We start from the raw sequence: 113,833 nt of genomic DNA on the forward strand, positions 1-113,833 counted from the left end.
GTCGCCAACGGCGCGGTCATCACCGGAGCGACGCCGACCATCACCGGCACGGCGACCGTCGGGCAGAAGCTGACCGCCGTCCCCGGCACCTGGACGCCCTCGCCCGTGACCCTCGCGTACCAGTGGCAGCGCAACGGCACCGCGATCAGCGGCGCCACCGCGAGCACGTACACGCTCGTCGCTGCCGACGCGGGAGCGTCGATCACCGTCGCCGTGACCGGCACCAAGTCCGGCTACACCGCGGTCACCAAGACCAGCACCGCGGTCACCGTGAAGGCGGCGCTGCAGACGCTCATGCCGACGCCGACGATCACCGGGACGACGAAGGTCGGCTCGACCCTCACCGCCAGCCCCGGCACCTGGGACGCGGGCACCACGCTGACCTACCAGTGGAAGAAGAACAACGGCGTCTACATCTCCGGCGCCACGTCGAAGACCTACGTGCTCAAGGCCTCGGACGCCGGCGCCACGATCACCGTGAGCGTCACCTCCACGAAGACCGGCTACTCCCCCGCCACCAAGACCAGCGCCACCACCGCGCTCGTCACCGGCGGCGTCCTCACCGGCGCGACCCCGACGATCACCGGGACCGCGAAGGTCGGCCAGACCCTCACCGCGGTGCCCGGGACCTGGTCGCCCGCGCCCGTCACGCTGAGCTACCAGTGGAAGCGCGGCGGCACGGCGATCTCGGGCGCGACGTCGGCGACCTACAAGGCGGTGTCGGCGGACGCGGGCAAGGCGGTCACGGTGACGGTCACCGGCACGAAGGCGGGCTACACGACGCTGAGCAGGACGAGCGCGGCCAAGACCGTCGTCAAGTGAGCACCGTCGCGAAGTAACCCCCCGGACACCTGAGGGGGGCGCGGGCGTGCGAGGCTTGATGGTCGCCGCCCGCCCCTCCTCCCTCAGGACACCGTGAACACCCCTCCGCGCACCAGCTCCAGCACCCGCACGACCTCCCCCGCCGCCTTCCCCTGGATCGGCCTGCTCACGCTCGCCGGCGCCGTCTTCGTGTCGGTGACCAGCGAGTTCCTGCCGACCGGCCTCATCCCGGACATGTCACGGGACCTCGGCGTGAGCATCCCGCTGACCGGTCAGCTGGTGACGATCTTCGCGGCGACCGTCGTGATCGCGACGACGCCGCTGACGCTGGTGACGCAGCGGTTCTCGCGGAAGAGCCTGCTCCTCGTCGCGCTGTGCACGATCGCGGTCGCGAACGTGCTGGCCGCGCTCGCGCCGACGTTCGCGCTGCTGGTCGGCGCGCGCATCCTCGGCGGACTCGCGCACGGGCTGTTCTGGGCGATCGTCGCCGCCTACTCGGCGCACCTCGTCGCTCCGGAGCACCTCGGCCGGGCGACCGCGATCACGGCCGGCGGCGGCTCGGCGGCCTTCGTCCTCGGCGTGCCGGTGGGCACCGCGCTCGGCCACGCGTTCGGCTGGCGTCCGACCTTCGCGATCCTCGGCGCGATCGTGCTGCTGCTGGCGCTGCTCGTCGTGAAGTTCCTGCCGGCGGTCGATCACAGCATCCCGCTGCGCACCGGCGAGATCCGGCTGCCCGCCCGCAAGGACCGCAGCCTGCCGCGCATCATCGGCGTCTGCGTGGTCATCCTGCTGGTGCTGATCGGCCAGAACACGCTCTCGACCTACGTCACGCCGTGGCTCGAGAACGCGTCGTTCTCCCCCGACAGCGTCCCGCTCCTCCTCTTCGCGTTCGGCGGCGCGGGCGCGGTGGGCCTCGTGCTCGCCGGCTTCGCGACCGACCGCTTCCCGCGCTCCGGCTTCGTGGTCGCGGCGATCGCCGTGGTGCTCGCGCTGGTCGCGCTCGGCCTGGCCGCCGGCTCGCAGGCCACGGTCGCGATCGTCGTCGCGGCGATCGTCTGGAACATCGCGTTCGGCGGCATCCCGGCGATGCTGCAGACGCGGATGCTGCGCACCTCCTCGTTCCAGCTGCGCAGCCTCGCCGCGGCGCTGCAGACGACCGCGTTCAACATCGGCATCGGCGGCGGCGCGATCGTCGGCGGGCTGACCATCGACCTGAGCGGACTCGACCTGCTGCCGTGGGTGGCGATCGTGATGATCGCGGTCGGGCTCGTGGTGAGCCTGATCGTGGAGGCGCGCTCGTCGGCGGCGGTGCGGCGCGAGCAGGCCGCGGGAGTCCGCTAGGGCGAGGCGTCTCCTCCCCGCGGACGACGACCTGCCCGACGAGTGCGGGATAGCGTGAAGCGCATGAGTCAGAGCACGATCCCCGTTCCCGGGCAGCCGTACTACGGTGCTCCTCCGCTCGCCGCGATCCGGCGCTTCTTCTCGCAGTACGCGCGCTTCCGCGGCAGGGCGAGCCGCGCGGAGTACTGGTGGATCATCCTCGCCGGGACCCTGCTGAACCTCGCGCTGCAGCTGATCGACGGCTCGGAGCCGGGGCTGCAGCTGTCGTTCACGCCGTTCCGCTCGGGCGAGCTGGACTTCGCGGCGCCGTGGGTCGCCGTGCTGGCCGGGGCGATCGCGCTCGGCACGCTGGTGCCCTCGCTCGCGCTGATCTGGCGGCGGCTGCACGACGTGAACCGCAGCGGGATGTGGATCTTCGCGCTGTTCATCCCCGTCGCGGGCGCGGTGTTCCTGCTGATCCTGTTCGTGCTGCCGCCGCGGCCGGAGGGGATGCGCTTCGACTGATGCTCGCGGTGTCGCTCGCGCCCTCTACGGTGAGGGCGTGACTGCGCGCAGCAACGACTTCGACGCCCTGCGGCTGGTCGCCGCGCTGATGGTCGTCGTCGGGCACGGTGCCGTGCTGCTCGGCGAGCCGGCGCCGCGGCTGCTCGGGCTGCCCGTGCACTCGCTCGGCGTCTCGGTGTTCTTCTGCGTCAGCGGGTTCCTGATCGCGGGGAGCATGGAGCGCGCGCCGAGCGCGGGGCGCTTCCTCTGGCACCGGGTGCTGCGGATCTTCCCGGCGCTGATCGTCGTGGTCGCGGTGAGCATGCTCGTGCTCGGGCCGCTGGTGTCGTCGCTGCCGGCCGGGGCGTACTTCTCCTCGCCGCAGACCTGGGCCTACGCGCTCAACGTGCCGCTGCTGGCGCAGTACGAGCTGCCGGGCGTCTTCGACTCGGCGGTGCACGCGCGGCCGGCGGTGAACGGCTCGCTCTGGACGCTCGGGGTGGAGTTCTGCTGCTACCTCGGGGTGCTGGCGCTGCGGTGGGTGCCGGGGCGGGGGCGGGCTCGCGGGGTGCTCGCGGTGCTGGCGCTCGTGGGGCTCGCGGTGGTGACGGAGCTGGGCGGAGCGCTCGGGTCCTCCGCGGAGCTGTGCGCGTTCTTCGCGGCGGCCGCGGCGGTGCGGCTGCTGGCGCCGGCCGCGTGGCTGCGCTGGCCGGCCGGCGTCCTGGCGCTCGCGGTGCTGCTCCTCGCGCCCGGGACTCCGCTGCAGCAGGTCGCGCTCTGGATCGCGCTGCCGGTGCTCGTGATCGTGGTGGGCACCGGATCGCTGCCGGTGCTGCGGCGGGCGGCGCGGTTCGGCGACTTCTCCTACGGGCTGTACCTGTGGAGCTATCCGGTGCAGCAGCTCGTGCTGGAGGTGCTGGGGCGGCTGCCGATGACGGCGGACCTGGCGCTCGTCGTGGCGGTGACGCTCCTGCTCGCGGTGGCCTCGTGGTGGCTGGTCGAGCGGCCGGCGCTGCGGTGGAAGGACCTGCGGCGGAAGGACCTGCGGCGGAAGGACGCGTCGCTACGCTGGGGCACCGTGACCGGAACGGATCCCCGATGAGCGCGCTGCTCGGGCTGCACCACGTCGCGATCATCGTCAGCGACTACGAGCGCGCCAAGCGGTTCTACCTCGACGTGCTCGGCTTCCGCCTCGACTCGGAGGTGCTGCGCGAGGAGCGCGGATCCTGGATGGCGAACCTCAGCCTGAACGGGGAGTACCTGCTCGAGCTGTTCACCTTCCCGTCGTCGCCCGAGCGGGTGTCCGATCCGGAGGCGCTGGGGCTGCGGCACCTCGCCCTCGCCGCGGCGGACCCGGCGGCGGTGCGGTCCGACTTCGTCCGACGCGGGGTCGTGTGCGAGCCCCTGCGCACGGACCCGCACACCGAGCGGGCGATGTTCTTCCTCCGCGACCCGGACGGACTGCCGGTCGAGATCCACGGCGTCTGAGCCGCCAGCCGGAGAACCGGAGAACCGGAGCAGCGACGCTCAGCGCGGCGCGGCGCTGCTCCCCCGCGCGACGAGAGTGGGCGCGATCAGGGGCAGCGGCTCGACCGCCTCGCCGCGCATCAGCGCGAACACCCGGTCGACGGCGAGCTGGCCGACCTCGGCGAAGTCGAGGTGCACCGTCGAGAGGCTGGGCCGGTAGTAGCCCGCCTCGGGGACGTCGTCGAAGCCGACCACGCTGCGGTCCGCGGGAACGCGGATCCCGTGGTCGTCGAACGCCTTGATCACGCCGAGCGCGAAGGGATCGTTGGCGGCGAAGACCGCGGTGACGTCGGGATCGGCGGCGAGCTCGACGCCGGCCCGGTAGCCCTCGGCGACGCTCCAGTCCGTCGTCCGGAGCACGGGGCGCGCCACGCGACGGGCGAGCGCGAGCTCGGTCGACCAGCCGCGCTCCCGGGCCTCGGAGGCCATCCAGCCCTCCGGTCCGCCGACGTGGGCGACGGTCTCGTGCCCGAGCTCGAGCAGGTGCCGGACGGCGAGCTGCGCGCCGTGCACCTCGTCGATCGAGACGCTGGACGCGCCGGGGGCGGAGCCCTGCTCGAACGTGACGATGGGGACGCGGGAGTCGAGCCCCCGGAGCGTCTCGACCGCGCTCCCCAGCGGGACCAGGACGATGATGCCGTCGACCTCGTCGGCGGTCAGCTCGTCGAGGGCGTGGCGGATGCTCGAGCGGCCGACGTCGCCGAGCGTGATCAGCCGCGTGGAGTAGCCGTTCCGCCTCGCCTGCTCCGAGATGCCGTAGAGCGCGACGGACGGGCCGTGCACCGAGAGCGAGTAGCTGACGACGCCGATGTTCATCGTCCGGTTGCTCGCGAGGGCGGCCGCGGCGGTGTTGCGACGGTAGCGCAGCTGCGCGATCGCCTTCTCGGTCCGCTCGCGGATCTCGGGCGACACGTTCGGCGCGCCGTTGATCACCCGCGAGACGGTCTGCTGGGAGACCCCGGCGAGCGCGGCGACGTCGACCATCCGCGGGCCGTGCGCCCGCGAGGAGACCCGGCTCACGCCGCGGCCCGGCCGGCGGGAGGGGGCGGCGATCCGGTCGAGGGCATACCCGATTATGACCTGCGCCGGACCGCCGTCCGGTCTCGCGCCCCGCCCGTCCTAGGGCCGGCGGTAGCGCAGCACCGCGGGGTGGCGCTCGTAGGGCCACTCGGCCTCGGGCACCATGTACTGCGTGGTGGTGTAGCTGCCGTCCATCGTCGACTTCAGGGTCGGCGGGCCGTCGAAGCCGATGACGCCCCAGCCCACCCGGTTCTCGTTCCCGCCGTAGACCGGGTCGCCGTAGAAGCCCTGCCGGGTGTTCAGCACGAGCAGCGGGAAGAACTCGAGGAAGTCCTCGTTGACCGGCTGGTTGCCGGCCGGCGCTCCTCCGCTGCCCTGGCCGTCGGACTCCGCGAAGAGGAAGCGCGCCGGCTTCTCCTCCCGCGAGAGCGCGACGAGCACCGCGTCCTGCTGCTCGTCGTCCAGCTCGACGAACGGCCGCCCGTGCGCCTCGGCGGCCAGGCGGTCGAGCTCGACGACGCCCTCGCGGTAGAAGGTGCGGCGGCTGTCGATCCGCTCCTGCCAGGCCTGCTCCTCGAGCCCCTCCATCCGGAGCCAGCCGATGCCGTCCGCCGCGGGGAAGACGAACCGCGTGCCCGAGAGCATGCGGTCGATGAACCGCACGACCTTCGCCTCTCGCGCGCCCGGATGGTGGTCGGTCGGGATGATCCGGGCCGTCGCGGCCTCGATGGTGTCCCACTCGTGCTGGTCGAAGAACAGCGGCCCGTCGACGTCTCGCGTCGAGACGGGAACGGTCACCCACTCTGCCTGTCCCATGATGATGTCCTCTCTTGCCGGTTCGTGATGATGTGGTGCGCGGTGCCGCGCGCGGGCTCAGTCGTCCGACGACCAGCCGCGGGAGTCGACCGCGATGATGCGGTCGCTGCAGCGCCAGGCGTTCGCCATGATCGTCAGCGCCGGGTTGATGCCGGTCGCCGTCGGGAAGAAGCTCGCGTCGAAGACGTAGAGGTTCGGCACCTCGTGCGAGCGGCACCAGCGGTCGACGACGGAGGTGGCGGGGTCGTTCCCCATCCGCACCGTGCCGAGCTCGTGCGAGGTGTTGCCGGTGATGCGCTCCATGTTCACGGGCACGACCTTCGCGGCACCGGCCGCCTCGAGGATCTCGCCGTTCTTCGCGACCTGCCACTTCTCCTGCGCGAAGTCGTTCGGGTGCGGGGTGTGGGTGATCCGGGCGACCGGGAGGCCCCAGGCGTCCTTCACCGTCGGGTCGAGGTCGACCCGGTTGCTCTCGCGCGGGAGGTCGTGCAGGAGGATCCCGATCTTCATCGAGTGGTTGAACAGCTCCCGGTCCGCGTCCTTGGCGGCCTGGCCCCAGCTCGGGCGGCCGGGGAAGCTCCAGTTGACCGGGTGGCCGATCATCGAGGGGAAGATCAGCGAGCCGAGGATGTGGCCGCGGCTGGCGTCGGTCTCGTAGAAGTCGAACGAGCACAGGCTCATGTAGTGGCCGGCCCAGCCGTAGAGCGGGTCGCTCACCTCGCGGTCGAAGAGCCCGACGGAGAACGAGTACTGGTGGAAGGTGGCGTTCCTCCCCACCTGACCGCTGCCGTTCGCGAGCCCGTCGGGGAACAGCGCGGACTTCGACATCAGCAGCAGACGCGGCGTCTCGATGCCGCCGCCGGCGACGATCACCGCCTTCGCCTTCTGCACGAACTCGTTGCCGTCCTCGTCCTGGTAGCGCACGCCGGTGGCCCGGCCGTCCGGGCCGACCAGGATCTCGCTGACGTAGCAGTCGGGACGCAGATCGTAGAGGCCGGTCGCGACGGCGTCCGGGATGAAGTTGATCAGCGTGGACGACTTGCCGGTGCCCGGGTCCGGGTACTGCTGCCAGAACCCGTTCTCGCTGAACGGCTGCCGGCCGCGGTAGGGCTCGGTGACCATGCCCTGCGGCATCGGGAAGGTCGAGTGGCCGAGCCGGTCCATCGCCGTGGCGAAGGTGCGGCCGATCTGGCTGAGCGGCGAGGGCTTGGTGGGGTAGCCCTTCGAGCGGCGGCCCTCCCAGCGGTTCGCGCCGGCGAGGCCGGAGGTGCCGAACTCCCACTCCACCCGGGTGTAGTACGGCTCGAGCTCGTCGTAGCTGATCGGCCAGTCGACCAGGCTCGCGCCCTCGACGTCGCCGTGCAGCGAGCGGAGCTTGAAGTCGGACTCGGTCATGCGCGGGACCATGCCGCCCCAGTGCGTGGTGCCGCCGCCGACGACCTGCGGGGTGGCGGAGAAGTTGGTGACGACCGCCTCCTCGCTCTCGTTCTGGCGGTACGTGCGGGGCTTGAGCTTCGGGTCCTGCCAGATGAAGTTGCGGTTGAGGTACTTCAACTCGTCTCCGGAGGCGTGCTCGGGCTTCAGCCAGGGGCCGCGCTCGAGGCCGACGACGCGCAGCCCGGCCTCGGTGAGGACCTTCGCGGCGGTCGCGCCGCCCGCTCCGGCGCCGACGATGACGACGTCCACGGGCTCGGGGTTCTTGATGCTGGTCATGCGGGTGTTCCTTTCGTGTCGAGGACCGCGCGGGCCGGGGACCGCGGGATCACTTCTCGAGGCCGTCGCGGCCGACCGCGGCGAGCGGGAGCAGGGCGTCCCAGAGCTCCTGCGGGATCGGGGTCTCGGCGAGGTCGAGGGTCTGCTGGATCCGGTCGGGCTCGGACATGCCGACGATGGTCGAGGCGACGCGCGGGTCGCGGGTGGAGAACTGCAGCGCGGCGGCCGCGAGCGGCACGCCGAAGTCGGCGCAGAGCCGCTCCATCTCGAGCACGCGCGCGAGGGTGCGGTCGCCGACGGGCGCGTAGCAGTAGCGCGGGACGGCGCGCGGGCCCTTCACGAGCATGCCGCCGCCGAAGGGCGCGGCGTTGACGAACGCGACGCCGCGCTCGTGCGCGTCCTCGATCAGCGGCACCGCGGTCTGCTCGACGAGGGTGTAGCGGTTGTGGCTGATCACGGCGTCGAAGGCGCCGGTGGCGAGGTACTGCAGCTCGAGATCGATCGGTCCGCCGGCGACGCCGAGGTAGCGGATGACGCCCTCGTCGCGCAGCCGGAGCAGCGCCTCGAGCGGGCCGCCGGGAGCGGTCCCCTCCTCGAAGGTGATCTTCTCGGGGTCGTGCAGGTAGACGAGCGGCAGGACGTCGAGGCCGAGGCGCTCCCGGCTCTCCTCCACGGAGCGGCGCACGCGGTCGCCCGAGAAGTCGCTCGAGCCCGGCAGCGGGTCGACCTTCGTCGCGACGACGACGCCGTCGGGGACTCCGCCGTTCTCGCGGATCGCGGAGCCGATGCGGCGCTCGCTGTCGCCGCCGCCGTACTCGTTCGAGGTGTCGATGAAGGTGAAGGGCCCCTCGAAGACGCGGCGGATCGTCGCGACGGCGACATCGGTGCTCACCTCGTAGCCGTACTGGGCGGGGAAGCTGCCGAGCGCGCTGGTGCCGACGCAGACGCTCGAGACGGCGAGGTCGGTGCGGCCGAACGCGCGCACGGCGGCTCCGGTGCTGTCGATGGTCATGGTGGTTCCTTCTCTCGAGAGGCCTGGTCAGGCGGGTGGTCGGTGGGTGGAGCGGGGCGCCGCGGTGCTGGCGCGCGGCACGAGGTCGGCGCCCACGGCGGGGATGGTGACGTGCTGGACGTCGTCGGCGCCCATCAGGGCGAGGATGCGGTCGACGGCGAGGCGGCCGACCGCCTCGAAGTCGAAGCGGACGGTGCTGAGGCCGGGGCGGAAGTAGCGCGCCTCGGGGATGTCGTCGAAGCCGACGACGCTGACGTCGGCGGGGACCCGGAGGCCCGCGTCGGCGAACGCGGCGAGCAGGCCGAGCGCCATCTGGTCGTTCGCGGCGTAGACCGCCGTGAGGTCGGGGTCGGCCGCCAGCTCGGCGCCGGCGCGGTAGCCGGAGCAGGTGGACCAGTCGCCGGCGAGAGCGGGGCGCAGCACCCGGCCGGCCGTGCCGAGCGCCGTGGTCCAGCCGCGGATCCGCGCCTCGGTGGCCAGCCAGCCGGCGGGTCCGGCGAGGTGGTGCACCGTGCGGTGGCCGAGCCCCAGCAGGTGCTCGGTCGCCAGCCGCGCCCCCGCCTCCTCGTCCGTCACGACGGTCGAGCCGGAGGGGACGCCGCCCGGCTCGAAGGCGACCAGCGGCACCGCCGCGTCGAAGCCCTGGACGGCGTGCACCGCCGAGGTCAGCGGCGCGAGGACCACGATCCCGTCGACGAGATCGGCGACGAGGTGATCGAGTGCGGAGCGCATGCTCGAGCGGTCGACCGCTCCGAGCGTGACCAGGTTGGTGGCGTAGCCGGAGCGGCGGGCCTCGTCCGCGATGCCGGTGAGGGCGACGGACGGACCGTACTGCGCCAGGCCGAAGCTGACGATGCCGATGTTCATCGACCGCCGGTTGGCGAGGGCCCGCGCGGCCGGATTCGGGCGGTAGCGCAGCTGGGCGATCGCCCGCTCCACCCGCTCGCGGACATCGGCGGCCACGTTGTCCGAGCCGTTGACGACGCGGGACACCGTCTGCTGCGAGACCCCGGCCAGACGCGCGACGTCGACCATCCGCGCCCCGCGGGCGCCCCCCGGCCCCGCCGCGCCCCTGGCCACGCGGGTCAGGCCGTCCGGGCGGCGCGGCGGCGGGGGGCGTGCTTCCCGACGAACGCGCCGATCCTGGCGACTCCGCCGGCGCTGGAGAGGAAGACCGCGAGGATGATCACCCCGCCCTTGATCACCAGCTGGGGCTCGGACGAGATCCCGACCAGATTCATGATGTTGATGATCGTCGCGAGGACGAACACCCCGATCACGGCACTGATCGGATCGCCCTTGCCGCCCATCAGGGAGGCGCCGCCCACGACCACCGCCGCGATGGCGTCCAGCTCGTAGCCGACTCCGATCAGCGAGGAGCCCTGCCGGAGCTGCGCGGCGGCGATGAGTCCGGCGAGCCCGGCCAGGAGTCCCGACAGCGTGTAGGTGATGATCAGGTTGCGGGCGACGGGCAGGCCCGACAGTCTCGCCGCCTCCGGGTTGCCGCCGATCGCGTAGAGCGAGCGGCCGAACGTGGTGAAGCGGGCGACGAGTCCGGCGAGGATCGCGACGACCACGAAGATCAGCACGGGGCTGCGGACCCCGAGCACCTCGGCGCGGGAGAACTCGTCGATGAAGCGCTCGTCCAGGATCTGGATCAGGCTCGTCGACTGGATGATGTAGCTGAAGCCCTTGATCGCGCTCATCGTCGCGAGGGTCGCGATGAACGGCGGGATGCGCAGCCAGACGATCAGCAGGCCGTTGATCAGACCCGCTCCGGCGCAGCACAGCAGGGTCACCGCGGCCGAGGCCTCGGCCGACAGCCCGGACTGCAGGGTCAGCGCGACGACGACGGTCGAGAGAGCCAGCGTGGAGCCGACGGACAGGTCGATGCCGCCCGTGAGGACCACGAAGAACTGCCCGACCGCGAGGACGGCGACGATCGAGGCCGCCGCGATGACGTTCTCGGCGTTGCGCAGGGTGAGGAAGTCGGCGGAGACGTAGTAGCCCGCGATGATGATCGCGATCAGCACGAGCACGAGGTAGCTCTTGGGCAGGACGCGGCGGGCGAGGGCGCCCGCCGCGGACGTCGGCCGCTGCGTCACCGCCGCGAAGGAGGAGGTGTCCGGTCGCCGCGAGGCGGGCGGCCGGTCGAGGGTGTTCTTCGGCATGGTGTTCTCGTCCTTGAGGTCGTGGGGGCCGGCGGCGCCGGCGGGAGGGAGAGTCGCGGATCGCCCGTCAGGCGAGGCGCTCGAGGAGCGTGGTGCCGCTCGGATCGATGTCGTCGTGGTCGAACTCCGCGACGACGCGGCCGCCGGCCATGACGAGGACGCGGTCGCACATCATCGCCTCGGAGATCTCCGAGCTCGCGAGGATCACGGTGCCGCCGGAGTCGGCGAAGGCGCGCAGGAGCTCGTACATGTCCTCCTTGGCACCCACGTCGACACCGCGGGTCGGCTCGTCGCAGACCAGCAGAGTGGAGGAGCGGACCAGCCAGCGGGCGAGGATGCCCTTCTGCTGCGTGCCGCCGCTCAGGGTCCTCATCGGCTGGTCGACGCCGGAGACCTTCATCCCGAGCCGCTCGATCATCTCGAGCGCGACCCGGCGCTCGCGCCGGATGTCGAGCACCGAGAAGCGGCTGAACATCGGCATGCTCGCGAGGGTGATGTTCGCGGCGACGCCGAGCTCGGGCACGAAGCCCTGGGCCTTCCGGTCCTGCGGCAGCAGGCCGATCCCGCGGCGGATCGCGTCCCGCGGCGAGGAGAAGGCCACCTTCTCGCCGGCCACGCGCATCCGACCCGAGGTCGAGCGCCGGGCGCCGGCGAGCAGCCCCGCCAGCTCGGACTGCCCACTGCCGATCAGACCGGCGATCCCGAGGACCTCGCCGCGGCGCAGCTCGAACGAGACGTCCTCGACGCGGCCCTCCTCGCTCAGCCCGGAGACGGAGAGGAGGACCTCCTCGCCACCGCCGGAGCCCAGCCGCGGACTGCGCTCGCCGCGCAGCGCGGCGTCGGCGATCGAGCCCTCGAGGCTCTTGCCGATCATCGCGGTGACGACGTCGGCCGGCGTGCTGCCCGCCGTGGTCATGCTCGCCGCGGCGACCCCGTCGCGCAGAACGGTGACGGAGTCGCAGAGCGAGTAGACCTCGTCCATCCGGTGCGAGATGAAGATCAGCGCGACGCCCTCCTCCGCCAGCCGGCGCAGCACGGTGAAGAGCTTGAGCACGTCCGGGCGCGGCAGGGTCGAGGTCGGCTCGTCGAGCAGCAGGACCCGCGCGTTCTTGCGCAGGGCCTTGGCGAGCTCCACCGCCTGCTGCTCGGCGACCGAGAAGCGGGAGACCGGCAGCCGGACGTCTAGGTCGAAGCCGACCCGGGCGAGGGCGGTGCGCGCCTCGGCGTTCATCCGCGCCCAGTCGACGCGACCGGCCTTCAGCGGCAGCTGGCCGAGGAAGATGTTCTCGGCCACGGTCAGCGACGGCACGAGGCTGAGCTCCTGGTAGATGGTGTGGATGCCGGCGGCCTGCGCCTCGGCCGGGTCGCGAAAGCGCTGCACGACCCCGCCGAGGGTGATCGTGCCCGCGTCCGGGGCCTCCGCACCGGAGAGCATCTTGACGAGGGTCGACTTGCCCGCGCCGTTCTGGCCGGCCAGGGCGTGGATGCTGCCGCGGCGGACCGCGAAGCTGACGCCCTTCAGCGCCTGGACGCCGGGGTAGGACTTGGTGACGCCCTCCAGGACCAGCTCGACCGGTCGCTCGTCGACGGCTTCGGCGGTGCTCACTCGTCGTCCTTGGCGCGGACGTAGGTGTCCTCGGGGATGAGGTAGTCCGCGGCGTTCTCCGGCGTGACGACGGTCGTGTCGATGTAGAGCGTCTTGTCGGGGCAGGCCTCGGTGTCGCCGTTGTAGGCGGCCACCGCCATCCGGACGGCCTCGGCGCCCTGGTCCCACGGCTGGTTCGACGCGGTCGCGATCAGCGGCCCGGTGGGGTCGTCGACCATCTGCTGGACCGACACCATCCCGCCGTCGTAGCTCGCGAGCAGGACGTCCGGACCCCAGAGCCCGGCCTGCTGCAGCCCCTGGACGACGCCGCCGTTCATCACGTCGCTCATGCTGTAGACGACGTTGAGGTCGGGGTTGGCCGTCGCCGCGTCGCGGATCGGGTCGAGTGCCTTGTCGGGCTTCCACTCGCCGTACTTCGTGTCGAGGTAGGTCACCTCCGTGTCGGGGTGCTCCGCCATGACGGCGTCGAAGCCCTCCTTGAAGCCGTTGAAGCGGAGGTCGCTGAGCACGTCGCCGGGGAAGCCGCCGATGCCGAGGATCTTCACCGCGCCGCCGTCGAAGCGCGCGAGCGCCTGGTTCGCGGCCTCGGTCCCGGCGAGCGAGCCGGTGTACTCCTGGTCCTCCGCGACGTAGCAGAACATGTCGGGCACGAGGGACGCGTCGAGGCTCGAGTTGACGGTGACCAGCGGGATGCCGGCGTCCGCCAGCGAGGCGACGGACGGCCCGACGCCGATCGGGTCGTTCGGGTTCATGACGACGACGTCGACGTTCTTGGTCTCGAGGGTCTGGACGTCGGAGTTCTGCCGGACGGTGTCGCCGTTCGCGTCGAGGAGCTGGATGGTCGCGCCGAGCTTCTCGGCCTCGGCCTGGCCGCCCTCGACGAGGGTCTTCCACCAGTCGCTGCCGCTGATGCCGCGCTGGCTCCAGCCGATGACGAGGCCCTGGCCGGTCGCCTTGTCCGCCGACGACTCGTCGGTGCCGGCCCGGCAGCCGCTGAGGGCGAAGGCCGCCGTGACGAGGAGGGTGGTGCCGACGAGCAGGCGGCGCCGGATGCGGGTGTTCTCGGACATGATCATGCGTTCCACTTCTTCGTGAGGGTGATCGGGGTCGTGCGGGGGGGGTCGTGGGAGGAGGGAGGGCGTGCGGGGGAGGTCGTGGGAGGAGGGGGCCGGGCCGCGGGGAGGGCGGCCCGGCCCGGCAGGGGCAGGGGCAGAGGGCCTGCGGCCGGCGCCTAGAGCGCCGAGTCCTGCAGCTGGAGCGTCTCCTCGTCGGCCTGCAGCTCGCTCGCCGCGGGGGTGTCGATCGCGGTGAAGACACCGCGCTCGATCAGCAGATCGATGTTGCGCTGACGCGTCGCGCGCTCGCGGGCGAGCCAGCCGGCCTCCGGCGGCGCCTCGAGGTACTGGTTCTTCGGGTAGATCGGCTTCGCGTAGATCGCCGCGTACTGCTCGGTGCGCAGATCCTTGAAGCCGTTGAAGACGCCGTTGGACTGGCGGGCGCGGCGCAGGGCGTCGATGTCGATGACCGTGCTGACGAAGCTGTCGCCGGGGGTGAGCCCCTCCTGCTTCACGATGACCGTGCCCTTGTGGTCGACGATCATCGACTGGCCGCCGAAGAGGTCGTTGAGCACGCCGTCCGGGCCGAGCTCGGGGCCGAGGTTCGGGGCGACCACGATCGCGTTGTTGAACATCGCGTGAGCGCGGTTCTGGACCTCCCACATCCCGTTCATCGTCTGCGGCTCGATCAGGGTGGCGCGGATGATGACCTCGGCGCCGTTCATCGCCAGACCGCGGGCGATCTCGGGGTAGGCCCCCTCGTGGCAGATGACGTAGCCGATGTTGCCGATGTCCGGCGTCTTCGCGACGGGGTAGATCGCCTCGAGCGCGTCGCCGCCGCCCTTCTTCTCCACCCACTCGTCCCAGAGGTCGTGCGGGTTGGTGGTGCCGAGGGTGCCGCCCTCGAAGCCGTCGCTGGTCGCCTTCGCGCGACGGTAGACGACCTCGCCGGCCGGGTCGATCATGAACGCGACATTGAAGTAGCGGCCGGGGAAGTCGTCGTCGGCGACGAGGTAGAGCTCGCCGGCGATGTAGGTGCCGAGCTCGCGGGCGGCCTTCGCCAGCTCGTCGGTCTCGGGGCCCGGGATGGTCCGGGCGAACTTCTTCTCGGCCTCGCGGTCGCCCGCCTTGAAGGCCATGTGCATGCCCTGGATCGCCATCTCGGGGATCACGACGAGCTTCACAGGGTAGCCCTCGGTCGAGGCGATGCCGACGGCAGTGCGCATGAATCCGATGATCCGCTTGGTGTTGCGGACCGCGTCCTCCGGCTCGACGATCGGGATCTGCAGGGGCGAGAGGGCAACGACGGTGTACGGCTCAGTCACGTCAACTCCTTTGTTGTGGGGTGGGATGAAGCGATGTTAGCGCACTATCGGAGCGAAGCAATAGGCGAGCTGATGTTCGTTGGCGAGATTGTTAGCGCACTACCACGCTCATCGAGGCACCGGCGGCGTGTGGCTGCGGGGCGCAGGTCACCTGGGGCATGTCGAACCGCGCACGCACTTCGTCGAGATGGGGACGCTCGTGCTGATCGAGTCGCCCGCGCAGCGGGCGTATCGAGATCCGCCGGCGTCGGGACGTGAGTCTGCAGGTCCGCCCTGCGGGTGACGGTGGGTCTCGATACGCCCCTTCGGGGCTACTCGACCAGCATGAAGTGCAGCCCTGCGGGGGCTAGGCGCACCAGTCGCGGGAGACGCCGTTGACGCTGCGGGACGTGTCGCCGGTGCCGAGGTCGACGAGGACGGTGGAGGTGGCGCTGAAGCCGGGGACGTCGGGGTAGTCGTCGGGGACGCCCTCGGCGGAGACGGCCTCGACGGCGGCGAACTGGCCGTTGGGCGAGAGGCAGACGCCGCGGATCCGGCCGGTCGGCGAGGTGCGGAAGACCTCGGTCGTGCCGCTCGCGTCGACGCGGACGACGGAGTACTGAGCGGTGCCGGTCTCGGGCGAGTAGTCGGCCTCGAGCTCGAGGTAGCTGTCGGAGTCCAGGAGCAGCAGCTGCACCGGCGAGGTGGTCGGGCCGACGTCGGCGGGCGGCAGGGCGAGCGTCTCGACGGATCCGTCGGCGAGGTCGATCACGGAGCCGGAGTCGGGGTCGGCGACGACCAGCCGGTTCGCTCCGGGGACGAAGCCGCGCAGCTCGGCGTGCTGGCCGAGCGGGCTGATGGTCCCGGGGGTGAGCAGGTCGACGAGCAGCACGGTGTCGTCGAGCGAGTGGGTGACGACGGAGGTGGTGCCGGGCACGAACATCCAGTCGGTCGCGCGCAGCGGGCCGCCGTCGATGCCGGTGATCGGCACGGCCTCCGCCTTCTGGTCGGTGAGGTCGTAGGCGTAGAGCGCGCGGTCGAGCGGGCCGGTGGGCGCGGAGCCGGTGAAGGTCCAGCCGAGCACGCCCTTCTCGGGTGAGGCGTGCAGCTCGCGGACGACGCCGGGGCCGGGCAGCGGGATGACGCCCTCCGAGCCGGTGTCGAGGGTGAGCGTGCGGATCAGGGTGTTGTCGTCGGGCTCGAGGGTCACGACGACGAGCACCGGGCCGACGACGGCGTAGTCCTGGATCCGGTCGGCGGTGTAGAGGACGCGGGTGTCGCCGCCGGAGAGCGGGCGCACGCGGATCGCGTCGGGCTGGGCGGGGTCCTCGGCGGTGCGGTCGAGGGTGTAGAGGTCGGGGTCCTTGGTGGTGAAGGCGGCGGAGAGGTCGGACTCGGCGCCGGTCGCGGTGCCCTGCGCGTCGTCGATCGCGATCTCGTACTCGGTGGCGTAGCGGAGGGTGTCGTCGAAGGTGACGGTGAGCACGCCGCCCTCGAGCTCGGCGGTGTGCGGGGTCTCCGGAGTGACGCGCACCCGGTCGAGGGCGTCGGGCTCGATCGCCTGGTCGAGGTGCACGCGGGCGCGGCCGCCGTCGCGCTCGACGACGCCGGAGGTGCTGACCTCGAGCGAGGCGACGCGCGGGCCCTTGGCGATCGTGGCGGCGGTGAGGCCGCCGACGGCGAGGACGAGGACGGCGGTGACGCTCCAGAAGACGCGGGAGAACGCGCGCTCAGTAGACATACGGCATCGCGGGCTCGTCGATCGGCGTCACGACGTCGGGCTCGAGGACGACCGCCTCGGCGCTGGTGACGCTCGGATTCACGCCGAAGCCGCCGGTCACCTCCAGCCACTCGCCCTCGGTCCAGGTGTCGGCCCAGCCGGGCTGGTGGATCGGCACGCCGACGGGCTGGGCGTCGACGGCGCAGCAGGTGACGATGAAGCGGGCGACGTAGAAGACGTTCTCCGGGTCGCTCGCGTCGGGGGTGACGAAGCCGCTGACCGTCGCGGTGCGCCCGGCCAGGAACTGCTCGCTCGCCCCCTGGCGCAGGAGCGTCGCCCAGTCGCGGACGGTGAAGGACGCGGTGTCGCCGGTGGGCGCCTGCGCGGTGACCGACGCGTCGACCGCACTGGTGTTGACCTCGCGCTGGGTCGCGGTCGAGGCGGTCAGCGCGGCGGGCGGCACGACGAGCAGCGCGACGGCGGCGCAGGCGATCACCGCGAGGCTCCCGAGCGCGGCGAGCCCGGCCCGCCAGCGCCGGCGCGGGGCGTGCTCGTGGAGGTGGTCCTCCGCGTGCCCGTCGTCCTCCTCCGCGCCCGGCACGATCGCGAACGCGCAGATCAGCAGCACCGCCGCGACGGCGGCGAGGATCACCGAGAACTCGAAGTAGCGCGGGTGGATGTAGAGGCCGAGGCGGCCGGTCGCCGCGAGCCAGAGCGTCGAGACGACGCCGATCAGGCTGAGGACGACGCCCTTCCAGCGGGCGAGCAGGCGCTCAGAGCGCATGGTTCACCGCCAGGCCGAGGACCGCGGCGCAGAGGCCGACCAGCGCGGTGATCCGCACGAGCGTGCGCGCGGAGAAGGTGGTGCGCAGCAGCGCGAGCATCTTGATGTCGATCATCGGGCCGAAGACGAGGAAGGCGATGATGCCGCCGGGCAGGAACGTCGAGCCGAAGGAGAGGACGAAGAACGCGTCGACGTTGGAGCAGATCGAGATCACGAAGGCGAGGACCATCAGCGCGAGCACCGACCAGAGCGGGTCGCCGCCGAGGGTGGTCAGCACGTCGCGCGAGACGCCGACCTGGATCAGGCCGGCGATCGCCGCGCCGACGAAGAGGGCGGGCAGCATCGCGCCGGTCTCCTCGGCGAAGAGCAGCACGCTGCGGCGGGCCTTGGCGCGGACGGTGCGGGAGGGCCGCTCGCCCGCCTCGCAGGCCGCGCGGAACCGCGGGGTCAGCAGCGCCATCGGGTCGGTGTGCCGGCTGAAGATCCAGCCGACCAGGTTCGCGATCACGAAGCCGCCGACGATGCGCCAGACCAGGATCCCGTCGGCCCAGCCGAAGGCCTGGTAGGTCGTGACGATGGTGATCGGATTGACGATCGGCGCCGCGAGCAGGAACGTCATCGACTCGGAGACGGACAGGCCCTTCACGATCAGTCCGCGCGCGAGCGGCACGTTGCCGCACTCGCAGACCGGCAGCAGCACGCCGAGCAGCGAGATCACCAGGCGGCGCGGCAGGGCGCGCTTGGGCAGGATCTTCAGCAGCACCGCCTCGGGCACCCAGAGCTGCACGGCGATCGAGAGCACGATGCCGAGGAAGACGAACGGCAGCGACTCGATGACGACGCTGATCGCCAGGGTGAGGAAGTCGCGGACGGCGTCGGAGAGGACGTCGCCGGCGGCGTCGGGCGAGAGGACGCGGAGGAGCGCGGCGGCCGCGACCAGCGCGAGGCCGAGGCCTACCCGGCGGAGGAGGACAGCGCGGCGGGCGAGGACGGAGCGGTCGCTTCCGGGCGGAGTCGTTCCGCGCTCGGAGGTGGCGGTCGCCCTGTCGATCGTCATCCGGACCATCGTAGGCGGGCGGCACTCACCGCGCGCCGGGCGCCGGACGCCCCGGCAGCCAGCACCGCACGGCGTCGCGGTAGCGCCGGAACTCGGCGCCGAACCGCGCCTCGAGGTCCGCCTCCTCGAGCGGGCGCACCGCGAGATTCCAGACCAGCGCGCCCAGCAGCGCGTAGACCACGACCAGCCAGGAGGACAGCAGCAGCCCGACCGCGACGCCCTGGCCGATCCCCGCGACCGCCATCGGGTTGCGCACCCAGCGGTAGGGGCCGGCGATCACGAGGCGGTTCGTCATCGCGACGGGCAGCGGGGTGCCGTCGCCGAGCAGCGACATCGTCGCCCCCGACCACAGCCCGAGCGCGCTCGCGAGCACGAGCAGCGCGAGGCCGACCGCGCGCAGCGGCTCCGGGAGCGCGACGGCGAGCCCCCAGCGCGACTCCAGCGCCGCGACGACCAGCGGGATCACGACGAGCGCGCCGCCCCAGAACACCGCGATCTGCCCGAGCGTCGCCGCGAGGTGCGCGAGCGGCGTCCGGCCGCGGGCGGCGAGCCGGAACGCGAACGGCCCGGAGGCGAGCCAGCGCGTCGGGATGCGCCCGAGCGTCAGCAGGCAGAGCGCCGCGACCGAGCCGCCGGACGCGGCGATCATCAGGAGGACGCCCCGGCCGGCCTCGCCGGTGACCGTCGCGACGACGGCGAGCGCGACGGTGACGAGCAGGGTCCAGACGGTCGCGGTCCACGCCGCCCAGCGGAGTCCGAGCGCCGCGAGGGCGGAGGCGCCGACGAAGAGCGGCAGATCGAGCACGGCGACCGGCACCGGATCCAGCGGCCCGAGCGTCGCCAGCCGCACCGCCGGGACGAGCGCGACCGCCAGCCACCAGGCCGCCCCGCCGAGCGCCTGCACGGCGAAGTAGCCGCGCCCCCACCGCACGGCCGCCCCTCGATGCATGGCAGCAGAGTACGGCAGCGCGGCGGCGGGGCACGCGGGTGGAGGATGAGCGCATGACCCTCCTCCGCGTCCGGATGCGCCCGCGCGCCGTCGACGAGCCGCACCGGGTGTCGTCGCCGCTCGAGCTGCTCGTGGACCTGACCTTCGTCGTCGCGATCGCGCAGATCGCCGCGCAGCTCGCACACGCGACGGAGGAGGGGCACCTCGGCGAGACGGTGCTCCCCTTCGCGATGGTGTTCTTCGCGATCTGGTGGGCCTGGATGAACTTCACCTGGTTCGCCTCCGGCTACGACACCGACGACGTGCCCTACCGGCTGCTCACGCTCGCGCAGATGGGCGGGGTGCTCGTGCTCGCGGCGGGGGTGCCGACGGCGTTCGAGGAGGGCGACTTCACGGCGATCACCGTCGGCTACGCGATCATGCGGTTCGCGCTGGTCAGCCAGTGGCTGCGGGTCGCGGTGTCGACGCCGAGCCAGCGGGTCTCGGCGCTGCGCAGCGCGGGCGGGTTCTCGCTCGTGCAGGTCGGCTGGCTGCTGCGGCTCCTGCTGCCCGAGCAGTACGGAGTGGTGAGCTTCGTCGTGCTGGCGGCGCTCGAGCTGGCGGTGCCGCTGTGGGCGCTGCGGGCGGGCGAGTCGAGCTGGCATCCGCACCACATCGCCGAGCGCTACGGGCTGTTCACGATCATCCTGCTCGGCGAGGGCGTGCTCGCAGCCGTGACCGGGGTGCAGCAGGCGGTGACGGAGTCGGGGGTGAGCCTCTCGCTCGTGGTCGTCGCGGCCTGCGCGCTGGTCATCGTCTTCGCGCTGTGGTGGCTGTCGTTCCTGCATCCGTCGGGCGAGCTGCTCGAGCGGCGGCGCGACCTCTCCTTCCGCTGGGGGTACGCGCACTTCGTGATCTTCGCGGCGCTCGGCGGTCTGGGCGCCGGCCTCGAGTCGGCGGTCGCGGCGACGGCCGGGCACCTGGAGGCGAGCGACACCGTGATCGGCGCCGCGGTCGCCGTGCCGGTCGCCGCCTTCCTGGTGATGCTGTGGGCCGTGCACCTGCCCCTCGCCGAGGGCCGCCCGCTCCGCGCCGCCCTCGTCCTGCCCGCCGCCCTCGCGGTGCTGGCGACCCCCCTCCTGGCCGCGCCCCTCGGCGTCGCCGCGGTTCTGACGGCGATCGCCCTCCTCTGCGCCGCCCTGGTGGCCACCGCCCTGACGCCCGCGCGGGTCTGACCCCCGCAGCGAGATGCCACTTGTGCACGCGACACGCCGTGAAAAGCGTGCACAAGTGGCATCTCGATGGCCGGAGAACGAAGTCGACCCCGGATGTTCATCCACCCCCTCTAGGGTGACGTCACTCAGGACCGGTCCGCCGGCGATGGACCGGATCCGGTTGCCGCGATCCCGCGAGGGGTGCCGGCCGGCAGTCGCCTCGCCCGTTCGCGGTCGCTCCCCCGAGGCCGCACGACCGCGGCTGGAGTCAGCATGGCGCACCCCCTCACCCCCACGCAGCACCTCCCCTTCGCGCACGGCGGCGGCGCCGTCGTCGGGATGCTCTCGACCTTCCCGCCGACCCGCTGCGGCCTCGCCACCTTCGCCCAGTCGCTCGGCGACGCGCTGGCCGCGGAGCACGGCGCGACGATCCGCACCGTCCGGGTGATGGACGAGCTCGCCGTGCCCGGCTCGGCCGTCGGCCGGAGTGTCGTCGCCGAGCTCGTCGCGGGCGACCCGGCGAGCATCGCGCACGCCGCGGCGGAGCTCAGCCGCAGCGACGTCGCCGTGATCCAGCACGAGTACGGCATCTACGGCGGCCCGGACGGCGACGAGGTCCTCGCGCTGATGGAGCAGCTCACGGTCCCGGCGATCGTCGTGCTGCACACCGTCCTCGAGACGCCCAGCGACTCGCAGCGCTCGGTGCTGGAGCGGGTCGCCGCCCTCGCCGACGCGGTCGTGGTGATGACGGCCGTCGCCGCCGAGATCCTCGAGCGCCGCTACTCCGTCGACACCCGCAAGGTCGGCGTCATCGCCCACGGCGTGCCGGTCTGGACGGGCGGCGCCGAGCGCAGCGCGCCGCGCGCCGACTCCGGCGCCCCGCAGATCATCACCTGGGGCCTGATCGGCCCCGGCAAGGGCATCGAGTGGGGGATCCGCGCCACGGCGCTCCTCCGCGACGCCGGCGTCGACGCCCGCTACACGGTGTTCGGGCAGACGCACCCGAAGGTCGTGGCCTCGCACGGGGAGGCGTACCGCGAGTCGCTCGCCGCGCTCGTCGCCGAGCTCGGTCTCGGCGACCGGGTCGTCCTCGACGGCCGCTACCTCGACCCGGCCCAGCTCGCCGCCGCGGTCGCGGAGGCCGACGCGGTGCTGCTCCCCTACGACTCCCGCAACCAGGTCACCTCCGGCGTGCTGGTGGAGGCGCTCGCCGCGGGGCGCCCCGTCGTCGCGACCGCGTTCCCGCACGCGCTCGAGCTGCTGACCGCGCCGCGCGGCCGCACCGTCGCGCACGAGGACCCGGCCGCGATGGCCGACGCGCTGCGGGAGGTGCTCGCCGGGGTCGCGGGGGCCGCGTCCGACGCCACGGGGCCGTCCGCCACGGAGCTGCCCGCCACTGGCCTGTCCTCGGAGGCGCTGTCCTGGCCCGCCGCGGCCGGCCGCTACCTGGACCTGGTCGAGCGCCTCCGGGTGGAGCGCGCGGCGTGACCTCCCGAGCGGACGGCACGGCGCCGGTCCTCTCGACCGCACTCCCCTACTCCCACCTCGACGCGCTCACCGACGCGGGCGGGCTCTTCGAGCACGCGCTGCTCGACGTGCCGCGGCGCGAGCACGGCTACTGCGTCGACGACGTGGCGCGCGCGCTGATCGTGGTGGCGCAGGAGCCGGAGCAGTCCGAGGTGACGCGGCGGCTGACCGAGCAGTACCTGCGCTTCCTCGAGCGCGCGACTGCCGCGGACGGCACGGTGCGCAACCGCGTCTCGGCCGAGGGCGACTCCCCGGAGGAGTCGTCGCTCGGCGACTGGTGGGGCCGCGCCGTCTGGGCCGCGGGCGTCGTCGCGGCGCGGGCGGAGCTGCCGCTCAGCCGGCACCGCGGGATGCGGCTGTTCCTGCGCCTCGCGGCACGGCGCTCGCCGCACCTGCGCGCGATGACCTCCGCCGTGCTCGGCGCCGTCGAGGTGCTCGAGGCGCATCCCGATAACGCGGCCGCCGCGCAGCTCGTCGCGGACGGCTCGGCGCTGCTGCACCACGCGGCCGAGGCCGACTGGCCCTGGCCCGAGCCGCGGCTGCGCTACGCGAACGGCTGCCTCCCGGAGGCGCTGCTCGCGGCCGGCGCGGCGCTCGGCGATCCCGTGCTGCTCACCCGCGGCTTCCACCAGCTGGCGTTCCTGCTCGCGCTCGAGTCCGGCGAGAACGGCCTCTCGGTCTGCGGAGTCGCCGGCCGCGGCCCCGGCGAGACCGGCGCGCTCTTCGACCAGCAGCCGATCGAGGTCGCGGCGCTCGCGGCCGCCTGCGCCCGCGCGCTGACGATCGAGGAGGACCCGCTCTGGCGCGACGGCCTGGCCGCGTGCTGGGCCTGGTTCCGCGGGGTCAACGACTCCGGGACCGTGATGATCGACCCGGTCACCGGCGCCGGCTACGACGGCCTGACGCCGACCGGCCGCAACGAGAACCGGGGCGCGGAGTCGACCATCGCCGCCCTGCACACCTCGCTCGTCGTCCGCCGCGCGGAGCCCGCGCAGGCGGCCGCGGCGTGACGCCCGTCCCGGGCACTCTGCGCGTCGGGATGCTCGCGCCCGTCGCCTGGCGCACGCCGCCGCGGCACTACGGGCCGTGGGAGCGGGTGGCGAGCCTGCTCACCGAGGGCCTGGTGCGCCGCGGGGTGGACGTGACGCTGTTCGCGACCGGCGACTCCGCCACCGCGGGCCGGCTCTCGAGCGTCGTGCCGGAGGGCTACGCCGAGTCCGGTGCCGACGGGCGGGTCCAGGAGTCGCTGCACATCGCGCACGCGCTCGCCCGCTCGCGGGAGTTCGACCTCGTGCACAACCACCTCGACTGGCTGCCGCTCGCGCTCGCCGCGCAGTGGCCGGTGCCGCTGGTGACGACGGTGCACGGCTTCTCCGGCCCGGGCATCCTGCCCGCGTACCGCGAGGCGCTGCGGCACCCGCTGACCGCGAACCTGGTCTCGATCTCGGAGAGCGACCGCTCGCCCGAGCTGGACTACGTCGCCACGGTGCACCACGGGATCGACCTGTCGGAGCTGCCGTACTCAGCGCAGCCCGGCTCCGACGACCTGGTGGTCCTCGGCCGCATCCACCCCGACAAGGGCACGGCAGAGGCGGTGCGCATCGCCGCCGGCGCGGGCCTGCGCCTCGTGATCGCGGGCATCGTGCAGGACGAGCGCTACTGGCGCGAGGAGGTCGAGCCGCACGTCGACGGCGACCGCGTGGTCTACGCCGGCTCGGTCGGGCCGGCCGAGCGCGCGGCGCTGCTCGGCTCGGCGGTCGCGCTGCTGCACTCGATCGGCTTCGACGAGCCGTTCGGCCTGTCGGTGGTCGAGGCGATGGCCTGCGGCACCCCCGTGATCGCGTACCGGCGCGGATCGATGCCCGAGATCGTCGACGAGGGCGTGAGCGGCTTCGTCGTCGACTCGGCGGCGGAGGCGGTCGCCGCGGTGCCGCGCGCCCGCCGGCTCGACCGCGCGCGGGTCCGCGAGACGGCCGTCCGCCGCTTCGCCGTCGAGCGGATGGTCGACGACTACCTCCGCGTGTACGCACGGGTGCTGGGACGCTGACCCCCGCGCCCCCCGCGAGATGCCACTTGTGACGCGATTCCTCGGCGTGTCGGGCTCACAAGTGGCATCTCGCGCGGAGGGTGTCGAGGTGCCTCCGATCGCGATCCGCCCCTACGCCGAGTCCGACGCCGCCGGTACCCTGGCCGTCTTCCTCGCCGCCGTCACCGAGACGGCCGCCGCCGACTACTCCCCCGAGCAGATCGGCGCCTGGGCCGGCGAGCGCGATGTCCCGACGTGGCACGCCGCGATGCTGGCGCGGAACGCCTTCGTCGCCACCGTCGACGGCGAGCTCGCCGGCTTCTCGGACGTCAGCGCCGACGGCTGGATCGACATGATGTTCGTCGCCCCGCGCTTCCTCCGCCGCGGCGTCGCGACCCGCCTGCTCGCCGAGGCGGAGTCGCAGGCACGGGACGCGCCGGAGCTGTCGGCGGACGTGAGCATCACCGCGCGCCCCTTCTTCGAGCACCACGGCTTCGTCGCGGTCACCGAGCAGCACCCGGTGCGCGCGGGCGTGGAGCTGGTGAACTGGCGGATGGTGAAGCGGCGCGGGTGAGGCGCGGCGCGGATCAGGCGCCACCGGCCTCCGGTCGGACATCGACGCGTCTATCGTCCGTCCATGCGAGTGGGCGTCTACATCGATGGGTTCAACCTCTACTACGGAGCGCGCCGGATCTGCGGCCGCGGCACACCGGGGTGGCGCTGGCTCGACCTGCGCGCACTCGCCGCGGGCCTCCTCACCGGTCCCGGCGCAGGATGGGGTGCGGTATCGAGCACGCGCATCGTCTTCTGCACCGCACGCGTCAGCGGGGCCTCTCATCCGCAGGGGCAACGCGATCAGGACACCTACCTCCGTGCACTGCAGCGGCATGGATCCATCGACGTCCTCGCTCTCGGGAGCTACGTCTCGCGGGTAGCGACCGCTCCACTCGCGACGCCGGACCGACGCGGGCGACCGGTCCTCAGCACCCCCTCCTGGCCGCTGATGATCAGGGACCGGGACGGAGCCGACGCCCCAGGAGCCACCTTCATGGCCTCGATCGCCCGACGGGAGGAGAAGGGATCCGACGTGAACGTCGCCTCGCACCTCCTGATCGATGTGCTGGAACGCTCGGTCGACGCCGCCGTCGTCATCAGCAACGACAGCGATCTCGAGTTCCCCATCCGCGAAGCGCGTCGTCGAGTGCCGGTCGGGGTGGTCAACCCCACTCCCGCCTACCGCGCCGGCGCGCTCGCGGGAGAACCCGGCGAGGGTGCGGGCGGTCACTGGTGGTACGAGCTGACCGACCACGACATTCGGAGTTCGCAGCTTCCCGAGCGGATCGACAGGCTCTCCCGACCAGACGGTTGGTGACAATCCGGCGCCACGTCGCCGCCCGCAGGCGGCGTTCGGCTATGCTTTTCGAATACCACCCGGCCCCTCTGGGGCCGGGTTTTCTCTTTGTCTCGAGCGGAGGACGCCGGGTCAGGCCGTCTCGGGCGCCCGCAGCGTCGGCGGCACCAGGCCCTCGGCCGCCAGCAGGCGGGCCGCGCCGAGGGTTGCGAGGTCGTCGCCGTGCGCGCCGATCAGCTGCGCGGCCAGCGGCAGGCCGGACGTCGCGCCGAGACCGATCGGGAGCACCGTCGACGGGCCCATGGCGAGGTTCGCCAGGCAGCTCCAGCGGCCGATCGCTCGGCGGTCGGCCTCGGCGACCGGGAACGCGGGCGCCGCGAACGGCACCACCGGCGCGAGCACGACGTCCGCCCCGGCGATGGCCCGCTCCCACTCCGCGCGCAGCCGCAGCTGCTCGTCCCAGTCGGCCCAGACCTGCGCCACCGGGGCGCCCGGGCCGCCGGGGTAGCTGATCTCGTGCAGGACCAGCCGGTCGAACAGCGCCTCGGCCTCCGCGGTGCCGAGCACGGACGGCCCGAGATCGACCACCGTCGCGCCGGCGGCGCGCAGTCGCTCGGCGAGACCGGCGAGCGCCGCCGTCGTCTCGTCGTCGACCGGTGCGCTCTCCTCCGCGAGCCACAGCCCCACGGTCAGCTCGCTCAGCCGGGAGAACCGCGGCTCGGGCAGCGCGAGCCGCCACGGTCCGGAAGAGACCGACCCGGCGAGCACCGCGAAGAGCGCCGCGGTGTCGTCGGCGCTCCGGGCGATCGGCCCGGCGGCGGACGCGGAGGGCTCGAGCCGGGTGCCGACCGGCCAGGGCAGGTGCCCGCGCTTGGAGATCACTCCGCTGCTCGGCCGGTGCCCGCAGACGCCGTTCCAGGCGGCCGGCACGCGGATCGACCCGGTCAGGTCGCTGCCGAGGTCGCCCCAGGACAGGCCGGACGCGACCGCGGCGGCGGACCCTCCGGAGGAGCCGCCCGCCGTCAGCTGCGCGCCCCACGGATTGACCGCCCGGCCGTGCAGCGCGCTCGCGGTGTCGAACGAGTCGAGGAACGGCGGCACCGCCGTCTTGCCGAGGATCACGGCGTCGGCGGCCCGCAGCGCGGCGACCGCCGGGGCGTCCGCGACGGAGCGGTGCACGCTCTCGGCGGTGCCGACGCTGCCGTCGAGCCCGGCGACGTCGAACGAGTCCTTCACCGTGAGCGGGACGCCCGCGAGCGGCCCGAGCGGCTCCCCCCGCCGGCGGCGCTCGTCGACCGCGGCGGCGGCGCGGAGGACCGCCTCCTCGTCCCACGCCACGACCGTGCCCGACTGCGCGGCGACCGCGGCGAGCCGATCGGCGGCGACCTCGACGGCCGACACGGCCCCGACGGCGAGCGCGGCGCGCAGCTCGGCGATGCTCCCGACGCTCACGCCCCGGTGCTCACGACCGCTGCCCGCTTCAGCAGGTGCCCCGCCGCCGCGTCCGCCGCGAGCCGCGCGACGCACGCCTCGAAGTCGCCGAGGACGACGGTGCTCGACGAGGACAGCATCAGGTTGAACGGCGCGCCGAAGTTCTCGACCGTGAAGCCGTCCGCGTCGGTGAAGCCGCCCGCGCCGTCGGGGGTGACCGGTCCGAAGAAGTCGCGGGTGCGCTCGACCGCGGTCGCCCCGTCGGAGGCGTAGACGTAGCTGGCCTTGCCGCGCGCGACCGCGTAGCCGACCTCGAAGCAGGTGCCCGCGTCGGGGTCCGGCCCGCGGAAGTGGTTGAGGTTGGCGAGGATCGCGTCGGCGCGCTCGATCATCGCGATGTTGTTCGCGTAGATCAGATCCGCGAGCGCCTCGCCCTCGAGCGCGGGCCCCTGGTCGGCGTCGGCCTGATCGGCGTCGGCGCCCTTGTCCAGCGGCGAGATCGGCTCGAGCCCGTAGCGGCGGCAGGTGGCGCGCATCCGCTCGGCGAGGGCCGGCCCGTCGGGTGCGAAGACCTCGAAGCCGGCGAGGTAGACGCCGACAGTGGGCGTGGCGGGGGTGGGCGTGGCGGGGGTGGGCGTGGCGGGGGTGGTCATGGCGGTGCCTCTTCCGTGATCGCGACAGCAGGATCGGGAATGTCGCGATGACGAGGAGCCCCGCCTGTCGTTTTTCCCGTGCCCGTCGACACTATGCGGCGGCGGATCACCGACTCGTTTCGCCAGGTTTCGGGCGCGTAAACCTTCCGTCGTCGGTTCGTCGGGGCGCGCAGGGGCCGCATAGGGTCCTTCGGAGACGGTCCCCCTGATCCGTCACCCGCGGCCGTCCCGCCGCCGTCCCGCCGCTGCCCCGCCCCGCCCGAGGAGTCCCGCCGTGCCCGAGTCCACGCCCCTGCACCGCCTCAGCGGTGCCTGGCGTCTGGGCACCTGGCGGCTCTCGAACTCGCGCGCGCCCGCCGCGGGCTGAGCCGGCACCACCCCTCCTCCGCGCACCGACGGCTCCGTCGGGCGCGCTCCCGACCGCGCCCTGCCGCGGTCCGTCGCGGACGCCTCCAGCGCGCCCGCACCTCCTCTCGAGCGCTCCGCGCTCCCCTCCCCGTGAAGGTCGTCATGCCCGCACCCCTGCTCCGCCGCGCTCCCCGCGCCGCCCTCGCCCTCCTCGCCGGCGCCTGCACCGTCGGCCTCCTCGCCGGCTGCGCCGGCTCCGACAGCTCCGCGTCCGAGGGCGGCGGCACTCAGGCCGCCACCCTCCAGCTGGGCTGGATCGCCAACGTCGAGAACATGGGCCCGTTCATCGGCGAGCGCGACGGCGACTACGCCGACGCCGGCGTCGACATCACGATCACGCCCGGCGGCCCGAGCACGACCGTCGAGCCGCTCGTCGCCAGCGGCAAGGCGCTCGTCGGCCTCTCCTCCGCCGACGTCGTCGCCCGCGCCCGCAACGAGGGCGCCCCGCTCGTGATCGTCGGCGCGACCCTCCAGGTCAACCCGATGAGCATCATGTCGCTCGCCTCGTCGCCGGTGAACACGCTCGACGACCTCGTCGGCTCGCGCCTGTGCATCCAGACCTCGGGCGTCTCGATCATGGACGGCATCCTCGCCGCCAACGACATCGAGCCGTCGGACGTCGAGTACGTGACGGCCGACTTCGACCCGTCGCCGCTCGTCGCGGGCGACTGCGACGCGTTCGTCTCCTTCCTCAACAACCAGCCGGTCACCCTCGAGCTGCAGGGCATCGACACCGTCGCCTTCCCGCTGAGCGACTACGGCTACGAGGCGTGGGGCAACGTGCTCTTCACCACGGAGGAGGCGCTCGCCGACGAGACGCAGCGCGCCGCCGTGAAGGCCGTCGTCGAGGGCACCATCGCCGGCTGGACCACCGCGCTCGCCGATCCCGACGACGCGGCCGCCTACGTCGTCGACGGACCCGGCAAGAGCCAGAACCTCGACCTCGAGCAGCAGAAGCTCGCTGCGGAGGCGTTCGTCCCGCTCGTGCAGACCGCCGAGACCGAGCAGAACGGCCTCCTCACGATGAGCCCCGAGGGCATCGCCGCGAACATCGCGACCCTCGAGGGCCAGGGCGTCGAGGGCGACCTCGACTCGCTCTTCGACACCTCGATCCTCGACGAGATCCACGCCGGCTGACGCCGCGCCCACCCTTCTCCACCGACACGCTCCTCCTGAAAGCGAGACCTTCCATGCCCGTGCACTTCTCCGAAGACCCCTGGACCCGCGTCACCTCCGTCCGCGGCTACCCCGCCGACGAGCTCATCTCGACCCTGCAGAAGTCGATCCGCCGCGGCGACACCCAGCTCGCGCTGCTCGTCGGCCGCGAGATGTTCGAGTCCAGCGCCGACCTCGAGGAGATGATGTGGGCCCGCCTCAACGTCGTCTCCTGCGAGGACGTCGGCGACGGCAGCTACTCCGAGCCCGTCGTCGTCAACAGCCTCTACCTGATGCACCAGCGCCTCGACCGCTCGTTCGGCGACCGCTGGCTGTTCGCGACCCACGCGATCCGCTTCCTCTCCGAGCGCACCAAGGACCGCACCTCGGACGAGCTCGCGAACCTGACCATGCACCTCATCAACGCGTCCGAGAAGCCGTTCGAGATCCCGGAGTACGCGCTCGACGTGCACACCCGGCGCGGCCAGCTCGCCGGCCGCTCGGTCGACGACTTCTGGGGCGACGGCGGCGGCTCGGAACTGGTCAACGAGGTCGCGGGCCGCGACAGCGCGCTGAAGGACGAGATCCTCCGCCTCCGCGCCGCCGGGGAGTGGAAGGCGTGACCCTCGGCCTCTCCGCCGCGGGCGTCGTCAAGGAGTTCGACGTCGGCCGCGGCACGGTGCGCGCGCTCGACGGCGTCGACCTGGAGACCCGGGAGGGCGAGTTCACCGCCCTCCTGGGGCCCTCGGGCTGCGGCAAGTCGACGCTCCTGCGGATCTTCGCCGGTCTCGAGGGCGTGAGCGGGGGCGTCGCGCAGCTGCACGGCGCCGACCCGGAGCGCGCCCGGATCGACCACCGCGTCGGAGTGGCGTTCCAGGACTCGGCGCTGCTGCCCTGGCGCAGCGCCGCGTCCAACATCGCGCTCGCCTACGAGGTGTCGGGGCGGCGCACCGACCGCGCCGCGATCGCCGCGCTGATCGAGCTGGTCGGCCTGACCGGCTTCGAGAAGGCCAAGCCCGCGCAGCTCTCGGGCGGCATGCGCCAGCGGGTGTCCCTCGCCCGCGCGCTGGCCATGGAGCCGGACGCGCTGCTGCTCGACGAGCCGTTCGGCGCCCTCGACGAGGTCACCCGGCACCGGCTGAACCTCGAGCTGCAGCGGATCTGGACCGAGCGCGCGACCACGACGCTGCTCGTCACCCACAGCATCAGCGAGGCCGTGTTCCTGGCCGACCGTGTCGTGCTGATGGCGGCGCGGCCGGGCCGGATCGTCGAGATCGTCGACATCGATCTGCCGCGCCCGCGCACCGCGGAGCTGCAGCAGACACCGGAGTTCCACGCCTACTGCGACCGGCTCTCCCGCGGCCTGTTCGGCGAGACGATCGCGGCGGGAGTGCCGCGGTGACGGCGCTCGCCCCGCCGGAGCAGCCGAGCACCCGCACCAGCGCCGTGCTGATCCGCCGTCGGCCGCGCGGCGCCGTCGGCCGCGTGGTCCCGATCCTCGGGCTGATCGCGCTGTGGTGGCTCGTCGCGCTCGTCGCCGCGCCCCTGCGCGTCGTCCCGACGCCGTGGGCCGTGGTGGGCGCGTTCGTCGACGACCTGTCGGTGCTGCCGATGAACGTCGGCGCGACCCTCGCGAACACGGGCATCGGCTACGTCGTCGGCAACGCGGTCGCCGTGCTCGCCGCGATCCTGTTCGTCCAGGTCCCCTGGACCGAGCGGGTGCTGCTCCGGATCGCCGTGATGAGCTTCTGCGTGCCGCTGGTGGCGATCACGCCGATCCTGGTCGTGGTCTTCCCGGGCGACATGCCCAAGCAGATCCTGGCCGGGCTGTCGGTGCTGTTCACCACGCTCGTGTCCTGCCTGCTGGGCCTGCGCTCGGTGAACGGCGCGACGGTCGACCTCGTCCGCTCGATGGGCGGCTCGGACCGCGTGGTGCTGCGGAAGGCGCGGCTGACGGCGATGCTCCCCGGCCTCTTCGCCGGCCTGCAGATCGCCGCGCCCGCCGCGATCCTCGGCACCATCCTCGGCGAGTACCTCGGCGCCTCCCGCGGCCTCGGCGTGATGCTGGTGCAGGCGCAGTCGTCGTTCCAGGTGCCGCGGACCTGGGCGGTCGCGCTGACGATGTCGGCGCTGGCCGGGCTCGTCTACTTCGCGGCGGGACTGATCGGCCGCGCCGCCACTCCGTGGGTCTCGCGCGACGTCTCGACCGCGGTCGGCCAGAGCATCGCGACCGCCTCGGGGCTGCGCGGCGGGCGGAGTGCCGTGACGGCGCTGCTCGGCCTGCTCGGCTCGATCGCGGTGGTCGTCGCGGTCTGGTGGGGCGCGATCCTGGCGTTCGGCCTGTCGCCGTACTTCGCGAAGACGCCGCTGGACGTGCTGACCCATCTCTTCGCGGATCCCGACGCCGCTGAGAATCGGGGGCTCATCCTCGACGGCCTGGCGATCACGCTCCGCGACGCCGGGGTCGGCTACGTCATCGGCACCGCCCTGGCCTGCCTCGTCGCGGTGGGGATCGTGCTGTCGCGCTGGGTCGAGCGCACGGTGCTGCCGGCCGCCGTGGTGATGCGGTCGATCCCGCTGGTCGCGATGACCCCGCTGCTCGCCCTCGTCTTCGGGCGCGGGCTGCTCGGCGTGACGGTGATCGTCTCGCTGGTGACCTTCTTCCCGACGCTGGTGAGCGTCGCGGCCGCCCTGCGCGCCGCGCCGGTCCTCGCCTGCGACCTCGTCGTCTCGATGGGCGGCTCGACCGCGATGGTGACCCGCAAGGTCCGCCTGCTCTACGCCCTGCCCGCGATCTTCGCCTCGGCCCGCATCGCCGTCCCGGGCGCCTTCGCCGGTGCGACGCTGGCGGAGTGGCTCGCGACCGGCGAGGGTCTCGGCAGCATGCTCGTCCGCGACTACGCGGCCTCGCGCTTCAGCGCGCTGTGGTCGGAGACGGTGGTCGTGGTCGCGGTGGCCGTCGCGCTGTACGCGCTGGTGAGCGTGGTGGAGCGGCCCGTGGTGCGGCGCTTCGCGGTCGGGCAGGGGTGACGGGCCGGGGGCGGATCGGGTGAGGGCCTGACGCCCCCCAACAGGGGGACCCTCTGCCGGTGCCCATTGCCGAGGCGGTGGCCGTCTCGCTAGCTTTCGAGCACCGATCCGTTCCCCTGTCGACCCCGACACCCCGCCCGCGACGCCGCGGCCGCGAGGGAGGAGGGATCGCGACGAGGGACCGGAGCGGCCCGATCCGCCCTCTCGAGAAAGGCGACACGATGTCGTCATCGCTCCACCTCTCCTGCACGCCGACCGCCGCGGTGGTGGCACTGTGAGGGCCCCGCGCCGCTCACGGGTCGCCCTGATCGCCGCCGCGGTGATCGCCGGCACCGTCGGCCTCACGCCCGCCCTCAGCGCCGCCGCCGCCCCGACCGCCTCGACGGACGTCACCTGCACCGACGGCGCTCCCGTCAGCGCCGTCGTCGCCGGCGACACCGGCGGCCCGGTCGCCGGCACGGGGGCCACGAACCTCGGACTGGCCGTCAACGGCACGACCGCCACCCAGACGACCGTCCCGGCCACCGGCGGACCCTTCGCCTTCGCCCCGGTGCCCGTCAAGACGGGCGACCGCCTCGTGGTCTGGGCCGGCAGCTCGGCCAACGTGCAGTACAGCTACGACGTCACCGCCGCGTCCTGCGACGACGGGTCGACGCCCACGCCGACCCCGACCGCCACCGGCACCCCGACGGCCACGCCGACCGCGACGCCCACGGCCACTCCGACGGCGACTCCGACCGCCACGCCGACCGCGACCCCCACCGCCACGCCCACGGCGACTCCGACCGCCACGCCGACCGCGACTCCCACGCCCGGTGGCCCCGTGGTCGTCACCCGCATCGCCGGCGTCGACCGTCAGGACACCGCCGCGAAGGTCTCGGCCGCGACGTTCAAGGCGAACGTGCCGGTCGTCTTCATCGCCACCGGCGGCAACTTCCCCGACGCCCTCGCCGCGGCACCCGCCGCCGCGAAGCAGAACGGCCCGCTGCTGCTGGTCGACCAGGACTCGATGTCGCAGCCGGTCCGCGACGAGCTGCGCCGCCTCAAGCCGAGCAAGATCGTCGTCGTCGGCTCGAACCTGAGCGTCAGCGACCGCCTCGTGACCGAGCTCGCCGCCTACGCGAAGACCGGCGAGGTCCAGCGCATCGGCGGCGTCGACCGCTACGACACCGCGGCGAAGCTCGTCGAAGCCGCGTTCCCGAAGGGCTCCTCGCAGGCGTGGCTCGCCACCGGTGAGAAGTTCCCCGACGCCCTCGCCGCGGCCGCCGCGGCCGGCTCGGTCCGGGCGCCCGTCCTCCTGGTGAACGGCGGACTCAGCGCCGTCGACGACACCACCCGCTCCCTGGTGCAGGGCCTCGGCGTCAAGAAGCTGACCATCGCGGGCGACCCGCTCTCGGTCAGCACCGGCATCGAGAACTCGTTCCGCATCACGCCGATCCGCATCGGCGGCGTCGACCGCTACGACACCTCGGTGCAGCTGAACCGCGCCGCCTTCACGGCCGCGTCGACGGTCTACCTCGCCACCGGCGAGAAGTTCCCCGACGCCCTCTCCGGAGCGGCCGCCGCCGGCTTCACCCGCAACCCGCTCTACACGGTGAAGCCCGACTGCGTCCCCCAGCCCGTCCTCGACGACATCAAGAGCCTCGGCGCCACCAGCGTCGTGCTGCTCGGCGGAACCGGCACCCTCTCGGACGGAGTGGCGAGCCTGACGGCCTGCCGCTAGCCGCCCACCCGGCCGCTCACTCGCCCGAGAAGGCTCGTTCCCCACCCGGAGAACGAGCCTTCTTGGGCGAGTCAGTCGCCTTTTGATGCTCGCGAGCCGTCGCCTCGGTGGAAGCGCAGGCGAGGTCGCAGGGCGGCTCCTAGCAACGAGGCAGCTCACTGCACCTCGCAAGACTCGATGCACCACAACCTGCTCTTTCAATCAGTTGCCCAACTGGTGAATGCGATGACGACCAGTGAACCAGAGGTCGGTCGATAACGATCTACGGAAGGTACCCAGATATCCGACCGGCTTGACGAAGACATCGACTTTCCATGAAGCGACACCCTTGACCGGGAGGCGATTACCCACGCGGATCAAATCGTGATACCAGGAGTCCATCGCTGACGAGACCAGAACCGCCCGTCGTTGAGAGGGGTCCGATTGCATGATGACTGCGCTCGGATCACCGTTTCCCCTTTCGACTAGCGAACGTGTCAGATGGAGTCCATCTCCGTCCGGGCCGAAGTTCTCGAAGTTGTCGCCCTCGCGTTTCCGTAGCGCAAGCCACTCCGACCATCTGGCCGAGAGGTTCTCGCCATTAGATGTCGCCGCGGATCCACTCTCAGCGTCCAAGAGCCCGAGAACAGGCTGGCGGTTTACGAGCCAAGCGACGTAGACATCCAAAGCCCCATCCTCGTCCCAAACATCCTTAATGAGGGCGAGCGTCGAATCTTCCGTCGGCTTCCCGTTGTCGTACCACCATTGAAATCCACGATGCGGGTGCGCCCAACCGAGGCGATACATCACGAGGTAATGTAGAGCTCCCCAATATCCGAGTGACTGGCTGTGCTCATCACCGAAGCACGGTAAGGCGGGGACGCGCAACACGCTTCCTGGCGCGGCGAGCGATCTGACCATGTCCGGCACGGCCCAATACCAGTCGATTTGTCCGCCGAATTCTCTCGCACTAGCTCGTCTGATCAGATTCGCATCGAAGTGAGTACGCTCGACGGCCCGACCTGCTTGCTTTTCCATGTGCCCAGCTCCCGAGTCGATCACCTTGTCAGAGGGAGAAGTAGTAGTCCCGCAGCAGGGCTGCCATCTGCTTGCGGCGCTCGATGAGGAACGCCGGGTAGTCGGCCGCGACGGCGCCGAGGAGGCTCTCGGGCACGCCCGATGAGCGGAAGTTGGCGAGCATCTCCTCCTCGGTCGTGATGTCGCCGATGTCCGGGGTCCCGGCCTCGATCTGTGCGCGCACCCGCGCTCCGTACTCGGCGGGCGCGAGCTTGCCGATCCGGATGTTGACCGGCGTCTCGGCGAGGACGTAGTTGGCGATCTGGTTGTGGTCGGAGCGGTCGTTGACGCCGCTCGCCTGCAGGTACGCCTTCGGGAATAGGTGGTGGATGTCGCCCATGCCCGAGTCGCCGAGCATGTCGGAGGCGCCGACGTGGTTCGAGAGGAAGCCGCGCGCCCCGCGCTTCACCATCGCCGCGAGGTAGACGACGAAGTAGGGGCTCCGGCTGCTGGAGGTGACCAGGTCCAGAGGAAGGCCTTCCGTCCAGTACGCCTCCGAAAGAGCGCTGCGCTCGATCGACTCGAGGTACGCCTGAGCACCCATCTCGCGGAGGCGCCGCAGGTCGAGCTCCCAGGTCGTCTCGAAGCTGCCGGAGTGGCGGCCGAGCAGCATAGACATCACGAACCAGCGCCGCACGATCCGCTGGATCTCCGGCGTCGACAGGTCGCCCTCGTCCGAGAGCCTCAGGAACAGCGCGTAAGCGAAGTTCACGGCGTTACGCGAGGTGATCAGCGACGGCGAGATGAATCCGGCCGAACTGAGCGTCATCAGGAACTGGGTGAACCGGTACCGGTTGGTGATGCGGTAAAGCGCGCGCTCGAGCCGCTCGAACGACTCCTGGGCGATCGCGTCGTCGAACTTCTTCGTCTCGAAGTCGCGCCCCGAGAGGTAGCTCACCATCGCGACCATCCGGCCGCGATCGAACTCGATGAGGCCCGCGACGCGCAGCACGTCCTGATAGGTCGGGTCGTAGAGGTCGCTGGCGTCGTCCTTTAGCCAGCTGATCTTCGAGAAGTAGTCGGTCTCGGCGAAGGACGGGTCGTTCTCCCGGATGATCTCGTGGAAGTGCGGCGCGACCGCGAGGTGCGAGAAGTAGTCGATAAACTTGCGCAGCTGCGCTCCGTACTCGCCGTAGGAGGCGATCTTGCTCATCGCGAAGTCGGCGGGGGTGAGCCGCGCTCCGCTCGAGTTGATCCGCACGAAGATCTCGGTGACGGTCTCGATGTCGAGGTTCTCCGCGAGATCGATGATGCCGACCTGGCGGGTCCGCACATTCATCAGCTTCGAGAAGTTCGTCTCCACGATCGACCGGTCGGCGTCGGGGTTCTTCTCGAGGTACTCGCGCACGAGTCCGAAGAGGTTCTCGGGCTTCATCACCGCGGCGATGTCGGGCAGCCACTCCGGGTTGTTCCGGAGGACGGGGGTGTAGGTCTCGAAGCTCTCCGTCAGCGGGTTGAACGCGATCTGCATCCGCGTCTTCTTGTAGTCCTTCGTCACGATCGACCCGCCGGCGAGCGCCGTCGTCAGAGCCGTCACCCGCTGCTGGCCGTCGATCAGGATCTGCTTCGAGCCGGACAGCGAGCCGTCCTTCAATCGCACAGCAGTGTTCTGCCACGTGATCAGATAGCCGACCGGGTAGCCCTGGTAGAGCGAGTCGATGAGGTCGCGCACCTTCGTGCTCGACCAGACGAACGGCCGCTGGATCTCGGGGATCGCGATCTTGCCGGTCTCTACCCAGTTGAGCACGTTGCCCACCGAGTGCTGGGCGACGGTGTACTTGTCCATGGAGGGGACCTCTCGAGTGCGTTTGCGGAAGACGCTGCCGGCGACCGTGCGATTGCACGGATCGTTTGTTTCTAGAACGGACGCACCCCACGCAGATGCGCGTCAATGGCGACCTCGGTCAGCCCGCGATCGCGTGCTTCCCGCCCGAGCTGTGCTCCAGCAGCGGATCCGTCCGCCGCTCCCCGTCCGGAAGGTCCATCGCCGCAGCAAGCAGATTCCCGAGCCGACGAGCGCGCTCCAATCCGTCCTGCTTCGACGCCCACCCATCGAAGGTGAGCCTGATGTTCTCGGCCTTCGTGATGACGTCGAGCACCGGGCTCTGGCCGGCCCGCTCCGTGAGACGCACGTACCGGATGTCGTCGAGCGGGAAGTCGCGCTCGACGACCCCCTGCTTGCGCAGCGCGCCCTGCTCTGACACGAACACGCGATCGCGAGTGATTCCGAGGTAGGCGTTCGCTCCGACGAGGCGCTCGAGGTTGACGTCCGCGAGGGCCAGCAGCTCGCTGCCCTCCGGCAGCACCAGGCTCAGGATGCGCAGGACCTCCGCAGGAGCGTCGCCGTTGAACGCGACGACGGCGGGCTCGAGCGCAGCGGGCTTCGACCACGGACGATTCCGGATCTCGGCGACGCGCTCCGCCAGGGCGCCCGACATCGCGACGGCCTCGCGGATGCTCCGGCGCTTCGCGGTGAACGGGATGCTCGGCTCACCCGGCAGTTCGACGAGCAGGCGGCATTGGCGCTCGAGGTCGCCGAGGAGCTGCGCGATGTCGTCCATCGCCTTCGTGTGCTCCCGCTCCGTCTCCTCGACCAGGCCGGCGAGGAGCCGCTCGTTCTCGACCGAGTTCGCGGTGTCGTGGCTGATCCGACCGGCGCGCAGGACCTGCGAGCGGTACCAGGAGCCCTCTGCCATCAGCAGCCCGTGAGCGTCGGCGAGGATCGGCTCGATGTTCCGCTGGAGGTAGGTGCGGCGGGTCTTCGCATCGGTGTCGAGGGCGGCGACGTGGCGCTGCACGAAGCTCGAGAAGAGGTGACGCTGCTTCCGCAGGTCGGCTTCCCGCGTCGCGACGGCGGCGAAGATGTGGTCGTTGACGATGCCCGCCATCTGCGCCTCCCGAGCCGCGCGCATCGTCGTCTCGTGCAGCCCGAGGAGCGTGGCCCACTGATCGCCGTGCAACGCCATCAGGACGTCGCGGGTCAGCGCGATGTTCTCGTCGACCCGACGGGAGATCGACGCCAGCTGCAGCTGAAGGGCCAGCAGAGCAGCGGCGGGTCCGAGAGAGGAGAGCACGGTGGCACTCTGCGCTCCGACGGCCGGCGCCCAGCGCACCGAGGAGACGATCTTCCCGTTGCTGACGATCGATCCGAGGTTCCAGCCACCCGAGACCATGGGCTGCGCTGACTTCAACGCCGCCAGCGTCTCGGGCGCCAGACGCACCAGACCCTGCGCTGACATCGCTCCTTGAACGCCCTGCGCAATGGTGTTCGCCGCTCCGACCCCGATGCCGAGCTTGTCGACGAGCTCCTGCCTCTTCGGCTCGCTCATCATCTCGAAAGGGAAGAAGTCGAGATCAGTGGGGGCTTTGTCGGCGAAGAGCACTGCCACACCGGGCTCCACTTCGACCAACGTCATCGAGGGCTCGTCCGCGGAGTTCTCTTCGGTACCAGGGGTCACTTCGTGCGATGAAGACATGCGAGCTCTCATAGATCGTTCAGTGGTCGCCGCGGGCGACTCGGGGTGTCGGGAATCCCGACGCTACAGGTATCCGCCGACAGTCTCCGTTGCCGAGGAGATCTCCTTCTCGTGCAGGGCGGCTCATCCCGTACGGTGACAATCAATCAGGGGGAATCAATATGGTCATCGGATACCGAGCCGTCTTTCGGCTCGACGACTCTGCGGATGCCATCGAGGTGGCTGAACGAGCACTGCGCGACTGGCTGCGGTCGAAGCTCAGAACCGGTCGCAATCGCGGAAGCCTCACGACGGCCGAATGGGACGGCGAGGGCGAATTCGATCTGGGCGGCAGCGGCCGCCTGCGCGCCAGCCACCGGGACGATCGGGCGAACAGTCGCTGGCTCCGCAGCTACCGGTTCTCGGAGTCGAACTCGGGGAGGACCTTCGACGTCTCGGTGCTCGCCATCTCCACCCCGGAGGCCGAGGGCTTCACCCAGTCGCTGGTCGTCGAAGCGGGCGTGAGCGACGGGGGCTCCGCCGATCCTGTCGAGGTCGTCGCTCCGCCGAACATCGTGAGGACCCTCCTCCGCGACTCGAGGGTCGTCGAGGGCCGCACCCTCCTGAGCGCCGACCCGGTTCTGGTCGACGATCGAAAGGGAATCGACGCCGTCCTCGCCGGGATCACCGACCCCACACGGACGTGCTCCGTCATCGTGGCGACGTCTGTGGACGCGGCGTCCGACGTCGCCTTCATGCGGATCGTGACCAGCCTGACCCGCAGGAGCGTCGGCGTCGCGACCACGTACGTGATCGGCGCCGACATCGTCGAGCAGTTCGAGCAGCGCCTGACCGACAGCCATCAGGTGCCCCGTGGACGGGTCCGCACGTTCCTCCCGGGAGTCGATCTCTTGTCCCGCCAGGACGCGCTGAGGCATCGCGTGCTCGGGCCTGCGACGTTCGCGCGGGCGATCTCCAACGGGCGTGTCTCCGAGCACCTGCAGATCGCCCACGCGGCGGCGATGAAGAGGCAGTTCCTCGCCCTCGGACTGCCTGCCGACGTCCGGCAAGCGCTCGACGAGCTGGGGCAGGCGGAGAGCCGCGTCCACCGCCGCGCTCTCGTGGACGCCCGGATCTCCCTCCCCGCCGCCACCGAGCAGGACTCTCCCGAGCCGGTCTCCGAGGCGCCGACGCCCGTCTCAGCCCGCTCCTCCGTCGAGGCCGGGTCCTCGCTCGAGACCCTCCTCACCTTCTCGGAGGATCGCGACGAGCCGGCCGCGAAGATCCCGTCCACATCCTTCCTTTCCCGCGTCCGTCGTCTGTTGTCCCGATGGGTCCGCGTCGACAGCGCCGATGAGGAGACCCTCGATCGTCTCGACCGATTCATCGAGACGAGGGCCTCCGAGGTCGCCGTCGCCGAGGAGGAGCTGGATCGGCAGGGGCGGGAGCAGTCGGCGCTCACCGCGGCGAACACCGAGCTGAACCAGCGGATCGACGCGGTCTTCCTCGATCTGGCGGTGGAGAGCGAAACGCTCCGGCGCGCGGAGCGGGAGGCGCGGTACTACCGGGAGCAGCTGGCCGCCTTGAAGGCGTTCGACCGGCTCGTCGTCCCCAGGGATTCCGCCTGGGAACCGCCCGGCTCGATGTCCGAGTTGATCGAGTGTCTGCGCGACTCCGACGACTCCGCCCGCGGCTTCATCGCGAACCGCGTCGAATTCCACGGACGGATGTCGGACGCCGAGGACGTCGACAAGAGGGACGGTCTGGGGCAGTACTCCGCGAAGGTGTGGGACTTCATCCATGTGCTCCACGACTATGCGGAGGCCAAGGCCGCCGGGTGGGAACGAGGAACGGTGCACACCTATCTCACGTCGGACGATGCTCCCTCCGGATTCAAATGCACCCCGTCGCGCCACGCGGCGACGGAGAGCGAATCCGTCCTCGGCAACAGCGCCTGGGCCGGAGAGCGGATGCTGCCTGTTCCCACATCGGTCCAGTCGTCGGGGCTTGTGATGATGTCCGCGCACTTCAAAGTGTCGACCAATGATTCGTTCGCTCCGCGGATGCACTACTTCGACGACACGGACCGCACGGGGAAGATCTACATCGGCTACATCGGCCGCCACCTGACGACGACGCGCTCCTGACGAAGAATCGAATCGCCGGTGTCGGCGCTCCTCAATAGGATCGAGCAACGCCGTGGTGGGATGCCGCGGGTCGGAGGGGAACCCGTCGCATGAACGACTTCGAGTACCGCCAGCTGGTCGACCGCGCTCTGAACGCGGTCGTCGACGGGCTGCTCCCCACCGTGAACAGCGTCCTCGCCGCCCACATCGGGCCCGATGAGGACTGGACCGTCGTCCTCCGGGCGCACGATCTAGCCGCACCAAGCGCTCAGAACCGGAACCAGAAGTACGGCGAGCGCGACTTCGGTCTCCTGGTGCGGCTGCTCACCAGCGACCTGGATCCGCTGGGACGCCCGTTCGCCCGGGCGATCTCGCCGCTGGCCGAAGGCTGCCTGAAGAACCTGCGCCGGGTGCGCAACGACTGGGCCCACGGCGAACCGTTCGACCGCCCGAAGACGAACCGGGCCATCGAGGCCGCGCAGACCCTCCTGCAGGAGATCGCCATGGATCACCTCGCCGAGGAACTGGGCGAGGTGCGGCGCCGCATGCTCGCGGAGGCCGACCGCAGTGCAACGCCGGAGCCGGGTGCTGATGTGCCCGCCACTGATGGCCACGCTGCCGTCGAGGAGACTGCTGACGCGCCGATGGCAGAGGAGCCTGAAGCGGCGGCGACCGAACCGACCGGGCCGCCCCTCGAGCACACCTCCGCGACCTCCGACCCGCCCCTTCGCCGCCCTCGCGGAGCGGCGCGCTACGAGGGCCTCGCGCCCGACGTCGACGACGCACCCACCACCCCGGCCCCCGCCCTCACGATCGAGATCGACGCCCACCACGAGCTGTCCTACGCGATGGCCAACGCCCGCATCCAGCCCGTGACGCGGATCCTCGTCCGCAACACCGGGGAGGAGCTGCGCGGCGCCTCGCTCGACCTCGAGGTCGTCGACGCCAACGGCTCGCTCGGCGGGCCGCGCACGATCCGACTCGACCTCGCCGCCGGGCAGGACAAGGCGCTCGAGAGCGTCGCGCTGACCCTCGACCCGGCACGAATGCTCGCGGTCGAGCAGCGGCGCCCGGGCCGCATCCGTGCCGTCCTGCGCACGGCGGACGGAGACGCGCTCGCCGAGAGCTCGGTCGACGTCACGGTCCTGGCGGCGAACGAGTGGAAGGCACGCCCGTTGCAGCTCGGACTCGAGCTGCTGTCCTCCTTCGCGCAGCCGAACGCCGCGGTGGTCGCGACGGTGCTCCGCGAGGCGGCCGATCTGCTCGGCGCCGCCTCCGGCAGGTCGGACCTGGACGGCTATCAGAGCCAGAGCGCCGAGCGCGTCGACCAGATCGTCGAGGCCGTCTGGGACGCGGTCCGTGCCCGCGGGATCGCCTACACGGAACCGCCGGCGAGCTGGGGCGAGGACGGCCAGAAGGTCCGCACCCCCGCCGAGGTCCTCGAGGGCCGCCTCGGCACCTGCCTCGACACCACCCTCACCCTCGCCGCGATCCTCGAGCAGGCGGGCATCAACAGCACCCTCTGGCTCACGCCGGGGCACATCTTCCTCGGCTACTGGCGCGTGGAGTCGACGCTCGGCACCGCCGCGTCGACCGACGTCGGCAGCGCGGTGAACCTCGCCGACATGGAGCAGATCCGGGTCGTCGAGACGACACTGCTGACCGGGGAGTCCCGAACCCTCACCGAGGCCCACCGGCTCGCGCAGGACCGCCACCTCGCCACCGGACCCGGCGCGCTGGTCGGCGTCGCCGACGTCCGAGAGGCGCGCAACAGCGGCATCTACCCGCTCCCGAGCCGGTCCGTCGGCTCGGACGGCGCCGTCACCGTGAACGAGTACACCCCGGCGAACTCGGAGTACCGGTTCGACTTCGACGGCCCGAACCGCGGCCGCCGCCGCGACGTCACCACCGGGCCCGCCCGCATCGCGACGTGGAAGAACGCGCTCCTCGACCTCAGCCTCCGCAACCGCCTGATCAACTACACCGACCGCGCCGGCTTCTCGCTCGCCGTGCCGGGCAGCGACCTGGCGCGCTTCGAGGACATCGTCAACCAGGGCACGGCGGTGCAGCTCATCGCGTCCGACAGCATCTCGGACATCGCCCGCCAGCGGGGAGTCCAGAGCGGGAAGGACCTCCCTCCCGAGATCCGCTCCGAGATGCTCTTCGGGAAGAAGCAGGTCTTCGTCAGCGCCACCTCCGCCACGTACACCGACAAGCTCCGCAAGTTCGCCAGCTCCGCGAAGACGATCGTCGAGGAGACGGGCGCGAACAACCTCTATCTGGCCTTCGGCTCGCTGGTCTGGACGCTGGACAACCGCGAGCTGCGCTCGCCGATGGTCCTCGTGCCGGTGACGATCAAGGAGACCTCGCGCGGGTCCGTCTTCACCATCGCCCTCGACGAGTCCGGCTCGTCGACGCCCAACTTCTGCCTCGTCGAGAAGCTGAAGGTCAGCCTCGGCCTCGACCTCCCCGGGCTGGCGAACCCCGTCGAGGACGAGTCGGGCATCGACCTGCGCGCCGCCTTCGACTCGGTTCGGGCGACGCTGACTGCGCGCAACCTGCCCTTCCGCGTCGAGGAGACCGTCGACCTCGCTGTCCTCCAGTTCGCCAAGTATCGGCTCTGGAAGGACCTCGACGAGGACTGGGAGACCCTCGCCCGGAACCCGCTCGTCTCCCACCTGATCAACTCGCCGCTGGAGCCCTTCGAGGACCCGGCCGACGAGGAGCTGACGGTCGACCTCGAGGAGCTGTCCGCCTCGGTGCCCGTTCCCGCCGACGCCTCGCAGCTGGAGGCGGTGGCCGCTGCGGTCGCCGGCAAGACGTTCGTACTCGAGGGCCCTCCCGGCACCGGCAAGTCGCAGACGATCACCAACCTGCTCGCCCGGGCTCTCGCCGACGGCAAGCGCGTCCTGTTCGTCGCGGAGAAGCGCGCGGCACTCGACGTCGTGAAGCGCCGGCTCCAGGACGTCGGCCTCGGCCCGTTCTGCCTCGACCTGCACGACAAGGGCGCCCGCCCCGCGGAGGCCCGAGCGCAGATCCGCGCGGCACTCGATTTCGCGGTGCGCCCCGACGTCAACGGGCACGCGTCGAACCAGCTCACCGTCGAGGCCTCGGTGCGAGGGCTCCGCCGGTACGCCGACCGCCTGCACGACGAGAACTCGGCCGGCTACTCGCTCTACGAGGCGCGCCAGCGCGAGATCCTCGCCGAGGAGCACGTGCAGCCCCTGGCGGTCCCGCACACCCTGATCGAGAACGGGGACAGCGAGCAGTTCGACGAGATCCGTCGCGCCCTGCGCCTGCTTCCCGACGCGTCGGACGCCGCCCGCCCACGCCCGGACCACCCCTGGGCGCTCGTCTCCCCGCTCGCACTCGGCGACGACACCGCGGACGCCCTCGCGGCAGCCGCCGACGAGCTCGACGCCGCACTGGCCGAGCTCGATCGTCTCGACGTCCCGACCGCGACGTTCTCGTTCCCGATGGACGCGACCGCACTCGCGCCGCTCCTCGCCGCCGCCGAGGCGGACGCCCGCCCGCTGAGCACTCTCGACCGTCTCGCACACCCGGACTGGGACGGCCATCTGGCTCAGGCTCAGGCCGAGCTGCTGCGCATCGCACCCACGCGCTTCGAGATCCTCGGCTGGATCGACGAGGCGCTGATCGACCACGACCTCGACGACTTCAGGGCGATGGCCGTCGAGGCGAACGAGGCGGGGATCCTCTCTCGGAAGAAGCGACGGCGCGAGGTGCGCGACATGCTCGCGCCGTACCTCCGCGTGGACCCGGAGTCCGTGAACCTCGAGCGCCTGGTCGACCTCGCCGATCAGCTGCTCGCGGCTCGCGAGCACGCGAAGTACGTCCGGAGCGTTGTCCAGCACGTCTCCGCACCGCTCACGCCCGACGGCTGGAGTCCCTTCGACGGCGACCTCCTGCGCCGCATAGCGGCCGAGCTGGGTGTCCTGCGCCGCCTGCGCGGAATCGTTGCCGGTCAGGGAGCGAACGAGGTCGTCGACGGCGAGCTGATCCGACGCGTCTACGCGGGACCCGATCGAGCAGCTGTCGGGGACGCGGTCCGCCGCTTCGTCGACGCCTCGTCCGCCGTCGCGCGTCTCGCGGGGGCGCCCTCCGCCGAGTTCGAGCGCTGGAGCGACGGGACCACCCCGCTCGAGCGCTGGCGGGCGACCCGTCTCGAGCGCGGCGAGGGGCGGTCCGCCGTCCGCTCACTCGGGACCTGGCTGACGCTGCTGCAGCAGCTCGAGCCCCTGCGCCGCGGCGGCATGGTCGAGGCGCGGCAGCGCTACCTCGACGGCCTGGACGACGCGGACGAGGCGCTCCTCGCCTTCGAGAAGGGCCTCGCCTCGACGTCCGTGCAGGAGCGCCTGAGCCGCACCGGTCTCGAATCGTTCGAGACGGCCGCGCACGAGAAGCTCCTCGGCCGGTACGTCTCCGGGAGCACGGCCGTGCGCGGCGAGCTGCCGCGGATCATCCCCGCGCAGGTCCTGAAGCGCCGCGACCTGAGCTCGGTCCCCTCGGCGATGATGGGCGGGCTGAAGCGGCAGCTCGAGTACAAGCTCCGCGGCATGAAGGTCCGCCGCCTGATGGAGGAGTACGGCCCGCTCATCACCAAGATCGCGCCGTGCACCCTGATGAGCCCGGAGTCGGTGGCGCGCTTCCTGCCCGTCGACGCCGACCTGTACGACATCGTCGTCTTCGACGAGGCCTCGCAGGTCCGGGTGGCGGACGCCGTCGGAGCGCTCGGCCGCGCTCGCAGCGCGGTGATCGTGGGCGACAGCAAGCAGATGCCGCCGACGAGCTTCGCCGAGACCGGCGCCACGGAGGACGAGACAGCTCCGACGGACACGGTCGTCGACGAGGAGTCGATCCTCTCCGAGGCCTCGCAGGCGCGGGTGCCGTCGCGGTGGCTGTCCTGGCACTACCGCAGCCAGGACGAGCGGCTCATCGCCTTCAGCAACAGCCGGTACTACGACAGCCGGCTCTCCTCGTTCCCGACGCCCCACGACGGCGACACCGGCTCGGATCACGACGGCTACGGCATCTCCTTCGTCCGGGTCGACGGCACCTTCATCCGCACGGGTCGAGGCAGGACGCTGCGGACGAACGCGGCGGAGGCCGAGGCGATCGTCGCCGACGTGCACCGCCGCTTCGCCGCCTCCCCCGACGCCGTTCCCTCGCTCGGCATCATCACCTTCAACGCGCAGCAGCGCGACCTCATCGACGGGATGCTCCGCGGCTCCGCGGATGCCCGAGTCGCGCAGTCGCTCGACGTGCCCGACGGGTTGTTCGTGAAGAACCTCGAGAACGTGCAGGGCGACGAGCGCGACACGATCCTCTTCTCGATCGCGTTCAGCGCGAACGACAAGGGCGTGGTGCCCCTGCAGTTCGGTCCGCTGACCCGAGCCGGCGGCGAGCGGCGCTGGAACGTCGCGGTCACCCGCGCGCGGCGCCAGGTCGTGCTGTTCTGCAGCTTCGACCCCGCGGAGCTCCGCGCCGACGAGACGCAGTCGGTGGGCGTGAAGCATCTCAAGGCGTACCTCCAGATCGCGCAGTCCGGCTTCGGCGAGGGTGGTCCGGTTCTTGATCGCGCCTCGCTGCCCGACGCCCACCGCGACGAGCTCGCGGCGGCCCTGGTCGAGGCCGGGCTGACCGCTCGGGCCGACATCGGGCTCTCCGAGTTCCGCGTCGACATCGCCCTGGCGACGGCGGAGGAGCCGCACCGGCCGCTCGTGGCGGTCCTGCTCGACGGGCCGTCCTGGCGCGGCCGCCGCACCGTCAGCGACCGCGACGGACTGCCCGGATCGGTCCTCAAGAACGCGATGGGCTGGCCCGCCGTGGAGCGGGTCTGGCTGCCGGAGTGGCTCGCCGACCGCGACGCCGTCATCGCGCGGCTCACCGAAGCGGTCGAGCGTGCGGATGCTGAGATCCGAGCCGCTCGCGAGGAGGCCGCCGCGCTCGCCCCGACCGCCGACGCCGAGATCCCGGACGTCCTGGACGCCCACTCGATCGCAGTGATCGATCTCGACGACAGCGATTCGCCGATGCCCGAGGAAGCCCCCGTCCCGGTCCTTCCTGCCCTTCCGGAGCTCCTCGAGGACGTTCCCGTCCTCCGGGCCTACTCCGGCCCCGAGGCTGCGACGGCACCGTCGAGTGTCCTGCCGCCCGCGGCGGCCGGCGGCACTCTCGCCGAGATCTCCTACGACCCCTGGGAAGAGCGTCAGGTCGGCTCGAAGGACGTCCTCGACAGCCTCCCCTCCCCGGCATCCGCCCGGCAGATCGCCGACCTCGTGAGGGAGATCGTCGCGGCGGAGGGGCCGATCCACGAGGTCCGCGCAGCGAAGCTCATCGCGGGTGCCTTCGAACTGAACAAGGTCAGCGTGTCCCGCACGGCGAGCATCATCGCCTGCTTCCCGCTCAGCCTCCGGCGCCCGGACGACCCCCAATTCCTCTGGGCCGAGGGCGTCGAGCCGGCCGGCTACCGCGCCGTCCGCTCGCGCCTCTACACGAGCGTCGAGAGGGTCTACGAGCACATCGATCCCTTCGAAGCGGCGAACGCGGTCGAGCTCTGCGTGCGCGCCTCACCGGGGATCGACCACCTCCTGCTCGTGCGCGCCACGATGATGCAGCTCGGTATCGTGCGGATGACCGACAACATCCGCAGCCTCGTCGACTCCTCGATCGCCGACGCACTGCGCCTCCGCAGGGTCGTCCACACCCCCTCGGGCAGCTACACGACGCCCTGACCCCCCTGTCCGCTTCCGGACACGTCCGCAAGCGGCTCTTCCGTCGGCGGCCGGGCGGCGTCAGACTCGACCGATCCCCTCTGCGTCCGCGGCAGCGCCACTCCCGCATCCACTTCAGGAGCCCGCCCGTGAGCACGAGCGCACCCCAGGCCTCCGCCGCGACCGAGGCCGAGACCGAGACCGGGACCGACGGAGCCGAGACCGCAGCCGCCTCCCGCCGCCCGCTCCGCGCGTGGCTGAGCCAGGGCTCCTACGGCCCCACCGATCTCACGCGGCGCGGCGTCCTGCTGGTCGTCGTGTCGGTCCTCGCCGTGCTCGTGCCGGTGGTGACCCTCACCCTGCTCGACATCGACTCGCACGTCTCGCTCAAGGTCTGGATACTGGCCGTCACCGTGATCGCGCTGCTCGGGGCGCTGCTGCGCGTCGTCGCCGACATGCGGCCCGGCCCCCGCAGCGACCTCGACCGGGCCGGCAAGGCGGTCGGGGCGGTCGCAGCGCTGTTCACCGCGCTCGCGGTCATCATCGACTGGAGCCTGCTGCACCTGTAGCGGCGCACGCGGAGGGATCCGCGCTCAGGAATCGGGCAGGAACCGCACCGGCAGGTCCGCGATGGACAGCCCGGACTCGCGCAGCGCCTCCTCGACGGCGGCGTGCTCGCTCTCGGGGGCGGTGACCTGGACCTTGTCGACGCCGTCCGTCTGCGTGCCGTCGCTGCTGTCGGAGAAGCCCGTCACGCCGTGCCGCTTCAGAGGCTCGGCGAGCAGGGCGGCGTAGCGCTCCTGCTCCCCGGACCGGACCAGCGCGCTGATCGTCCAGCTGACCAGGGTCGCCCCGCCGACCGCGAGACCGGTCGCGGCGACCGCCGCCAGGGGGAGCCCCCATCGCGTCGTCATGCGACCAGGGTGCCTCGCCGGCGCCCGTCTCGCCAGCGCCGAGGGCCGCGCTCGGGCGAACGCGGGGTGAACGGACGTCGCCGGGCACAATGGGACGGTGCCGCCCACCCCCGCCGACCCGCGTCCGGATCCGCAGCCGGACCCCGCCGCCGATCCGCGCGACGACGTGGCCGGCGACGGCCGCGACGAGACCGAGAACGAGCGGCTCGACCGCAACTGGAGCGAGATCCTGCAGGAGCTGCGGGTCATCCAGACCGGGACGCAGATCCTCACCGGGTTCCTGCTGGCGATCGCCTTCCAGCAGCGCTTCGAGGACCTCGACCTCTTCCAGACCGACGTCTACCTGGTGCTGATCAGCGGCTCGGTGCTCGCGACCCTGCTCGGGCTCGCGCCGGTCAGCCTGCACCGCGAGCTGTTCCGCCGCCGGGCGAAGCGGACGCTGGTGCGCGCGGCCGACGTCCTGCTGCGGCTGACGCTGATGGCGGTGGCGCTGGTGCTCGTGGGGACCGTGCTGCTGATCTTCGACGTCGTCACGACGCGGCCGCTGGCGATCACGATGGCGTCGGTCACGGCGGTCCTCATCGCCGGGATCTGGCTGGCGCTGCCGTGGCGGATCCGGCGGCGCGGGTAGCCACACGGCGGTTGCAGGGGGGTGGATCTCGATACGCCCGCTGCGCGGGCTACTCGATCAGCATGAAGGCGCGGATCTACTTGGAAGAGACACGGGCCGGCCGGCATGCCGGTCGAGCAGCGCGCAGCGCGTGTCGAGACCCGCATCGGCGCAGGATGACGGACGCGCGGCGCGCGCCCCGCCCGGGCCGACCGCGCCGTCGCGCCAGTCGTCCGCCCATCGCCGCCAGTGCCGGGGCTTGCGCCCGCCCCGTCGCTCCGCAACGCCACCGCCCCGCCCGCCGCGCGCGGTGGCGGCTCGTCCCCCACCGCTCCCCCGTGCTGACCGCGACGTCACGCTGATCCCGCGGTCCGCCGCCACCACCAGCACCCGCCCGCAGCACGCCCGTCGCGCCACCGTCCCCGCGCGCCGCCATCGGCGACCACTCGCCGCTGAGCGCACCCTGCACACCACCTGAGAGCACGTCACCGGATTGGACCCGCGCGTGCCCAATCCGGGGGTCAAGGCGCCTCGACCCGAAACGTATCTTGATGCCTGCTCCACCCGGACCGCCCGCCGGAGCAGCCCGAAGGGATCGGATCATGACGGAAGTGCGCGCGCTCGCCCGCCACCGTCACCCCACTCCGCAGACCCCGACCTCGGCAGCACCGCGCCCGCTCGCCCTGACGCTGATCCTCGTCCTGCTCGCCGCCGTCCTCGTCGTCCTGCCCGCCCCGCGCGCGGAGGCCGCCACCGTCCTGCTCCAGGAGGGCTTCGGCGGCACGAGCGTCGTCGACCCCGCCTGGCAGGCCCTCGACAGCGCCTGCATCACCCGCGCCACGACGGCGCCGCCCGCCGGCACCTCGACCCTCGGCGTCTGCGCCAACCGCACGCAGGCTCCCGCCGCCGCGACCACCCCCGGCTTCCTGCAGCTCACCGACACCCGCACCAACGCCAAAGGCGGCGCGGTCTTCAACCGCCCGATCCCCGCGACCGGCGGCCTCGACGTCCAGTTCGACCAGTACCAGTACCAGGCGGCGCTCGGCCTGCAGGGCGCCGACGGCATCGGCTTCTTCCTCACCGACGGCTCGCGCAGCCTCACCGCTGCGGGCGCTCCCGGCGGCTCGCTCGGCTACGGCCAGTCCACGACCTTCGACGGCGTGAACGGCGGCTACCTCGGCATCGGCCTCGACGTCTTCGGCAACTTCTCCAGCACCGGTGGCGGTCTCGGCGCGGGCTGCGCCACCCCGCCTACTCCTCCGGGCACGACCGCCAACCGCATCGTCGCCCGCGGCCCCGGGCAGGGCAAGACCGGCTACTGCTACATCGCGGGCACCGCCCCGCCCGGAACGCTCGCCTCCCTCCGCCCGACCGTCAACCTCAGCGACACGGGCGCTCCCGGCACCGGCGCCGGACGCACCATCCGCGTCACCGTCTCGTCGGCCGCGTTCCCGGTGGTCACCGTCTACTACGGCGCCACGGCCGGCATGGCCGCCGCCTCGCTCACCCAGGCGCTGCAGTTCACGATGACCACCGCCGCCCCCTCCACCTACAAGCTCGGCTTCACCGCGTCGACCGGCGGATCGAGCGACACCCACCTGATCCGCAACGTCTCGGTCTCCTCCATCAACGACCTCGACGACATCTCGCTCGTGAAGCAGATCGACCGCACCACGACCCAGCCCGCCGCCTACAACGAGGGCTCGGTCATCCCCTACCAGTTCGTCGTCACGAACGGCTCGGTCACCGGCACGCTCAGCGGTGTCGCCGTCTCGGACCCGAAGGTGCCGACCGTCACCTGCCCGACGACCACCCTCGCCCCACTCGCGTCGGTGATCTGCACCGGCTCGCACACCGTGACGGCGGCCGAGGCGGTCGCCGGGAACCTCGTCAACACCGCGACGGCCTCGGCCACCAAGACGACTCCGGGCCAGACGACCGTCACCGTCACGAGCCGCACCGCGACCGTCACCGCCCCGATCAGCACGCCCGCCCCCGTCATCACCCTGGTCAAGTCCGGCGCCCTCACCGACACCAACGGCAACCAGCAGGCCGACGTCGGCGAGCAGATCGTCTACACCTTCCGCGCCACCAACACCGGCAACGTCACGCTGCAGAACGTCGCCGTCACCGACACGAAGGTCGCCTCGATCACCCCGGCGACCGCGACGATCGCCCCCAGCGCGCAGGCCGTCTTCACCTCCGCCGCCTACACGGTGACCCAGGCCGACATCAACAGCGGCACCGCGATCCCGAACACGGCCACGGTCACCGGCCGCACCCTCGCGGCGAGCCCCACGACCGTCACGGCGAGCTCGAGCACCACCACGCCCATCCGCTACGCGCCGGCCCTGACGCTGACCAAGAACGGCACGCTCAACGGCGCCGCCGCGGTCGGCTCGACGATCTCCTACGCCTTCACCCTCGTGAACACCGGCAACGTGCCGCTGACGTCCGTGGCGATCGCCGACCCCAAGGTCACCGTGGTCTACGGAGCCTGGCCCGGCACCGCCGGCCAGCTCGGCATCGGCCAGCAGGTCACCGCGACCGCCAGCTACCCGCTCACCCAGGCCGACGTCGACGCCGGCTCGGTCGTCAACACCGCCACCGCGACGGGCACCCCGCCCACCGGCGCCGCCGTCACCAGCACCGCCACCCGGACGATCACGCTCACCCGCGCCGCCGACCTCGCCTTCACCAAGACCGCCAACCCCGCCTTCATCAGCACCGCGGGCACCGTCGTCACGTACACCTTCCGCGCCACCAACACCGGCAACACGACCCTCACCAGCGTCGGGATCACCGACCCGAAGTCCGGCCTCTCGGCGCTGACCTTCAGCTGGCCCGGCACCGCCGGCCGGCTCACGCCCGGCCAAGTCGTCAGCGCGACCGCCACCTACACGACCACCGCGGCGGACGTGACGGCCGGCACGATCTCGAACACCGCGACCGCCACCGCGACACCGCCGACCGGCTCCGCGATCACCCGCACCGCCTCCGTCACGATCTCGGTGATCCCCGACCCGCTGCCCGACGCGGCGACGGTCGTCCAGGGCGGCTCGGTCGTCGTCGACGTGCTCGCCAACGACGGCGCCGCGGCGACCGGCGCGACCTTCTCCCGGGCTCAGCTCTCGGCGACCCCCAAGGTCGTCGGAGGCGCCGCCACCCCCGCCCCCGCGACCCCGGTCTCCGGCTCGGTCACCTGCGTCGACAGCGGCGCCACCCGCGGGCAGTGCACCTACCGCCCGATCGCCGCCTTCGTCGGCACCGACGTCTTCGACTACGCGCTCTCGGGCACCTACGGCACCTGGAACGTCCGCGTCACGATCACCGTGACCGCGCTCAACCACGCGCCGATCGCCCGCCCGGACCGCGCCGTCGCGACCGCCGGAGGCCCCGCCGTCACCGTCTCGCCGCTCGCCAACGACACCGACGAGGACGCGGGCACGACGCTGACCCTGAGCGCCGTCGGCACCGCGAGCAGCGGCACCTTCTCCTGCACGGGCGCGACCTGCACGTACACGCCGGCGGCGGCCTTCACAGGCACCGTGCCGATCGCCTACACCGCGAGCGACGGCGCACTCACCGCGAGCAGCACGATCACGGTCTTCGTCGATCCGGCACCGCTGGTCCCCCGCGGCTTCACCGACACCGACACGACCAGCGGAGCGATCGGCCTCGGCGCCTGGACCCGCTCCTCCGTCGTCGCCACCCCCGTCGCGAGCTGCACCGCGAACCGCCCGAGCACGCTCGTGAGCTGGTCCGCCGCGCCGGGCGCCACCGGCTGGACCCTCGAGCGCCGCCTGGCCGGAGCGACGCCCGGCGCCTGGACCGTCGTCGCGACGCCCGCGGCGAGCGCCACCTCCTTCACCGACGACCGACTCGGCGAGGGCCGCAGCTACCAGTGGCGGGTCCGACCCGACCTGCAGCGCTGGCTCGGCACCGCGTCGGCCCCCTCGACCGCCGTCGCGCAGCCGGCCGTCACCACCGCGAGGGGCTGCTGATGCCGCGGCCGCCTCGCCCCACGAACCCTCCCACCCGTCCTGCACACGCCCGCGTGAGGGAGACCAGGCCCGCACCGGGCACCCATCTGAAAGGAACCGTCATGACCGCCACAGCCTCCACCGAGAACGACTCCCGCAAGCGCGCCCCCTGGAAGAGGATCGCCCTCACCGGCGGTGTCCTCCTCGCCGCGGGCGCCCTCGCCGGCGTCGGCGCCTTCGCCGTCTTCACCGACTCCGGCACCGCGGTCGGCAACGTCGACGCCGGCCAGACCGACATCAACGTCACCGGCGGCTTCACCGTCACCGACATCGCGCCCGGCGACACGATCCAGCGCCCGCTGACCCTCGTGCTCCCGAACGCGACCAACGACGGCGACCTCGTCTCCACCGTGCGCTTCTACCAGGACGTCACCTCGGAGACCGCCGGCACCGACGACCCGCTGCTCGCCGGCCCCGGCGAGTCGCTCGTCACCGGCACGGACGGCCTGAACTACCGCCTGCTGACCTGCACCGTCGCGTGGACGACCGCCGCGACCGCCCCCGCGGTGAACGGCCCGTACACCTGCGCCGGGACCACGACGACGACCGGCAGCGGCAAGCTGTCGACCATCGGCGGAGTCGCCAACGCCGCGAACTTCACGCCGGCGAACTTCGGCCTCACCCCCACGGCGACCGGCACCTTCCCGTCGGACGCCGGCGACGTCTCGCTGAACACGCTGATCGAGCTCGTGCTGCCCACCGCGGCCGACAACGACTACGAGAACGCCGCCGCGCAGATCACCTTCACCGCCGCCGCCATCCAGCGCGCCGGCATCCAGAAGTAGCCGACCGCTCCCGCCCCGGCGCCGTGCCCGCCCGCACGCGCGGCCGGGGCGGGAGCACCTCCTCCTCCTCCTCCTCTTCTTCCCCTCGGAGCCCCATGCCAGCCCTGCGCGCGATCGGCGCCGTCCTCGCGGCGGTCCTCCTCGCGCCCGCGGTGTCCGCGGCGTCGGTCGCTCCGCCCGCCGCCCTGCTCGACGTGCGCGAGCTGACGGCTCCCGCCGCCCTCACCGGCCTCGCCCCCGGCGACACCACCGAGTGGGCCGCCGAGGTCACCAACGTCGGCTCGTCGGCGCACCAGGTGTCGGTCGCCTTCGCGGTCGACGGCGGCGACGCGCTCGCCACCGATCCGCGCGCCGGTCTCCAGCTGGACGTCGACCTCTGCCCCTCCGCCTTCACGATCGACGACGTCCTCGTCGCCGACGGCCGCTCCGTCGAGCGCTACCGCTGCCCCGAGGGCGTCGAGCCGATGGGCACCGGACCGGCCGCGTCGCTCGGCCGGCTCGACGGGTCCCGGGCGCTCGACCGCGGCGAGACCGTCGGCGTGCGGGTCCGGGTGAGCTTCCCGGCCGGCTCCGGCAACGCGCTCGAGATCACGTCGGCCGCCCTGCGCGTGCTCGTGCGCGAGACCGGGGCGATCGACGACTCCGGCGCTCCCGGAGGCGGCCCTTCCGGGAACGGCGCGGTCGGCGAGGGCGCCTCGGGGAACGGCGCCCTCGGGAACGGCGGACCGGGGAACGGCCTCGCCGTCACCGGCCGCGACGTCGGCGCCGCGCTGCTCGGCGGCCTGCTCGCCCTCGGCGCCGGACTGCTGCTCGCCGCCACCGGCCGCCGGCGGAAGGAGGCTCGATCGTGAGCAGCACGGACAGGAGCGACGCAGTCGTGAGCGGACCCGTCGCGAGCAGACCGGTCGTCACGGGCCTCCGCCGCCTCCTCGGCCTGGTCGTCGCGCTCGTCGCGATCGCCGGCGTCGCCGTCTTCGTCGCGTCCGCCCTCGGCGTCGTGCGCCTCGTGCCCGTGCTCTCGAACTCGATGGCGCCGGACATGCCCGTCGGCTCGCTCGCCGTCACCCTCCCCGTCGACCAGGCCGCGGTGCGCGCCGGCGACGTGATCGTCTTCACCGACCCCGACGTGCCCGAGCGCCGAGTGATCCACCGCGTCACGCTCGTCTACTCCGAGGCCGAGGCCGCCGAGCTGCGCGGCTGGTCGCCGGGACTCCTCGCGCTGACCACCAAGGGCGACAACAACCCGCAGGCGGACCCGTGGATCGTCACCATCGCGGATCAGCGGATCTGGCGCGAGGAGTCGGTCGTGCCGCTGCTGGGCTGGCCGAGCATCGCGCTCGCGCAGCCCCAGGCGCGCTTCGCGTTCTTCGCGGTCGGCGGCGCGCTCGTGGTCGGCGCCGTGCTCGTCGTGATCTGGCGCCGGCCGACGGAGGTGCGGTCGTGAGCGGCACGGTGGCGATCGGCACGCCCGCGACCCGCGCGCACGGCCGTCGGCGCGCGGTCCCGGTCCGCCGCCGCTCCCGCGCACCGCTCGCCCTCGCCGCGGCGATCGCGCTGGTGCTCGGCGCCGGCGCCTCCGCGTCCGCCCTGTTCCTCGACCGCGCGACCGCCGGCGCCCAGGTCGGCGCGGGCACCGTCGTCGCCGAGTTCGACGCCACGGGAGTCACCACCGTGCAGGTCCCCGTCGCCGATCTGCTGCCCGGCGGCACGGCCCGGCGCCTCGTCGACCTCACCAACGCCGGCACCGTCTCGATGGGCGCCCTGCAGCTCGAGTCCGCCGCGACGACCGTCGGCGCGAACGCCTCCGACGGACTGCAGCTCGCCCTCGAGCGCTGCTCGGTGGCCTGGTCGTCCGACGCCGCGACCTGCCCCGGCACGACGACCACCGTCGCGGCCGACCGCCCCGCCACGGCCCGCATCGACCTGCCCGCCTCCCCCGCCTTCGCCATCGGAACGACGGATCACCTCCGCCTCACCCTCCGGCTCCCGGAGTCGTCCCCGTCCGCCGCGCAGAGCACCTCCGGCACCCTGACCCTCGCCGTCCTCGGCGTCCAGGCCCCGGGCAAGCACCGCTGACGCCGCCGCCGCCGCCGCCGCCGCCGCCGACCATGCTGGTCGAGCAGCCCCGAAGGGGCGTATCGAGACCCACCCTCCCCAGCACGGCGGGCCCGGCGACCCCACTCCAGGCGTCGCCGGATCTCGATACGCCCGCTCCGCGGGCTACTCGATCAGCATGGAGGGACGCGAGCTCCGCACAACATCAGCTGAGAAGGGGTGCCCTCCGCTGACAGAGGAGGCCCACCCGTCTCAGCTGATGTTCTGCGGCACCCACCACCGCCTGCACGCCCCCTGCCGGTCGAGCAGCCCCGACAGGGGCGTATCGAGACCCACCGTGTCCCGGACGGCAGGCCTCCAGACCCCACCTCTCGGCGCCGCCGGATCTCGGTGCGCCCGCTCCGCGGGCTGCTCGATCAGCAAGGCGGCTGCAGGGTCGCGAGCGCCTCGTCGAAGCTCTCCGCGGAGGCGAGCACGCCCTCCGGGCCGATCGCGATCCAGCGGCCGCGGTCGCGCAGAAGCAGGCCGAGCTCCTCGGACGGCCGGCGGCGGGTGCGGCGCAGCTCGAGGACGAACGCGCCGGGACCGGTCTCGCGGATCTCCGGCGTCCGGCGATCGGGCAGTCTCAGCGGTACACGCTCCACTCCTTCTTCATCACGCGGGTCTCCTGGCCGTCGACCGCGACGATCCAGGCGCCGTCGGTCTTCGCCAGCACGCGGCCGCGCAGATACTGCGGCTCCCAGCCGTCGGCACGGTGCACCCACTTCACGAAGCGGGCGAACCGGCCCGGCATCACATCGTCTCTGGACATCTGGTCCTCCCCGTCGTCGGGGCCGCGCCCGCAGCCGTCGCGGGACGACGGAGTCTCCGGATGCGGCCGGATGACAGGACTGTAGGACGCGCTCAGCGGCCAGGAGGAGACCCTTGACGGAATCGCCGACGTGGGCAACAGCTGTCGGGGAGCGCCGCACTCAGCGCCCGAGCAGCCCCAGGACTCGCCGCTTCACCGGGTGCAGCCGGTACGCCGCGTACCGCACCGTCGGGCGGGAAAGCGCGCGCAGCCGCCGCGGCAGCGTGCTCCGCGCGGCCACCGCCTCCGCGTAGATCGCCGCCTGGGTGCGCGCCGCCGCCGCGAGGCTGAAGCGCTCGACGACCACCTCGCGCCCGAGCGCGCCGAGCCGCTCCCGCAGCTCCGCGTCGGCCGCGAGCGGGGCGAGGATCCCGGCGAGGCGCCTCGGCCCGTCGACGCCGTCGCCGAGCGAGTACCAGCCGCCGTCGAGGAAGAACGGCAGCGACTCCGGCGTCAGCAGCCGCCAGAACGCCTTCTCGCCCTGCACGACCAGCGGCTTCGCGAACGCCATCCCCCGCAGCGCGCTGCTGCCCATGCCGAGCACGATGTCGGCGACCGCGTAGGCGTCGCGCGGGTCGAGCATCTGCCCGGTCAGCGTCACCAGCTCGCGCGAGCGCCCCGCGTTCACCCTGTCCGCCGCGGCCTGCAGCTCGCCGCGGACCGGGCCGTCGCCGACGACGATCAGCCGGAGCCGCGGCCCCTCCTGGCCCCGCTCGGCGTCGAGCCGCCCGACCGCCTCGATCGCCGCGAGGATCCCCTCGCGCTTGAGGTCGACGACCAGCCGCGCCACCGTGACGACCGCGATCTCGCCGTCCTGCACGTCGAAGCGCGCCCGCAGCTCCGCCGTCCGCGCCGCGTCCTCGACCGGCGCGTTCAGCTCGGTGTCCACCGGCGGCTCGATCAGGTGCAGCGTCGGCCGGCGCCGCGACTCCTCCTCGAGCAGCTCGACCACCCCGACGACCATCGGGAAGGCGGCCGGCACGAAGTCCGGCACCTCCGGGGAGAGCACCGTGGTCACTACGGGCACGCCGTCGATCAGGTGCGGCCCGAAGGCGGCGTCCATCGTCGGCGCCCACTCGTAGGCGTGGATCAGGTCGATCCGCCGCTCGCGGACGAGGCGCCGCAGCCGCACCATGCTCCGGAAGGACAGGCGGGGCCCCTTCTCCGGCGCCTCCTCCCAGTCCAGCCCGAGCTCGGCGACCAGCGGGCGCAGATCGCCGTCCGGCCCGTAGACCACCGCCTCGTGGCCGAGCGCGGCCATCCGCCCGGCGAGCTCGATCCCGTTGATCTGGCTGCCGCCGACCTCCATCGTGTGCAGGCAGGTGAGGATGCGCATCAGAGGGCCGAAGCGGGAGGCGCGGCCGGGGTGGACGGGGCCGCCTGCGCCTGCGCCGCGACCTGGCGGCGGGCCTCGTCGATCGTCGCCAGCACCGAGACGACCTCGTGGTGCGGGTGCACCGGCGACTCCACGAGCCCCGCGGCGACGTAGGAGGCGAACGCCGTCGCCTGGAAGGACAGCGCGCCGTACGGCCACGGCCCCTCGTCGGTCCAGACCTCCGAGTCCTGCCCCGAGCTCATGCTGCCGAGCGTCAGCGTCACGCCGCTCGGCCCGAAGATCGGGCTGTGCACCGCGAGCCGCCCCTCCGAGCCGAGGACCATCGCCTCGACCGGCAGCGACGTCTGGAGCGAGGTCGACAGCAGCGCGCGGGCGCCGGAGGCGGTGGTCAGCAGCAGGTCGGCGCTCGCGTCGACGCCCGTGCCCGGGTCGACGGTCCCGGAGGCGACGACCGAGGCGGGCGCGCCGAGCACCGAGGACGCGAACGAGATCGGGTACACCCCGGCATCGAGCAGCGCGCCGCCGCCGAGCTCCTTCGCCCAGAGCCGCCCGGTCGGATCGACGGGGACGGAGAAGCCGAAGTCGGCGGTGACCAGGCGGAGCTCGCCGAGCACCCCGCTCTCGACGACCTGGCGGATGACGTCGGCCTGGGGCAGGTAGCGCGCCCACATCGCCTCCATCACCAGCAGGCCGGCGGCGCGGCCCGCGTCGGTGATCTCGCGCGCCTCGTCCGCGGACATCGCGATCGGCTTCTCGATCAGCACGTGCTTGCCGGCCGCGATCGCGGCGAGCGCCTGCGCGCGGTGCAGCGGGTGCGGGGTCGCGATGTAGACGGCGTCGATCCCGGAGTCGGCGACCAGCTCCTCGACTGTCGCGTGCACCGTCGCGATGCCGTGCTTGTCCGCGAAGGCCCGCGTCTTCTCGGCGTCCCGGGCGGTGACGGCGACGGCGCGCTGCACCGAGCGGGAGTGGATCGCGGCGACGAAGGCGTCGGCGATGCCCGTGCCGATCACTCCCCAGCGCAGGGCGGGGACGGAGGCGGGGTCGATCGTTCGCGGAGCGGGGAGGGTCACGGGCACCGCTGCATCCTACGGGCGCGGCCCCGCGGGATCGAGGGACGGGGCGGCCCCTGAGGGCTCCGGCCACGGGATCCGCTCGAACAAGGCCCGCAGCCTCGCTCCGCGGCCGGGATGCACCGCGCTCACCCAGGCGATCCGGCCGAGGAGGTGCGCCCGGAGGTCGGGCACGCCCGCCCGGTTCTGCCCGGCCGGCCCGTGCACGGCGCAGTTGTGCAGGATCGCGTGCAGCCGGTCGACGTCGGCGCGCCGGACGGCCGGGTGCGCGTTGACCACGATGCCGGTCACGCTCTGCCGGGTGGACGCGGGGCGCAGCCGCGTCTTCCGCGGGTTCACGGCGTAGCCCGCGTCCTCCACGATCCGCGCCGCCCCGCGCGCGAAGGCCTCCGCCCGCCGGGCGAAGCGCGCGCCGCCGCTGAAGGCGAGGTCGTCGGCGTAGCGGGTGTAGCGGGCGCCGGCCGCCTCCGCATAGCCGGTCAGCCGGGCGTCGAGGCGGCGCAGCGCCAGGTTCGCCAGCGCGGGCGAGGTCGGCGCACCCTGCGGCAGGTGCGCGAGGGCGAGGGAGCGGCGCAGCGCGGCCCGCTCCTCCGGGGCGCCGCCGGCGGGCATCCGGTGGATCGCAGCGACCGGGACGGCGTGCGTGCACAGCCCGGTCAGTGCGAAGGCGACCGCCTCGGGCAGCCCCTCGCCGCGCAGCAGCCGGAACACCCGCACCGCGGTGACCTGCGCGAAGAAGCGCTGCAGATCGAGGGTGATCAGCATCGCCGAGCCCGCGTGCACGGCCGCCCCGGTGATCGCGCTGCGCCCCGGGACGAAGCCGTGCACGGCCGGGTGCACCGGCGCCAGGCCGACGATCTCGTCGAGGACGCTCCGCTGCACCGCGCGCAGCCGCGAGCGCGGCACCTCGAGCAGCCGCGGTGCCCGGCCCGGCCGCTGCCGCCAGACGTGGTCGTAGTTCTGGAGAGCGCCGGGGTTCGGAGCACCGTGCGGCGTCCGGCGGTTCCACTGCCCGAGGTCGGCGAACCCGTCCAGCTGCGCCGGCGCGAGCCCGAGCAGCCGCGCGAGGTCGTCCCGGCCGTCGATCGCGGGCACCGGCGAGGAGGAGGGCACGGCCCGAGCGGGAACCGGCGCGAGGTGCGCGACCACCGGCTGCGCGCGCTCCGGGAGCAGCCCCGCGACCACCTGCGCGAGCTCGCGCGGCGCGTCGAGCGGCGGATGCGGGAAGGCGACGAGCACGGCGGTGACCAGCGGGCCGATCCAGCGGCGGCGGGCGCCGAGGGAGTCGGCGGCCGCGGCGCGCAGCCCGGCGGGGGTCCACTCCGCGCCGAGGAACGCGTGCGCGAGCGCCTCGACCACCGCGTCCCGTCCGTGCACGACGACCCCCCGCCTCGTGCGCTCCAGCCTAGGCTGGGCGGCACCGCCCCTCCGGGCGAGGCGGACGGGGCACGCGCTGCTCCGTCCTCTCCGGGGTCACCCCGGGGCACGTGGATCGACCAGGCATCACGCCGCAGGCACCCACCCGCGCTCCGCGCGGCACAGCGCCCGCACAGCTCGACAGGTCGCCCGGAGGGACGGCCTCGCCGCCCGCGGACCGGAGTGGTCCCGAAAACGCACTCCCTCGATCCGGGGGTCGACGCGCGCGGGGGCCCGCTCTAGCCTTCAGGCACGTGCACGTCGTGACGACGCCGTGAACGATCACGGAAGGAGCCCGGATGGACACCTGGAGGCACCGTCTCCCGATCGAGGACTGGACCCCGCTGTTCTCCGGCCCCGTCGACTCCGTGCCCGCCGAGGCGCTCGACGCCGCGGCGCGCATCCTCCGCCTCCTCCCCGACATCGAGCGGCTCACCATCGGCACCCCCGACGGCCCGATCATCGCCGAGCGCGGCTCGTCGGCCTCGGCCTGGCAGGCGGCCGACCGGGTCGCGATGGCCCTGTTCGCCTCCTCCCCCGCGGTGACGGGCATCACCGCCTCCGCGTTCGACGCCCGCGACGGCGTCCGGCACGCCACCCCCGCCGACCCCTTCCTCACCCGCGAGGGCGGCCGGGCCGCGGCCCTGCGCGCCTCGATGGACCTCGGCGAGATCTCCGCCGAGGAGGCCGATCGCCGGCACGCCGAGCTCCTGGCCGGCGAGGACGCGGACGACCCGCTCGAGATCCTCTGGGACGCGGACACCTCTTCGCGCCACTGACGCGCACCGGCGGGGCCGGTCGCCCCGCCGCTCAGGACCCCCGGCGGTCGAGCCGGTCCAGCCGCGCGTTGTACGCCGCGAGCTCGGCCTCGCCGTCCCGGTCGGCGCGGCGGTCGTAGCGCTTGGCCGTCCGCTCCTCCGAGCGCACCCACTGCGCGACGACGACCAGCGCGATCAGCACCATCGGGATCTCGCCCGCCGACCAGGCGATCCCGCCGCCGACGCCCTGGTCCGCGAGCAGTGCCTCCGTGTCGGTGTACCCGAGCGCCGTCCACCAGGGCGCGGCGAGGACGGTGGTCTGCGACATGATCGCCAGGCCGAAGAAGGCGTGGAAGGCCAGCGTCGCCAGCATCACCAGGAGCCGCAGCACGTGCCCCGGGCGGTCCGGCCCCGGGTCGACGCCGATCAGGACCCAGAAGAAGAGGTAGCCGGTCGCGAGGAAGTGCAGGGTCATCAGCACGTGGCCCTGGTGGCTGAACATCGCCCACTCGAACCAGCCGGTGTAGTAGAACGCGACGAGGCTGCCCGCGAAGAGCACCGCGGCGACCGGCGCCTTCGACAGCACGGCGAGGTAGCGCGAGTGCACGACCGCGAGGATCCACTCGCGCAGCCCCCGCCCGCCGTCGCGGCGCACCGGCAGCACCCGCAGCGCGAGCAGCACCGGCCCGCCGAGCACGAGCAGCGGCGGCACGACCATCATCAGCAGCATGTGCTGGATCATGTGCGTGCTGAAGTGCACCTGCCCGTACACGCCCGGCCCGCCGCTGGTCGTGTAGGCGAGGGCGGCGCAACCGGCCACCCAGGCGAGCGTGCGGCCGAGCGGCCAGGCGTCGCCGCGGCGCCGGAGCTTCAGCACCGCGTGCACGTAGAGGGCGGCGCCGACGACGGCGATCCCGAGCCAGACGGCGTCGAGGTGCCACTGGTCGAGCATCCGCGCGGGCGTCACCTCGGGCGGGTAGCGGAAGCCCAGCAGGCTGCGGCGCGCGTCGCCGCTCACCGGGTCCTGCGAGACCGGTGGCGCGCTGTTCGAGAGCGCCACCGAGACGCCGATGGTCAGCGCCATCACCAGCACCTCGCCGACCGCGACCGCGGTGAACGCGCGGCGGTCGGCCGGGTCTGCGCGCAGCCGCGGGATCAGCCGCAGCCGGTGCCAGGCCCCCGCGCCGCCGAGCGCGAGCAGCGCGACGGCCTTCACGATCAGCAGCTGCCCGTAGGGCGTGCCGAGGTCCTCGACCCCCTCGATCCGGAGCGACGCGTTGACGAGCCCGGAGAAGGCGACCGCTCCGAACGCCCAGCCGGCCAGCACCGAGTAGCGCGCGACGACCGTGCCGATCTCGCCGCCGACGGTCCGCCGCAGCAGGATCACCGCGGCGAGCCCGCCCGCCCAGGCCGTCACTCCGATCAGGTGCACCGCGAGGCTGTTCACCGCGTTCGCGTGCTCGTCCGCGCCGGCCGCGTGCCCGGAGAGCGAGAGCGGCAGGAGCGCCAGCACCGCGATCGCGGTCGCCGCCGCCACCCAGCCGAGCCGCCGGGAGAAGAGGGTGAGCAGCAGCACCGCCGTCGCGCACGCCGTCGACGCCACGAGCGTCTGCCCCAGCTCGAGCTGCGTGGCGTAGAAGACCAGCTGGGTCCGGAAGCCCGGCGCGTCCAGCGGCTGCCCGATCGCGTTCGCCGCCGTGAAGACGAGCACGGCGAGCGCCGACGCCACCCAGACGGCCGCCGACCAGGTCGCCCAGCGCAGCGCCCGGTTCTGCGAGTACGAGACGATCCCGGGCGCGATCCGCTGCCCGGGCAGGAGGAAGGTCGCGGCCGTGAGCAGGCCGATCGTCAGCGACGCGGCGGTGTCGTGCACGACCCGCGCGATCGGCAGGCCGCGGGTCACCAGCTCGCCGGGATCGATCAGGCGGGTCTCGGTCGAGAACGCGCCGGTCCAGGTGAGCCCGGCGAGCGCGACCGCGACCGCCGCGGGGACGGCGAGCAGCAGGGTCGCCTCCGCCGCGCGGAGCGGAGCGGCGGCCGGCCGCCCGGGTGGGAGGAGGTCGTCGTCGTCGGGGCCGTCGTGGCCGAGGGGCGTGGAGGACGGTGCGTGCGCCACAGCAGTGGCTCCCTTCGCGCGGCCGGTCCGGAGGGACGGGGCATCGCGCACAGACCCCGCCCGCGGGCAGGGGTCGATGAGGACGCGCAGCGCGCGTCGAGGATCAGGAGGCGGGGGCGGCGGGCGGCCCGCGGCGGGGCACGGCGTCGGAGAGCACGTCCGCCACGACCGGGAGGATCGCGCGCGGCGCGGTCAACGAGCGGCGCCCGGTCGCCGACGCGAGGACGGGGACGGCCGGCACCCGCACGAGTCGCGCGGCCGCGTGGGCCGTCGTCGCGGCGACCGCGATCAGCAGCGCCTCGCCCCGGTGCAGGACGGCGATCGTGACGACCGCCGCGAGCAGGTGCGCGATCCCCATCGAGGAGTCGTGCCCGCCCGCGTGGGCCGTCGCGGCGCTGATGTCGATCGGGCCGCCGTGGGCGTGCGCGGCACCGGCCGGCCCGGCCACGGCGCCGATCTCGAAGAGCGCGTGGAAGAGCAGCTGGCTCACTCCGACCGAGACCGCCAGGCGCGCGAGCGAGAGCCCGCGGCCGGCGAGCGCGACGCAGACCGGCACCGACAGCACGAGCGGCACCGCGAGTCCGAGGAGACCCGGCACCTCGCCGCCGCCCGCGACGTGCAAGAACAGGGCCGTGAGGGTCGCCACCGTCGCCGCCACGACACCGCGGAGGGTGCGGAGCGAGCGGGAGGACGACACCTCTCCAGTGTCGCAGGCGGATCGGCGCGGGCACCCTTCGCATCCGAGTCCATATGTGCAAGAGTGTGCATACGACAATACGTCCGCGGTCGTCGCGGCGAGCGGAGCGCAGGGAGTCGCATGGGTCACGACCACGGGCACGCCGGCTCCGCCGCCGCCCGCCACCGGCGCCCCCTCGTCATCGCCTTCGTGCTCACCGCCGCCTTCGCGGTCGTCGAGTTCGTCGTCGGCCTCACCACCGGCTCGCTCGCGCTGATCTCCGACGCCGCGCACATGGGCACCGACGTGATCGCGCTCGGGATGTCGATCGCCGCGATCTCGCTCGCCGGCCGCCCCGCCGCGAAGGCGCGCACCTACGGCTCCTACCGGCTCGAGGTGCTCGCCGCACTCGCCAACGGCGTGCTGCTCTTCGGCGTCGCCGGCTTCGTGATCGTGGAGGCGGTCCGCCGCTTCGCCGAGCCGCCCGCGGTGCCCGGCGCGCCGCTCCTGATCACCGCGATCATCGGCCTGACGGTCAACCTGGTCAGCCTGCGCCTGCTCTCGGCCGGCGCGAAGGAGAGCATCACCCTGCGCGGGGCCTCGCTCGAGGTCCTCGGCGACGCCCTCGGCTCGATCGGCGTGATCCTCGCCGCGATCGTGCTGCTGACCACCGGCTGGGCCTGGGCCGACCCGATCGTCGGCGTGCTGATCGGCCTGCTGATCCTGCCGCGCACCTGGTCGCTGACCCGCCAGGCCCTCGGGATCCTGATGGAGTCGGCCCCCGCGCACGTCGACCTCGCCGCCGTCGAGCGCGACGTCCGCGCGGTCCCCGGCGTGCTCGCGCTGCACGACCTGCACGTCTGGACCATCACCTCCGGCATGGAGAGCGCCACCGGCCACATCGTCGTCGCCCCCGACGCCGACTACCGCGAGGCGCTCGCCGGCGTGCTCGCCGTCCTGCGCGAGGACCACGGCATCGACCACGCCACCATCCAGTGCGAGCCCGAGGCGTTCCGCGAGCGCCCGCGCTCGGTCTGAGCGCTGAGCCACTGAGGCGCTGAGCCGCCGACCGCCCTTCCGCCTGTTGACGTCAACATGTACAGTCGGAGGCCACGGGCGTGTTCACGTGAACAGCTCCCCTTTCAGAGTTGAAAGAGAGACGCATCGATGTCGATGTCCACTGCCAGACGCACTCGCCGGAAGGCGGGCCGGATCGCCGCGCTCGCCACGAGCGCCGCCCTCGCCGCCGGAGCGCTGCTCGCGCTCCCCGCGGCCGCCGCCCCCGCGCAGGCCGCCGACGCCTTCCGCATCACCCCCAACCCCGCCGCGGCGGGCGAGTCGTTCGAGGGCTGGGGCACGAGCCTGGTCTGGTTCGCGAACGCCACCGGGAACTACCCCGAGGCCCTCCGCGAGGAGCTGTATCAGAAGGTCTTCGGCGACGACGGCCTCGACCTCAACATCGCCCGCTACAACATCGGCGGCGGCAACGCCTCCGACGTGAAGGACTACCTCCGCCCCGGCGGCGCCGTCGAGGGCTGGTGGAAGCAGAACCCGGCCGGCGACGCCGCGACCTACGGCGGCACGAGCACGAACTACGCCGACCGCGACGCGCTCCTGGCGAAGTGGAACGCCGGCGACGCCTCCTCCTACGACTGGACGAGCGACGAGACGCAGCGCTGGTGGGTCGAGAAGCTCGCCGAGGAGAAGCAGATCTCGCACTGGGAGGCGTTCGCCAACTCCGCCCCCTACTTCATGACCGAGAGCGGCTACGTCTCCGGCGGCTTCAACGCCTCGAGCGAGCAGCTGAAGCCCGCCGCCGAGGCGAAGTTCGCCCAGTACCTCGCGACCGTCACCGCGCACATGGAGGACGAGTACGGCATCGAGTTCGACACCCTCGACCCGTTCAACGAGCCGAACACCAACTACTGGGGCACCCAGCTCACCAACGGCGTCCCGACCGGCGGACGGCAGGAGGGCATGCACATGGGCCCGACCCGCCAGGCCGACCTGATCCCCGACGTCGCCGCCGCCCTGGACGCCTCGTCGAGCGACGCCGGCATCGCCGCGATGGACGAGACCAACCCCAGCATCTTCAAGACCAACTGGGCCGCCTACTCCGCCGCCGTCCGCGCCGAGGTGGACCGGATGAACGTGCACACCTACGGCACCTCCGACCGCCTCGCGGTCCGCGACCTCGCCAAGCAGGCCGACAAGGACCTCTGGATGAGCGAGATCGAGGGCAACTGGGTCGCGGGATACGACCCGGTCAACATCGAGAACGGCCTCGGCATCGCGGGCCGCATCAACGACGACCTGCGCGAGCTCGAGCCGAAGGCCTGGGTGCTCTGGCAGCCGGTCGAGGACCTCTACAACATGAGCCCGAAGGGCGAGAACCTCAACTGGGGCTCGATCTTCATCGACCTCGACTGCAAGCCGTACCAGGAGGGCGGCGCCGAGGTCTGGAAGTCCGCGCGCCGCGTAGCGGACGCCGGCGGCGACTCCACCAAGGCCCCGGTCTGCGGCGTCGAGACGAACTCGAAGTTCAACACGATCCGCAACTTCACGAAGTTCGTCCACGAGGGCGACCACCTGATGCCCACGAACGACACCTCCTCCACCGCCGCCGTCCGCGGCGACGGCAGCGGCGCGACCGTGGTGCACACCAACACCGGCGCGACGGCGAAGACCGTCGTGCTCGACCTCTCCCGCTTCGGCAGCATCGCCGCCGGCGCGACGGTCACCCCCTACGTCACGACGCAGGCCGCCTCGGCCGCCGCGCCCACCGGCAATGCGCTGGTCGCGAAGCCCGCGGTCGCCATCGACCGGGAGTCGCGCACCGCGACCGTCACGGTGCCCGCCAAGTCGGTCACCTCCTTCTCCATCGACGGCGTCTCCGGCGTCGCCGACTCCGCCCCCGCCCTCCGCGACGGCCACCGCTACCAGCTGGTCGGCACTCAGAGCGGCAAGGCGCTGACCGGCAACCCCACCGGCGCCGCGACCACGATCACCACCCTCGCCACCGACTCCACCGCCGCCGCGAAGCAGAGCTGGACCGTCCGCGAGGTCGCCCCCGGCGAGCGCGAGGCCACCCGCCGCGTCGTGCTGCAGAACGCCGACGGCCGCGTGCTCGGCGCCACGAGCGCCGGCACCGACCTGCGCACACTCTCGGTCGACACCGCCAAGGCCGACGCCGCCACCCGCTGGATCGTCAGCACCACCGACGGCACCGCCTACACGCTCGTCAACGAGTCGATCGGGCTCTCGCTCGATGTCAACGGCCAGTCCAGCACCGAGAACACCACGGTCGGCGTCTACGGCTCGAACGGCGGAGCGAACCAGTCCTGGACGCTGCGCGACCTCGCCCCGTCCGCCGCGCAGACGGTCGCCGTCCGCACCACCGTCGGCGTCGCGCCGACCCTGCCCGCCTCGATCGCCCCGCAGTACGCCTGGGGCACCGGCGCTCCGGTCGCCGTCACCTGGCAGCGCCCGGCCGACTCGGCCTACGCCGCCGCCGGCCGCGTCGAGGTGACCGGCACCGCGACCGACCTCTTCGGCCAGTCGATCCCCGTCACCGCGCTCGTCGACGTCGGCGGCCTCACCGCCACCGACCCGGCGTCCCTCACCGTCGCCGCCGGAGCCTCCGTCGCCGCGGTGCAGGCCGCGGCCCCCGGCACCGTGCCGGCCCGCGTCGGCGCCTCGACCAGCACCTTCGCGGTGCCGGTCGCCTGGGACTGGACGCCGCTGACCACCGCCTCGCTCGCGGCGCCCGGATCGGTGACGATCTCCGGCACCGCGACGGCCGACGGCCAGACCCTCCCCGCCACGCTCACGGTGCTGGTCACCGCGGGCACGCTCCGGAACTTCAACCCCGATGCGGGCATCGTCGCGACCGCGACCTCGTCCGAGTCGGGCTACGGACCGGAGCGCACCCGCAACGGCGTCGACGGCGACAAGGGCTGGTCCAACTGGACGAGCGGCACCAAGGCCGCGCAGAGCAGCCTGACTTACACCTTCCCCGCCACCCGCCAGGTGCAGCAGGTGTCGGTGCAGTTCCAGCGCGACGGCGGCACCAGCTGGGCGCAGAGCTACCAGCTGCAGTACCAGGGCACCTCGGGCACGACGTGGACCGCGGTCCCCGGCTACGAGTCCGCGGTCGCCCTGGCCGCGCCCGCCGACGGCACCGCGCCGACGCTGAACGCGACCTTCACGCCGGTGACGGCCAAGGCCTTCCGCGTCGTGATGAACGCCTACGCCAACACGCACCTGATCGTGTCGGAGACGAAGCTGTACGAGTCGGTGGCGTCGCCCGCCGCGGTCGCCACCCTCGGCGCCCTGCGCGTGAACGGGATCGGCGTCGCCGGCTTCGAGCCGGCCCGCGGCTCCTACGCCGTGACCGTCGACGGCACGACGATGCCGATGCTCACCGCGGTGGCCACCGACTCGGCGGCCCGGGTGCGCGTCACGCAGCCGACCACCGCGAACGGCGGAGTGGGCACGATCGCGGTCACCTCGGCCGACGGCACGGTCTCGCAGACGACGACCGTGACCGTGACGCTGAAGGCGCCCGCCGCCCTCGCCGTCGCGGTGACGGCCACGACCCGCTGCATCGCCGGCAAGGTCACCCTGACGGTCACGGCGCAGAACAACGCGACCGTCCCCGTCTCGATGACCGTCGCCTCCGCCTACGGCTCGAAGGAGTTCACCGGCATCCTGCCCGGCAAGAACGCCTCCGCCGCCTTCTCGACGCGCGCCGCCTCGGTGCCCGCCGGCCAGGCCACCGTCACCGCGACCGCCACCGTCGACGGCGCCCCCGTCACCACGGTGATCCCGGCCGCGTACTCCGCACGCAGCTGCTGACGCCCTGCATGCTGGTCGAGTAGCCGCGCAGCGGCCCCCATGCCGGCCACGTAGCCGCGCAGCGGCCCCCATGCTGGTCGAGTAGCCGCGCAGCGGGCGTATCGAGACCCACCCTCCGAACACGTGGATCTCGATACGCCCGCTCCGCGCTACTCGATCAGCATGCTTCCGCGAGTGGACCCGGAACGGGCCCAGCGCCCCCAGCAGGCCCCCGCACGCGTCCACTCGTCCACCCCACTTCCCGCGAACGGACCCGCATCGGGCCCCGCAACTCCGCCAGACCCCCTCCCACGTCCACTCGCCGGCGCCCCCTCCCTGCTGGTCGAGTAGCCGCGCAGGGGCCCCCTCATGCTGGTCGAGTAGCCCCGCAGGGGCGTATCGAGACCCACCGTCCTCAGCGCAGCGGGTCTGCAGACCCGTCCTTCTGACGGGGCGGATCTCATAGGCCCGCTCCACGCGCTACTCGATCAGCATGAAGGCGCGAGCGGAGCCGGAACGGGCCGCGCGCCTCCTGCAGAGCCCCGCACGCGTCCACTCGCACGCCCCGCCTCCCGCGAACGGACCCGCATCGGGCCCCGCAGCTCCGCCAGACCCCCTCCCACGTCCACTCGCCGGCGCCCCCTGCATGCCGGTCGAGTAGACCCGCAGGGGCGTATCGAGACCCACCCTCCGAACACGTGGATCTCGATACGCGCGCTCCGCGCGCTACTCGATCAGCATGAAGACGCGGACTCACACGGAACGCGGCGCGCCCCTTCCCTGCTGGTCGAGCAGCCGCGCTGCGGAGTATCGAGACCCGCCGTGGCCAGGACGCCGGCCCGTCAGTCCGTCACCGCGTCGTAGACCGCGAGCAGGCGGTCGAGGAAGGCCTGCACCGTCGCGCGCTCGGCCGAGTCGAGGTCAGCGACCGCCGCCTCGACGCCCGCGATCAGCGGGGCGACCCGCTCCTGCGCGCGCCGCGCCGACTCCTCCGAGGCCGTGACGATCAGCTTCCGCCCGTCCGTCGGGTGCCGCTCGCGGCGGACGTGGCCGGCCGCCTCGAGGCGGTTCAGCACGAGGGTCGTCGCCGCCGTCGAGACGCCGAGGCGCCCGGCCAGCTCGGTCGGCGTCAGCGGACCCGCGGACATCAGGTGCGTCATCGCGTCGAGCCCGACGGCGTCGACCGCGAGCGCGCGGGTGAGCGACTGCTCGAAGAGCCGCTGCCGCTCCGTCACCTGGCGCACGCGGGTCCGGATGCCGAGATCGGGCGCGCTGTCACTCATGCCTCCACGATAACGGTGTAGATTGCCAATCTCATTGATTATCAACGAAGGCGGCAACCATGACCCGTGTCCTGATCTCCGGCGCCAGCATCGCCGGCCCCGCCCTCGCGTTCTGGCTGCACCGCTACGGCGTCGAGGCGACGATCGTCGAGCGCGCGCCCGCCCTGCGGCTCGGCGGGCAGAACGTCGACGTCCGCGGCGCCGGCCGCGAGGTCGCCCGCCGGATGGGCCTCGAGGACGACATCCGCGCCGCGACGACCGGCGAGGTCGGCACCCGCTTCGTCGGCCGCGGCGGACGCACCCTCGCCGAGTTCCCGGCCGGCACCTCCGACAGCGGCGGCGCGACCGCCGAGCTCGAGATCCTCCGGGGCGACCTCGCGCGGCTCCTCGTCGACCGCACCGTCGAGCACACCGAGTACCGCTACGGCGACCGCATCACCGGCCTCGACGACGACGGCGCCGGCGTCACCGTCTCCTTCGAGCACGCCCCCGACGAGCGCTTCGACCTCGTCGTCGCCGCCGACGGCATCGGCTCGAGCACCCGCCGGCTCGTCTTCGGCACCGAGCCGGAGATCCGCTCGCTCGGCCTGGAGACCTCCTACGCCACCATCCCCCGCACCGCCGCGGACGACGACTGGTGGCGCTGGTACAGTGCGGTCGGCGGGCGCAGCATCACGCTCCGCCCGGACCCGCACGGCACGCTCCGCGTCGCGCTCTCGCAGGTGATCGACCGCCGGCTCGACCGCGCGAGCACCGAGCGCCGCTCGATCGACGAGCAGCGCGCCCACCTCCGCACGGTCTTCGGCGACGCCGGCTGGGAGGCGCGGCGCGTCCTCCGCGGACTCGACGAGGCCGACGACCTCTACTACGAGCAGATCGGCCAGGTGCACGCCCCGCGCTGGTCGAGCGGACGGGTCGCGCTGGTCGGCGACGCCGCCTACTGCGCCTCCCCGGTCAGCGGGATGGGGACGAGCCTGTCGCTCGCGGGCGCGTACGTGCTCGCCGGCGAGCTCGCGGCACACGTGGATCCGCGCGACGGCTTCGCGGGGTACGAGCGCATCATGCGGCCCTACGTGACGCAGGCGCAGGCGCTGCCGCCGGGGGTGCCACGGGTCGCGAACCCGGTGTCGCGGCTGGGAGTGGCGGCGTTCGGGCTCGCGGTGAAGGTCGCGGCGACGCCGGTGATCGGGCGGACGATGGGGCGGTTCTTCACGCCGCCCGCGGACGCGATCGCGCTGCCGGAGTACTCGCACCTGGAGCGCTGAGGACGCGGGATCTCGATACGCCCCTGCGGGGCTACTCGATCAACATAAAGGGCGCGGCTGCCGGAGGGCGCAGCATGCAAGAGCTGCGGGCCTCCCCATGCTGGTCGAGTAGCCGCGGAGCGGCGTATCGAGACCCGACCCGTCAGTGGGCCTCGGCCGGCTCGCCGCGCTTCAGGACGCGGCGGACGCCCGTGACGGCGGCGACGACGATCAGCCCGAGCACGAGGCCGAAGATCATCGAGACGAAGGTGTCGGCGATCCAGACGACGACGGGGCCGGCGCCCTCGACCGCGTGAGTGACGACGTGCACGAGGTCGTAGGGGCCGTGCCAGAAGGTCTCGGCCAGGTTCGCCGTGACGAGGTGCCCGCCGACCCAGAGCATCGCGAGCGTGCCGATGATGCTGATGGTGCGGAAGACGGCCGGCATCGAGGCGACGATGCGCACGCCGAAGCGCCGGACGCCGCGCGCCGCGTTCTTCATCAGCCGCAGCCCGACGTCGTCGATCTTCACCAGCAGGGCGACCGCGCCGTAGACGAGCAGCGTCATGCCGAGGCCGACCACGGCGAGCGCCCCGAGCGTCCCGCCGAAGCCGAGGTCGGTGTCCAGCCCGTCGAGCGCGATCAGCATGATCTCGGTGCTGAGGATCAGGTCGGTCCGCACGGCGCCGAAGACGAGCTTCTTCTCGTCGCGCGCCTCCGTCTCGCCCGCCGCATGGTGCACGCCGAACCACTCGAGCACCTTCTCCGCGCCCTCGAAGCAGAGGAAGGCGCCGCCGACGATCAGCAGGTACGGCAGCACCCAGGGCGCGAACGAGGAGAGCAGCAGCGCGATCGGGATGATGATCACGAACTTGTTGACGAGACTGCCGAGCGCGATCCGCCCGACCACGGGCAGCTCGCGCGCCGGGGTCAGCCCCTGGACGTACTGCGGAGTGACGGCCGCGTCGTCGATGACGACACCGGCCGTCTTCGCGCTCGCCTTCAGGGCGGCGGTGAGGATGTCATCGACGACGGCGAGCAGGCCGACCGACATGGGTGCTCCTTAGCGAGGACGGGTGAGAAGCCTCACAGTATCGCCCGCAGCCGACACCTCCGAGCGACCCGGGCGGCCCCGAGCGCCTCAGCGCGGCGCCGGCCCCGTGCTCTCGCGCACGACGAGCTCCGTCGGCGTCAGGGTCACGCCCGAGCGCTCGCCCGACTCCAGCTCGCGCAGCAGGATGTCGACCGAGCGGCGCCCGGTGTCGCCGAACGACTGGTGCACGGTGGTCAGCGGCGGCCAGAAGCTCGCCGACTCCTCCATGTCGTCGAAACCGACCACGCTGACCTCGCCCGGCACCGCCCGGCCGGCGTCGTGCAGGGCGCGCAGCACGCCGAGCGCCATCTGGTCGTTCGCGGCGAAGACCGCCGTCACGGCGGGATCCGCGGCCAGCTTCCGGCCGATCCGGTACCCCGACGCGCTCGACCAGTCGCCGACGAGCGCCTCGGGCACCGGGGCGCCCTGCGCGCGCAGCGTCGACTCCCACGCCTCCCGGCGCCGCTCGGCCGAGTAGGAGCGCTCCGGCCCGGCGATGTGGTGGACGGTGCGGTGGCCGAGCCCGAGCAGGTGCTCGACGGCCTGGCGCGCGCCCGAGACCTGGTCGGTGTCGACGACCGGGTAGCGGTCGCCGCCGGCCGAGTCGACGACCACGACGGGCAGGTCGGGCGGCAGCACGATGTCGGCCTCGTCGAGCAGGTGCGCCTCCATCACGATGATGACGCCGTCGACCGCCTCCTCACTCAGGCGGTGGAAGGCGACGGACACCTCGCCCTGGGTCGGGTGCGGCACGGGGATGAGGGTGATCGAGTACCCCGCGTCGGCCGCGGCGACCGCGATGGCGTCGAGGGTGCGCATGTTGCCGAAGGAGGACAGCGTGAACATGATCACGCCGATGCTGTGGAAGCGGCCGGTGCGCAGGGCGCGCGCGGCGCTGTTGGGCCGGTAGCCGAGGGCGCGCATCGCCTCGAGCACGCGCTCGCGCGTCTCGGTGTCGACGTTCTGCTTCCCGTTGGACACCCGCGAGACGGTCTGCCCGGACACGTTCGCGCGTCGCGCGACGTCGGCCATCGACACGCTCCGTCGGCGCGGGACGGCGGTCGCCGCGTTCGTCTCGATGGCCATGCCGTCCCTCCACGAGTCCCGCGCCGGTGGCGGAACATCGTTTCCCCATCGAAACCTAACGGATCGTGCGCGTGTTGACGTGGCCATGCTACGGTGGCGTCCTGCCATGTTGACGTGAACATGTCGGAACCGACCCCGAACGGAATCCCGCCGATGACGACGACGTCTCCCCCTGTCCCGCTGCGCGAGGTCACCCCTCCGGCCGCACCCCTCGCCGTTCCGCGCAGTCGCGCGAAGAGCGAGTGGAAGGGCCTGGCCTTCGTGGCCCCCTTCCTCGTGGTGTTCCTGCTGGTCTTCATCGCGCCGGTGATCTACTCGATCTACCTCAGCCTGTTCCGCGAGCAGCTCATCGGCGGCAACGCCTTCGTGGGCTTCGAGAACTACCTGGCGATCTTCCGCGACCCGAACTTCTGGGAGGGCTTCGGCCGCGTCCTGCTGTTCCTGGTCGTCCAGGTCCCGGTGATGCTCGTGCTCGCGCTCGTCGCCGCCCTCGCGATCGACAGCGGCCGGCTGCACGGCACCGGCTTCTTCCGCATCGTCGTCTTCCTCCCCTACGCGGTCCCCGCCGTCGTCGCGGTCCTGATGTGGGGCTTCATCTACGGCGACAACTTCGGCCTCACCGCCAACGTCAACGACCTGCTCGGCTCCGACCTGATCGCGCCGTTCTCGCGCGACTGGATCCTGGTCTCGATCGGCAACATCGTCACGTGGGAGTTCGTCGGCTACAACATGCTGATCTTCTACTCCGCGCTGAAGACGATCCCCGGCGAGCTCTACGAGGCCGCCGAGATCGACGGCGCCGGCCCGCTGCGCGTCATCCGCTCGATCAAGCTGCCCGCCCTGCGCGGCGCGATCGTCATCGCCTCGATCTTCTCGATCATCGGCAGCTTCCAGCTGTTCAACGAGCCGAACATCCTCCGGACGCTCGCGCCGAACATCATCACCACCTACTTCACGCCGAACATGTACGCCTACAACCTGTCCTTCGCGGGTCAGCAGTACAACGCGTCGGCCACGGTCGCCATCGTCATGGGCGTGATCACCGCGGTGATCGCCTACGTCGTGCAGCTCCGCGGCGCGCGCAAGGAGAACTGATGGCCATCGCAACCGCACGCCGCCCCACGAAGGCCGCCCCGGCCAAGCGCCCCGCCCGCCGCGGCTCCTCGGTCGCCCCGAAGAAGTCGATCGCCTTCACCCTGCTGATGTCGGCGTTCATCCTCTACAGCCTCGTGCCGCTCGCCTGGCTCGTGATCAACGCGACCAAGACCCAGGCCGGCCTGTTCTCGAGCTTCGGCCTCTGGTTCGACGGCGACTTCGTCCTCTTCCAGAACATCGCCGAGACGCTCACCTACCGCGACGGCATCTTCCTCCGCTGGCTCGGCAACACGCTGCTCTACGTGGTGGTCGGCGCGGGCGGAGCGACCCTGCTCGCCACGCTCGCCGGCTACGGCCTCGCGAAGTTCCGCTTCGCCGGGCGCAAGGCCGTCTTCGCGGTCGTCCTCGGTGCGATCGCCGTCCCCGGCACCGCGCTCGCCGTCCCGACCTTCCTGATGTTCAGCCAGCTCGGCCTCACCAACACCCCGTGGGCGATCATCATCCCCTCGCTGATCAGCCCCTTCGGCCTCTACCTGGTCTGGGTCTACGCGGTCGAGTCGGTCCCGACGGAGCTGCTCGAGGCGGCGCGGATGGACGGCGCGGGCGAGTTCCGCACCTTCTTCACCATCTCGATCCGCCTGCTCGCCCCCGGCATCGTCACCGTGCTGCTGTTCTCGGTCGTCGCGACCTGGAACAACTACTTCCTCCCGCTGATCATGCTGAGCGACCCGCAGTGGTATCCGCTCACCGTCGGCCTCAACCAGTGGAACGCGCAGGCCACCGGCGTCAGCGCCCAGCCGATCTACAACCTGGTGATCACCGGCTCGCTGCTGACGATCATCCCGATCGTCGTCGCGTTCCTCGGCCTCCAGCGCTTCTGGCAGTCCGGCCTGAGCGCCGGCAGCGTCAAGGGCTAGGCCCACCCCACGAACCCGTCCCCCGGTCGGAGCGTCCTGCCCCGCACCACTCCACCCGCACCACCCCACAGCACGAAGAAGTGAAGGGAATCACCATGAAGATCGCCCACTCCGCCCTCCGGCGGACCCTGACGGTCGTCGCGGCCGCAGCACTCGCCGCGGGCTCGCTCGCCGCCTGCTCGTCCGGCGGCACCACCGGCGGCGGCACGACCGCCTCCGGCACCGCGGCCGACCTCGACGCCGCGCTCGAGACCGGCGGGAAGATCACCTACTGGAGCTGGACCCCCAGCGCCGAGGCCCAGGTCGCCGCGTTCGAGAAGGCCTACCCGAAGGTCGATGTCGAGCTGGTCAACGCCGGCACGAACAAGGACGAGTACACCAAGCTCGAGAACGCGATCAAGGCCGGCTCCGGCGCCCCCGACGTCGTCCAGATCGAGTACTACGCCATGCCGCAGTTCGCGCTGTCGGACTCGCTGCTCGACCTCTCCCAGTACGGGATGAGCGACCTCGAGGACAAGTTCTCGGCGTCCACCTGGGGCAGCGTCAACATCGACGGCAAGCTCGTCGGCCTCCCGCAGGACTCGGGCCCCATGGCGATGTTCTACAACAAGACGGTCTTCGACCAGTACGGCATCGCCGTGCCGACCACCTGGGACGAGTACATCGCCGCGGCCAAGGCGCTGCAGGCGGCCGACCCGTCGAAGTTCATCACCGCCGACACCGGCGACGCCGGCTTCGCGACCAGCATGATCTGGCAGGCGGGCGGCGAGCCCTTCACGACCGACGGCACGAACGTCACCGTGAACCTCGAGGACGAGGGCACCGAGAAGTGGACCGGCGTCTGGAACCAGCTCGTCGAGGGCGGCCTCCTCTCCGACACCCCCGCGTGGGGCGACGAGTGGTACAAGGGCCTCGGCGACGGCTCGATCGCCTCGCTGATCACCGGCGCCTGGATGCCCGGCGTGCTCGAGTCCAGCGTCCCCGACGCCTCCGGTGACTGGGCCGTCGCGCCCATCCCGACCTACGACGGCACCGCCGTCAGCGCCGAGAACGGCGGCGGCGGCCAGTCCGTCACCAAGCAGAGCGAGAACCCGGCGCTGGCCGCCGCGTTCCTGCGCTGGCTGAACAGCGACGAGGCCTCGGTCGACGTCTTCCTCGAGAGCGGCGGATTCCCGTCGACCTCGGCCGACCTCAGCAGCCCGGACTTCACCGGCGCCGAGTCCGAGTACTTCGGCGGCCAGAAGATCAACGAGGTGCTGACCCAGGCCTCGACGGACGTCCGTCCCGGCTGGTCGTACCTGCCCTTCCAGGTCTACGCGAACAGCGTCTTCGGTGACACCGTCGGCCAGGCCTACGCCAACAAGTCGAGCCTCGACGACGGCATCGCCGCCTGGCAGAGCAAGCTCGTCGAGTACGGCAACGCTCAGGGCTTCACCGTCTCCGAGTAGCACTGTTCTCAAGTAGCACTGGCGGCGTTCGAGGCCGGTCGGATCGCTCCGGCCGGCCTCGACCCGTCCCACGATCCTGAGGGGGATCCCGCATGACCACCGCTCCCGACTCCGCCGCGCCGGCCGCCGCGCCGACCGGCGCGCCCCAGAGCCGCTTCGCCATCGGCGCGACCGACTTCGAGCTCGACGGCAGGCCGCACCGCATCCTGTCGGGAGCGCTGCACTACTTCCGGATCCACCCGGACCTCTGGGCCGACCGGATCCGCAAGGCCCGCCTGATGGGCCTGAACACCATCGAGACCTACGTCGCCTGGAACGCGCACGAGCCGCAGCGCGGCGCCTGGCGCGAGGACGCCGGGCTCGACCTGGGCCGCTTCCTCGACCTGGTCGCCGCCGAGGGTCTGCACGCGATCGTGCGCCCCGGCCCCTACATCTGCGCGGAGTGGGACAACGGCGGCCTGCCCGCCTGGCTGCTCCGCGACCCCGAGGTGGGCGTGCGCCGCTCCGAGCCGCACTACCTCGCCGCGGTCAGCGACTACCTCCGCCGGATCTCCGCGATCGTGGCGCCGCGCCAGATCGACCGCGGCGGGCCCGTCGTCCTCGTGCAGATCGAGAACGAGTACGGCGCGTACGGCTCCGACAAGGAGTACCTCGCCGAGCTGGTCCGGGTCACCCGCGACAGCGGCATCACGGTGCCGCTGACCACGATCGACCAGCCGACCCCGCAGATGCTCGCCGACGGCAGCCTGCCCGGCCTGCACCTGACCGGCTCCTTCGGCTCGCGGACGGCCGAGCGCCTCGCGACGCTGCGAGAGTTCCAGCCCACCGGCCCGCTGATGTGCATGGAGTTCTGGTGCGGCTGGTTCGACGACTGGGGCACCCAGCACCACACCACGGACGCGGCGGCGTCGGCGAGCGAGCTCGACGCGCTGCTCGCGGTCGGCGGCTCGGTCAACATCTACATGTTCCACGGCGGCACCAACTTCGGCCTGACCAGCGGCGCGAACGACAAGGGCCGCTACGCCGCGATCACCACGAGCTACGACTACGACGCCCCTCTGAACGAGAGCGGCGACCCGACGGCGAAGTACTGGGCCTTCCGCGAGGTCATCGCGCGCTACGCGCCGGTGCCGAACGAGGTGCCCGCGGTCTCCCCGCCGGCGCCGGTGCTCACCGCGCCGCTCGTGCCGGGCCCCGCGCTGCTCGGACTCGACGCGGTCTTCGGGCCGGCGACGCGCCTGGAGTCGATGGCGAGCTTCGACGACCTCGGGCTGGCCGGCGGGTTCGCGCTGTTCACGACGATGCTGACGGCGGGCGACGCTCCCGCCCGGCTCGTCGTCGGCGAGGAGGTGCGCGACCGCGCCTGGGTGCTGCTCGACGGCGTCCCGGTCGGCGTGCTCGCGCGCGACGACCACGAGCGGGCGATCACGCTCCCCCGCGGCACCGGCGAGCTGGCGGTCCTGGTCGAGGACCAGGGCCGGGTGAACTACGGCGAGCGGATCGGCGAGCACAAGGGGCTGATCGGCGGCGTGCGGCTGGACGGCGCGGAGCTTCCCGGCTGGGTCGCCCGGCCGCTCGCGCTGGAGTGCCTGCCCGAGTGCGGCCGGGTGCCCGGGAGCGGATCGTTCGCCGCCGGACCGGGCCTCGCCTCCGGCTCCTTCGAGCTCGACGCGCAGGCCGACCTGCACCTCGACACGCTGCACTGGGGCAAGGGCCTGGTCTGGGTGAACGGCTTCCTGCTCGGCCGCTACTGGCGGCGCGGGCCGCAGCGCACGCTGATCGTGCCGTCGCCGGTCACCCGGGTCGGGCGCAACGAGGTGGTCGTGCTGGAGTTCGAGTCGATCGCGGAGCCGGAGATCCGGCTGCTCGCGCACGCGGACCTGGGGCACACGGAGATCTAGCGGACGGGCCTGCGGGGCGGGGCGGGCCGGGCTGCGGCGGGAGTGTCCGAGGCCTCTGCTAGCCTCGGGCCGCCTCCGCCCCGACGCGGCGCGGGAGCAGAGGGGGAACAACCATGACGCACACCACCGCCGCCCGAGCCGGAGTCGCCCGAGCCGGACTCGCCCTCACGGGCGCTCTGCTGCTCGCGCTGACCGGCTGCACCGCCGCCGCCGAGCCCGAGCCGACCGCCGAGGCTCTGCCGCAGCACACCGACGCCGAGCTGGCGACGATCTTCGACGACATCCAGTTCGTGCCCGCGGAGTTCACCAGCACCGAGGAGATGCTCGGCTCGGTCTACCCGGGGCTCACCGCGACGGACGCCTCCTGCCTCGCGCCGTTCGGCGTCGGCTGGGACGCGGACGACACGCTCACCGACGCGGGCCTCGCCTACGGGACGAGCGCCGACCGCTCGATGACCTCGGTCGTCGCGAGCACCGGCGACGCGGACACCGCCTCCGCCCTCGTCGCCTCCGCCGAGGACGCGCTCGAGCGCTGCGCCGACGGCTCCGAGCTGTTCGCCCTGCAGGGCACCCCTGTGCAGACCACCGTCGAGCAGACCGAGCCGACGATCACCGGCACCGACGAGGCCGTCGGCTGGACCGTCACCGGCGACGTCGGCGGCGCCCCCTTCGCCCTCGTCGGCATCACCACCCGCGTCGGCGGCGACGTCGTCGCCCTCGTCGGCTGGGACCCGTCGACGAACACCTCCTACGTCCCCCAGGCCACCCAGCTCTTCGTCGACGCCCTCTAGCAGCGCGGCTCAGTGGCGAGGGAGAGCGCTCGGGCGCTGCAGAACATCAGCTGAGAAGGGGTGGCCTCCGCTGTCAGGGGAGGGACCCTGCTCTCAGCTGATGTTGTGCGCACCCACTGCTGGTCGAGCAGCGCGCAGCGCGTATCGAGCCGCGAACCCGCTTCGCGTCTCGGTGGTGAGGGAAAGGACGCGGCGGCGCCGCGCATGGTGGTCGAGTAGCCCCGCAGGGGCGTATCGAGACCCGCCGTCACCAGCAGGGCGGGTCTGCAGACTCGCGTTCTGACGGTGGCGGATCTCGATACGCCCGCTCCGCGGGCTACTCGATCAGCATGCTTCTCCCCATACGGACTGGGTGATCTTTCTTAGGAGACCCCCGTGGTCGGCGTCAGCTCAGCCAGGAGAGCCGGCCGCCGTGCGGCGCCGCGAAGGCGAGCGGCACCCCGTCCGCCGCGAGCAGGAACGGCGTGCGCTCGGGCGCTGTCAGCGAGGCGGCCTGCTCCCGGAGCGACGGCAGCAACGCCTCCGCCTCGAGCGTCACCAGGCTCGCGCCCGACTCGGCGACCGTCGCCAGCACCCGCTCCCGCGCGGCCCACGGCAGGTACACCAGCGTCCCGAGCGACACCACGACCGCGCGCAGCCCCCGCGGCACCGCGGCGAGCACCTCCGGCAGCGCCTCCGCCGCGTCGCCCGCGACGATCGCGGGCGGGTCCTCCCGCAGCGTCGCCACGGCGGCCCGGAGCCGCGCCGTGCGCTCCGGCCGGTCCGGCGGCAGCAGCGCCTCCAGCCAGGCGCGGTCCTCGGCGGAGCCGACCTCGAGCGGACGCAGGTCCAGCCCGCGCCGCCACGCCACGACGGGGAGCCGCGAGGGCGCCGCTCCCCCGGTCACCGCGCACTCGAGCACCGGCTCGCCCCGCCCCAGCCGAGTCGTCCCCTCCGCCCCCGCGAACACGTACGAGTACCGCTCCGGCGCGAGGCACAGCCCGGCCGAGGCGCCGATCTCGATCAGCGCGACCGGCTCTCCCGGCTCCGTGATCCGCTCCAGCGCCGCGACCAGCGGGGCGCAGCGCAGCGCCTCGTTCGTCTGGGTGAGGCGCTCCGCTGCCACCGGCGCGACCCGCGGCCACTCCCGCCGCAGCCACTCCGCGAAGGCCGCGCCGTCCACCGCGGGCGCCCCGAGCAGCCGCGCCACCGAGAACAGCAGCGACGGCTGCCGGTGGGCGCGCGGCAGCTCGTCGATCAGCGCCAGCAGCGCCCCGTCGCCGGCGACGGCGAGCGCCCACTCGACCTGCAGCTCGGAGGTCTGCGCCAGCTCGACGGCGGCGCGGCGGTAGCGGTCGGCGGTCGGCTCCATGCCTCCATCCTCCGCGATGCCCCACATACCGCGACGGCCCACATGCCGCGACGACCCGCTCAGCGCTCCAGGTGCGGCGGGTGGTCGCCGTGCCGGTGCACGATCCGCCAGCCCTGCCCGTCGATGCGGCGGTAGACGTGGGTGACCCGGATGATCAGCGGAGCCGTCTCGCGCCCGTCGATCCGCGTCGCGCCGATCTCGCGGCCGACCGTGTAGGCCAGGTCGCCGGCGACATGGATCAGGTCGTAGTGCGGCGTCAGCCCGCCGCCGGCGAACCGGCCCGCGACCCAGCCGAGCGTCTCGTCGATCGCCGCGCGGCCCCGCTCGATCGTGCCGAACGCGCCGTAGAGCGTCGAGTCCGCGGTGTCGGCCCAGCAGCGGCGGTACGGCTCCGCGTCGCCCGCGGCCATCGCGGCGAGCGCCTCGCCGACGGCCACGAGGGCGAGCACGAAGTCGGGCGGCAGCTCGGTGACGGCGGCGGCGCCGAGGGCGGAGGAGGCGGCGGCGTCCATGCGCGGGACTCTACTCCCGAGGTCACCCGCACCGTCGGCGGGTCGGCACTGCCGATCCCGATCACTGTCGGTGGTCGCCGGTAGAACGGACGCATGTCCGGCACCCGTCAGCGCACCCTCCTCGACGTGCGGCGCATCTACGCCGAGCCGGCCGCGCTCGAGCTGCCCCGCGGGCAGGAGATCGTCGAGCGCTGGCCCGCGGCCGAGATCGTGCCGGTCGACTCGCACTGGAACATCCCGGAGGTGCACGGCGACGAGGCGAACGTCGCGCGCTGGGTGCGGATCAAGACGGAGGCGCTCGTCGTGGGCGTCAAGAAGTCGCTGGTCACCCGCCCCAACGGCCGCTCCGCCGACTTCATCGCCCCCTCCTCCGCCAACGGCTGCGCGATGGCCTGCGTCTACTGCTACGTGCCGCGGCGGAAGGGCTACAGCAACCCGGTCACGGTCTTCGCGAACATCGAGCAGATCCAGCGCCACCTCGCCCGCCACATCGCGAAGCAGGGCGTGAAGGCCGAGGCGAACCAGTGCGACCCCGACGCCTGGGTCTACGACATCGGCGAGAACAGCGACTGCTCGGTGGACGCGCTGCTGAGCGACAACGTCCGCGACCTCTGCGACCTGTTCCGGATGTCGCCGACCGCCAAGGCCTCGTTCGCCACCAAGTACGTCAACCGCGAGCTGCTCGAGTGGGACCCGCTCGGCCGCACCCGCCTCCGCTTCTCGCTGATGCCCGCCGAGACGGCGAAGGTCACCGACGTGCGCACGTCGCCGATGGCCGAGCGGATCGCCGCGATCAACGACTTCGTCGACGCCGGCTACGAGGTGCACGTCAACTTCTCGCCGGTGATCCTCACCGAGACCTGGCAGCGCGACTGGACCGAGCTCTTCGATCAGCTCGACGCGGCCCTGCACCCGCGGGCGAAGGCGCAGCTCGCCGCCGAGGTGATCCTGCTCACCCACAACGCGGGCCTGCACGAGGTCAACCTCGGCTGGCACCCGAAGGCCGAGGACCTGCTCTGGGCGCCCCGGATGCAGGAGTCCAAGGTCTCCGAGAACGGCGCCGTCAACATCCGCTACCGCCGCGACCTCAAGCGCGCGGCCCTCGACCGCTTCCTCGCCCTGCTCGCCGAGCGGCTGCCCTACTGCCGCGTCCGCTACGCGTTCTGATCGAGGGTCCGGAGGAAGAGCGACGCCCCCGCGGCCGCATCGGCGCGCAGCCGCTCCTCCAGCTCCTCGTCGCCCGCCTCCCGCATCTGGGCGGCGAAGTGCCCGGCCCACCGGCCCTGCGGATCGAGCAGCATCGACACCGCTCCGCGGGCGACGGCGGCAGGTGGCCGTCGATAGCTGACGGCCGGCAGCTCCAGGATCGATTGCGCGGCCTCCCGCGGACCACCGGGGTTGAAGAGCACGACGAACATCAGGTCGTAGGCGTCCTTAGCCGTGGACCGCGACAGAAGTGCGGCTGATTTCGCGGTCAGGTATCCGGCGAGGGAAGCGAACCGCAGTTCGACGCGGTCAGGAGCGTCGACGTGGTCCGCTCTGACGCGCGGAGAGACGGAGAGTTCTCGAAGGATCGGCTGGACCAGGGCCGCAGCGGGCCCCTCCAGGTTCTGCACGGCAGCGCTCTCGGCGCCGGGGAGGCTGACGGTCTGTCCCGGCTGATCGACCACGTCGCACAGCGGATCCAGGCGCACCAGAGCGTCGCCGAGAACCGCGTCCCACTGCCACCCCGCCGCCCCTCTCCGGGCCCGGAAGCCGGACGTCCGCAGCACCCGATCCAGCCAGCCGAAGTCGAGCTCCTCGCGGTCGTAGACGAAGCCGAGCTCGAAGAGGAGATCGACATCGGTGGTCCCCAGGTGAGCGGCGGGCGCCGAGGGGGCGAGGAAGTCCGGGTTCAGCCCGCCGATGACGACGAAGTCCTGCGCGTGCGCTCCGGCGAGCAGCGCGAAACGGACCAGCGCGTCCTCCGCTCGGGCGCGCGCCGCTCTCGTCCTCGCCTCAGAAGCCAATGACCCTCTCCCTCAAGAACTCCGCCGCCTCGGCGCTCCGGCCCCCCGCCCGCAGGAGATCGGCGTAGACGCGAACCGGCGACGCGACCGTCACACCCTGCACGGACGAGGCCGAGGCCAGGATCTGAGGGGGCGAGGCAAGGAGGTGGATCCGACCGCCGGTCTCGACCTCGACCGCGCCCCCCTCGCCGCTCAGATCCTGGCAGGCCCGGTCGAAGTCCTCTGCCGTGACGCGGATCAACAGGTCGGGGACCCTGGTGAGGAAGGGTGCGAGCCGATCCGCCGCAGCGCTGCCGGAGGCGCACCAGCCGGTGGTCACGGTGCGCTCGACCAGGTCGAGGGAGTCCGCGACGTCTCGCCAGGGGACGTGGAACTGGCGCGACTCGTCCGCTCCCGCCGCTCGAGCCGAGTGCCCGGCCCAGTCGCTCAGCAGCCTGCCGGGGTCGCGGAACTCCCGGCCGGCCGTCCTCCCGCGCTCCGGACCCACCTTCGCGGTGTAGCCCTCCGCGTCGAGAGCGGCGAGCGCCTTGGAGGTCTGCTGATAGGAGAAGCCCGTGGCGGAGACCAGCTCGGCAGCCCGCGCCGCGGAACCACCCGGCCCTCCCCCACCGCGGACGAGAGCGGCGAGCGCGGCCTCCGCTGTAGCGAGCCTCGCGGCGCTCCACGCCCCGACGCGCGGGGGCCTGCGGCGCTCGGGCGGCAGCCGCACGATCAGGAGATCGGGATCGATCCGGATCACGGCGCTCCCCGACTCGTCAGCCCACGATGCGCCCTGCTCACGCAGGAGTGCGCGTGCGCCGGGCGACATCCCGCGGGCGAGGAAGACGGGCACGTCGTTGCGCCCTCCCGGCAGGTCGCGCTCCCGCGCCCGGCGCACGTCGGCCGGCAGTCCCTCGCCGATCCACACCGGAACCAGCGACCATCGCGCCGGCCGACCGACGACGACCCTGCCCGCGTCCACCCGCGGTGACGCCTCCTCGGGCAGGGCGCTGCGCAGGAGTTCCAGCAGCGACTTCTCTCGTCTATCCACGGTTTTCATCTTATTTGGAGAAAACCTTTCTTTCTCGAAAATAATCGAGTCCAGGCTTCGGGGGAGAGAAGTGCGGTCTGAGTGCGTCGGGGCGCCCGGCATCGCATTCCTGGGAGTCCGCCCGCCGTGCCGCGGCGCCGCTTCGCAAAGCGGATAGCGGCCCCCGTTCCAGGGCCGCTCCCCGTACCTTCGGAGAACGGTCGTTCCTGCGACCACTCGCTCGACTCCCCCCTCCGCCCGGCACCCGGCAGAGGGAGTCGCCGCCAGGGCCCTTCGAGCCCGGCGGTGGGTCGGCCTCCTCCGACTCGCACGACGTCCCGGCGCTCCGCCGGTTCCCCCACGTCCCGTCGCGGCCGACACCGCGACTCCCACACAGAACGGCGGCTCCGCACATGGGCGCTCTCCTCTACGGCACTCCGGCCACCTCCCACGAGATCGACGACCGCGCGCTCGCGCACCTGCAGATCGTGATGATCAACAAGTTCCGCCGCAACGAGGCCTTCGCCTTCCAGCTGGACGCCTCGAGCGCGCACGGCACCGGCCGCCAGACGCTCTGGCTGCACCCGACCATCCCGCTGCAGTTCTCCTTCCACGGCAGCCGCGTCCCCGCCATCAACGCCGCCTGGGTGCGCGCGCTGATGGAGGAGGCCAACAGCGGCCGCGGGCTGCGCATCGTCCCCGAGCCGGCGCAGCAGCCGGACTCCGCCGTCGCCACCGCCGCGGCCTGATCCCGTCACGCAGCCGGGGGGCGGGGAGACGATGATGCACGGCACCGAGCACTGGGCCCCCGACTTCCTGCGGCTCGCCGGGCCGGCGCACCACGACGCGGACTTCGCCTGCTCCACGACGCTCGACGGCGTCACCGGCTCGCTCTGCGTCACCGAGGGACTGCTGGTCCTGGGCGGCACGCAGCCGACCGTCCGGCTGCGGGCGCTCGACATCCGCTCCTGGTGGGACACCTCGACGGGCGGCACGTTCTCGCTCGCCGTCGAATCCGGCGCCCGGCACTCGGTGGTGCTGCTCTCGCAGTTCCGCGGCGCCACGGTGGTCGCCATGACGCAGGCCTTCGGGCCGCGGAAGCGCCGCGCCGCCGCCTAGGTCGTCTCCGCAGGCTGTATCCGCCCAGCGAACTTCCGCGCCGCTGCTCTCGACCTCGATGCGCACGCATGCGACGCTTGGGGGTGATGGACGACTCGAACGGCGAGGTCATCCGCTCCGACATCGGCGGGCGGGACTTCGAGCAGGCACGCGCGCTGCTCGAGTCGGTGTACAACGGGCACCGCTTCTTGGTGGAGCCGGGCGAGGACTTCTCCTACCGCTACACCTCGGTCGGCGACGGCGACGTCACGCTCCGCGGCAGCCAGTTCGCCGGCTCGATCGAGGGGCGGATCCAGACCGACGGCGAGTACGTCGTCTCCTGGCTCACCGCGGGCGAGGGCGTCACCGACCTCGACCAGGCGCCGATGCGCCAGATCTACGGCCGCCCCGCGATCTTCGTCACCGGCCGGCCGAACGCCTTCGAGTTCCACGACTACCGGCAGAACCTCATCCACTTCGACGGCGGCTACCTCGAGGGCGTCGCCCAGGAGGTGGAGGGCACGGCGGGCGGACCGCTGCTGTTCGACACCACCGCGCGCCCCGAGGGCGAGGCGCTGCGCCGCTGGTCGGCGACCGTCGCCGCGGTCGCCCGGGTGATCTACGACGTCGACAGCTCCGCGCTCCTGCGCCAGGAGGCCGACCGCGCCGTCGCCGTCGCGCTGCTCGAGACGTTCCCGCACGAGTCGCTCGCGGCGCCGACCGACCTCGCCGTGCCGCGCAGCGGGCGCCTGCGCACCGCGATCGAGTTCATGTACGCGCATGCGCACGAGCCGATCCGCACCGAGACGATCGCCGAGGCCTGCGGCGTGGGCCTGCGCACTCTGCAGTCGGAGTTCCGCCGCGAGTTCGGCTTCACCGCCGTCGACTACCTGCGCCGCATCCGGCTCGACGCCGTGCGCAAGGAGCTGCGCGCCAAGGCCTCGGGCGAGGTCAGCGTGACCGAGGTGGCGCACCGCTGGGGCTTCGCGCACCTCGGCCGCTTCTCGGCGTCGTACGCGCACCGCTTCGGCGAGCGGCCGAGCACGACGCTCGAGAAGTGACGCGCGCCCGAGTGACCGGCGCCTAGAAGAAGTCCCCGCCGCTGTCGTGGTCCTCGCTCGCGCGGGCCTCCGTGGTGGGCCGGGCCGGCAGCAGCCGCCGCGTCTTGTCGCGCATGGACTCGACCGCCTCGTCGTCGTCGAGGTCGATCCCGCGGTCGAGCGCCGGGCTGGTGAAGAGCTGGCTGGCGGGCCCGAGCAGCAGGCGGGTCTCGCCGCGCAGCCCCTCGTCGGAGAGCCCCGGGACGACGACGAGGTCGGACTTCCCGACGTTCGCCAGGGCCTGGGCGTACTCGACGACCGCGGTGCACACCGCGTCCCCCAGCAGCACGAATCCGCTCGCGTAGTACAGCTTCTGCATCGTCTTCCCCTCTCGCGCGCACGACCGCGCCGAGATCCGACGCTAGAACGCGGCGCTGAGAGCTCCCACCCCCTTGACGGGGGGCCCGAGAGCTCCCCTCCCCCTACTCCTCCGCGCCGCCGACGGGCGTGCGGTTGAGCGTGTAGGCCTGCTCGCTGCCTGCCACGCCCGCGACGATCACCGTGATCGGCGCCGTGTAGGTGCCGAGCGGCCAGGTCAGCAGCAGGTCGGCGGTCTGCTCCTGAGTGCGGCCGTCGACCGGGACCCAGGCGATGGTCTTGCGGTACGAGCCGTCGGCGAGGTCGCGGTTGGTGCGCAGCAGGAGCGTCTGCGAGCCGTCGGAGCCGACGCTCGAGGAGACGACCGAGAAGTTGGGGCCGTCGGCGGCGGTGATGCGCAGCGGAGTCGCGCGCGAGTCGCCGGAGCCGGAGCGGGTCATCCGCGGTGCGACGGTCAGGGTGACGAGCTCGCCGGCGGTGAGCTGCCCGGTGATCGCGATGGCGAGCGGGCGGTTCACGTTGATCTGCTCCTCGCGGAAGCTCTCGGCGGTGAAGGAGGTGTACTCGACCGAGCGGACCGACGGCGCGGGCGGCGGCGTGGTCGAGGCCGCGGCGAGCGGGGCGGCGGCGGCGACCGCGACGATCGGGATGCTCCAGGCGGCGGCGGTCGTGAGCGTGCGGCGGCCGAGGGTGTGGGATGCGGTGGTGCGGGATGCAGTGGTGCGGCGGGAGGGGGCGGTGGTCATGTCGTCTCCAGACGTCGGCGCGGGGCGTCCCCCTTCCGGGGACACGCGCCCACGCTAACCGACACCTGACGGCCAGCGGAGTCCCTGCGAGCCCTCTCAGCCCGGATGCCACCCCTACGGGGGAGGTGGCGCCCAGGAGCCCCGCCGGCAGCGCTACTGCTCCGCCGCGCGCGCCACCGCCTCCAGCCGGGTGACGTGCTCCGGCCACCACTCGGCGGGGACCGGCGGCAGGTTGTCGCCCGGCGTGCGCAGCCCGACCCGGCCGTCGATCAGCTCGCGGACGATGTCGGCGTGCCCCGCGTGCCGGTGGGTCTCGGCGGTGAGGTGCACGAGGATCCGGTGCAGCGTCACGTCCCGGGTCGTCCACCACGGCACGACGCCCGGGGCGTCGAGGTCGAGCGCGGCCACCGTCGCGTCGGAGTGCGCCCAGACCCGGCGGTACTGCTCCACCACCTGCTCGCGGGACTCCTCCGCCGTCGCCCACATGTCGGAGTTCGGCTCGGACTCGTCCTCCATCCAGGGCATCGGCTCGGGGAACGGCCGGCCGAAGACGGCGCCGAGGTAGCCGGCCTCCGTCCCCGAGACGTGCTTCACCAGGCCGAGCAGGTTGGTGCCGGTGGGCACCAGCGGCCGGCGGAGGTCGTACTCGCCCAGGCCGTCGAGCTTCTGCAGGAGGGCGTCGCGGCCCTCCTGCAGGTAGCGGAGGAGAGTCTGCTTCTGATGGGCGCTGCTCGGATCGATGGCGCTCGGATCGGTGCTCATGCCCCCCAGCCTGGCCCGGGCCTCAGAGCACCGCCACCCGCGCGTCCTCGCGCACGACCTCGGTCAGCACGGTGCGCCGGGTCTCGGCGCCGACGGGCGACACCTCGCCGGTCAGCACGACCTCGGCGGTCGCCTCCCTCGTGGCGCAGTCCGGCCCGACCCAGAGCTCGACGAGCCCCGGCTCGACCGAGCGCACGCCGCGGCGGTCGGTGAAGGCCAGCCGCGCGGAGGGGACGTCGAAGCGCACCAGCGCCTGCTCCCCCGCCGCGAGCTCGACCCGCGCGTAGCCGAGCAGCTGCGCGACCGGGCGGGTCACCGAGGCGATCACGTCGCGCGCGTAGAGCTGCACGACGTCGACGCCGTCGCGCTCCCCCGTGTTGCGCACCCGCACGGTCGCGGTGAAGGCGCCGTCAGTGGGAGCCTCCGCCGCTCCGGGATCCGCCGACTCCAGCGCCAGCTCCGACCGGCTGAAGGCCGTGTAGCTCAGCCCGTGCCCGAACGGCAGCACGGGCGTGCTGTCGGCGCTGGTCACGTCGGAGGGCCCGCCGAGGATCGGGTGCAGGTAGGAGAACGGCTGCGCGCCGGCCGAGCGCGGCAGCGAGACCGGCAGTCGGCCGGACGGCGAGACGCGGCCCGAGAGGACGCCCGCGATCGCGCCGGCCCCCTCCTCCCCCGGGAAGAACGCCTGCAGCACCGCCGCGGGGGCGGAGGCGCCGCGGATCGCCCATTCGATCGCGTAGGGGCGGCCGGTGAGCAGCACCAGGGCGACCGGCGTGCCGGTGGCCACGACCGCCTCGACCAGCTCGCGCTGACGGCCGGGCAGCTCGAGGCTCTCGACGTCGTTGCCCTCGCCGACGGTGCCGCGGCCGAAGAGCCCGGCCCGGTCGCCGACGACGACCACGGCCACCTCGGCGCCGCGGGCGGCCTCGACGGCCTCCGCGATCCCTGCGGTGTCGGCGGAGGAGTCGTCGCCCTCCACCGAGCAGCCCTCGGCGAGGAGCAGCTCGCTCCCCGGGAACTCGGCGGCGAGCGCCTCCCGCACCGTGCGGATCTCGAAGCCGAGCGGCACGCCCTCGTGGTGCGCCAGCACGTGGTTGGCGAAGGAGTAGCAGCCCATCAGGGCGGGCGCGCTGTCGGCGTTCGGGCCGATCAAGGCGATCCGGCGCGGCTGGGCGAGCGGAAGTCGCCCGTCGTTCGTCAGCAGCACGAGCGACTCCTCGGCCAGGCGGCGGGCGAGGTCGCGGTGCGCGGGCGAGTCGAGGTCGATCGACTCGGGCGCGTCGTCGAAGCGGGCGTCGAGCAGGCCGAGCCGCTCCTTCTGCGCGAGCACCCGCAGCAGCGCGCGGTCGACGATCCCCTCGTCTGCGCCGCCGGAGCGGATCCGCTCGGCGAGCGGCGCGAGGAAGGCGTCGCCGGTCGGCAGCTCCACGTCGATGCCGGCCTCGAGCGCCAGCTGCGCGGCCTCGCCGAGGTCGGCGGCGACGGCGTGCATCAGGTGCAGGAAGGCGACCGCGAAGTAGTCGGCCACCACCACGCCGTCGAAGCCCCAGCGCTCGCGGAGCACTCCGGTGAGGTAGGCCGGCGTCGCACCGACCGGGTCGCCGTCGATCTCCGCGTAGGAGTTCATCACCGAGCGGGCGCCGCCGTCGCGGATCGCCATCTCGAACGGCGGCAGCAGCACGTCGGCGATCTCGCGCGGTCCGGCGTGCACCGGCGCGTGGTTGCGGCCGCCGCGCGAGGCGGAGTAGCCGATGAAGTGCTTGAGCGTCGCGTCGACGCCCGCCGACTGCAGGCCGCGCACGTAGGCGGTGCCGATCGTGCCGACCACGTACGGGTCCTCGGCGATGCACTCGTCCACGCGACCCCAGCGGGGGTCGCGGATCACGTCGAGCACGGGGGCGAGGCCCTGGTGGATGCCGAGCTCGCGCATCGAGCCGCCGATGGCCGCGGCCATCTCCTCGACCAGCTCCGGGTCGAACGAGGCGCCCCAGGCCAGCGGAGTCGGGAAGGTCGCCGCCTTCCACGCCGCCAGCCCGGTCAGGCACTCCTCGTGCACGATCGCCGGGATGCCCAGCCGGGTCTCCTCGACCAGCCGGCGCTGCTCGGCCCACAGCCACTGCGCGCGCTCGACCGGGTCGACCGGGCGGGTGCCGTAGACGCGGGTGAGCTGGCCGATGCCCTCGCGGGTCGCGTCGGCGTAGCCGGTGGAGGTGGCCATCTCGCCGGCCAGCGGCGCGACGACCTCGCCGCCCTGATCGACCCAGTAGCCGACCAGCTGGGTCAGCTTCTCCTCCAGCGTCATCCGGCCGATCAGGTCGGCGACGCGCGCGGACGGGGCGGGAGTCTCGGTGGTGGGGCTCTCGTTCATGGGGGTCATCCCTTCACCGCTCCGGTGAGTCCGCCGACGATGCGGCGCTCGAAGACGCTGAAGAAGATCAGCGCCGGGATCATCGACAGCGACACGAAGGCGAGCACCTTCGCCGTGTCGACGGAGTACTGCGACGAGAAGGCCTGCACGCCCAGCGGCAGGGTGAAGCTCGACTCGTCGCTGAGGATGAACAGCGGCAGCAGGTAGCTGTTCCAGCTCGCGATGAAGGCGAGGATGCCCGTCGTGATCACGCCCGGCATCGCCAGGCGGACGACCATCCGCCAGAAGAAGCCGATCCGGCTGCAGCCGTCGATGAAGGCCGCCTCCTGGATCTCGTCGGGGATCGCCCGCAGGAACGGCACCAGGATGATGATCGTCGTCGGCAGGCCGAACGCGATCTGCGGGAGCACGACGCCGGCGAGCGAGTTCATCAGGCCGAGGCTCTTGATCACCAGGTAGAGCGGCGTGATCGCGACGGTCATCGGGAACATCAGTCCGGCCGCGAAGAGCGCGTAGAACACGCCGCGGCCGCTGAAGCTGTAGCGGGCGAGCACGTAGCTCGCCATCAGCCCCAGCACGACGACGCCGAGGGTGGTCGCTCCGGCCGCGATCGCCGAGTTGCCGACCTCGCGCCAGAAGATGCCGCCGGTGATCACGTCGAGGTAGTTCTGCACGTTCCACGGCGCGGGGAACCCGGACGGGTCGGTGGTGATCTGCGCGTTCGTGCGGAATCCGCCGATGATGATGTACGCCACTGGCGCCAGCATCAGGGCGATCACGACGATCGCGACGACGTAGGCGATGATCGTGCCGCGCCCCAGCGGGCGGCGGCGGGGCCTGGGCGGCCGCGGCGAGAGCGGCGTGGTCGCGGTGGGCGGCTTCGTGCCCGGGGGCACCGCTGTCAGGGTCGTCATCTCTTGGCTCCGGCCTTCCGCGTGTCTCCCGTGAGGGCGCCTTCGGTGTCCCGCCGCAGCACGAAGCGCTGGTAGAGCAGCGCGACGATCAGCGAGACGAGGAACAGGACCACGGCGACCGCGTTGCCGTAGCCGTAGTTGCCGGCGTTGCGGCCGTTGGTGACGAGGTACGTCGCCATGGTCGAGGTGCCGGCGGTCGAGGACACGTACTGCCCCCAGATGATGTAGACGAGGTCGAACAGCTGCAGCGCGCCGATGATCGACAGGAACGCCCAGATCCGCAGGGTCGGGGCGAGCAGCGGCAGGGTGATCCGCCGCTGCACCTGCCAGTAGGACGCGCCGTCGATCGACGCGGCCTCGGACAGCTCCTCCGGGATGCCCTGGAGGCCGGCGAGGAAGAGGATCACGGCGAAGCCGATGTACTTCCACGTGATGATCAGCATCAGGGTCCAGATGGCGATCGCCGGGTCCGAGAGCCAGTCCTGCTTCAGCGCGCCGAGCCCGACCTTCTCGAGGAAGCCGTTGACGGCGCCGCTGGTCTGGAGCATCAGGCTCCAGCCGGTGCCGACGACGACCTCGGAGATCACGTAGGGCACGAAGATCAGGACGCGGATGATCGACTGCCCGCGCAGCTTGCGGTTGAGCAGCAGCGCGATCAGGATCGCGGCCGGCCCCTGCAGGACGAGCGAGAGCACCACGATCGTGCCGTTGTGGCTGAGCGCCTCGTGGAAGGTCGGGTCCTGCAGGATCGTCAGGTAGTTCTTGAACCCGACGAAGTCGGTCGGGACGCCGTAGCCCTGCCAGCTGAAGAAGCCGTAGTAGGCCGCCATCACGACCGGGAAGATCACGAAGGCGAGGAAGACGATCAGCGCCGGGCCGACGAGGATCGCGACCTCGAGGCGGCCCGACCAGCCGAGGCCCCGGCGGCGTCGCTTCGCCGCCGGGGCCTCGGGGCGCGCGTCCTCGCGGAGCGCTGTGGTCGTCACGGTCAGGCCTTGGCCGCGGCGGCGTCGACGGCCTCGACGAGCTGCTCCGGGTCGCTCTTGCCGGCGAGCAGGTCGACGACGGCGACGTTCAGCGCGTTGCCGACGTTCTGGCCGTAGACGGTGTCGAGCCACTGCGAGACGTAGGGCGCCGAGTTGTACGCGGCGAGGATGTCCTTCAGGTACGGCTCGGTGACGGCCTCCTGCGCGACGGTGTTCACCGGCGGCGCGTTGAAGGCGGCGTAGTACTCCTTCTGCACGTCGGAGGTGGCGAGGTAGTTCAGGAAGTCGACGCACTCGTCGGGCGCCGCGGTGGAGCAGGAGTAGCCGTCGACGCCGCCCATGATCGAGCCCGGCGCGCCGGCGCCGCCGTCCACCTCGGGGAAGGGGAACCAGCCGAGGTCGGGCAGGGGCTTCTCGTCGGGGGTGAGCGAGGCGATGACGCCGGGGTTCCAGGCGCCCATCAGCTCCATGCCGGCCTGGTGGTTGGCCAGGAGTCCGGCCGAGGATCCGGCGCCCTGCTGGGCGGCGGTGGTGAGGAAGCCCTCGTTGAACGGCTCGGTGCCGGCGAAGGACTGCAGGTCCTCGCCCGCCTTCAGCCAGCAGTCGTCCGAGAAGTCCTTGGAGTCGGCCGCCTCGGCCATGGTGTCCGCGCTGCACTCGCGCAGGGCGAAGAAGTAGAACCAGTGCGCTGCGGGCCAGGCGTCCTTCGCGCCGAGCGCGATCGGCTGCGCTCCAGCGCTCTTGAGCGCGGTGACCGCGGTGTCGAGCTCGTCGAGGGTCTTCGGCGTCTCGGTGATGCCGGCCTCGGTGAAGAGGTCCTGGCTGTAGAAGAGGCCGCCGGGGAGCACGGCCACGGGCATCGCCCAGACCTTGTCGTCGAGCGTGTTCGCCAGGAACGAGCCCTCGGGGATCTCGCTGCGCGCCTGGTCCGAGATGCCGCCGGTGAGGTCCTTGACCAGGCCGCCGGCGACCATCGCGGCGAGCTTGCCGCCGCCGCGCTGGAGGAAGATGTCCGGGGCGTCGCCCGAGTTGAGCGCCGTCTGCAGCTTGCCGTCCAGGTCCTCGTTCTGGATGGCCTGCGACTCGATGGTGACGCCCGGGTTGGCGGCCTCGAAGTCGGCGATCGTCTTCTCCCAGAACTCCTGGCCGGGGCCGGTGGTGGAGTTCTGCCACAGGGTCATCGCGACGGTGCCGTCGGAGGATCCCGCGTCCTGGGCGGAGCAGCCGCTGAGGGCCGCCGCCGCGCCGAGCAGGGCCACGGTGGCCACCGCCGTCTTCCTGAATGCTGATCTCGTGAACTTCATCGTTCGAACCGTTCTCTTCGCTGAGAGGCGCCGCCAGGGAGAGCGGCGCCGGGGTGCGCCCGTCCAGGACGGGCCCGATCAGTCTCAGAGCGGCCGAAAGGATCGGCAAACGTTTTCGAAACCATTTTCGAAGCGCCGGGCTGAGGATCCGGATCGCGCTCTCATCGGCGCGCTTCCGGGGTCTAGGGTCGACCGCATGTCCCTCCGCCCGACCATCCACGACGTCGCCGCCGCCGCCGGCGTCTCGGTCGCGACCGTGTCGAAGGCGATGAACGGCCGCTACGGCATCGCGCCCGCGACGGCGAACCGCGTGCTCGAGATCGTGCGCGAGCTCGGCTACGAGTCGAGCCTGGTCGCCAGCAGCATGCGCTCGCGGCGCACCGGGGTGATCGGCGTGCTGGTCGCCGGCTTCGAGCCGTTCAGCGCGGAGATCCTCAAGGGCGTCGGCTCGGTGCTGCGCCGGTCGCGCTTCGACCTGCTCGCCTACAGCGGCTCGCACGAGGGCGAGCAGGAGGGCTGGGAGCGGCGCTCGCTCAGCCGGCTCAGCGGCACCCTGATCGACGGCGCGATCGTGGTGACGCCCTCGGTGGTGAGCACGCCGTCGGACATCCCGCTGGTCGCCGTCGACCCGCACACCGGCCGCGCCGACGTGCCGACGGTCGAGTCGGACAGCTTCGGCGGCGCCCTCCAGGCCGTGCGGCACCTCGTCACCCTCGGCCACCGGCGCATCGGCTTCGTCGCCGGCCGCGTCGACCTCCGCTCCGCCCGGCTGCGCGAGGCCGGCTACCGCGCCGGGCTCTCGGAGGCGGAGATCGCGTTCGACGAGCGGCTGCTCCGCGTGGGCAGCTACCACCACGACACGGCGCGGCTGCCGGCCTCGACGATGCTCTCGCTGGCCGACCGGCCGACCGCCGTCTTCGCCGCGAACGACGTCTCGGCCCTGGCGATCATCGAGACGGCCGCGCACCTCGGGCTCGACGTGCCGCGCGACCTCTCGGTGGTCGGCTTCGACGACGTGCCCGAGGCGGCCCGCTTCGATCCGCCGCTGACCACGATCCGGCAGCCGATGCAGACGCTCGGCGCGACGGCGGCCGAGATGCTGATCACGCTGATGGCGGGCGGCACCCCCGCCTCGCTGCACGTGCAGCTGCCGACCCAGCTGGTGCGGCGCGCGACGACCGCGCCGCCCTCGATGCGGAGGACACCCTGATGCCGGACGCGCTGACACCGGGCGACCTGACACCGGGCGAGGACGGGGCCGAGCCCCGCGACGCGCACGACGAGCTCTTCGACGCGCTGGTGTTCGTCGACCTCCCCGTGCTCGACGCGCTGCTCGACACCCGCTTCGTGATCGAGCACCCGACCGGGCTCGTGCAGTCGAAGCTCGACTGGATGGACGACATCGCCGAGGGCCTGAAGGAGTACCACGCCATCGATCACGTCGAGAGCGCGGTCTCCGGCACGGCCGCGCACCCGGTGCTCGTCTCGCGCACCCTGACCGAGGCGACGATCGGCTCGCTGCACGCCACCTGGCGGCTGCAGCTCACCAGCCGGCTGGTGCCGATCGGCGACGAGTGGGTGATCACCCGGACGACCGTCAGCACGTGGTGAGCCTCACTCCACCCCCTTGAGGGCGCTCGCCATCTCGATCCGGCGGACCCGCCGGGTGAGCAGGAGCGTCGCCGTCGAGGCGAAGCCGAGGGTGATCGCGGACGCCGCCAGCACGCTCGGCAGCGACACGTACGGGGCGTAGACCGCGCGGTCGTCGCTGAAGATGTCGGTGTAGCGGCCGAGGAACCACAGCCCCGCCGGGATGCCCGCGAGCCAGCCGAGGACGGCCGTGATCGCGTTCTCGGTCAGCGCGAGCGTCCGCAGCTCGCCGTCGCGCGTGCCGAGCACCCGGAGGGTCGCGTAGGAGCGCTCGCGCTCGGAGAACCCGAGGGCGCCGAGGTTGTAGAGCGAGACGACGACCAGGAGGATCGCGAGCACCTTCATCAGGGTGAACACCCCCGAGAGCGCCGCGACCACCGACTCGGCGTTCGCCCGCTGCTCGGACAGGGCGAGCACCGGACCGGCGGCCGCCGAGGCCGGCGCGCCGTCGAGCGGAGCCTGGGTGAGGTACGCGGTGGGCGCGAAGTCCTCGCCGAGACCGGTCCAGGCCGCCTCCGAGAGCAGCAGGCCCTGCGGCTGCGACACGTCCGCGACGGCCGCGACCATCGCCGCGACCGGACCCGCGCCGCCGACCTCGAGGTCGACCCTCGAGCCGACCCCGCCGCCGGTCGCCTCCTGGATCCGCGAGGTCACCACCGGCCCGTCGACGAGCGACAGCGGGGTGCCGGAGGCGTCGCGGAGCAGGTAGAGATCGCCCGGCCCGAGCACCGTCAGCACGTACTCGGCGGGGCCGGCGCCCGCCCCGGTCAGCCGGAACGGGCGCTGCTGGATCCACTGCCCCGGCCCCGCCTGCGCGGCGAGCTCGGCGAGCTGCTCGGGCGTCGCTCCCGGCGCCACCTGCACCGAGGCGGCGTACCGGTACTGGTCGCCGTAGCCGCGCTCGATCTGGCGCGCGAGCGACTCCGGGATCCCGAAGCCGGCGACCAGCAGCATCATGCAGCCCGCCGCCGCGACGACCCCGACCGCGACCCGCACCGGGTTGCCGGCCGCATCGCGCAGCGCCCAGCGCTCGCCGAAGCCGATCCGCGACCACAGCGCGGGGAGGCGCTCGATCGCCATCCGGTGCGAGTGCTCGGCGGGCGGGCGCATCCCCTCGGCGGGAGTGAGCCGGCGCGCGCGGGCGGTGACCGCCCAGGCGCCCGCGCCGCAGGCGAGCACGAGACCCGCGGCGAGCGCCGGCGAGGTCCAGGTGTAGGCGATCCGCCACTCCGGCAGCGCGAAGCTTCCGCGCTGCGTGTCGAGCACGTAGAGCGAGAGCACGGGGGCGAGCGCGCCGCCGAGGAGCACCCCCGTCCCGACGACGACCGAGGAGAGCCCGGCGTAGTAGAGACCGATCGCGCGCCGTCCCATGCCGAGTGCGCCGAGCGTGGCGATCTCGGTCCGCTGGATGTCGACGAGCCGGCGGATCGAGGTGAACACGGCGAGGAGCGCGACCAGCACGAAGAGCGCGCTGAACAGCACCGCGAGGCCGCGGATCTGCTCGATCCGGTCGTAGACGGGCGCGATCGCCGCGTTCGTGCTCCGGTCGGCGACGCCGAGGTAGCGCTCGCCGAGGATGCCGGGGGCGGCCTCGCGCACCGTGTCCGCGTCGCCGAGCACGCGGAGGGTGTCGCCGACGAGGGGCACACCGAGGGCGGCGGCCGTCTCGGGCGCGATCACGGCGGCGGCGTAGCGGCCCGGCTCCGGCGCGATCATGCCGGGCTCGGTGAGCGCGAGGGCGTCGGGCACGAGCACCAGTCCGCGCACCTCGAGCGTGCTCGCGACGCCCGCCCGCGAGAGCGGCACCTGGTCGCCGACCGCGATGCCGTTGAGCCGCGCGTAGCCCTCGTCGATCCAGACGCCGCCGCCGTCGGCCGACAGCGCGGCGCCCTCGAGCACCAGGGGCACGTCGACCGCGTCGGACCCGGTCGTCGTGGTCGTGGTCGTGGTGAGCAGCGTCCCGGTGCCCTCCGCGAGCGGATGCGCGAGCGCGAAGGTCGTCGTCCGCGCGACCGCGGTCACCCCGGGCAGCGCCGCGAACGCCGCGACGTCCTCGTCCGTCGAGCCGAGCGCCGACACCCAGGCGTCCGGGAGCGCGTTCTCGGCCGCGAAGGAGTCGATCTCGACCTGCATCCCCCGCCACGCGCCCTCGAGGCCCGCGTAGACCGTGACGCTCAGCGCCGACATCAGCAGCACCGACACGAACTGGCTGCTGTAGCGCAGGAGGTCGCGGCGGAGCTTGCGGACGAGGAAGCGCACGTCAGGCGGTCTCGGCGACGAGGTCGCCGTCGTGCAGGCGGATCAGCCGGTCCGCCGTCCGCCCGATGCGCTGGTCGTGCGTGACGACGACGACCGCGGTCCCCGCGTCGCTCGCCGTCTCGCGCAGCAGCGCCATGATCTGCTCGCCGGTCTTCGAGTCGAGCGCGCCGGTCGGCTCGTCGCAGAGCAGGAGCGCCGGCCGCTTGGCGAGCGCGCGGGCCAGCGCGACGCGCTGCATCTCGCCCCCGGACAGCTGCCCGGGGAAGTTGCCGGAGCGGTGCCCGAGCCCGACCCGCTCGAGGCCCTCGTGCGCGCGGTGCTCGGCGCTGACCCGGTCCGTCGTCAGCGCGGCGGCGAGCGCGACGTTCTCCATCGCCGTGAGGTTCGGCACCAGGTTGTAGAACTGGAAGACGAAGCCGACGCTGAGCCGCCGGTACTCGGTCAGCTGCCGGTCGCGGAACGACGAGATCAGCTGATCGCCCACCCGGATGCGCCCGCTGGTCGCGCTGTCCATCCCGCCGAGCAGGTTGAGCAGCGTGCTCTTCCCCGAGCCGGAGGGGCCGAGGACGACCGTGAACCGGCCCTGGTCGATCGTGAGCGACGCGCGGCGCAGCGCGGTGATCCGGCGCGTCCCGGCGCGGTACGACTTCGACACCGCCTCCAGCTCGATGAACGCCGGGCCCGTCGGGACAGCCGGGCCCCTCGAGACAGCCGGGCCCGTCAGCACTGCAGGATCACCGCGCCGTAGTGCGTGCCCGCGCCGGTGCCGACGAGCAGCAGCTGCTCCCCCGGCTGCGGCTTCGCGCGGTGCAGCGCCAGCGGGATCGCCGAGCCGATCGTGTTGCCCACCTCGGGGAGGGTGATCGTCATCGTGTGCCGGCCCCAGAGCCGCGCCATCCCCTCCATCCCCGCCTTGCTGGTCTGGTGCGGGATGACCCGGTCGATCCCGGGCGTCCCCTTGCTCAGGCCGGGTCGCACGGTCTCGAGGAACCGCGGGAAGTTGCGCAGGGCGTCCACGAGCAGCTGGCCGCCGTGCATGTCGAACTTGAAGTCGGCGACCCGCTCCGGCGCCTCCTCGATCCGGATCCGCGAGCCGAAGCCGCGGATCTCGGCGTGCCGCACCCCGCTGACCTGGGTCTTGAACCGCGAGGTCACGATGCCCTGGCCGGGCGTCTCGGCGCGGCCGATCACGACCGCCGCGGCGGCGTCGCCGAAGAGGATCGCGCTCTCGGCCTGCGCGAAGTCGATGCCGCGGCTGCCGCCCTCGGTCGACACGATCAGCACCCGCTCCGCCCGGCCCGAGCCGATCAGGAAGCCGGCCTCCTGCAGCGCGAACAGGAACGACAGGCAGGTGGCGTGCAGGCTGTAGGCGAAGACGTCGGCGAGCCCCAGCCCGGCCGCGATCAGCGCGCCGCCGTCGGGGATCGCCTGCAGCGAGGTCCCGGAGGCGTTCAGCACGACGTCGACGTCCTCGGCCTCGATCCCGGCCGCGGCCAGCGCCCTCCGCGCGGCGAGCAGGCCGAGCTCGAGCGGATCCTCGTCGTCGGCGAGCCAGTGCCGGGTCTCGACCCCGGTGCGGCGGATCGCCTCCTCGGTCGAGATGCCGCAGAGCGCGGCGACCTCGGAGGTGGGCACGATGCGGGCGGGGAGCGCCTCGCCGGTGCCGAGGATGCGGATGGGGAGCACGTCGGACACGAGGGCGTCCTTCCTGTTCCGGATCGGCGGAATCACCGGAGCGAGTCCTGTATAGCGCTGTTCACGTTTCCGCGGGATGAAGTTCTGCATTCGGCGGTGCCGTCGAATTGACGCCGGAGAGAGGCGCCGCCACTATGGGCCGGGGCGAGAGGGGCGGAATGAGCGAGAAGAACTTCTGGGTCGTGATCCCTTTCTTCGACGAGGAGAAGCTGATCGGCGGCACTCTCGAGGCGCTCGCCGCTCAGGACGACCGCGACTTCGAGCTCCTCCTCGTCGACAACGCGAGCACCGACGGCTCCCGCGCGGTGATCGACGCGTTCTCCGCTCAGCACCCCGAGATGAGCATCCGCACGATCGAGGAGGCGCAGAAGGGCACAGGCGCCGCCTCCGACACCGGCTTCCGCCACGCGATCGCTGCGGGCGCCGCGATCGTCGCGCGGACCGACGCGGACTCCCTGCCCGACCCCCGCTGGGTCGGCCTGCTGAAGGCGGATTTCCGCACGGGGGCGCGGATCGTGGGCGGCAAGGTGAAGCCGCGGACCGACGAGCCGGAGTACCGCTGGTACGACGGAGTGATCGGCGCGGTGCTGATCGGGATCATCGAGCGCGCGCCCCGCTACCTCTACCGGCGGCCGGGCCAGCGGTACCCGATGTTCATGGTCCCGGGGCTCAACATGGCGATCGACGCCGACCTCTACCTCGAGGTGGACGGCTTCCCGCGCTCCAGCATCGACGACACCGACGAGGACCTCGAGCTGCACCTGAAGGTGTGCCAGCTGATCCCCGGCGGGCAGGCGAGATTCGATCGCGAGGCCGTGGTGCGCTGCTCCATCCGGAAAGGCAAGAAGCTCGGCTATCTCGGAATCCTGCTCTGGTATTGGGGCCGCAAGAAGCGCACGGACGTGGTGGACATCCGATGAGTGGCAGTGTTTCTACCGTATTTCCCGGAAAGACTTCTGTCCTCGGAAAGGGGACGTCGTGCGGATACTGATCACCGGTGCGACCGGATTCCTCGGCGGTCACGCCGTGCGCGCCTTCCTCGACGCCGGCGACGACGTGATCGCCACCGGCCGCAACCGCGCCGCCCTCGAGCGGCTCTCGGCCGACGGCGCCGAGACGGTGCCCGACGACCTCGCCGGACTCGCGAGCCGGACGATCCGGGCCGACGTCCTGGTGCACTCCGCCGCGCTCTCGAGCCCGTGGGGCACCTGGGCGCAGTTCCACGAGGCGAACGTCGCGGGCACGGCGGCGATGATCGACCTCGCCGAGCGCAGCGGCATCCGCAGGATCGTCTTCGTCTCGTCGCCGAGCATCTACTCGGCCCGGCGGCACCAGTACATGGTGCGCGAGGACGAGTTCGATCCGGCCAGCCGGATGAGCCTCTACATCCGGAGCAAGATCGAGGCCGAGCGGCTGCTCCAGACCGCGCACGCGGCCGGCCGGATCCCCGAGCTCGTCGTCCTGCGTCCGCGCGGCCTGATCGGCGTCGGCGACCCGAGCCTGATCCCGCGCTTCCTCGCCGCGAGCCGGCGCCGCGGCATCCCGCTCTTCGACGGCGGGCGCAACGTCGTCGACGTGACCTGCGTGGAGAACGCCGCCGACGCCCTCGTCCTCGCCGCGCGCACCCGGCACGCGGGCGGGAGCGTCTACAACATCACCAACGGCGAACCGGCGCCGCTCGGCGAGCTGCTGCGCCGCTTCTTCGCGGCGATGGGCGAGGAGCCGCGCTTCATCACCGTCGACCTCCGCGTGCTGAGCGCCCTCGCCGTGCTGCTCGAGCAGGTCTACGCGCGACTCCCCTCCGGCGCCGAGCCGCCCTTCACCCGCTACACGGTCGCGACCCTCGCCTACGCGCAGACCCTCGACATCTCCCGGGCGCGGGCCGAGCTCGGCTACCGGCCGGCCGTGCCGCTGGCCGAGGGCATCCGCCGGGTCGGCGAGCACTACCGAGCTCAGGACGGCCGGACGCAGGATGCCTGAGCACAGCGTGCCTGAGCCGACCGGGTCGCTCCGGGTGTTCTCCTGCGGCGACACGACGTTCCCGCTCTCCCGGGTGTTCCGCGGCGAGGGCCTCCCGCGGCGCACCTTCCCCTCGGCCGCCTTCCTCTACACGCACCCGGACGGCCGCCGCGTGCTCTTCGACACCGGCTACCCGCCGACGCTCGAGGGCACGGGACCGGTCGGCGCGCTCTACCGCCGGATCCTGCCGGCCCGGATCGCCCCGGGCGAGACCGTCGACGCGCAGCTGCGGCGCGAGGGGATCGAGCCCGGCGCGATCGACTTCGTCGTGCTCTCGCACCTGCACCCCGACCACGTCGGCGGGCTGGCCGCCTTCCCGGACACGACGCTCGTGCTCTCCGCGGGACAGCTCGAGAAGGTGCGGCGCAGCCGGATCACCGACGGGGTGTTCGCCGCGCTGATCCCGCCGTGGTTCGCCGACGCGACCCGGATCGTCGTCGACGAGCAGCCGCGGACCGAGACCGGCGGGGTGAGCGGCTTCGACCTCTTCGGCGACGGCCGCTTCGTGGTGACGCCGCTGCCCGGGCACGCCCTCGGCCACCTCGGCGCGCTCGTCGAGGGGCGCGTCCTGCTCGCCGGCGACGCGGCCTGGGGCCGGGAGTTCCTGGAGTGGTCCGACCGCCTTCGGCCGCTGCCCCGCCTGATCAGCGACGACTCCGCCGCGCACCACCGCACCTCGGCCGAGCTGCTGCGGCTGGAGGCGTCGGGCGTGACGCTCTGCTTCAGCCACGACGCGTACCCCTCGCCGATCCTCCTGCCGTGACGGGCCGAGTGCGCTGATGTGCGGAGTGCGCTGATGGGCCGGCTGCGGATCGTCCGGGCCTTCGCGCAGGCCCGGTGGGGCCGCCGGTTCCGCTCGCGCGCGGCCCTCGAGGCGGCGCAGCGGCGGCTGCTCCGGCGGCACCTCCGCTTCCTCGAGCGGCACTCCCCGTACTTCGCGCCGCTCGTGCGTGGACTCGGCGCTGGGCTCGACCCCGAGGATCTGGCGCGACTGCCGACCATGACCAAGGCCGTCGGGATGGAGCACTTCGACGCGATGAACACGGTCGGCGTGCGCCGCGACGAGGCCCTCGCGCTCGCGCTGGCCGGCGAGCGATCGCGGGACTTCTCGCCGACCCTCAACGGCGTCGCGGTCGGGCTCTCCTCGGGGACGAGCGGGCACCGCGGGCTGTTCGTGATCAGTCCGCGCGAGCGGGAGGAGTGGGCCGGCACCGTCCTCGCCCGCTTCCTGCCGCCCGGGCGGATCCTCGGGCAGCGGATCGCGTTCTTCCTCCGCGCCGACAACTCGCTCTACGAAACGGTCGCCTCGCGCGCGGTCGCCTTCCGCTTCTTCGACGTCTACGACTCCGCCGCCGCGAACGTCGAGAAGCTCGGCGCCTTCGCGCCCACGCTCCTCGTCGCGCCGCCGTCGGTCCTGCTGATGCTCGCCGCGGCGGCCGAGCGGGGCGAGCTCGTCGTCGCGCCGGAGCGGGTGATCGCGGTGGCGGAGGTGCTGCAGCCGGGCGACGCGGCCGTGCTGCGGAGCGCCTTCGGAGTCGCCGTGATCCACCAGGCGTACCAGTGCACGGAGGGCTTCCTCGCGCACACCTGCCGCCTCGGCACCCTGCACCTCAACGAGGACGCCGTGCTGGTCGAGCGCGAGGAGCTGGGCGACGGCCGCTTCGTGCCGATCGTCACCGATCTGCGCCGCCGGGCGCAGCCGATCGTCCGCTACCGCCTCAACGACGTGCTGCGCGCCGCCCCCGCACCGTGCCCGTGCGGCAGCGTGCTGACGACCCTCGACGCGATCGAGGGGCGGGAGGACGACGTGCTGCTGCTGCCCGGGACGGACGGCGAGCCCGTGCGCGTCTACTCGGACGTGGTCGTCCGCAGCATGATGTTCGCCGAGGGGTTCCGCGAGTTCCGCGTCGTGCAGTCGGGGCCGTCGACCCTCACCGTCGCCGTCGATGTGCTGACCCCGGCGGTGCGCGCGTCGGTCGCCGCCGAGTTCGCGCTGCTCGCCGGCCGGCTCGGCCTCCGCCCGCCGACCCTGGTCTTCGAGGCGTACGCGCACGACCCCGCCCTGAAGCTGCGGCGGGTGCAGCGCAGCACGCCCTGACGAGCGGCGGGACGGTTCAGCCGCAGCTCAGCTCGCGAACTCCTCCGGCCGGTCGTGCTCGGCCAGCGAGAGCCGGACCCGCTCGATGTCGGCGTCCGACGGCAGCTCCGAGGTGACCGCGGCGATCGCCGTGCCGACGTCGACGCGGCTGGCCGGCAGCCCGCCCTCCGCCGCCAGGCGCGTCGCGACCTCGGCGACCTCCTCGTCGGAGAGCCGGCGGCGCAGCAGCGCGATCAGCGGCACGAAGTCCTGCTCGGGCAGCCCCGCGGGGTAGCCCGCGCGCAGCCAGCGGACGACGCGCGTGACGAGGCCGGCGCGCTCCGAGGCCGGGCGCTCGGGCTCGGCGAGCTCCTCCGGGCGGGCGAGCGGCCAGCCGGCGCTCGCGAGCCGTGCCGAGACCCGGACGAGGTCCTCGGGCAGCGCGGGGCCGAGGAGCGTCTCCTCGATGCGCTGCCGCATCCTCGCGGCGGAGAACTCCTCGCCGGCCGCGTCGGCGCGCACCGCGTCGGAGAGCAGCTGGCGGACGACCTGCTCCAGCTCGTCGCGGGTCAGGCTGCGCTGGAGGAGGCCGAGCAGCGGAACGTAGTCGGTCTCCGGCACTCCGGAGGGGTAGCCCGCGCGGAGCCAGCTGACCACCCGGGCGACGACGCCGTCCGCGGGAGCGGGAGCCGCCGCGTCGGGCGCCGCCGGGTCGGTCGCCGCCATGCTCAGCCCTTGGGGACGAACGTCGGGAAGACGTGCTCGAAGCTCACGGCCTGGCCGAGGCCGGTCGCGATGATGATGCTCAGGCCCACCGCCACGGCGGCGACCACGATCACGAAGCAGAGCACGCCGAGCGCGCGGAGCAGCGGCGCGGGGAGGCCGGGAGCCTGCGCGGTCGAGGCCGCGGTTCCGCTGGCTCCGTCACCGCCGGCGAGGGCGAACGAGCGGACGCCGACGGCGAAGAGCACGGGCAGGCCCGCGCCGAGGAGCACGGCGATGAGCGCCACCTGGCCGGCGGCAGTGAAGAAGAGGGAGAGCACGGGTCGGTCCTTTCGAGTCGGTACGGAGGGATCCGGGCTAGACGCCGGCGGTCTGCTTCGCCGCGGTGCCCGCGTCCGACCACTCGTCGTTGACGTTGTGCGCGCCGATGCTGTCGCGGCGCGAGCGGACGTAGATGAAGACGGCGACGGCGACGAGGACGGCGGTCATCAGGATGCCGCCGGCGGCCCCGCCGACCAGGTGGCCGATCCACCACATCACGGCGCCCATCAGCGCGGCGGCCGGGAGCGTGATCACCCAGGCGATCACCATCCGCAGCGCGACGCGCCAGCGGACCTGCGCGCCGGGGCGGCCGACGCCGGAGCCGAGGATCGAGCCGGTCGCGACGTGCGTGGTCGAGAGGGCGAAGCCGAGGTGGCTGGAGGCGAGGATGACCGCTGCGGAGGCGCTCTCGGCGGCCATGCCCTGCGGGGTGTCGATCTCGACGAGGCCCTTGCCGACGGTGCGGATGATGCGCCAGCCGCCGATGTAGGTGCCGAGCGAGATGGCGAGCGCGCAGCTGAGCTTGACCCAGAACGGGACGGACTCGGTGTCGCTCCAGCCGCCGGCGGCGATCAGCGCGAGGGTGATGACGCCCATGGTCTTCTGCGCGTCGTTGGTGCCGTGCGCGAGCGAGACGAGCGAGGCGCTGCCGATCTGGCCGATCCGGAAGCCGCGGTGGATGCGGCGGTCGGCGAGGTTGCCGATCACGCGGAAGACGAGCCAGGTGCCGATCGCGGCGACCGCGCCGGCGAGCACCGGGGACATCAGCGCGGGCAGGATCACTTTGCCGACGACGCCGTCGAGCTTCGAGCCGTCGCCGGCCCAGTTGACGCCGTTGAGGCCGAGGCCGGCGAGCGCCGAGCCGATCAGGCCGCCGAAGAGGGCGTGCGACGAGCTGGAGGGCAGACCGAGCAGCCAGGTGAGGAGGTTCCAGACGATGCCGCCGATCAGGCCGGCGAGCACGATCAGCAGGAGCGCCGAGCCGCCGCCCTCGAGCAGCGCCGGGTCGGGGGCGCCGGTGGAGTCCTGGATCTTGACGACCGCGTTGGTGACGGTCAGCGCCACCTCGATGCTGAGGAACGCGCCGACCAGATTGAGGACGGCGGAGAGCGTGACGGCCACCTTCGGCTTCAACGCGCCGGTCGCGATGGACGTGGCCATCGCGTTCGCCGTGTCGTGGAAGCCGTTGGTGAAATCGAACGCCAGAGCGGTGACGATGACGAGCGCGAGAAGGATGAAGGGATCCACGGAGGAGATCCTCTCGCCCGCGCAGGCCGCTCGGAAGGGTTCGCCGGGGCGTTCACCGGCTGTTCACCTCTCCGAGCGGCGCGCCGGGCTACCCTGTGCAGTTTCTCAGGGTAGGGGCGTCCCGCGGGGCTCGCTCAGTTCGAGGAGCGCGGCAGCGGCAGCGTGAGGTCCGGCACGTGCTCGGGGTCGGCGTCGGGCTGCTGCTCGGGCTGCTCCTCGGGAGCCTGGTCCTGCTCCTGCTCGTCGCGCGCCGCGCTCGGCAGCGGCGGCGTGAAGTCGGGCGTGACCGACGGGTCGGCCGCGCCGACGGCGATGTGCTCGCGCTCGACCACGTGCTTCGGGGCGGAGGGAGCGCTGCGCTTCTCGGCCTGGGCGGCCTTCTTCGCCGCCTTCTCCTGCCGGCGCTTGAGCGTGTCGGTCTGCTCGGCGAGCTTGCGGGCCTTCTTGCGCAGCTTCTTGCTGGAGTCGCGCACGGCGTCGTGGGCCGCGCGGACCGACTTCTCCGCCTTCGCCAGAGCCTTCTTCGCGCGCTTCTGCGCGGCCTTGTCGTCGGTCTTCTGCGACGACTTCTTCGAATCGGACTTCTTCTTCTGCGCCATGCCGGCTCCTCACACTCGTCGACCCGATCGGTCGTGGGTCCACCGTAGCGAGCGGGCACCGCACGGGGCCTGGGCAGAACGGCCGGCCGGGGAGTACAACTGCCGCATGACCGATGCGATCTCCCCGCGCGACTTCCGCGCCGCCCCCGGCACCGCCGACTGGCGGGTCGTCGGCGACGGCGCCCGCGCCTACTTCCGCACCGGCGATCGCGGGGCCGGCTCCTTCGCCGCGGGCGCCGCCCTGGTCGCCTCGATCGCCGTCCTCGCCGAGCAGGCCGGCCATCACCCCGACGTCGATCTGCGCTACGGCGGCGTCGGCGTGCGCCTGATCAGCCACGACGTCGGCGACATCAGCGAGCGCGACCTGGCCCTCGCCCGGGAGATCTCGGCCGCCGCCCGCGCGCTCGGCCTCCCCGCCGAGCCGGCCGCGGTGCAGAGCCTGCAGATCGCCGTCGACGCCGTCGACGTCGCCGCGGTCCGCGCCTTCTGGCGGGCCGTGCTCGGCTACTCCCCCGTCGAGGACGCCGACCTGGCCGATCCGCGCGCCCTCGGCCCGAACCTCTGGATCCAGCGGATCGAGGGCCCGCGCTCGGAGCGCAACACGATCCACCTCGACCTCTACCTGCCGCGCGACGTCGTCGACGCCCGCCTCGCCGCGGCCCTCGCCGCCGGCGGCCGCGTCGTCGACGACTCGAACGCGCCGGAGTGGTGGACCCTCGCGGACCCGGAGGGCAACGAGGTCGACCTCGCGCCCTGGCGGGACGACAGCGAGTGGAGTGCCTGAGGCCGTGACCCGGCGAGCCTGGTGAGGCAGGCTGGAGTCATGGTCTTCACTCCGAACCACGGCGGCTACTCCGGCAGGCACGGGCTGCGCCGCCCGATGCGCGGCCCCAAGCGCGACCGCTGGATGTGGTGGCGCCTCGGCTCCGGCGTCGCCGCGACCGTCGCGGGCCTGATCGCCCTGCTGGTCTTCACGAGCGGCCGGTACTGATCGTGTCGCGCGAGAGGGTCACGGGCATCGGCGGCTTCTTCTTCGCCGCGCGCGACCCGGCGGCGCTGGCGCGCTGGTACGCCGAGCACCTCGGCATCGACGAGGTGCCGATGGAGTACGGCGCCCCCTCCTGGCGCCAGGACGCCGGCACCACCGTCCTCGCCCCGATGCCGACCGGCTCCGAGCCGCTCGGCCCCGCCGGCTGGACCCTGAACCTCCGCGTCCGCTCACTCGACGCGCTCGTCGCCCAGCTCCGCGCCGCGGGCATCCCCGTCGAGATCGACCCCGAGACCTACCCGAACGGCCGCTTCGCCGACCTGCACGACCCCGAGGGCAACCGCCTCCAGCTCTGGCAGCCGGCGGGTGTGGACGCCTAGCGTCTCGCAGTCGCAGCCGCGTCAGGCGCGGTCGTGGAGGGTGATCAGGTAGCCGTCCGGGTCGGCGAAGGTGAAGGTCAGGCCGAAGGGGCCCTCGGCGGGGGCCGACGTGATCGGGACGCCGGCGGCGGCGAGATCGTCGTGCAGGGCGGCGACCTCGGTCGCGTGCAGCCAGAGGGCGACGCCGCGGCCGGGTTCGGCGGGGAGCTGGGTGCCGGGAACGATGTCCCGGATCGCGAACGGGATCGGCGCGGTGTCGAAGACGACGGCGTGCGGCGGGCCGGGGCGGCGGGAGAGGCCGAGGCGGGTCTCGTAGAACTCGGCGGAGCGCTCGAGGTCGCGGACCTGGAGGGAGAGGAAGTCGGGGCCGGTGATCGCCATGGGGGTGCCTTTCGTCGGGGGTGGGTGTCAGTTTCCTTACATCGAGCGTATGTCAGACTACTGACATGAGTCAACAGGGCGAGAGCACGGCACGGATCGAGCTGGACACCTCCGTCGGCTACGTGCTGAAGGAGGCGTCGAGCGCCCTGCGCGTCGCGATGGAGGCGGCGCTGCGGCCGCTCGGGATCACGGTCACCGCCTACTCCTGCCTGGAGCTGCTGGCGCACCGGCCGGGGCTGTCCAGCTCCGAGCTGGCGCGGGGCGCGTTCGTCACGCGGCAGTCGATGCACGTGCTGCTGCAGTCGCTCGAGCGCGACGGTCACCTGATCCGGGCCGAGACGGCGCCGAGCGGCCGGGCGCTGCCGATCCGGCTCACGGCGTCCGGCGAGGAGCTGCTGGGCGAGGCGAGCGCGGCCGTCCGGGCGGTCGAGGAGCGCATGCTGACGGGGCTGGACGGGGCGCGGATCCGCGAGCTGCACGCCCTGCTCCGCCACTGCGCGGAGGCGCTCGCCTGAGCCTGCGGCATCGATACCGTGCGCCGCTCGGCATTCTCCCAGTGGCGTTCCGGAGCTGCGCAGGTACTCTGGAGGGTCGCCGCGCGGCCCCCTGAGCCCCGGCTGACATCCCCCTGAGCACCACCTGCTGAGCGCTGCTGAGCGCCCCGCCGCCCCGACCCGCCCTGCCGCGCCCCCGTTCCCCCGCGGCGAACGACCCGGAAAACCACGACTGCATGCACCACTCCGACCACGCCCCGGCCCCCGTCTCCGCCGCGACCGCGCAGGCCCTCCCGACCCGCCGGCAGCTGCGCGAGCAGCGCGAGGCCGAGCAGGTCGCGGCGCGCAGCGTCGCCCGCACCGCCGCCGCCCGCACCGCCGCGGCGCGCAGCACGGCCCGGAGCACCGCCGTCCGCCGCCCCTCGACGCGCCGCGTGTCCGCCTTCGCCGCGATGACCTTCGTGGTCGGCCTGGCCGTCACCTCGACGATGCCCGCCTTCGCCGTCGGCGACACCCCGGAGTCCGCCGTCGCGACCGACACCGCGAACGCCGTCGCCTCAGCCCGCCCGCAGAGCTTCGTCGCCGCGGGCGTCGTGCAGCAGAGCGTCACCCGCGACGCCTTCGCCGCCGAGGCCAAGCCCGAGGTCCTCGTGCCCACCGCCTCCCTCGACGCGATCACCGCCGGCGCGGGCGAGTCGACCGCCGCGGCCGCCGGGGTCTCCGGCACCTGGGTGCTCCCGATCGCCGGCCACATCAGCAGCAGCTACGGCCCCCGCCCCGACCAGCCGGTCGCCGGCGTGAACCTCTTCCACAAGGGCACCGACCTGGCCGGCGCCTGCGGGACCCCGGTCCTCGCGGCCGCGAGCGGCACCGTCGAGGAGGCGGCCTACTCCGGCAGCTACGGCAACTGGATCCTGCTCGACAACGGCGGCGGCATCGAGACCGGCTACGCGCACAACACCGACCTGCTCGTCGACGTCGGCGACACCGTCGTCGCGGGCGAGGTCATCGCGACCCGCGGCTCGACCGGCGCCTCCACCGGCTGCCACCTGCACTTCGAGACCCGCGTCGACGGCGAGGCGGTCGACGCCGTGCCGTTCATGGCCGCGCTGGGCGTGCCGCTGGGCTAGCGCGCCGCGCCCTCCCGCAGAGGGCGCATCGCGAATGGACGCTCGACGGGGTTCGACCCGCCCACAGGACCCTGCTCGCGTCGTTCCGCGAGTCCGGTGACGCGAGTGGACGCCCATCGGGCTCGAGGACTCTCGCAGACCCCGGCTCGCGTCCAGTCGCGCAAGCCGCACAACGCGAGTGGACGCTCATCGGGCTTCGGTCCATGCGCAGGCCCCCGTTCGCGTCGACTCGCGTGGAGTCCCTGTGCCGCGAGGGGGACCGGACTGCGCGTCAGCCCAGCGGCACGGTGCGCGGGCCGGTCGAGACCGCGCCGGACCAGTGGGCGTCGGCGGGGTCGGTCGTCACGGTGATCCGTGCGTCCTGGTCGACGGCGATCTCCATCGAGCCGGTGTTGCCGCCGCCGTTGCTCGTCGTCCGGGTGGTGCCCGGGTCGTAGACGCAGGACGAGCCGGTGGTCATCAGGCCCTCGACCTCGACGGTCACCTCGGCGTCGGCGGTGTCGCAGACGACCGAGACGGTCACGTAGAGCGGCTCTCCGGCGAGGCGCACGGTCCGCGGCTCGACGATGCCGGTCTCATCGACCCACTCGACGGCGGCGGTCGCCCCCTCGGGCAGCCGGACGGGCCCGATCGGGCGGTCGCCCGGCGAGGCCGAGGCCGAGGCGGTCGAGGAGGCCGCGGGCGCCTCCGAGACGGTCGGCGTCGCCTCCGCTCCGCTCTCCGCCGGGGCGGTGCAGGCGGCCAGCGCCAGCCCGGTGAGGGCCAGCGCGGCCCCCGTGGTCATCGTTCTTCTCCTGCTCTTCACGGCTCCCCCTGCTCGTGTCGGCGGTCGTGCCGGTCCCTCCGGTCTACCCGAGGCGGCCGCCGAGCGGGTCGGTCTCTGCGGCGGTTGCCAGGGACGCGGAGCACCGGTCGCGGCGGCTCCGGGCATCGGATCCACGGAGCCCGCGCCCAGATTCCCGAGTACTACTAGGTATATAGTGCACCTATGGATATCAGCAGCACCCGCTTCACCGATCGCGTCGTCCTCATCACCGGCGGCGGCTCCGGCCTCGGCCGCGCCACCGCCGTCCGCCTCGCCGCGGAGGGCGCGAAGCTCGCCCTCGTCGACGTCTCCGAGCAGGGTCTCGCCGCGACCGTCGAGGCGCTCCCCGAGGGCACCGAGTCGCTCACCGTGATCGCGGACGTGTCGAAGGCGTCCGACGTCGACGACTACGTCGCGCAGACCCTCGCGCGCTTCGGCCGCATCGACGGCTTCTTCAACAACGCCGGCATCGAGGGGCGCCAGAACCGCACCGAGGACTTCACCGCCGACGAGTTCGACAAGGTCGTCGCGATCAACCTCCGCGGCGTGTTCCTCGGCCTCGAGAAGGTGCTCAAGGTGATGCGCGAGCAGGGCTCGGGCATGGTCGTCAACACCGCGAGCGTCGGCGGCATCACCGGCATCGGCAACCAGTCCGGCTACGCGGCCGCGAAGCACGGCGTCGTCGGCCTCACCCGCAACTCCGGCATCGAGTACGGGCAGTACGGCATCCGCATCAACGCGATCGCCCCGGGCGCCATCTGGACGCCGATGGTCGAGAACTCGATGAAGCAGCTCGACGCCGAGAACCCGCGGAAGGCCGCCGAGGAGTTCATCCAGGTGAACCCGACCAAGCGCTACGGCGAGGCGGCGGAGATCGCCTCGGTCGTCGCCTTCCTGCTCTCGGACGACGCCTCCTACATCAACGCGGTCGTGCTGCCGATCGACGGCGGGCAGTCGATCAAGTACTGAGCCCTCACCTCGAAGCCGTCGCGGCGCGAGAGGATGGTCGGATGAACCCCACCGGGCGCCTCCGCGCCGCGCGCGACACCCTGCTCGAGCACCGCACCGACGCGGCGGCCGCCACGGACGCCTTCCGCTGGCCGGACGTCGGCCCGCACTTCAACTGGGCCGTCGACTGGTTCGACGAGATCGCCATCGGCAACGAGAAGACCGCCCTCTGGATCGTCGAGGAGGACGGCTCGGAGACGAAGGTCTCCTTCGACGAGATGCGCTGGCGCTCCGACGAGGTCGCCGCCTGGCTGCACTCCGTCGGCGTCGAGCAGGGCGACCACGTGATGCTCATGCTCGGCAACCGGCTCGAGCTGTGGGAGTCGATGCTCGCGATCATGAAGCTCGGCGCGGTCATCCTGCCCACCACGACGCTCCTCTCCCCCGCCGACCTGGCCGACCGCCTCGAGCGCGGCGAGGTCGCGCACGTGATCGCGGACGCGACCGAGACCACGAAGTTCGAGGGCCTCACGGAGGACGTGGGACTGATCGCGGTGGGCGGCGCGGCGGGCGTGCCCGAGGGCTGGCTCGACTACGCCGACTCGATCGAGGCCCCCGGCATCGCGCCGAGCGTCGTCGTCGACAGCGCCGACGCGTGCCTGATCTACTTCACCTCGGGGACCACCTCGAAGCCGAAGATGGTCGTGCACACCCACGAGTCCTACCCGGTCGGGCACCTCAGCACGATGTACTGGCTCGGCGTCCAGCCGGGCGACGTGCACTCGGCGATCAGCTCGCCGGGCTGGGGCAAGCACGCCTGGAGCTGCTTCTTCGCGCCGTGGAACGCCGAGGCGACGGTCTTCGTCTACAACTACTCCCGCTTCTCGCCGGTCGCGCTGCGCGAGCAGCTCGACCGCGCGGGCGTCACCACCTTCTGCGCGCCGCCGACGGTCTGGCGGATGCTGATCCAGTCCGACCTCGGTGCCCGCCCGCGCGCGCTCAGCGAGATCCTCTCGGCCGGCGAGCCGCTGAACCCCGAGGTGATCGCAACCGTCGAGCGCGACTGGGGCCTCACCATCCGCGACGGCTACGGCCAGACCGAGACCACGGCGATCATCGCCAACCCGCCCGGCGCCGAGGTCGTCTCCGGAGCGATGGGCCGGCCGCTGCCGGGCGTCGCGATCGCGCTGATCGACCCGGTCACCGGCGAGTCCTCCTCCACCGGCGAGATCTGCCTCGACCTGTCCACCGAGCCGGTCAACCTGATGTCCGGCTACCACGGCGACGACGAGCGCACCTCGCGCGCGCGGGCCGACGGCTACTTCCACACCGGCGACGTCGCCGTCCGCGCCGTCGACGGCACCATCACCTTCCTCGGCCGCACCGACGACATCTTCAAGTCGTCCGACTTCAAGATCTCGCCCTTCGAGGTCGAGAGCGTGCTGCTGCAGCACCCGGCCGTCGCCGAGTCCGCGGTCGTCCCGGCGCCCGACCCGACCCGGCACAGCGTGGTCAAGGCCTACGTCGCTCTGGCGGACGGCTGGGAGCCGACCGCCGAGACCGCCGCGGCGATCTTCCGGCACACCGACGAGCTGCTCTCCTCCTTCGAGCGGGTGCGCCGGATCGAGTTCCACGAGCTGCCCAAGACCATCTCGGGCAAGATCCGCCGCGTCGAGCTGCGCGAGCGCGAGGAGCAGGCCTTCGCCCGCGGCGAGGAGCTCGCGGCGGAGTGGCGGAGCGACCGGCTCTAGCCCCGGTCCTGCGTGCTCAGTCCTCCGTCGGGCGGCGGCGCTGCTGCTTGGTGGCGGAGCGCTGCTGCTTGCTCGCGAGGTGGCGGCGGCCGGAGCCGCGGGTGGGGCGGGTCGGCCGGCGCGGAGCGGCGGGCGGGGCGAGGGCCGCGGCGACGAGGTCGCGGAGGGTCGTGAGGGCGACCTCGCGGTTGCGCAGCTGCGAGCGCTCCTGCGAGACCGTGACGGTGATCGCTCCGGAGACCAGGCGCTGGGCGAGCCGCTGGAGAAGGCGCTCCCGCTGGTCGTCCGTGAGCGCGGCGGACTCCGTGACGCTC

Annotated in this window: 100 protein-coding genes and 1 pseudogene (1 of these 101 cut by a window edge); 51 read left to right on the top strand and 50 right to left on the bottom strand. The window is 72.7% G+C overall.

Going from position 1 to position 113,833, the window contains the following annotated elements:
* From MT350_RS07605 to MT350_RS07625, 5 genes and pseudogenes are all read left to right on the top strand, one after another.
* Positions 1–822, top strand: a pseudogene (locus MT350_RS07605) (carboxypeptidase regulatory-like domain-containing protein); the annotation flags it as partial.
* A 93-nt stretch (positions 823–915) separates the two neighbouring features.
* The gene (locus MT350_RS07610) at positions 916–2,163 is read left to right on the top strand and encodes an MFS transporter (RefSeq protein WP_243599705.1); all 1,248 of its coding nucleotides are present in this window, start codon (positions 916–918) and stop codon (positions 2,161–2,163) included.
* A 63-nt stretch (positions 2,164–2,226) separates the two neighbouring features.
* Positions 2,227–2,667, top strand: a complete 441-nt coding sequence (locus MT350_RS07615) for a DUF805 domain-containing protein (protein ID WP_243599704.1) — start codon at positions 2,227–2,229, stop codon at positions 2,665–2,667.
* Positions 2,668–2,704: 37 nt separating this feature from the next.
* Complete coding sequence (locus MT350_RS07620; protein WP_243599703.1) at positions 2,705–3,748, top strand: acyltransferase; 1,044 nt, start codon at positions 2,705–2,707, stop codon at positions 3,746–3,748.
* Positions 3,745–4,134, top strand: a complete 390-nt coding sequence (locus MT350_RS07625) for a VOC family protein (protein WP_243599702.1) — start codon at positions 3,745–3,747, stop codon at positions 4,132–4,134. Before MT350_RS07620 ends, MT350_RS07625 begins: the two co-directional genes overlap by 4 nt.
* 39 nt (positions 4,135–4,173) lie before the next feature.
* Here MT350_RS07625 and MT350_RS07630 read toward each other — a convergent pair whose 3' ends face one another.
* The 13 genes from MT350_RS07630 to MT350_RS07690 form a co-directional block, all read right to left on the bottom strand.
* Positions 4,174–5,193 carry a LacI family DNA-binding transcriptional regulator gene (locus MT350_RS07630; protein WP_308197366.1) on the bottom strand — a complete coding sequence of 340 codons (1,020 nt, stop codon included), beginning with the start codon at positions 5,191–5,193 and terminating at the stop codon, positions 4,174–4,176.
* Between the two features lie 99 nt (positions 5,194–5,292).
* Positions 5,293–6,009: a gluconate 2-dehydrogenase subunit 3 family protein gene (locus MT350_RS07635; RefSeq protein WP_132435240.1), complete on the bottom strand. Its 717-nt coding sequence runs from the start codon at positions 6,007–6,009 to the stop codon at positions 5,293–5,295.
* 57 nt (positions 6,010–6,066) lie between these two features.
* Positions 6,067–7,722 (bottom strand): GMC family oxidoreductase, encoded by a 1,656-nt coding sequence (locus MT350_RS07640; RefSeq protein WP_123734627.1) that lies wholly within the window; start codon positions 7,720–7,722, stop codon positions 6,067–6,069.
* A gap of 49 nt (positions 7,723–7,771) precedes the next feature.
* Complete coding sequence (locus MT350_RS07645; protein ID WP_123734626.1) at positions 7,772–8,734, bottom strand: aldo/keto reductase; 963 nt, start codon at positions 8,732–8,734, stop codon at positions 7,772–7,774.
* 27 nt (positions 8,735–8,761) lie between these two features.
* Entirely contained in the window at positions 8,762–9,769 is a 1,008-nt protein-coding gene (locus MT350_RS07650; RefSeq protein WP_243615647.1) for a LacI family DNA-binding transcriptional regulator, read from the bottom strand.
* 50 nt (positions 9,770–9,819) lie between these two features.
* Positions 9,820–10,905, bottom strand: a complete 1,086-nt coding sequence (locus tag MT350_RS07655; RefSeq protein WP_132435242.1) for an ABC transporter permease — start codon at positions 10,903–10,905, stop codon at positions 9,820–9,822.
* Positions 10,906–10,972: 67 nt separating this feature from the next.
* Positions 10,973–12,511: a sugar ABC transporter ATP-binding protein gene (locus tag MT350_RS07660; protein WP_243615648.1), complete on the bottom strand. Its 1,539-nt coding sequence runs from the start codon at positions 12,509–12,511 to the stop codon at positions 10,973–10,975.
* Positions 12,508–13,587 carry a substrate-binding domain-containing protein gene (locus MT350_RS07665; protein WP_243581125.1) on the bottom strand — a complete coding sequence of 360 codons (1,080 nt, stop codon included), beginning with the start codon at positions 13,585–13,587 and terminating at the stop codon, positions 12,508–12,510. Before MT350_RS07665 ends, MT350_RS07660 begins: the two co-directional genes overlap by 4 nt.
* Positions 13,588–13,742: 155 nt before the next feature.
* Entirely contained in the window at positions 13,743–14,891 is a 1,149-nt protein-coding gene (locus MT350_RS07670; RefSeq protein WP_123734622.1) for a nitrilase-related carbon-nitrogen hydrolase, read from the bottom strand.
* 346 nt (positions 14,892–15,237) lie between these two features.
* Positions 15,238–16,611 (bottom strand): hypothetical protein, encoded by a 1,374-nt coding sequence (locus MT350_RS07675; RefSeq protein ID WP_243615649.1) that lies wholly within the window; start codon positions 16,609–16,611, stop codon positions 15,238–15,240.
* Complete coding sequence (locus MT350_RS07680) at positions 16,601–17,374, bottom strand: TIGR03943 family protein (RefSeq protein WP_243615650.1); 774 nt, start codon at positions 17,372–17,374, stop codon at positions 16,601–16,603. The genes MT350_RS07675 and MT350_RS07680 overlap by 11 nt, the downstream gene beginning before the upstream one ends.
* Positions 17,364–18,431, bottom strand: coding sequence for a permease (locus MT350_RS07685; protein ID WP_243615651.1), 1,068 nt, complete (start codon positions 18,429–18,431; stop codon positions 17,364–17,366). The genes MT350_RS07680 and MT350_RS07685 overlap by 11 nt, the downstream gene beginning before the upstream one ends.
* A gap of 25 nt (positions 18,432–18,456) precedes the next feature.
* Positions 18,457–19,380, bottom strand: coding sequence for an isoprenylcysteine carboxylmethyltransferase family protein (locus MT350_RS07690; RefSeq protein ID WP_243615652.1), 924 nt, complete (start codon positions 19,378–19,380; stop codon positions 18,457–18,459).
* A 53-nt stretch (positions 19,381–19,433) separates the two neighbouring features.
* On the opposite strand from MT350_RS07690, the gene MT350_RS07695 reads away from it, so the two are divergent.
* The 6 genes from MT350_RS07695 (at position 19,434) to MT350_RS07720 (ending at position 25,498) form a co-directional block, all read left to right on the top strand.
* Complete coding sequence (locus MT350_RS07695) at positions 19,434–20,594, top strand: low temperature requirement protein A (protein WP_243615653.1); 1,161 nt, start codon at positions 19,434–19,436, stop codon at positions 20,592–20,594.
* Between the two features lie 252 nt (positions 20,595–20,846).
* A complete protein-coding gene (locus tag MT350_RS07700) occupies positions 20,847–22,061 on the top strand; it encodes a glycosyltransferase (RefSeq protein ID WP_243615654.1) in 1,215 nt (404 codons plus the stop codon).
* On the top strand, positions 22,058–23,110 hold the full coding sequence (locus MT350_RS07705; protein WP_243599691.1) for a glycosyltransferase: 1,053 nt from the start codon (positions 22,058–22,060) through the stop codon (positions 23,108–23,110). The genes MT350_RS07700 and MT350_RS07705 overlap by 4 nt, the downstream gene beginning before the upstream one ends.
* Positions 23,107–24,147, top strand: a complete 1,041-nt coding sequence (locus tag MT350_RS07710) for a glycosyltransferase family 4 protein (protein ID WP_243599690.1) — start codon at positions 23,107–23,109, stop codon at positions 24,145–24,147. The genes MT350_RS07705 and MT350_RS07710 overlap by 4 nt, the downstream gene beginning before the upstream one ends.
* Before the next feature lie 88 nt (positions 24,148–24,235).
* The gene (locus tag MT350_RS07715; RefSeq protein ID WP_243615655.1) at positions 24,236–24,700 is read left to right on the top strand and encodes a GNAT family N-acetyltransferase; all 465 of its coding nucleotides are present in this window, start codon (positions 24,236–24,238) and stop codon (positions 24,698–24,700) included.
* 63 nt (positions 24,701–24,763) lie between these two features.
* Positions 24,764–25,498 (top strand): NYN domain-containing protein, encoded by a 735-nt coding sequence (locus MT350_RS07720; RefSeq protein WP_243615656.1) that lies wholly within the window; start codon positions 24,764–24,766, stop codon positions 25,496–25,498.
* A gap of 111 nt (positions 25,499–25,609) precedes the next feature.
* Here MT350_RS07720 and MT350_RS07725 read toward each other — a convergent pair whose 3' ends face one another.
* Positions 25,610–26,929 carry an amidase gene (locus MT350_RS07725; RefSeq protein WP_243615657.1) on the bottom strand — a complete coding sequence of 440 codons (1,320 nt, stop codon included), beginning with the start codon at positions 26,927–26,929 and terminating at the stop codon, positions 25,610–25,612.
* On the bottom strand, positions 26,926–27,561 hold the full coding sequence (locus tag MT350_RS07730) for a nucleoside 2-deoxyribosyltransferase (RefSeq protein ID WP_243615658.1): 636 nt from the start codon (positions 27,559–27,561) through the stop codon (positions 26,926–26,928). The genes MT350_RS07725 and MT350_RS07730 overlap by 4 nt, the downstream gene beginning before the upstream one ends.
* 510 nt (positions 27,562–28,071) lie before the next feature.
* Between MT350_RS07730 and MT350_RS07735 the strand changes: the two genes are divergently transcribed.
* The 5 genes from MT350_RS07735 to MT350_RS07755 all read left to right on the top strand — a co-directional run bounded on the left by MT350_RS07735 (position 28,072) and on the right by MT350_RS07755 (position 33,877).
* Complete coding sequence (locus MT350_RS07735) at positions 28,072–29,106, top strand: ABC transporter substrate-binding protein (protein WP_243615659.1); 1,035 nt, start codon at positions 28,072–28,074, stop codon at positions 29,104–29,106.
* A gap of 53 nt (positions 29,107–29,159) precedes the next feature.
* The gene (locus tag MT350_RS07740) at positions 29,160–29,747 is read left to right on the top strand and encodes an AAA family ATPase (RefSeq protein WP_123444462.1); all 588 of its coding nucleotides are present in this window, start codon (positions 29,160–29,162) and stop codon (positions 29,745–29,747) included.
* Positions 29,744–30,526, top strand: a complete 783-nt coding sequence (locus tag MT350_RS07745; protein WP_243581452.1) for an ABC transporter ATP-binding protein — start codon at positions 29,744–29,746, stop codon at positions 30,524–30,526. The genes MT350_RS07740 and MT350_RS07745 overlap by 4 nt, the downstream gene beginning before the upstream one ends.
* Positions 30,523–32,154 carry an ABC transporter permease gene (locus MT350_RS07750; RefSeq protein WP_243615660.1) on the top strand — a complete coding sequence of 544 codons (1,632 nt, stop codon included), beginning with the start codon at positions 30,523–30,525 and terminating at the stop codon, positions 32,152–32,154. Before MT350_RS07745 ends, MT350_RS07750 begins: the two co-directional genes overlap by 4 nt.
* Positions 32,155–32,428: 274 nt before the next feature.
* Positions 32,429–33,877 (top strand): cell wall-binding repeat-containing protein, encoded by a 1,449-nt coding sequence (locus MT350_RS07755; protein WP_243599683.1) that lies wholly within the window; start codon positions 32,429–32,431, stop codon positions 33,875–33,877.
* Positions 33,878–34,078: 201 nt separating this feature from the next.
* On the opposite strand, the gene MT350_RS07760 is transcribed toward MT350_RS07755, so the two are convergent.
* From MT350_RS07760 to MT350_RS07770, 3 genes are all read right to left on the bottom strand, one after another.
* Positions 34,079–34,894: a hypothetical protein gene (locus tag MT350_RS07760; RefSeq protein ID WP_243615661.1), complete on the bottom strand. Its 816-nt coding sequence runs from the start codon at positions 34,892–34,894 to the stop codon at positions 34,079–34,081.
* Positions 34,895–34,922: 28 nt separating this feature from the next.
* Positions 34,923–36,719 (bottom strand): DUF262 domain-containing protein, encoded by a 1,797-nt coding sequence (locus MT350_RS07765; protein WP_243599681.1) that lies wholly within the window; start codon positions 36,717–36,719, stop codon positions 34,923–34,925.
* 118 nt (positions 36,720–36,837) lie between these two features.
* The gene (locus tag MT350_RS07770; protein WP_243615662.1) at positions 36,838–38,349 is read right to left on the bottom strand and encodes a hypothetical protein; all 1,512 of its coding nucleotides are present in this window, start codon (positions 38,347–38,349) and stop codon (positions 36,838–36,840) included.
* 278 nt (positions 38,350–38,627) lie between these two features.
* Between MT350_RS07770 and MT350_RS07775 the strand changes: the two genes are divergently transcribed.
* From MT350_RS07775 to MT350_RS07785, 3 genes are all read left to right on the top strand, one after another.
* A complete protein-coding gene (locus MT350_RS07775) occupies positions 38,628–40,535 on the top strand; it encodes a hypothetical protein (protein ID WP_243615663.1) in 1,908 nt (635 codons plus the stop codon).
* Between the two features lie 89 nt (positions 40,536–40,624).
* A complete protein-coding gene (locus MT350_RS07780) occupies positions 40,625–47,269 on the top strand; it encodes a DUF3320 domain-containing protein (protein ID WP_243615664.1) in 6,645 nt (2,214 codons plus the stop codon).
* Positions 47,270–47,397: 128 nt separating this feature from the next.
* Entirely contained in the window at positions 47,398–47,817 is a 420-nt protein-coding gene (locus MT350_RS07785) for a hypothetical protein (RefSeq protein ID WP_243615665.1), read from the top strand.
* A 24-nt stretch (positions 47,818–47,841) separates the two neighbouring features.
* On the opposite strand, the gene MT350_RS07790 is transcribed toward MT350_RS07785, so the two are convergent.
* Positions 47,842–48,162, bottom strand: a complete 321-nt coding sequence (locus MT350_RS07790; RefSeq protein ID WP_243615666.1) for a hypothetical protein — start codon at positions 48,160–48,162, stop codon at positions 47,842–47,844.
* A 97-nt stretch (positions 48,163–48,259) separates the two neighbouring features.
* On the opposite strand from MT350_RS07790, the gene MT350_RS07795 reads away from it, so the two are divergent.
* From MT350_RS07795 to MT350_RS07820, 6 genes are all read left to right on the top strand, one after another.
* Positions 48,260–48,793, top strand: a complete 534-nt coding sequence (locus MT350_RS07795) for a DUF6328 family protein (protein WP_243615667.1) — start codon at positions 48,260–48,262, stop codon at positions 48,791–48,793.
* 581 nt (positions 48,794–49,374) lie between these two features.
* The gene (locus tag MT350_RS07800) at positions 49,375–52,776 is read left to right on the top strand and encodes an Ig-like domain-containing protein (protein ID WP_243615668.1); all 3,402 of its coding nucleotides are present in this window, start codon (positions 49,375–49,377) and stop codon (positions 52,774–52,776) included.
* 101 nt (positions 52,777–52,877) lie between these two features.
* Positions 52,878–53,600, top strand: a complete 723-nt coding sequence (locus MT350_RS07805) for a CalY family protein (protein WP_243615669.1) — start codon at positions 52,878–52,880, stop codon at positions 53,598–53,600.
* Positions 53,601–53,695: 95 nt separating this feature from the next.
* Complete coding sequence (locus tag MT350_RS07810) at positions 53,696–54,451, top strand: sortase (protein ID WP_243615670.1); 756 nt, start codon at positions 53,696–53,698, stop codon at positions 54,449–54,451.
* A complete protein-coding gene (locus MT350_RS07815) occupies positions 54,448–55,044 on the top strand; it encodes a signal peptidase I (protein ID WP_243615671.1) in 597 nt (198 codons plus the stop codon). The genes MT350_RS07810 and MT350_RS07815 overlap by 4 nt, the downstream gene beginning before the upstream one ends.
* Positions 55,041–55,676: a TasA family protein gene (locus tag MT350_RS07820; RefSeq protein ID WP_243615672.1), complete on the top strand. Its 636-nt coding sequence runs from the start codon at positions 55,041–55,043 to the stop codon at positions 55,674–55,676. Before MT350_RS07815 ends, MT350_RS07820 begins: the two co-directional genes overlap by 4 nt.
* Before the next feature lie 395 nt (positions 55,677–56,071).
* On the opposite strand, the gene MT350_RS07825 is transcribed toward MT350_RS07820, so the two are convergent.
* From MT350_RS07825 to MT350_RS07845, 5 genes are all read right to left on the bottom strand, one after another.
* Positions 56,072–56,299 (bottom strand): hypothetical protein, encoded by a 228-nt coding sequence (locus tag MT350_RS07825; protein ID WP_123444448.1) that lies wholly within the window; start codon positions 56,297–56,299, stop codon positions 56,072–56,074.
* Entirely contained in the window at positions 56,281–56,466 is a 186-nt protein-coding gene (locus tag MT350_RS07830; RefSeq protein ID WP_123734602.1) for a hypothetical protein, read from the bottom strand. Before MT350_RS07830 ends, MT350_RS07825 begins: the two co-directional genes overlap by 19 nt.
* Positions 56,467–56,626: 160 nt before the next feature.
* A complete protein-coding gene (locus MT350_RS07835) occupies positions 56,627–57,841 on the bottom strand; it encodes a glycosyltransferase family 4 protein (protein ID WP_243615673.1) in 1,215 nt (404 codons plus the stop codon).
* Positions 57,841–58,920 carry a Gfo/Idh/MocA family protein gene (locus MT350_RS07840; protein ID WP_243615674.1) on the bottom strand — a complete coding sequence of 360 codons (1,080 nt, stop codon included), beginning with the start codon at positions 58,918–58,920 and terminating at the stop codon, positions 57,841–57,843. Before MT350_RS07840 ends, MT350_RS07835 begins: the two co-directional genes overlap by 1 nt.
* Before the next feature lie 9 nt (positions 58,921–58,929).
* Positions 58,930–60,291, bottom strand: a complete 1,362-nt coding sequence (locus MT350_RS07845; RefSeq protein ID WP_243599668.1) for a reverse transcriptase family protein — start codon at positions 60,289–60,291, stop codon at positions 58,930–58,932.
* A gap of 338 nt (positions 60,292–60,629) precedes the next feature.
* Between MT350_RS07845 and MT350_RS07850 the strand changes: the two genes are divergently transcribed.
* Positions 60,630–61,109 (top strand): hypothetical protein, encoded by a 480-nt coding sequence (locus MT350_RS07850; protein WP_243599667.1) that lies wholly within the window; start codon positions 60,630–60,632, stop codon positions 61,107–61,109.
* Between the two features lie 31 nt (positions 61,110–61,140).
* Here MT350_RS07850 and MT350_RS20420 read toward each other — a convergent pair whose 3' ends face one another.
* Complete coding sequence (locus MT350_RS20420; protein WP_243599666.1) at positions 61,141–63,204, bottom strand: cytochrome c oxidase assembly protein; 2,064 nt, start codon at positions 63,202–63,204, stop codon at positions 61,141–61,143.
* Positions 63,205–63,307: 103 nt separating this feature from the next.
* Positions 63,308–63,901: a hypothetical protein gene (locus MT350_RS07860; protein ID WP_243599665.1), complete on the bottom strand. Its 594-nt coding sequence runs from the start codon at positions 63,899–63,901 to the stop codon at positions 63,308–63,310.
* A 120-nt stretch (positions 63,902–64,021) separates the two neighbouring features.
* On the opposite strand from MT350_RS07860, the gene MT350_RS07865 reads away from it, so the two are divergent.
* Positions 64,022–64,918, top strand: a complete 897-nt coding sequence (locus MT350_RS07865; RefSeq protein WP_243599664.1) for a cation diffusion facilitator family transporter — start codon at positions 64,022–64,024, stop codon at positions 64,916–64,918.
* Between the two features lie 135 nt (positions 64,919–65,053).
* On the top strand, positions 65,054–68,737 hold the full coding sequence (locus tag MT350_RS07870; protein WP_243615675.1) for an RICIN domain-containing protein: 3,684 nt from the start codon (positions 65,054–65,056) through the stop codon (positions 68,735–68,737).
* Between the two features lie 821 nt (positions 68,738–69,558).
* Here MT350_RS07870 and MT350_RS07875 read toward each other — a convergent pair.
* The gene (locus MT350_RS07875; RefSeq protein WP_243615676.1) at positions 69,559–69,999 is read right to left on the bottom strand and encodes a MarR family winged helix-turn-helix transcriptional regulator; all 441 of its coding nucleotides are present in this window, start codon (positions 69,997–69,999) and stop codon (positions 69,559–69,561) included.
* Positions 70,000–70,058: 59 nt separating this feature from the next.
* Between MT350_RS07875 and MT350_RS07880 the strand changes: the two genes are divergently transcribed.
* Positions 70,059–71,264, top strand: coding sequence for an FAD-dependent monooxygenase (locus MT350_RS07880; RefSeq protein ID WP_243615677.1), 1,206 nt, complete (start codon positions 70,059–70,061; stop codon positions 71,262–71,264).
* Between the two features lie 142 nt (positions 71,265–71,406).
* On the opposite strand, the gene MT350_RS07885 is transcribed toward MT350_RS07880, so the two are convergent.
* Both MT350_RS07885 and MT350_RS07890 read right to left on the bottom strand, forming a co-directional pair.
* On the bottom strand, positions 71,407–72,297 hold the full coding sequence (locus MT350_RS07885; RefSeq protein WP_123731701.1) for a DUF808 domain-containing protein: 891 nt from the start codon (positions 72,295–72,297) through the stop codon (positions 71,407–71,409).
* An 87-nt stretch (positions 72,298–72,384) separates the two neighbouring features.
* A complete protein-coding gene (locus MT350_RS07890; protein ID WP_243615678.1) occupies positions 72,385–73,422 on the bottom strand; it encodes a LacI family DNA-binding transcriptional regulator in 1,038 nt (345 codons plus the stop codon).
* 153 nt (positions 73,423–73,575) lie between these two features.
* Between MT350_RS07890 and MT350_RS07895 the strand changes: the two genes are divergently transcribed.
* The 5 genes from MT350_RS07895 to MT350_RS07915 all read left to right on the top strand — a co-directional run bounded on the left by MT350_RS07895 (position 73,576) and on the right by MT350_RS07915 (position 79,574).
* Positions 73,576–74,517 (top strand): carbohydrate ABC transporter permease, encoded by a 942-nt coding sequence (locus MT350_RS07895; RefSeq protein WP_123444496.1) that lies wholly within the window; start codon positions 73,576–73,578, stop codon positions 74,515–74,517.
* Positions 74,517–75,434: a carbohydrate ABC transporter permease gene (locus MT350_RS07900; protein WP_243615679.1), complete on the top strand. Its 918-nt coding sequence runs from the start codon at positions 74,517–74,519 to the stop codon at positions 75,432–75,434. The genes MT350_RS07895 and MT350_RS07900 overlap by 1 nt, the downstream gene beginning before the upstream one ends.
* 95 nt (positions 75,435–75,529) lie before the next feature.
* Positions 75,530–76,882: a sugar ABC transporter substrate-binding protein gene (locus MT350_RS07905; protein WP_123734593.1), complete on the top strand. Its 1,353-nt coding sequence runs from the start codon at positions 75,530–75,532 to the stop codon at positions 76,880–76,882.
* Positions 76,883–76,974: 92 nt separating this feature from the next.
* Entirely contained in the window at positions 76,975–78,783 is a 1,809-nt protein-coding gene (locus MT350_RS07910; protein WP_243599658.1) for a beta-galactosidase family protein, read from the top strand.
* A 113-nt stretch (positions 78,784–78,896) separates the two neighbouring features.
* The gene (locus MT350_RS07915) at positions 78,897–79,574 is read left to right on the top strand and encodes a hypothetical protein (RefSeq protein ID WP_243599657.1); all 678 of its coding nucleotides are present in this window, start codon (positions 78,897–78,899) and stop codon (positions 79,572–79,574) included.
* 385 nt (positions 79,575–79,959) lie between these two features.
* Here the strand turns inward: MT350_RS07915 and MT350_RS07920 are convergent, their stop codons facing one another.
* A complete protein-coding gene (locus MT350_RS07920; protein ID WP_243615680.1) occupies positions 79,960–80,925 on the bottom strand; it encodes a DUF2332 domain-containing protein in 966 nt (321 codons plus the stop codon).
* A gap of 59 nt (positions 80,926–80,984) precedes the next feature.
* Complete coding sequence (locus tag MT350_RS07925) at positions 80,985–81,437, bottom strand: DUF4440 domain-containing protein (RefSeq protein ID WP_243581472.1); 453 nt, start codon at positions 81,435–81,437, stop codon at positions 80,985–80,987.
* Between the two features lie 93 nt (positions 81,438–81,530).
* Here MT350_RS07925 and MT350_RS07930 point away from each other — a divergent pair, with 93 nt between their 5' ends.
* Positions 81,531–82,604, top strand: a complete 1,074-nt coding sequence (locus MT350_RS07930) for a spore photoproduct lyase family protein (RefSeq protein WP_243599654.1) — start codon at positions 81,531–81,533, stop codon at positions 82,602–82,604.
* On the opposite strand, the gene MT350_RS07935 is transcribed toward MT350_RS07930, so the two are convergent.
* Positions 82,592–83,446, bottom strand: a complete 855-nt coding sequence (locus tag MT350_RS07935; protein ID WP_243599653.1) for a hypothetical protein — start codon at positions 83,444–83,446, stop codon at positions 82,592–82,594. The two genes, MT350_RS07930 and MT350_RS07935, sit on opposite strands and share 13 nt — an antisense overlap.
* Entirely contained in the window at positions 83,436–84,578 is a 1,143-nt protein-coding gene (locus MT350_RS07940; RefSeq protein WP_243615681.1) for a type IV toxin-antitoxin system AbiEi family antitoxin, read from the bottom strand. Before MT350_RS07940 ends, MT350_RS07935 begins: the two co-directional genes overlap by 11 nt.
* A 290-nt stretch (positions 84,579–84,868) precedes the next feature.
* Here MT350_RS07940 and MT350_RS07945 point away from each other — a divergent pair, with 290 nt between their 5' ends.
* From MT350_RS07945 to MT350_RS07955, 3 genes are all read left to right on the top strand, one after another.
* The gene (locus tag MT350_RS07945; protein WP_123447516.1) at positions 84,869–85,204 is read left to right on the top strand and encodes an ATP-dependent DNA ligase; all 336 of its coding nucleotides are present in this window, start codon (positions 84,869–84,871) and stop codon (positions 85,202–85,204) included.
* Between the two features lie 34 nt (positions 85,205–85,238).
* Positions 85,239–85,574, top strand: coding sequence for a hypothetical protein (locus tag MT350_RS07950; RefSeq protein ID WP_133672107.1), 336 nt, complete (start codon positions 85,239–85,241; stop codon positions 85,572–85,574).
* A gap of 86 nt (positions 85,575–85,660) precedes the next feature.
* Positions 85,661–86,614 carry a helix-turn-helix transcriptional regulator gene (locus tag MT350_RS07955; RefSeq protein ID WP_243615682.1) on the top strand — a complete coding sequence of 318 codons (954 nt, stop codon included), beginning with the start codon at positions 85,661–85,663 and terminating at the stop codon, positions 86,612–86,614.
* Positions 86,615–86,636: 22 nt separating this feature from the next.
* Here MT350_RS07955 and MT350_RS07960 read toward each other — a convergent pair whose 3' ends face one another.
* The 7 genes from MT350_RS07960 to MT350_RS07990 all read right to left on the bottom strand — a co-directional run bounded on the left by MT350_RS07960 (position 86,637) and on the right by MT350_RS07990 (position 94,051).
* Complete coding sequence (locus MT350_RS07960) at positions 86,637–86,972, bottom strand: hypothetical protein (protein ID WP_123447513.1); 336 nt, start codon at positions 86,970–86,972, stop codon at positions 86,637–86,639.
* Positions 86,973–87,075: 103 nt separating this feature from the next.
* A complete protein-coding gene (locus MT350_RS07965; RefSeq protein WP_243615683.1) occupies positions 87,076–87,717 on the bottom strand; it encodes a hypothetical protein in 642 nt (213 codons plus the stop codon).
* Positions 87,718–87,870: 153 nt separating this feature from the next.
* A complete protein-coding gene (locus MT350_RS07970; RefSeq protein ID WP_243615684.1) occupies positions 87,871–88,479 on the bottom strand; it encodes a DinB family protein in 609 nt (202 codons plus the stop codon).
* Between the two features lie 22 nt (positions 88,480–88,501).
* Positions 88,502–90,847: a glycoside hydrolase family 3 N-terminal domain-containing protein gene (locus tag MT350_RS07975; RefSeq protein ID WP_243615685.1), complete on the bottom strand. Its 2,346-nt coding sequence runs from the start codon at positions 90,845–90,847 to the stop codon at positions 88,502–88,504.
* A 5-nt stretch (positions 90,848–90,852) separates the two neighbouring features.
* Positions 90,853–91,761 carry a carbohydrate ABC transporter permease gene (locus MT350_RS07980; protein WP_127888123.1) on the bottom strand — a complete coding sequence of 303 codons (909 nt, stop codon included), beginning with the start codon at positions 91,759–91,761 and terminating at the stop codon, positions 90,853–90,855.
* A complete protein-coding gene (locus tag MT350_RS07985) occupies positions 91,758–92,747 on the bottom strand; it encodes a carbohydrate ABC transporter permease (protein ID WP_243585885.1) in 990 nt (329 codons plus the stop codon). The genes MT350_RS07980 and MT350_RS07985 overlap by 4 nt, the downstream gene beginning before the upstream one ends.
* A 2-nt stretch (positions 92,748–92,749) precedes the next feature.
* Positions 92,750–94,051: an extracellular solute-binding protein gene (locus tag MT350_RS07990; RefSeq protein ID WP_243615686.1), complete on the bottom strand. Its 1,302-nt coding sequence runs from the start codon at positions 94,049–94,051 to the stop codon at positions 92,750–92,752.
* 196 nt (positions 94,052–94,247) lie between these two features.
* On the opposite strand from MT350_RS07990, the gene MT350_RS07995 reads away from it, so the two are divergent.
* Together MT350_RS07995 and MT350_RS08000 are read left to right on the top strand one after the other, a co-directional pair.
* Positions 94,248–95,261 carry a LacI family DNA-binding transcriptional regulator gene (locus MT350_RS07995; RefSeq protein WP_243615687.1) on the top strand — a complete coding sequence of 338 codons (1,014 nt, stop codon included), beginning with the start codon at positions 94,248–94,250 and terminating at the stop codon, positions 95,259–95,261.
* Positions 95,261–95,662 (top strand): nuclear transport factor 2 family protein, encoded by a 402-nt coding sequence (locus MT350_RS08000; RefSeq protein WP_243615688.1) that lies wholly within the window; start codon positions 95,261–95,263, stop codon positions 95,660–95,662. Before MT350_RS07995 ends, MT350_RS08000 begins: the two co-directional genes overlap by 1 nt.
* Before the next feature lie 3 nt (positions 95,663–95,665).
* Here MT350_RS08000 and MT350_RS20425 read toward each other — a convergent pair whose 3' ends face one another.
* The 3 genes from MT350_RS20425 to MT350_RS08015 all read right to left on the bottom strand — a co-directional run bounded on the left by MT350_RS20425 (position 95,666) and on the right by MT350_RS08015 (position 99,655).
* Positions 95,666–97,960 carry an ABC transporter permease gene (locus tag MT350_RS20425; protein WP_243599646.1) on the bottom strand — a complete coding sequence of 765 codons (2,295 nt, stop codon included), beginning with the start codon at positions 97,958–97,960 and terminating at the stop codon, positions 95,666–95,668.
* A gap of 1 nt (position 97,961) precedes the next feature.
* On the bottom strand, positions 97,962–98,615 hold the full coding sequence (locus tag MT350_RS08010; protein WP_243599645.1) for an ABC transporter ATP-binding protein: 654 nt from the start codon (positions 98,613–98,615) through the stop codon (positions 97,962–97,964).
* 65 nt (positions 98,616–98,680) lie between these two features.
* Complete coding sequence (locus MT350_RS08015) at positions 98,681–99,655, bottom strand: 3-oxoacyl-[acyl-carrier-protein] synthase III C-terminal domain-containing protein (protein WP_243599644.1); 975 nt, start codon at positions 99,653–99,655, stop codon at positions 98,681–98,683.
* Positions 99,656–99,813: 158 nt separating this feature from the next.
* Between MT350_RS08015 and MT350_RS08020 the strand changes: the two genes are divergently transcribed.
* Genes MT350_RS08020 through MT350_RS08035 form a run of 4 tightly spaced genes read left to right on the top strand, consistent with a single transcriptional unit; the run spans position 99,814 to position 103,772 of the window.
* Positions 99,814–100,575, top strand: coding sequence for a glycosyltransferase (locus MT350_RS08020; RefSeq protein ID WP_243599643.1), 762 nt, complete (start codon positions 99,814–99,816; stop codon positions 100,573–100,575).
* Positions 100,576–100,633: 58 nt separating this feature from the next.
* Positions 100,634–101,635, top strand: a complete 1,002-nt coding sequence (locus tag MT350_RS08025; protein ID WP_243615689.1) for an NAD(P)-dependent oxidoreductase — start codon at positions 100,634–100,636, stop codon at positions 101,633–101,635.
* A 7-nt stretch (positions 101,636–101,642) separates the two neighbouring features.
* The gene (locus tag MT350_RS08030; RefSeq protein ID WP_243615690.1) at positions 101,643–102,437 is read left to right on the top strand and encodes an MBL fold metallo-hydrolase; all 795 of its coding nucleotides are present in this window, start codon (positions 101,643–101,645) and stop codon (positions 102,435–102,437) included.
* Between the two features lie 33 nt (positions 102,438–102,470).
* Entirely contained in the window at positions 102,471–103,772 is a 1,302-nt protein-coding gene (locus MT350_RS08035) for a F390 synthetase-related protein (RefSeq protein WP_243599640.1), read from the top strand.
* 27 nt (positions 103,773–103,799) lie between these two features.
* On the opposite strand, the gene MT350_RS08040 is transcribed toward MT350_RS08035, so the two are convergent.
* The 4 genes from MT350_RS08040 to MT350_RS08055 form a co-directional block, all read right to left on the bottom strand.
* On the bottom strand, positions 103,800–104,477 hold the full coding sequence (locus MT350_RS08040; RefSeq protein ID WP_127888116.1) for a DUF3349 domain-containing protein: 678 nt from the start codon (positions 104,475–104,477) through the stop codon (positions 103,800–103,802).
* 2 nt (positions 104,478–104,479) lie between these two features.
* Positions 104,480–104,794: a hypothetical protein gene (locus MT350_RS08045; protein WP_243599639.1), complete on the bottom strand. Its 315-nt coding sequence runs from the start codon at positions 104,792–104,794 to the stop codon at positions 104,480–104,482.
* 37 nt (positions 104,795–104,831) lie between these two features.
* Entirely contained in the window at positions 104,832–106,043 is a 1,212-nt protein-coding gene (locus tag MT350_RS08050) for an inorganic phosphate transporter (protein ID WP_243581490.1), read from the bottom strand.
* Positions 106,044–106,177: 134 nt separating this feature from the next.
* The gene (locus tag MT350_RS08055; RefSeq protein WP_243615691.1) at positions 106,178–106,642 is read right to left on the bottom strand and encodes a hypothetical protein; all 465 of its coding nucleotides are present in this window, start codon (positions 106,640–106,642) and stop codon (positions 106,178–106,180) included.
* Between the two features lie 106 nt (positions 106,643–106,748).
* On the opposite strand from MT350_RS08055, the gene MT350_RS08060 reads away from it, so the two are divergent.
* Genes MT350_RS08060 through MT350_RS08070 form a run of 3 tightly spaced genes read left to right on the top strand, consistent with a single transcriptional unit; the run spans position 106,749 to position 108,010 of the window.
* The gene (locus tag MT350_RS08060) at positions 106,749–107,426 is read left to right on the top strand and encodes a VOC family protein (RefSeq protein ID WP_243615692.1); all 678 of its coding nucleotides are present in this window, start codon (positions 106,749–106,751) and stop codon (positions 107,424–107,426) included.
* Between the two features lie 39 nt (positions 107,427–107,465).
* The gene (locus tag MT350_RS08065) at positions 107,466–107,633 is read left to right on the top strand and encodes a hypothetical protein (RefSeq protein WP_164874583.1); all 168 of its coding nucleotides are present in this window, start codon (positions 107,466–107,468) and stop codon (positions 107,631–107,633) included.
* 2 nt (positions 107,634–107,635) lie between these two features.
* Positions 107,636–108,010 (top strand): VOC family protein, encoded by a 375-nt coding sequence (locus MT350_RS08070; RefSeq protein ID WP_308197363.1) that lies wholly within the window; start codon positions 107,636–107,638, stop codon positions 108,008–108,010.
* 21 nt (positions 108,011–108,031) lie between these two features.
* On the opposite strand, the gene MT350_RS08075 is transcribed toward MT350_RS08070, so the two are convergent.
* Positions 108,032–108,391 (bottom strand): VOC family protein, encoded by a 360-nt coding sequence (locus MT350_RS08075; protein WP_243615693.1) that lies wholly within the window; start codon positions 108,389–108,391, stop codon positions 108,032–108,034.
* 65 nt (positions 108,392–108,456) lie between these two features.
* Between MT350_RS08075 and MT350_RS08080 the strand changes: the two genes are divergently transcribed.
* Positions 108,457–108,906, top strand: a complete 450-nt coding sequence (locus tag MT350_RS08080; RefSeq protein ID WP_123731675.1) for a MarR family winged helix-turn-helix transcriptional regulator — start codon at positions 108,457–108,459, stop codon at positions 108,904–108,906.
* Between the two features lie 215 nt (positions 108,907–109,121).
* Positions 109,122–110,015: a M23 family metallopeptidase gene (locus MT350_RS08085; protein WP_243615694.1), complete on the top strand. Its 894-nt coding sequence runs from the start codon at positions 109,122–109,124 to the stop codon at positions 110,013–110,015.
* Between the two features lie 271 nt (positions 110,016–110,286).
* On the opposite strand, the gene MT350_RS08090 is transcribed toward MT350_RS08085, so the two are convergent.
* The gene (locus MT350_RS08090) at positions 110,287–110,799 is read right to left on the bottom strand and encodes a hypothetical protein (RefSeq protein ID WP_243615695.1); all 513 of its coding nucleotides are present in this window, start codon (positions 110,797–110,799) and stop codon (positions 110,287–110,289) included.
* Positions 110,800–111,003: 204 nt separating this feature from the next.
* On the opposite strand from MT350_RS08090, the gene MT350_RS08095 reads away from it, so the two are divergent.
* Both MT350_RS08095 and MT350_RS08100 read left to right on the top strand, forming a co-directional pair.
* Positions 111,004–111,789: a glucose 1-dehydrogenase gene (locus MT350_RS08095; protein WP_123734567.1), complete on the top strand. Its 786-nt coding sequence runs from the start codon at positions 111,004–111,006 to the stop codon at positions 111,787–111,789.
* Between the two features lie 41 nt (positions 111,790–111,830).
* Positions 111,831–113,519 carry an AMP-binding protein gene (locus tag MT350_RS08100; RefSeq protein ID WP_243599633.1) on the top strand — a complete coding sequence of 563 codons (1,689 nt, stop codon included), beginning with the start codon at positions 111,831–111,833 and terminating at the stop codon, positions 113,517–113,519.
* Between the two features lie 16 nt (positions 113,520–113,535).
* Here MT350_RS08100 and arfB read toward each other — a convergent pair whose 3' ends face one another.
* A protein-coding gene (arfB, locus tag MT350_RS08105) for an alternative ribosome rescue aminoacyl-tRNA hydrolase ArfB (protein WP_243599632.1) crosses the window boundary here: on the bottom strand, positions 113,536–113,833 show its 3' portion. It continues 143 nt past the right edge of the window; the window shows 298 of its 441 coding nt (coding positions 144–441); its start codon lies off the right edge, out of view; it ends in the stop codon at positions 113,536–113,538.

The organism is Rathayibacter sp. VKM Ac-2928 (genome assembly GCF_022815545.1).
Taxonomy (GTDB): Bacteria; Actinomycetota; Actinomycetes; order Actinomycetales; family Microbacteriaceae; genus Rathayibacter; species Rathayibacter festucae.

What these genes read in the sequence shown, in the direction of transcription:
- MT350_RS07905 (WP_123734593.1), top strand. Translation starts at nt 75,530, where the DNA reads ATGAAGATCGCCCACTCCGCCCTCCGGCGGACCCTGACGGTCGTCGCG.
- MT350_RS07640 (WP_123734627.1), bottom strand. Translation starts at nt 7,722, where the DNA reads ATGACCAGCATCAAGAACCCCGAGCCCGTGGACGTCGTCATCGTCGGC.
- MT350_RS08090 (WP_243615695.1), bottom strand. Translation starts at nt 110,799, where the DNA reads ATGACCACGGGGGCCGCGCTGGCCCTCACCGGGCTGGCGCTGGCCGCC.
- MT350_RS07850 (WP_243599667.1), top strand. Translation starts at nt 60,630, where the DNA reads ATGGACACCTGGAGGCACCGTCTCCCGATCGAGGACTGGACCCCGCTG.
- MT350_RS07615 (WP_243599704.1), top strand. Translation starts at nt 2,227, where the DNA reads ATGAGTCAGAGCACGATCCCCGTTCCCGGGCAGCCGTACTACGGTGCT.
- MT350_RS07635 (WP_132435240.1), bottom strand. Translation starts at nt 6,009, where the DNA reads ATGGGACAGGCAGAGTGGGTGACCGTTCCCGTCTCGACGCGAGACGTC.
- MT350_RS07800 (WP_243615668.1), top strand. Translation starts at nt 49,375, where the DNA reads ATGACGGAAGTGCGCGCGCTCGCCCGCCACCGTCACCCCACTCCGCAG.
- MT350_RS07685 (WP_243615651.1), bottom strand. Translation starts at nt 18,431, where the DNA reads ATGACGATCGACAGGGCGACCGCCACCTCCGAGCGCGGAACGACTCCG.
- MT350_RS07930 (WP_243599654.1), top strand. Translation starts at nt 81,531, where the DNA reads ATGTCCGGCACCCGTCAGCGCACCCTCCTCGACGTGCGGCGCATCTAC.
- MT350_RS07730 (WP_243615658.1), bottom strand. Translation starts at nt 27,561, where the DNA reads ATGACCACCCCCGCCACGCCCACCCCCGCCACGCCCACCCCCGCCACG.
- MT350_RS08040 (WP_127888116.1), bottom strand. Translation starts at nt 104,477, where the DNA reads ATGGCGGCGACCGACCCGGCGGCGCCCGACGCGGCGGCTCCCGCTCCC.
- MT350_RS07900 (WP_243615679.1), top strand. Translation starts at nt 74,517, where the DNA reads ATGGCCATCGCAACCGCACGCCGCCCCACGAAGGCCGCCCCGGCCAAG.
- MT350_RS07645 (WP_123734626.1), bottom strand. Translation starts at nt 8,734, where the DNA reads ATGACCATCGACAGCACCGGAGCCGCCGTGCGCGCGTTCGGCCGCACC.
- MT350_RS07925 (WP_243581472.1), bottom strand. Translation starts at nt 81,437, where the DNA reads ATGGACGCCGCCGCCTCCTCCGCCCTCGGCGCCGCCGCCGTCACCGAG.
- MT350_RS07945 (WP_123447516.1), top strand. Translation starts at nt 84,869, where the DNA reads ATGGGCGCTCTCCTCTACGGCACTCCGGCCACCTCCCACGAGATCGAC.
- MT350_RS07865 (WP_243599664.1), top strand. Translation starts at nt 64,022, where the DNA reads ATGGGTCACGACCACGGGCACGCCGGCTCCGCCGCCGCCCGCCACCGG.
- MT350_RS07895 (WP_123444496.1), top strand. Translation starts at nt 73,576, where the DNA reads ATGACGACGACGTCTCCCCCTGTCCCGCTGCGCGAGGTCACCCCTCCG.
- MT350_RS07735 (WP_243615659.1), top strand. Translation starts at nt 28,072, where the DNA reads ATGCCCGCACCCCTGCTCCGCCGCGCTCCCCGCGCCGCCCTCGCCCTC.
- MT350_RS08095 (WP_123734567.1), top strand. Translation starts at nt 111,004, where the DNA reads ATGGATATCAGCAGCACCCGCTTCACCGATCGCGTCGTCCTCATCACC.
- MT350_RS07875 (WP_243615676.1), bottom strand. Translation starts at nt 69,999, where the DNA reads ATGAGTGACAGCGCGCCCGATCTCGGCATCCGGACCCGCGTGCGCCAG.
- MT350_RS07970 (WP_243615684.1), bottom strand. Translation starts at nt 88,479, where the DNA reads ATGAGCACCGATCCGAGCGCCATCGATCCGAGCAGCGCCCATCAGAAG.
- MT350_RS08055 (WP_243615691.1), bottom strand. Translation starts at nt 106,642, where the DNA reads ATGGCGCAGAAGAAGAAGTCCGATTCGAAGAAGTCGTCGCAGAAGACC.
- MT350_RS07760 (WP_243615661.1), bottom strand. Translation starts at nt 34,894, where the DNA reads ATGGAAAAGCAAGCAGGTCGGGCCGTCGAGCGTACTCACTTCGATGCG.
- MT350_RS07790 (WP_243615666.1), bottom strand. Translation starts at nt 48,162, where the DNA reads ATGACGACGCGATGGGGGCTCCCCCTGGCGGCGGTCGCCGCGACCGGT.
- MT350_RS07955 (WP_243615682.1), top strand. Translation starts at nt 85,661, where the DNA reads ATGGACGACTCGAACGGCGAGGTCATCCGCTCCGACATCGGCGGGCGG.
- MT350_RS08075 (WP_243615693.1), bottom strand. Translation starts at nt 108,391, where the DNA reads ATGGCGATCACCGGCCCCGACTTCCTCTCCCTCCAGGTCCGCGACCTC.
- MT350_RS07720 (WP_243615656.1), top strand. Translation starts at nt 24,764, where the DNA reads ATGCGAGTGGGCGTCTACATCGATGGGTTCAACCTCTACTACGGAGCG.
- MT350_RS07910 (WP_243599658.1), top strand. Translation starts at nt 76,975, where the DNA reads ATGACCACCGCTCCCGACTCCGCCGCGCCGGCCGCCGCGCCGACCGGC.
- MT350_RS07655 (WP_132435242.1), bottom strand. Translation starts at nt 10,905, where the DNA reads ATGCCGAAGAACACCCTCGACCGGCCGCCCGCCTCGCGGCGACCGGAC.
- MT350_RS07695 (WP_243615653.1), top strand. Translation starts at nt 19,434, where the DNA reads ATGACCCTCCTCCGCGTCCGGATGCGCCCGCGCGCCGTCGACGAGCCG.
- MT350_RS07650 (WP_243615647.1), bottom strand. Translation starts at nt 9,769, where the DNA reads ATGGTCGACGTCGCGCGTCTGGCCGGGGTCTCGCAGCAGACGGTGTCC.
- MT350_RS07975 (WP_243615685.1), bottom strand. Translation starts at nt 90,847, where the DNA reads ATGAACGAGAGCCCCACCACCGAGACTCCCGCCCCGTCCGCGCGCGTC.
- MT350_RS07810 (WP_243615670.1), top strand. Translation starts at nt 53,696, where the DNA reads ATGCCAGCCCTGCGCGCGATCGGCGCCGTCCTCGCGGCGGTCCTCCTC.
- MT350_RS08065 (WP_164874583.1), top strand. Translation starts at nt 107,466, where the DNA reads ATGGTCTTCACTCCGAACCACGGCGGCTACTCCGGCAGGCACGGGCTG.
- MT350_RS08020 (WP_243599643.1), top strand. Translation starts at nt 99,814, where the DNA reads ATGAGCGAGAAGAACTTCTGGGTCGTGATCCCTTTCTTCGACGAGGAG.
- MT350_RS07770 (WP_243615662.1), bottom strand. Translation starts at nt 38,349, where the DNA reads ATGACGTTGGTCGAAGTGGAGCCCGGTGTGGCAGTGCTCTTCGCCGAC.
- MT350_RS07965 (WP_243615683.1), bottom strand. Translation starts at nt 87,717, where the DNA reads ATGACCACCGCCCCCTCCCGCCGCACCACTGCATCCCGCACCACCGCA.
- MT350_RS07835 (WP_243615673.1), bottom strand. Translation starts at nt 57,841, where the DNA reads ATGCGCATCCTCACCTGCCTGCACACGATGGAGGTCGGCGGCAGCCAG.
- MT350_RS08000 (WP_243615688.1), top strand. Translation starts at nt 95,261, where the DNA reads ATGCCGGACGCGCTGACACCGGGCGACCTGACACCGGGCGAGGACGGG.
- MT350_RS07680 (WP_243615650.1), bottom strand. Translation starts at nt 17,374, where the DNA reads ATGCGCTCTGAGCGCCTGCTCGCCCGCTGGAAGGGCGTCGTCCTCAGC.
- MT350_RS07805 (WP_243615669.1), top strand. Translation starts at nt 52,878, where the DNA reads ATGACCGCCACAGCCTCCACCGAGAACGACTCCCGCAAGCGCGCCCCC.
- MT350_RS07765 (WP_243599681.1), bottom strand. Translation starts at nt 36,719, where the DNA reads ATGGACAAGTACACCGTCGCCCAGCACTCGGTGGGCAACGTGCTCAAC.
- MT350_RS07690 (WP_243615652.1), bottom strand. Translation starts at nt 19,380, where the DNA reads ATGCATCGAGGGGCGGCCGTGCGGTGGGGGCGCGGCTACTTCGCCGTG.
- MT350_RS07920 (WP_243615680.1), bottom strand. Translation starts at nt 80,925, where the DNA reads ATGGAGCCGACCGCCGACCGCTACCGCCGCGCCGCCGTCGAGCTGGCG.
- MT350_RS07960 (WP_123447513.1), bottom strand. Translation starts at nt 86,972, where the DNA reads ATGCAGAAGCTGTACTACGCGAGCGGATTCGTGCTGCTGGGGGACGCG.
- MT350_RS07740 (WP_123444462.1), top strand. Translation starts at nt 29,160, where the DNA reads ATGCCCGTGCACTTCTCCGAAGACCCCTGGACCCGCGTCACCTCCGTC.
- MT350_RS07915 (WP_243599657.1), top strand. Translation starts at nt 78,897, where the DNA reads ATGACGCACACCACCGCCGCCCGAGCCGGAGTCGCCCGAGCCGGACTC.
- MT350_RS07665 (WP_243581125.1), bottom strand. Translation starts at nt 13,587, where the DNA reads ATGATCATGTCCGAGAACACCCGCATCCGGCGCCGCCTGCTCGTCGGC.
- MT350_RS07995 (WP_243615687.1), top strand. Translation starts at nt 94,248, where the DNA reads ATGTCCCTCCGCCCGACCATCCACGACGTCGCCGCCGCCGCCGGCGTC.
- MT350_RS07880 (WP_243615677.1), top strand. Translation starts at nt 70,059, where the DNA reads ATGACCCGTGTCCTGATCTCCGGCGCCAGCATCGCCGGCCCCGCCCTC.
- MT350_RS07885 (WP_123731701.1), bottom strand. Translation starts at nt 72,297, where the DNA reads ATGTCGGTCGGCCTGCTCGCCGTCGTCGATGACATCCTCACCGCCGCC.
- MT350_RS07940 (WP_243615681.1), bottom strand. Translation starts at nt 84,578, where the DNA reads ATGCCGGGCGCCCCGACGCACTCAGACCGCACTTCTCTCCCCCGAAGC.
- MT350_RS07830 (WP_123734602.1), bottom strand. Translation starts at nt 56,466, where the DNA reads ATGTCCAGAGACGATGTGATGCCGGGCCGGTTCGCCCGCTTCGTGAAG.
- MT350_RS07780 (WP_243615664.1), top strand. Translation starts at nt 40,625, where the DNA reads ATGAACGACTTCGAGTACCGCCAGCTGGTCGACCGCGCTCTGAACGCG.
- MT350_RS08085 (WP_243615694.1), top strand. Translation starts at nt 109,122, where the DNA reads ATGCACCACTCCGACCACGCCCCGGCCCCCGTCTCCGCCGCGACCGCG.
- MT350_RS08035 (WP_243599640.1), top strand. Translation starts at nt 102,471, where the DNA reads ATGGGCCGGCTGCGGATCGTCCGGGCCTTCGCGCAGGCCCGGTGGGGC.
- MT350_RS08100 (WP_243599633.1), top strand. Translation starts at nt 111,831, where the DNA reads ATGAACCCCACCGGGCGCCTCCGCGCCGCGCGCGACACCCTGCTCGAG.
- MT350_RS07870 (WP_243615675.1), top strand. Translation starts at nt 65,054, where the DNA reads ATGTCCACTGCCAGACGCACTCGCCGGAAGGCGGGCCGGATCGCCGCG.
- MT350_RS07980 (WP_127888123.1), bottom strand. Translation starts at nt 91,761, where the DNA reads ATGACGACCCTGACAGCGGTGCCCCCGGGCACGAAGCCGCCCACCGCG.
- MT350_RS07675 (WP_243615649.1), bottom strand. Translation starts at nt 16,611, where the DNA reads ATGTCTACTGAGCGCGCGTTCTCCCGCGTCTTCTGGAGCGTCACCGCC.
- MT350_RS08080 (WP_123731675.1), top strand. Translation starts at nt 108,457, where the DNA reads ATGAGTCAACAGGGCGAGAGCACGGCACGGATCGAGCTGGACACCTCC.
- MT350_RS07990 (WP_243615686.1), bottom strand. Translation starts at nt 94,051, where the DNA reads ATGAAGTTCACGAGATCAGCATTCAGGAAGACGGCGGTGGCCACCGTG.
- MT350_RS07625 (WP_243599702.1), top strand. Translation starts at nt 3,745, where the DNA reads ATGAGCGCGCTGCTCGGGCTGCACCACGTCGCGATCATCGTCAGCGAC.
- MT350_RS07950 (WP_133672107.1), top strand. Translation starts at nt 85,239, where the DNA reads ATGCACGGCACCGAGCACTGGGCCCCCGACTTCCTGCGGCTCGCCGGG.
- MT350_RS07890 (WP_243615678.1), bottom strand. Translation starts at nt 73,422, where the DNA reads ATGGCCATCGAGACGAACGCGGCGACCGCCGTCCCGCGCCGACGGAGC.
- MT350_RS08060 (WP_243615692.1), top strand. Translation starts at nt 106,749, where the DNA reads ATGACCGATGCGATCTCCCCGCGCGACTTCCGCGCCGCCCCCGGCACC.
- MT350_RS07700 (WP_243615654.1), top strand. Translation starts at nt 20,847, where the DNA reads ATGGCGCACCCCCTCACCCCCACGCAGCACCTCCCCTTCGCGCACGGC.